Consider the following 115,343-nt stretch of genomic DNA (forward strand, 5'->3'; position numbering starts at 1 on the left):
ATCAAAGGGATTTTTCCCTTTGATTTCTCTCTCTCGCTCGTTTCCAGCCAGATCAAAGGGATTTTTCCCTTTGAATCCTCTCTCCCGCTCGTTCCCGCCTCTATCAAAGGGATTTTTCCCTTTGATTCCTTTTTCCCGACCGTTTCCAGCCAGAACAAAGGGATTTCTCCCTTTGCCCGCCGTCCTCTCCCACGCACGGCTGCCTACTCCCTACAGATCGAATCCATGTGGCTGTGCAGCACGCGAAGGATCCGCTCTCTGTCGAGGCGCTTGGGCTCAAGCAGCGCGTGCAGAGCCAAGCCGTCAAGCAGCGCGTACAGGCGCTCTGCTTCGGTGTTCATATCCAGCTCCTCGCGCAGCAGGTTTTCCTCCTCCAGACGGCCGAGCAGTTTGACGATCCCCGGATAGATGCCATCGTTCAGCCCGCCATAATCCTCCCCCGCATACTTAAGGTGAAACACAAACGCGAACCAGACCTCCATTTCCGCCATTGAATTTTCATCTAAAGGAAGCAGCTCCATAAGCACCCTGGTTACCAGCTCTTTTGGCGGCAGTCCTAGTGCAATAACACCTTTGATCCGGGCATTGGCCCGTTCGCTGACAAGCTTCATGGCAAAAGCAAGCAGCTCATGCTGTGTGGTGAAATAATGACGCAGGGCCCCAAGCGATACGCCGGCCTCCTGCGCGATTTTACGTACCGTAGCCCCCTTCATGCCCTCTTTCAGGATGACACGCCAGGTAGCTTCGGCAATATGTGATTTCCGCTCTGTATGATCGACTAATTTAGGCATGTCCATATTGTAGCATACAGCAACTTTCCGCTGCAATTTAAATAATACAGTTGTATTATTTAAAATCTGCTGCTATAATCTCCTTAATCTTTCCTGCTCCACATTTTGTTCCATAATAAATCTGCGTATATGAGGTGCTAAATGAATTTTGTAGCATGGGCCATTATTGCCTGTGAAATCCTGTTCTGGGTCGTCATTGTAACCGGCCTGTGCGTACGTTACCTGTTCAAACGTCCTAAGCTGGGACTGTTTTTCCTGGCCCTAACCCCACTCCTGGATCTTGTTCTGCTGGTTATTGCAGGAGTCGACCTGTCTAACGGTGCAACAGCTACCATTGCCCATGCACTGGCGGCCGTCTATATTTCCGTATCTGTTGTTTTTGGTAAAAGCATGATCCGCTGGGCAGACGAACGCTTCCGTTACTATGTCACCAAGCAGGGCCCGCCCCCGCTCAAGCGTACCGGCCGTGACCATGCGCTGCATTACTTCAAAAGCTGGCTGATGCATCTGTTAGCTTTTCTGCTGGGAGCCGGGCTCCTCTACGGTCTGATTGTCTGGATTGATGATCCGTCCCGTACAGAAGCATTGCAGAGTATTCTCGGCATCTGGACAATTGTTGTCGGCATTGATCTGCTGATCGCGGGCTCCTATTTCCTCTGGCCCCGCAAAGAAAAAACGAAAATATCCGCTTAATAAGACAGCCGTATAAACAGCGAAAAACACACCGGACGGTGTGTTTTTTCGTAGACAGGCCTGCTGCCGCTAAAACGGGCGAAACTTTTCAACCATGCAGTACCCTTTCTCCTAAAATTGCGTCAGTTTACCTTGGTCAATGCCCATTTCTGCGCATCCGTTCCGTTGTCGGTCCACTGCTGAACCGCCGCACCGTCGGCTGTTGAGGAGCCGGATACATCCACCGCCAGGCCGCTTGCCTTGGAAATCAGCTTATAGTAGCCTCCGCCTACATCGACAATCCGCCATCTCTGCGCATCCGTCCCGTTATCGTCCCATTGCTGCAGCTGGACACCCGTAGCTGTGGACGAGCTCGGAACATCAAGCACCTTCCCGCTGTGTACAGCTGTAAGCTTGTAGTAACCGTCACCCATGCTGTCTACCCGGAACTGCTGGTTAGCGGCAGTGTAATTGGTCCATTGGTGGATTTTGGCGCCGGCTGCCGTGGACACGTCCACTACATCCATTACTTTTCCGCTTGCCTTGGAGGCAAAGGTATAGACACCCCCGCTGACAATGCTGGCTGATGAAGCCGCCTGATATACACGCACATAATCCACCAGCATCTGTGCCGGGAAGGCAGTCGAGGCATTCGGGCTGCCCGGCCAGTTGCCGCCCACGGCAAGGTTCAGCAGCAGGAAGAACGGCTTCTGGAATTCCTCTGTGTTACCGGTGTTATTTTCAATATAAAACTCATTAAACAGGCTGCCGTCCACGTACCATCTGATATATTTCGCATCCCACTCGACGCTGTACACATGATACTGGGAGAAATCGAGATTGCCGGATACTTTGCCGTACTCGGCGTGGCCGTTTGCATCCCAATGAACGGTGCCGTTAACATAAGCGTTGTTATTCACCCGCTCCATAATGTCGATCTCACCGCTTTTCGGCCAGCCGACCGAATCCATATTGGAGCCGAGCATCCAGAAAGCCGGCCATATGCCCTGACCTGAAGGCAGCTTCATCCGGGCTTCGATTTTACCGTAAGTGAAGCTCTTCTTGCCCTGCGTCTTGATCCGGGCCGAGGTGTAGCTGCTGCCGTTATACGATTCCTTCTGGGCAGTAATGACCAGATTGCCGCCCGTCACCTGCAGGTTCTGCGACCGGTTCGTATAATACTGCAGCTCGTTATTGCCCCAGCCGCTGCTGCCGGTACCGATCTCGGCAGTCCAGTCCGCCGTATTAAGCGACGTTCCGTTGAACTCATCGCTCCACACCAGATTCCAGCTTGCTGCGGCATCGGCCGCTTTTCCTGCCGGAAATAACGTAATCAGAAGTGCCAGAGTCATAAACAGCGCTGCCCATTTCCTTCTACGCATCATATTCCTCCTAAAGTTTTCGGATAGCTGCTTATTTCAATACACGCCGCGCGTAACGTGCCTTTGAAATCGTTGTAACCGCAGGTTCTCAGTTAACGAAACCGCTTTATTTCCACCCCTTTGCATTGTATATCCTTTCCGGCGACAATATGACAGGAATCCGGCCAAGGCTGTCCACCCGGCTTGTTGACAACGCTTTGGCAGGAGCATAGATTTAAGAAGATCAGCCAAGTGCCTGCTTACAGAAATCATGAAAGCGATTAACCGCATCAAACAATCCCTATATCCAAGGAGACACAGCAATGAAACTATCTGTTTTCTATGAACATATCCGTGACACTGCCGGACAGAGTGGCTTGAGCCTGGAGGAAATCTGTACGCTCGTTAAGAGCTTCGGTATTGACGCGCTGGAGATGGACGCAGACCGCTTTAAGGCAGAAGAAGGCTCTATCCTGCCCCTGCTTACGAAGACCGGGCTGACGGTAAGCTGCATGTACGGCTTTTTTGACTTCGGCCACATCAAGAGCAGTGAAGCGAAGGAGCAGATCACCTCCTTTCTGTCTATGGCCAGCCGGGCCGGGGCTTCGCGTGTGCTGGTTATACCGGGCTTTCTCGGGGAGCATGAACAGGACCCGGCCTCCGGGGAATATCAGCAATGTGTCCGGTCGATGAAAGAAGCCGTAGCCGCCATGTGCGCAGCTGCCAAGCCGCTCGGTATCACCGTTGGGATGGAAGATTTCGATGATTCCAGTGCACCGTTTGCCACAACAGCGCAGCTGCTGTCTTTTGTAGAGGAAATACCTGAGCTGTCCTGCTTCTTTGATACCGGGAATTTTCTGTACAGCGGAGAAGATGTGCTGGAAGCATACAGCCGGTGCAAGCCTTACATCGGCTATGTCCACTGCAAAGACCGGACCTTTGAGGTTCACCCGGGTGAGGAACCCAAGTTGACGGTGGACGGCCGGGCCATGTATGCGATCCCTGCGGGAAGCGGCTGTATCCCGATGAGAGAGCTTGTTACGGATCTGCTCACAAGCGGTTATGATGACACCTTTGTCATCGAACATTTCGGCGCGCAGGATCAGCTGGCGTATATGAAACAATCGGCAGAGTGGCTGCTGAACCTGAGAAAAGAGGTACTCGGCGGATAGCCGCCGGCCAAAACTTTATCCAAACCTTAGATTTGGTTTAGAATAGATAAAGATTAGAGCGCTATACTGGCCAGGGGTGATGGATTATATATACGATACTGATTGCTGATGACGAGCCTGAAATTGTTGAATTACTGCAGCTTTATCTTGAAAAAGACTACCATATTCTGAGCGCTTCATCCGGTGTGGAGGCCCAGCAAAAAATTAGGGAGCAGTCTGTCGATCTGGCAATACTGGATATTATGATGCCGGGGATGGACGGGCTGCAGCTGCTGAAGAGCATCCGCGGATCGTACCACTTTCCCGTCCTGTTCTTATCGGCCAAGAGCCAGGATCATGACAAAATTCTGGGACTTGAGCTTGGTGCCGACGACTACATCGCCAAGCCCTTCAATCCGCTGGAGGTTGTCGCGAGAGTGAATGCCCTGCTGCGCCGGGTCCATCATTTTGATGTGCCTGCACTTCCGCCGGAGCCTGAAGCCAAGCAGCTGGTACTGGGTGCACTTACTCTGGATTTGAAGGAGTGTGTGCTGTATGTGTCCGGTGAACCGGTGATGCTAACCTCTACTGAATACAAAATTCTCAAGCTGATGATGGAAGAGCCGGGCCGGGTGTTTACCCGCAAGCGGATTTATGAAGCCGTGTGGGAGGATTTCTACATGTACGAGGATAACAGCATCATGGTGCATATCAGCAACATCCGCGAGAAGATTGAACGTGATTCCAAAAAGCCTGAATATTTGAAAACGATCCGCGGACTGGGGTACAAAATCAATGCGCCTGCGGAAAACTAGACAGCAGCGGCCGCTGCAGGCATCGCTGGCGATTGATTTTCTGAAGTTTCTGCTCATTGTACTGTTTACAGTGATGATCATTATATTCGGCACGTATGCCTTTATGCAGCTGGATGTGGCGCAGAAGCTGCAGGATTATCAGCTGGCCGATCCCGATCTGAAGACGCAGGCCAGCCGGTATCTGGATAATCCGCAGAAAGGGCCGGAAACGGCCAAGCTGCTGCGCAGCGGGGGCTGGCTGGAGGTGCTGGACAGCAGCAAGACGGTGCGCGAGGTCATCGGCAGTAAACAGGATGATCCGCACAGTTATACGGAAGAGCAGCTGTACAAGCTGCTTGAGAATGATCCGGGTCAGCCTTACTACGTGTCACTGGCAGAATATCAGCAGGACAGCGGCTCCAGCTGGCTGCTGCTGAAGCTGCCCCGGGATCGCATTGATATCACGATTAACAGCTATCCGTTCATGTCTCATATGAATCAGTCAGTGACCTTCTATATTATGCTTGGCGCCATGCTGCTTCTGCTGCTGGTTATTACATACAGCTATTCTGTGGCCCGCCGTATTCTGAAGCCGCTGAAGATGATTATTCAAGGACTCAAGGAAATGATCCAGGGAAATTACAGTACCCGCCTGACGGTTCATGCCGAGAAAGAATTTGAGCAGATGGCCGAGACCTTCAATTACATGGCAGATATGATTGAGCGGACCACCATGGCCAAGCAGAGAGCCGAGGACAGTAAGCAGCGGATGATTATGGATCTGTCCCATGACCTGAAGACTCCAATTACCAGTATCCAGGGGTACGCCCAGGCATTATATGAAGGCCGTGTGGAGGATGCCGAACGACAGCGGAAATATTTATCCTATATTTACAACAAATCTTTCCAGGTCACCAGGCTGATCCAGAATATGATGGAGCTGCTCAAGACGGACTCTCCTGATTTTCTGCTGAAAATGGGCCGTCATGAGCTCGGTGATTTCCTGCGGGAGATTATTGCCGGCGCGTACGGGGAAATCGAACAGAAGCAGTTCACCCTGCGGCTTGAAGTACCTGATGACGATGTCTTCGCCCAGTTCGATCCCGAGCTGCTGTCACGGGTAGTCCAGAACCTCATCGACAATGCACTTGAGTACAATCCGCCGGGTACGACGCTGCGGGTCGGGCTGGTTCCAACTCCGGGGGCTGTAGTCATACAAATCGCCGATAATGGAGTCGGCATCCCTAAAGAGCTGAGGTCGACCATCTTTGATCCGTTCGTGCGGGGCGATGAAGCAAGAACAGCCTCCGGCGGGACTGGCCTGGGTCTCGCTATCGCCAGAAAAAATACGGAGCGGATGGGCGGAACCCTTGTCCTGACCAGCTCAAAGCAGGAAGCAACTGTGTTCACCATCACTATTTCCGAATAAAACCGCAGATACATCAAAAGCGGCAGCCAAGGAGATTACTTCATCCTTGGACTGCCGCTTTTTTGTTCCGCTTCATGACCATTGCCTTTACTGTGCTGCCACAACACCGACCACTGTCACATTCACATCCGTCACCTGCAGCCCGGTCAGCCTTTCAATCCGGCTCTTGATACTCTGCTGCAGAAGCTGGGCCAGATGGTGAAGCGGTGTGCCCAGAGTGATTATCGGGAAGAGCTGGACCGACAGCTCGCTGCCGCTGATTTTCACCTTAATCGCCTTGTAGAATTCCTCCCGCTTCTTGCGTTTGGTACTGCCTTCCACAAGGGCCTGAACCGCCTCTGCCTCCTGGACAGCCATACCGGCAATCTTCGATATAACCTGCTGTGACACCGTCAGCTTTCCTGCACAAGTTAAGTCCTTTTCCGGGTAATTCATTCTGCTTCCTCCTTCAGCTCTCAAATGCCTACAGTCCCTCCCACTTCTCCTTGAGAAACAGCTGGTATGTATGCCTGGATATAATCTTGATTACCATGTACACAGGGATAATAATCAGCATACCGATAATGCCGAAGAAATTCCCCACGCCCAGCACAAGCACCGTTGTTGTAATCGGATGAATGTCAAGGCTTTTGCCAAATACCAGCGGTGAGATAATATTATCCTGAATCTGCTGGGCAAGCAAAATAATGATGAGTGACCATAGGCCGACCATAGGGGAAACTGTCAAGCCGATGATGACTATCGGAACGGAAGAAATGATCGCTCCGAAAAAAGGAATAAAGTTCATAATGAAGGCGATCAGGGTCAGCACAAGGGCATAAGGCAGCCCGATCATCAAGAAGCCAAGATACATCAGCACGCCCAGTGCCAGATTGACGATGACTCTGCTTACAATATAGTTACTCAGTGCGCCGTCGATTTCACCTGTGATCGTTCCTGCCCGCTCCCGGAAACGCCTGGGTACCATCCGGACAAAGGTTTTGCCGAACTTGTCCCCTTCCTTAAGCATATAGAACAGCAGGATCGGAAAGGTGAACAGAATGATCGCCAGATTGGACATCGCCGAGAACAAGCCGGTGACATAGCTGGTCAGCAGAGTAAAGCCCTGGCTCAAATAATCGTTCAGCTGGGACAGCAGGCTGAAATCCTCGGGGAACAGCTTGGCGAAAAAGCCCGACTGCTCAAGCTCGCTTATCTTTTCATTTACAGCATCGAACAGCTGCGGGGCATTCTGCACCAGTGTCATAAGCTGCGACTTCAATGGAGGCCAAACCCCGCCAAAAAATCCGATCAGCAGCACGCCAAGCACCAGATAGATCAGCAGAATGGCCTGTGTGCGCTTCAGCTTCCAGCGCTCCATCAGCGGCAGCAGCGGCCGCAATAAATAATAGAAAAACACTGCCAGCAGCACCGGAATCAGTATAACTCCGGTCAGCGACTTAAACGGTTCAAAGATAAAATCGACCAATGACCCCACATATACAATAAGCAGAACTAGCAGTATTGCCTTACCTATAGTTACAAATTTGTTCAACTGCTTCATCTGCCTCCTCCTGCTCCGTGTACAACCCGGCAGCCGGAGCCCTCCGATTGCTGGTTTTGTTACAACTGTACCCCAGCAATCTTAATGCTGTCTAAGCTGAACCTAAAGATTAGCTAAATAATTTAGGGTGGAGAAAAAGTGCATAAAGTTGAAGATTGTCGAATGTTAACCGGGGATGATTGTCCTCCAAATTGCTGAACGATATACTGGAATGAAGATAGAGGGGGCATAGCATGGTTGACACTTTTTTTAACACCAGCCTGAAAACAAAAATCGTCCTTGTCTTTATCGTGATGATTACCCTGATTACCTCAGCTCTCGGGCTGTACTCGTTTCAAACCTCCAAAAAACAAATCGTTAACAAGGTCAGCACAACCAATCTGTCGGTAATCCGGCTGATCGATAATAATATTGTTGAGATGCAAAAGAGCATTAAGGACTGGGTGACGGTGTTTAGCCTCTCCCCGGTTGTCCAGGACGCGCTGCAGAATGAACCGGATAGCAACGTCGATCTGGAATCGCAGATTTATTCAGGCACGATGTCCGCGATTATGAATCAGATGCTGGTTACCGGAAATTTTGACTACCTTTCCCTTTATGGACAGGATGAACAGCCGCTCTATCAAGTGGCCACCGACGACAGCAGCGGTCCTGGAAGCTACAGCCGGATTGTCTCCAGTGATGTTTATAAGCAGACGCTGGAGTATAACGGTGCCTCCTACTGGTATCCGCTTAACAGCGCCAATAATGTCTTTATTGATGTGAACCGCAACGAGAAAATAGCCATGAGCCGGATTGTCCGCAGCACGCTGAACGGCCGGAATATCGGGCTGATCTTTGTCGGCATCAACACTGATACGATCCGCAAGCGTTATCTGAAGGATCTGTATGACGCCTCCCATGGAATCGTGATTCTTGATCAGAATGGCATACCGTTTCTCACTGCCGGCAAGTCTTTTTATAATGAACAGGAGCCGCTGCAGCTGCCCAAAGCGGGGAACGGCAATGAAGACGGTTCGCAGATTATTAACCTGAACGGCGAAGACCTCCTGCTGACTTATACACAGAGCAACGCCGGCTGGCAGATCCTCTATGCGGTTCCGCTCGATACACTGACCAAAGAGCTCAACTCCATCAAGCTGTTTGTCGTCATTACCATTCTGGTGAGCCTGCTGCTGAGTGTGCCGCTGATGCTGGTGCTGTCCAATTTTCTGACCGCGCCGATCAAGAAGCTGCTGTATTCCATGCGCCGGTTCCAAAACGGGCATTTTGACGAAAAGGTTGAGGTCCGCTACCGGGATGAGATTGGTCTGTTAAGCCGCGGCTATAATACGATGGTCGGCAATATCAAGACACTGGTGGATGAAGTATACGTCCTGAAGCTCAAGGAACAGGAAGCCGAGCTCAAGGCGCTGCAGTCGCAGATCAATCCGCATTTTCTTTATAACATGCTGGATACGATTTTCTGGGAGGCGGAAAGCGCCGGCCAGGACAAAATCAGCGAGATGGTTATCAATCTGTCGAGGCTGTTCCGGCTCAGTCTGAACCGCGGCAAGAGCTTCACCAGTGTAGCCAAGGAAAAAGAGCTGATCCAGCTCTACCTGTCCCTGCAGCAGATGCGCTTCCGCGACAAGCTCAGCTATTCCATCGACATTCCGGACAACCTCGACAGCTGTGTGATTTTGAAGCTGAGTCTGCAGCCTTTTATCGAGAACGCACTGGTGCACGGCATTGAACGCAAACGTGAAGGCGGGACAGTCAGCATAACCGGAGTACAGGACGGCGGGTATCTGCATTTTGTCATAGAAGATAACGGCATCGGCATGGATGAGGCAACGATTGCGCAGATTACGGATGTTCAGGAGGACGGCGATATTCACACGGAAGCGAATACCGGCGGCTATGCGGTAGCCAATGTGATCCAGAGGTTCCGCCTCTACTACAAGGATCAGTTCAGGATTCAGTATTCAAGCGAGCCCGGATCTGGCACCCGGGTTGAGCTTATCATCCCTGTCACATCAGAAGCATTGGAGGAGAGCCATGATTAATTTAATGATCGTCGATGATGAAGAACGGGCCAGAACCGGGATCAGAACGCTGATCGACTGGGCCAGCCATGATGTGGAGATTATTGCCGAGGCGGGAGACGGTGCCGAAGCCCTGGAGCTGATGAGCCGCCACCATGTGGATATTCTGCTGGCCGACATCCGGATGCCGGTAATGGATGGTTTGGCCTTGATTGAACAGGTAAAGCACGACTTTCCACATGTGAAATCGGTTATTATGAGCGGCTACAACGACTTCTCATATGTCAAAAAGGCCATCGCCCTCGGGGCATCGGACTACCTGCTGAAGCCGAGCAGACGCCAGGAGATCACAGATACGGTCGTTAATGTAGTGGGTGAGATTCTGGAGGAGAAGCGGCAGACTGCGCATCTGAAGCGGTTAACCGAAGGCTTCCGCGAGAGCCTGCCGCTGCTGAAGGAACGGACCCTCAGCCAGCTGGTGCTGTCCGAGGAAGTGTCCTATGACAAAATCCGGGACAGCCTGGAGCTGAACCGGATATCCTTCCCCTACGATTATTTCGCTGTCTTCGTAATACAGCTCGACAATCTACATTCCCTTCAGAAGAGCTACACGGCCTTTGAGCTGGAGCTGCTGAAATACGGACTCAAAAATATCAGCGAGGAAACGGTCCGCCAGCCGAATATCGGCCTGAGCTTTGAGCATCAGGATGATATCATCGCTATACTGAACATGCCTGTTGAACTGAGCAGCACTGAACTGGCGGAGCTGGCCGGGGAGTTTCAGTCCAATGCCAAAAATTATCTCAAGCTCGGCATCTCTGTCGGCATCGGTGTCACCGGCACTCAGCTCCCTAGCTTAAATTTGTCCTACAGTTCAGCTATAAGCGCACTCGATGATCACTACGCCCTCGGACCGGGCAAAATTGTGAATGCCCAGGATAACCGGGCGGCTGAGCATGAGAGCTGGTCTTACCCCATTATGCAGGAAAAAACCGTCCTGCTGAGTGTAATGAACGGCGACGCAGACAGCATCAGGGAGAGTCTCGCCACGTTCATGTCGGCCCTCCCTTCCTCCAAGGAACAGATTGTCAGCTGCTCGCTTGCGCTTTATTTTGCCCTATACAAGCTCTATATCGAGAAGAATGCCGGGGGAATGGACGATTTCGGTCTGACTTTGCAGGACAACATCCAGAGTATCTCCAAGGAAGATCCGGAGGGAATCAAGAGTGAGCTGCTCACAGTTGCCGTCAAGGTCAATGAGCTGCTGAATGCCAAAAAGAACAAAAACAAGCTGTTCGAGTCCATTCTCGCCTACATCGAAGAAAATTACTATAAGGACATCAGCCGGGAGACGGTCGCGAATGAAGTGTTCATTACCCCGGGTTATCTCAGCCTGCTGTTCAAGCAGCAGATCAAGACCAATTTTCTCGACTATCTGCACAAAATCCGCATCGACCAGGCCTGCCTCCTGCTCAAGGACCGCAGCCGCAAGATCGGCGACATCGCGATGAAGGTCGGCTACAACGATGAAAAGTATTTTTTTCAGGTATTCAAGAAATACACCGGCTTCACGCCCAACCAGTACCGCAATAATCTGGATGAAATGGCCTAAAACCCGGGAATCTGTTGTACAAAGTACAATAGATTCATGTTCCAGGCTGGGACTTAACGTTAAAGGTAGACTGTGGCTGAGGCGATGGATCAATATAAATGCATTTTGTGCAACTAAAAGCAGCCGAATTGAGTAGTTGCGCCGTATAACTGCATTCTGTACAACTAACGTTGGACAAATCAGCTGAAATTAGCCTATTTATAGCATTTTAGTTGCAAGGAATGCAGTTAAAACGCTGTTAGGCGTAAAAACTGGCGTTTTAGTTGTACAAAGTGCAGTTAAGTTTGAATGATGCGATGAACAGAGCATGTCTGCCACTTGGCTTACTATACAAAGAAGACCAGCCTTATTATTGAGGCTGGTCTTCCTCTGCTTTAGCAAGCTACATATGCTCCCGATACTCGAAGTAATCGAAATCGGCTGTGATCTGCCTGCGGTAGGAGTCCTGGCAGTTGATGCCGACGAAGGCGCCGGTGAAATGTCCGGAGGTGGAGTACTCATCCGAGCATTTGGTACCGTCCAGCTCAGGGCCTACCTGCTGCCACTGTTCTCCATCCGGGGAGGCGAAGAAGGTCAGCATGCCCTGGCGCAGCTCGGCGCGGAGATAGATTCGCTCCCAATCCGTTACGGGCAGCCGGGACTCCGTAAGCTCCACCTTGGCACCGTTGTCGGCATAGAGAATGCCCAGACACTTGCAGCCAAGGCTATCACTATAGTAGATCCGCAGATAATAGAACATGTTCTGGTCATAGAATAAGGTAAGCCCGGCCGACTGATGATAATTCTCCGGCGCAAACTCCACACAGGTCTCGACTGTCGCATCGACAGACTGCAGCCGGCGCGCCACCAGGCTTTGCTCATGCAGCGAGAATAGCGATTGCCGCCCGCGCAGCCGCAGGAATCCCGGCCGTGCCGACAAGGAGGCCCAATCCTCATGAATCGGGACCCGCAGGGAGTTCAGATGAATGTTCCACTTCCCGCTGTCAAAGTGCTCTCTGGACGGTTCCGGTGCAAACGGATGAGGCGTAAGGTCCGGAGCCGGAGCTTCAATCAGGGCCGCTTGTCCTCCGCCAATCATGCGCAGCCAGCCGTCCTCCGTCCATTCGCATGCCTGCAGGGCCGTTTCTCTGCCCAGCATACTGCGGATTTCCGGCAGCACAGGCCGGGCGCATAGATGGGCAATGTACCATTTCCCGTTCTGCGTTTCCACCAGCGAGCCGTGCCCGCTTTTTTGCAGCAGGGAATCCGGGTTGTATTGGTACGGCTTGAGGTAATCGTCCACATTCCGACGGTCCAGATTGACCAGCCTGGCGGATGTAATAATCGGATTACACGGGTCAGACTCGTAAGGACCGAACAGTTCGCGTGTTCTGGCCATCGTAACACCGTGCCCGAAGCCGGTACCGCCTTCAGCAGTCATCATGTAATAATATCCGTTCCGTTTGTAGATATGCGGCGCTTCCATGCAGCCCATATCCGTTGCCCCGCGGAAGATGCTGCGGGCAGTGCCGATGAGTTCCTGCCGCACCGGATCGTACTCCTGAATGACGATGGAGCCGGGATGCTCGTACCCTTTGCGGGTCTCCCATTCGAGGTTGACCAGCCACTTGCGCCCGTCATCGTCATGGAACAATGAAGGATCGAAGCCCGAGCTGTTCAGATAGATGCGTTCTGACCAGGGGCCAAGAATGCTCTTGGCCGTTACCACGTAATTGTCCAGATCAAACGCATTGCCGTTCGTGCTTCTCATAATCGTGTAGATCAGATAAAAGGTCTGCTCCTGCTCATCATAGGACAGACAAGGTGCCCATACTCCGCCGGATGCCTCGATCCCCTTCATGTCCAGCTGATCCGGCCGGTCCAGCGCATAGCTGAGCGTCTGCCAGTTCACCATATCTCTGGAATGATGAATCTGCACACCAGGGAACCATTCAAAGGTAGATGTCGCTATATAATAATCGTCACCGACGCGGAGAATCGACGGATCGGGATTGAAGCCTTTCAGTACCGGATTTTGAATCTTTATGGTAGTCAATGTTTCCGCTCCTCCCCTCCAGCATCTATTCCTGCTCCAAAATAATCTGCACACCCCAAGGCGCAAGCTCAAGCTCACCGTCAGCAGAAACCGCGCTGTCTGAGAGCAGCTCCGTTCCGCCCTTGACCGGACGCACTCCTGCTACCTGCTTGCCGGAGTAATTGTAATAGAATCTCACCGGAGTTCCTTGACGGGTAACTGCCGATTTCACGATCAGCGGGAAAGCATATTCTTGCTGCTCTGCCCACAACCCGGCTGTCTGCAGCGTATCGCGTATGATAACTGCAAGATCGGCGGCGTCCATCATACAACCGACATAAGTTGCTGCACCTTCCCCGAAGGTATTCCGTGTGGCTGCTGCATAATGGCCCCATTCCGGATGGTCGTAGGCGGCGAGCACTTCAGCGGTCCCCGGAACCAGCAGCTCCATCCAGCTGTTCACTGTTCCCGCTCCGCCTTCAGGGAACAGTCCGCCTGTAAGTCCGGTCTCTGCACCCGGCGTTACGAACATGCTGTACCCGACTCCGCAGGCCTCACTGATGATGCCCGGCTGCTGCACGGTGCGCACCTTGACCTGCTCGTCGGTAAAGCCGCTTTTGAAGGTATACAGGACATGTCCTCCGCCCTTTACATACTCATTAAGCGCCTGCAGCGCTTCATCCGACACGGCGTACAGAGCTGGCACGACAACCAGTGCATACTCATGGAGATAAGGACTGGAAGGCTGGATGAAGTCACATTCCGCATTCATACGGTAGAACTCATCGTACAGCCAGCGCACCACATCATTGTAGTTCTTACCGTCAGGCAGCTTGAACCATTCCATTGCCGACAGCGCCTCGTTGCTGATCATGAAGGCAATTTTGTTCTTCTTCACGAGTCCGGCCAGCTGCGGACTTAACCGGGCGAAATCTGCTCCGACCGTGCAGGCCTCCTTATAAACCGGGTTAGGCAGGAAATCATGGCTGAGCAGCCCTTTCCAATAGGTTTCAAAGGAATTGTGGATCGAGTGCCAATGCCAGTAAGCGACCATGTTCGCTCCAGAGCCGATGTGGCTGAATGCCAGCAGCCGGAGCTGCCCCGGATAAGGCGTCCATTGCGGAAATGCCTGTGCCTGTGTCTCCAGCACCAGATAATTGCTGCGTTTCACTGAGCGTGAAATATCTCCGCCAAAAGCGATCTCGGCCCCGGTCAGCTCCGACTGGGACGGATGATAAATATCCACACCGGCAATATCGAACGGCTCAGCTGCTCCAAAATGATCTACCGAAGGCTGAACGCCGAAGGAATGCCCTCTCCACTCATAGTCGAAATTCTGGGTCACGAACTGCCCCGGCTGCTTGTATTCATTGACAATCGATACCTGCCAGGCCAGAAAATCATTCACCAGCCCGCGCTGGAAGCGGGCAAACTCCGCACCCAGGCTGCCGTTGATCGTACCGGCGACTGACGGGAAGTCCTCCCAGCTGTCGATCCGGTTGCTCCAATAATCGAGACCGAATTGATGGTTGATTTTTTCCAGTGTGCCATACGTATTCCGCATATATTTCACGAACTTCAGCTGGACATTGTCACCGGCTGTTTCATAATGTTTGGTTTCATTATCGGTCTGATAACCGATGACTGCAGGATGCTTATGGACCCGCTCCAGCAGCTTGCGGATGATCCGCTCGGCATAGAAAAGGTAGACCGGATGCGTGATGTCCATAATCTGCCGGGCTCCATATTTGCCGCGTCCCGCCGCAGTGACCGCCAGCACATCCGGATGCTCTTTTACCATCCAGGCAGGAATCGCATAGGTCGGCGTTCCAATAATGACATGGATTCCCGCCTCGTGCATGGCGTTCAGTACACGGTCCACGGATGAAAAGTCGAACACCCCGTTTTGCGGCTCATGTGTACTCCAGGTGGATTCCGCGATCCGGACGGTATTAATCCCGGCTTCTTTCATCATGCGGATATCTTCAGCAAGCCTTTCATAAGGCATGTATTCATCGTAGTAGGCGACACCGTATAGAAGCTTATCCATTGCTTTAATCTCCTTTTGACAAAAAGTAGCGTATACCTTAGCCCTTCACCGCGCCTGCTGTAACCCCTTTGGTAATCTGTTCATTAAAGATCGCATAAATAATGATCGCAGGCACCGAGGTCAGCACCATTACCGCAAACTGTGAACCGTAATCCGAGGAATATTGTCCGGTAAAGTTCATGACCGAGAACGGCAGCGTTTTGAGCGAATCCTTGCTCAGGAAGGTGGAGGCCATAATGAATTCGTTCCAGCAGTTCAGGAAGGTCGTAACCACGATCGTCACCAGCGCCGGAGCCGTCAGCGGAGCGATAATGCCGAATACGATCCGGTAAATGTTCGCGCCGTCAATGACAGCGGATTCTTCCATCGCCTTCGGAATGGAGCGCAGAAAGCCTGTCAGCATAAACGTACCTAGAGGAACGGAGACTGCAGTATAAGGAAGAATTAGTCCGAGATAGGAATTCGTTAAGCCCAGCGATTTAAAAATAGCAAAGTTAGGCAGCAGCGTGGCATGAATCGAATCATGATTCCGAGCAGAATCACGGTAAAGAACAGGGAGCGCAGCTTCCACTGCATACGTGTAAACGCATAGCCCAGCGTCAGTGAGAGAACAACTGTCAGTACAATCGTAACCGCTGTGACAAAAAAGCTGTTAAAGAAATACCGGGCAAACTTGCCGTCCACCCAGGCATTAACATAGTTCTGCCACTGCGGAACATCCGGCCATTTCAGAATGCTGGAGGAATAGAACTCGCTGCTGCTTGTAAAAGAGAAGTTCACCAGCCAGATGAACGGGAACAGCTGAACTGCGGCGATGATCAGGAAGAACAGCCAGAGCATGATTTTTGTGTTTTTCTTCATGGTGCTTCCCCCTTAGTATTCGGTAGCATCGCTGCGGGTCAGCTTGTTGCTCAGGTAAGTGAACAGCAGACACACGGCAATGAACAGGATGGATATGGCATTGGCATAGCCGTACTGGCTGGCCGAAAAGGCTTTGTTATACAGATAGACCGCAAGGAACTGGGTAGAGTCGCCCGGACCGCCGTTGGTAGTCAGGAACACCATCTCCATTTGCTTGAGTGCAGTGATCATTGCCAGTGTTATCTGAACTGTAATGACCGGCATAAGCAGCGGAACGGTGATGCGCAGATGCAGTTTGAAGCCGGAGGCACCATCCAGGGATGCCGCTTCATACAGGTCTTCCGGGATACCCTTAACCCCTGCATAGTAGAACAAGAGACCCCAGCCGAAGCCGGCCCAGATCAGAATGACCAGCATGGAGACCAGCGCAGTGCTGCTGTCGCCCAGCCAGGCATGCTTCAGGGCGCCAAGCCCCACAGAGTCGAGCAGTTTATTGAGCACGCCGAAGGTCGGATCAAGCAGTGAGAGCCACATTTTTGAAATAACCACGACGGAGATGACGCTGGGAATGAAGAAAATGGTCCGGAACCACTTCTCGGCCTTGCCGCCGATCCGGTCCAGCATAACAGCGAAGAAGATGGCAATCGGATGCTGGATGATGATAAAGCCCAGACCCAGCAGAACTGCATTGCGTAAGGAAAGCCAGAACCGGCTGTCATGAAACAGCAGCTCAGTATAGTTAGCCAGTCCGATAAAAGTCGAATTCGTTCCAGGTGCAAGTGTATCCCGGAAAGAGTAGTAACCGCTCAGAACAATCGGGGCAAGAAAGGTTAGTGCGAAAAGTAAAATGCCGGGAAAAACAAACAGAAAGATGGCAAGCTTGTTGTTGAGCACTTTATGCATGGGCGTTTCCTCCATCCTCCGGGCGGACAAAGGGCAGGGAGTTCACTTAAGTTGTCCCTGCCCTTATCCGTTCCGTTATCTTTATAATTGTGCTAGTAGAGCCAGTCTTACTGGGAAGCCGCCGCAGCCTGCAGATCGCTCAGCAGCTGCTCCGGTGTGGAGCCGCCGGCAAAGAATTTACCGAAGGCATTCTGGGAATCATCCTTGAATTTAGGTGTTCCATAGTCAAGACCCAGCGAGCCCGCAGTAGTAGTAGCACCGGTGAGCACTTCTGTCAGTTCCTTCTGAAGGCTGCTTTCATTGCCGTTCAGCTGATACGTTTGGGCAGGAACGGCTGCGCCGATATCCCATACTGTTTTTGCCCATTGATTCGCGCTCATCAGATAATCGAAGAATTTCTTGGCTTCTTCCGGATGCTTCGAGCTGTTCACCAGGGAGTATCCGCCGCCGTTCCATGCCAGCAGGTCCGTATTTTTGCCTTTGCCGCCGTCCACTACAGGGAACTTGAGGACCGCTACATTATCGCGGAAGGTCTGCGGCAGATTTTCGTTAGTCGCCATCCCTGCTTCCCATGAGCCCATGTACCACATGGCTGCCCGCTCCTGCGTGAACAGGTTCTGGGATGCGCCGTAATCGGAGGTCATGTACGATGCCTGGAACAGACCGCTGTCTCTGGCTTCACCCAGCAGCTCAGCCGCTTTCTTAAAGGTTTCATCAGTGGTAAAGTCTTTCTTCTTGGCTACGGCATCCAGCATCAAGTTCTGGTCCCCGCCGACCCGGATCACAAGATCCTGGAAGAATGCGCCGAAGCTCCACAGATCCTTACCGTTGATCGACATCGGCTCAATGCCTTTTTCCCGGAACTGCTTGCCTGCTTCGATCAGCTCAGCGTAAGTGGTCGGTACTTTGATCTTATTTTCTTCAAACAACCGTTTGTTGTAGTAGATTACTTCATAGTCACTGTTGCGCGGGAGGCCGTAGAGCTTATCGTTAAATGTGAAAGAAGTGTATACGCCCGGCAGGAAGCTGAATTCTTCACCTTCATACTCCGCAGGATCAAGCTCTTTCACATAACCGGCTTGTACCAGTGTGTTCAGCTCGGCGCCGCCGTGTACCATCGTGACATCAATCGGCTCATTGGAGGCCATGTAGGCTTTCAGCTTGTTTTTGAACGGCTCCTCGGCCAGCGTTTCCAGCTCGATTTTGACATTCGGATTCTCTTTAGTGTAGTTATCGATGACCATCTGCTCCGCTAACCCCTGGCCCGATTTACGGTCCGGCAGGTTGGAGAAGACGCGCAGCGTTACCTGCTCCCCGCCTGCTGCCGGTGCATTATTTCCTTCAGATGCCGCCTGATTGCCGCTGTTATTGTTGCCGCATGCGCTGAGTACAGCTGTTGCTGCAAGTGCCCCGGCCAAAAGTGCGTTTCTGCCTGAGAGTAAACCTTTGTTCATGTTGAATCCCCCTCAAAGATCGGTATGTTTGGTTTGTCTGGCTAAGTGGTGTTCGTTCTTTCTGACCTCATATTATCAGAGCGGCCCCCCGGCGGCAGTAGAGAAAAAGTGAGGAAGGTTGAAATTTATCGAGAACGTTCAAATTTGCAGCAAAAGTATACTCGTTTCTAGTCTCTCCTGTCGAACATGTACCAAACCTTTGAAAACACGGCGACCGCTAACCTTTCTGCCGCAATATAAAAAAAGCCGCCCCGGGCAGTCATCAATGACTGTCAGGGTCAGCTCTTTAAGCTTGGCGTGAGTACTCCTGTCAGTAAACAGGATAGAAATAATCATGTGTAATTTCTCACTAACAAAAAATGCCCCAAACTGTCGTTTTAGGGCATTCCGGTTTAACCTGCTATTTTAGGTAGAAAACTTCCTTCAGGTTCTTGGACACCGGGCTGTTATCCGGATTGGTCTCCATCAGCGGCTCCATGTAAACCCACCATTTCCGGCAAATCTCGGTCTGGGACATCTGGTCCCACTTGGCTTCGTCCTCAATCTCCACGTAGGCAAACAGATTGCCGGTTTCTTCGTCAAGAAAAATAGAATAGTTGTGTGAGCCGTGGTTTCTCAGCTCTTCAGCCATCTCCGGCCACAGCTCATCATGGCGGCGCTTGTATTCCTCATAACAATCCGGGTAAACACGCATAATACTCGCTTTTCTAATCACTGTTCAGCACTCCAGACCTGTTTGGTTTATTAAAAATACATAAATGAACTATATTGAACATTATAGTAGATAAATGAACTTTTTTGAAGACAAATAAACGAAAATAAACTTACTATGAAACTCCTTTGAGCTGAATTTACGCCCAGATCAGGTTAGCAGACGCCCGGATACTCCCTCAAGCAGATCCACATTGACATTTAAACCGCAGAGCTATAATATTAGAAGTCCTGCCAGCTGTTTGCTGGCGATAAGGGGACCTGGCCCTACAGGTTCATTCTTATTGAAAAGGGTGGTTTGTATGGATAAAGAGCAACTGATGGAGAGCGCACGCAAGGTTAAAAAGGCGGCGTACATCCCCTACTCCAAATTTCCGGTCGGTGCGGCACTGCTGCTGAAGGATGGAGCTGTAATTAACGGAGTTAACGTAGAAAATGTATCCTTTGGCGCGACGAATTGTGCTGAGCGGACCGCTTTTTTCACAGCCATTACTAACGGCTACTCCAAAGGTGATTTCAAGGCTATCGCCATAGCCGGCGACACAGAGGACTTCCTTCCGCCCTGCAGTATCTGCAGACAGGTAATGGCCGAATTCTGCTCGCCTGAAATGCCGGTTTACTTAACTAATAACAAACAGGATATACTGGAACTGAAGCTGAGAGAATTGCTGCCTTATGCGTTTACTGATCTGGATATGTAATATTGTAACTTGTAAAATAGCAGAAGCTGCGCAAAGATGCGCAGCTTTTTTATGTGCGGCTGGATACATTCCTCTGGACATTCTGCTAAGGCAGTTAACTGGTATTACTGCGCAATCTGTCTGTCGTCTTATTTGGGTCCGGCAGAAAGCTCTCTTGGCTTCAGCAGCTCACAAAGTTCGCCCGGTTCGAGTGAATGTTGCGGAACAAATGCCGCTGAACCCATATAAGAAACCAGGCTGTTACGGAGCTGGGCCGCAGCAGGTCTGTCCGCCAGATCCTCCCGGATATTGATACCGCAGATCAGCAGCTTGCCTGCACCGACGTTATATTCGATCAGATTGGTCAGCTTCCGGTTATGATAAAAATTAGGGATGACCTGAACAATCGGCTGAAACGGCAGTCCGTCACTCACGGCAAGCGACACAGAGCGGTCCAGCAGGTCCAGCCACTGGAATTCCGCATACGAGCTGGTCGGAAAATCCGCCAGTGCCGGATGAGCAGCATCCACGCTTATCCCGCACGGAGCATCAGTGGCAAAATGCACCGGACTCCAGAAAACAGGATGAAACTTGCCGGGAGCTGTATGTTCCAGTTCATTCTCCTTAACGAGGAAAAGCACACGCTCCCCTTCCGACAATCTGTGCAGCAAATTGTCATCCAAGGTACTAGTCACTGTTATTTCAGTATCCCCGGGCGCTTCTTCTCCGGTAAGTACATACACCCAAACCGGCCACTCATTCCGGATTCCGGAGCCGGCTAATTCCAGCGCTACTGTTAACCTGGCGCTTTTGGCAACTTGTGTAAAAGCAGTTGAATTGAGTTCCCCCAGCGGAATCCCTGCGCCAAGCGGAATGGCACCGGTCTGTATAACACCTTGATCCAACACCATGCCTTCCCCGGTTGTCACCTTCCATTCGATAGCGGATGGAGGCAGCTCCACCGTACCGAAATGCGCCATGCATATCCCGGCATTAAATTCATCCTGATTGGTATACACGCGACTTGGCATGCGGAGCAAAAGAACGGCCGGACCGCAGAATTCCCGGAACCGCCGGGGTTCGATCAGTCCCTTGGACTGCCAGAATGCATTTAGAATACCTACCGTTGCCGTGCTCTGACCCGGAAAATCATGCAGATCCAGCAGCTGAAAGCCGCCCAGCTCCGGCGTTCTTAACGCCGCCTCGATCTCTTCGCGGTATAGCTGCAGGGCCAGCATACCTGATCCGTGTACAAATTTTCGAAGGTCAGCCAGCATGCCGCGCTTCCCGAGGTCTGCAGAGATCACCTCCAGATTAACCGGTCGCAAGGCGCCGCTGTACAATCCGATTTCCTCCACGTCCGGGTATATGCTATACTGCCCTACCTCATGTGAAATGACAGGAACGTCACGCCTTGATACCGCCTCGCTGAAGTCTAGCATGGTCGAAACGGACAGCTTCTCCAGAAAATATTGGCCCCGGACTCCCGCCTCATCGACCGTCTGTGCGCAGAACAGATCATCTGCCGGATCAACGGGACGGTCCCAGTTCGTTGTCAACGTATACAGCCGGCGGTTATCCAGCGCTTTCACCTCCGCAGTCATCCGGTGCAGCAGCTCAAAATCCCCATTCAGCTCATTGCCGTTGCTGTAGATACAGAAGGACGGGTGATTGCCATAGGTCTGAATTATCCGCTGCGCTTCCATTGGCAGGTAGGTGTAATGCTCAGGATGTGCTCCAACCGGCATATTCCAGGTATCCATCCACATGGGCGATTCAACCTGCAGGTACATGCCTAACCGGTCTGCTGCTTCAAAAGCAGCTTCCGGCGGACACCAGGAATGAAACCGGATATGGTTCAAGCCATAGTCTCTGGCTGTGCCGAACAGACTGAACCACGCTTCCGTCTCCATCGGGGGATGGCCAGTCAGCGGAAAAATGCAGCACTCCAGCGTCCCCCGCAGGAAGATCGGCCTGCCATTGATTTGCAGCAATCTGCCATTCCTCTCAAAGCTCCGCAAGCCGAAGGTCTGCTTCGTAACCGTTTCCAGCTGCATCCCTTCAATATTCGTCCGTCCCGTTAGCTGCAGCTCATATAGATTAGGATTGAATTCATCCCATAGCAGCGGCTCCTCCCCCATGCTGTACAGCCATTCAAAGGGTTCTGACGAATCAGCAGTGAGCCGCAGACTCTGCTTAACCTCCGGTGCCTGATGCTTCTGTTCACCTTGACCGCCCGCAGCGGATAAGGTGATCTCTGCATCTAGTGCTTTTCCGGTAAGGTTATGCCCGATCCCCCTCACCCTCACTGCACCCAGCCCCGGCTCAGGATAGGTCTGCACATTCGTCAGCTGGAACGCCTCAGAGGCCTGAAGCTCCATCCGGCCGACGATTCCGTTCCAGATGGATTGCGTCTCCTCTGTATAAGCACTTGGATAAGTTCCCAGATTCTGAATATCCCGGTTATCTACCCTGATAACAAAACGGTTTACCGCACCTGCCACAACATGTTCGGTCACATCAAAGCGATGCGGTACAGACAGACTATCCTGCTGACCGGCAAGCCCGCCGTTCACCCATAATGTGGACTGGAACATAACACGCTCCAGAAAGACATGCATCTGTTTCCCTGCCCATTCTGCCGGAACCGCAGCCTCCAATTCGTACCAACGGCACCGTAATAGGAATGGCGCTGCCGCAGGGATCGGACGGACTCCCGGTTCATTTCAGCGCTCCACTCCTGCACCTCACCCACACCATTCAGCGTCAGCGTACCCGGCAGCGATACTGAACCTTGAGTGTCTATGCCTTTAGAATCATACCAATGCTCCGCTTCCCCTTTATCCTCCGGATCGAGCGCGTAATTCCAATGCCCGCACAGGCTGAGAACATTCCTCCCGGCAGTATCCGTCATACCTTCACCCTCCAATTATCAATTAATCGTATAGCCTTCGGCCTTTTCTCTTTCGTGCCGCTCGTATACAATTGTAAATTAGAGAAGGAGCAGAAAGGAACGAGGATATGGCTGTTAACCCGAACGATCCTGCTATGTTCAAAGGACATAACCAATACACGCATCCGGCCGGCATTCTCGTATCCGGACATTACCGTAAGGCGCACGGCTACACCTGCTACCGCCCTGAAGGGACCAGGGATTGGCTGATTATGTATACTTTATCAGGCAAAGGGCTTATCAATAACGGAGACGGGAATTATGCTGAATGTACGGAACGGACGTTAACGATCGTCTCGCCGGGTACCCTTCAGGATTTTTTCACGGAGGAGGGTTATGTGTGGGAGAAGCTGTGGGCCCATTTTCTGCCCCGCTTTACATGGGCGGACTGGCTGTCTGCGGGTCATAAGAACGGGTGCATTTTTCAGCTCCATATTGATAATGACGGGGCCAGCCGGGCAATCGAATCCGCTTTTTGGAGAGTACTGTCGTACAAGATGGACAGAGATGTCCTGCTGCGTGACGAGCTGACCATGAACGCACTGGAGGAGATTATTCTGCTTGCCGCCAGCCAGAACAGGCAGCAGAAAAAGCTCGACCCGCGCATCAGTGAAGTGCTGGACATTCTGGCCAAGGGCTACATGGAAGAACATTCGGTAGACAAGCTTGCCGCACAGGTCTCCTTGTCACCGTCCCGTCTCTCCCATTTGTTCAAGGAGCAGGTAGGCGACTCCATCATAGAAACACTGGTAAAATACCGCTTAAATCAGGCGGAGAAGCTGCTCCGGTACACCCTGCGTCCGATTACCGAGATTGCGCTGGAGGTCGGCTTCCATTCCCCTGACTATTTCACAAGGCGGTTCACCGGCTCCTTCGGCGTGAGTCCGTCGCAATACCGCAAGCAGCAGCTGGACAAAGTAGATTGATGCGTTAAAGGGGAGTGCTGATTATGAAGGCTATGTATTACAGCTTCACCGAGGGTTCGGTCAGTAAGGGGAACGGCTATAAACCGGCAAATCTGCATAAATGGGGACCGGGTGTCCGTGATGTATATGCCCTGCATTATATTGTCAGCGGCAAAGGCTATTTAAAGACAGATAAGACGACATATCCATTAAAAGCTGGCGAGAGCTTTATCATTTTCCCGCATATGGAAGTGTATTATTATCCCGATCCCCGGGACCCGTGGGAGTATTACTGGATTGAGTTCAGCGGTCCGGAAGCCTCACGCCTGCTGTCGATGATCAGCATTGCACCGGACCATCCGGTGACGGAGGCTTCCCCGCAGGATTTCGAGGCATTATTTCAACTGTTTAAAACGTCCGGAACAGAGCCGTTTGAGCGGGAGCGTGCGGATGCAGGACTGCAGCTTCTTTTGTCCTATTACATGGAATACTATCCGAGTGCCCAGGCGTTGCTTAAAAAAGATTACGCACTTTCAGCTAAAGAATACATTGAAAGCAACTATTGGAAATCTTCCTTATCCGTTATTGATGTAGTCGGTTACGTGAAGATTGAGCGCAGCTATCTGTTCCGGCTATTTAAGGAAGTTACCGGTTTGTCCGTATCCGCCTATCTGACGGCCTTCCGGATTCAGCGTGCCTGTGAGCTCTTAATTCATTCTGAATTATCCGTCAAGTCGTTAGCGTATTCCGTTGGCTATCAGGACCCGTTATACTTCTCCAAGGTATTCAAAAAAGCAACCGCGTACACTCCATCGGAGTATAGATCAGTTTACCGGGTCCCTTAACGGAACAGCACACATTTTCCCGAATCCCGGTAATACTTGATCAGCTGCTCTATGGGTTCGCGTCCGCATTTCAGCTGCTCGCCAAGACAGTCTATACATAGAAAGTCCTTGGCATTCCGTGTAACAAGCTTCAGGTAAATCGCCACATCATCCGTCATTAACGGAACCCGGCAGGTCCGGCAGATCCGGTTCATATTCATGCTGCCATCACACCAGCTTAGCCCGTACAACCAGACAGTCATGGGCCGCAACTACAGGAGCATATCTTTCTTTGAATACGCCGATTTCTTTATGCTCCCAGCAGTCGTATAACGAAAACGATTTCCCTGACGCATACGGGAGCCCGACATCCCAGAATTGCAGCGAAATTTCCCTTTGCCCGTCACTCAGATTGAAGAAGCCGATGGCGAGGTCTCCGTCTGCCAGTACTTTTACCAGCATGAACACATCGTCTGTATGGAACCACTGCGGCTCGGGCTTGATCCGGTAGGCACCGCGGCTCTCCGCATCCTGGTTGATGGCGAGCAGCTCCCGGTTCAATAGGATATCCTTGGTGACCTGATTGGCTGACCGGATATCGCTGCCGATCATCAGTGGAGAACCCATCATGCACCATAGCGAAAAATGGGTCTTGTATTCAGCATCGCTGCAGCCGCCGATCTGATTCCCGATAAAGCTGCTGTTACTGCCCCCGTACATGCCGACCACCAGCATATCCAGGTCATTATGACAATACGAGCCTGTAGTACTCGCTTTATCCAGCTGTGACAATGTAAGCTTCTTGATGGATTCCCAGCTGTCCTGAATATCCTCCGTAGACCGGTACATGTGCGCCCCAGATTCCCGGATCCAGTGATAGACATTATCCTCGCCCCAATTGCATGCCGAGAACAGTATCTCTCTGCCGCAGTTTTTAAGCGCCAGGCTCATGCGTTTGTACAGCAGCTCCCCTGAAATATGTCTTGGCTTGAAGCAATAGTCATATTTCAGGAAATCCACGCCCCACGCTGCCAGCAATGCCGCATCCTGAAATTCATGCTCGAAGCTGCCGGGATACCCCGCGCAGGTATGAGTGCCTACACAGGAGTACATTCCGAATTTGAGCCCTTTGGAATGGATATAGTCTGCAAGCGCCTTCATTCCACTCGGGAATTTCTCGGGATCGGCGACTAAATTGCCCTCTGCGTCTCTTTCCTTCAGGCTCCAGCAGTCATCGATCACAATGTACTCATATCCGGCCGCCTTGTATCCCTCAGCAACAAAGGTATCGGCGGCCTCCCGGATCAGCTGCTCATTAATGTCCCAGGTAAAGGTATTCCAGGAGTTCCAGCCTAAAGGCGGCTTCAGGCCAAGCTGTTGTATGTTCATTTGAAATGCGCTTCCTTTCTTTAGCTCAAGTATAGAATCTTAGTGTATTTAATCATATCCGTCACTTGGGAACTATAGCCTAGCGTTGCTTTCATATGGACGTTTGTTGCTTTTATCTGAGCACTAAGGTTGGCATAGCAGACACTGAACAACTAACCCTGCCTGATATACCTGATGTAATGGAAATAATCGAAATCTGCATAACCGCCAGCCTGATGGGCCGCATAATGAAACAGTCCGATTCTATAGCCCATAAAATGGTCCAGTGTGTACTTCATATGCAGTGTACTGCCGATTGGGGTCCATGCTGTCCCGTCCTCCGAATAGAAGAAGGTGGCCTCATCCACGCTATCCCTGAAATTGAAATCAATCCTGAGATAAACCCGATCAGCCGTGATGCTGACACTTTCCACCGGTTTTTCGCGGCCGTCGCCGCCGTTAACACACATGTCGATTGTGAACTGTCCCTGCTCCCCCGCTGCGATCCTTAACGTGCCGAATTCATTTTGCAGTGCTGCCATCCCCGCCCGGTCACCGGGCTGCATGCCCGAAATCTCCACCGCCGTTTCCGCGCGGCAAGCCGGACCTTCCGTCCGTTGTGTCAATGTATTGCGAGCCGTCAGGATGCTGTCTGCCGGCTGACCGGTGCGGAGGCGCAGATAGCCCGGCCGCTCGGTAACAGACCATAACGCGTTGTCAGGATTATGGTTCCACTGCCAGTTCAAAGCTAGTTTATCAGTCTCATATTCAAATTCGTCACTGATGACAAGCGGCACTGCTTCTGCAGCAGGAAGTTTTGTCTCAAAACGTTGAGGTGCCGTACCATCATCCCCGATAACCGGCCAATCCTTATCCCAACTCACAGGAAGCACACAGGGAATCCGGCCGACAGCATCATGATCCTGGAACAACACAGCATACCAGTCGTTATCCGGAGTATCGACGATGCCGCCCTGCGCCACACCGTTATTATGGTAGCCCAGATCATCGTCCAGAATGATTCTGTGCTCGTAAGGACCGAGAAGTTCACGGGAACGGTAGCATACCTGACGTCTTCGTTTATTTCCGGCTTTGGGCCATTCTATAAAGAATAAATAGTAGTAACCATTTAGCTTGTAGGCATGACAGCCCTCGATCCGCAGCCCCATATCTGTCCGTTCGCCCTCAAGCAGCAGCTGATCCGCTCCTCCCGGCTCCACTGCCGTAAGATCTTGTGTCAGCTCCTTAATACGGATATCGCCATTACCGTAGATCACATAATTACGGCCATCGTCATCCAGCAGCAGGGCGGGATCGTGGTGTAGCCCCGGTATGACTGAACGTTCCCATGGGCCTTGTTCAATATCCTCCGTGCGGTAAATATAGAACCGATCCATATCATTGGAGGAAAAACAGACATAAAATACTCCGTCCTTGTATTTAAGAGAAGCTGCCCAGGATCCTTTGCCGTAGATGCCCTTACCATCCAGCAGCCGATGGGCTTCATTATCCTCGAAGGTATCATATACGTAATTTACAATTTCCCAATCTCTGAGGTTAACCGATTTCATAATCGGACAACCCGGCATGGAGTGCATACTGGTACTGACCATATAGAAGAAAGGTCCGACCCGGATAACGTCAACATCCGGTACATCAGCCCACATAATGGGATTCGTTATAGTAGCGGTATTCACTTATGTGCCCTCCTTAGGATGTATAGAGTTATTCGGTAAATTGCCAGGATACAAGCGCGAACAATTCACCCTCATTTGAACCCTCAAATACAAGGTAGAGATCATGGATGCCCTCTGCTCCGCTAACCTCTGTCTTCCATTCCTTCTGTATCTCCGGCCCGTCTGCTGCGGGAACGGACAGTTCACCAATCAATGGACCCGCCGGATCATCCAGATGAAGCTTAATCGCACCGCCCTCCAGGCTTAAAACATCGGCCATGAATGCTGCTGCACCTTTATTACCAAAATCAACTCCGGATAATCCGATCCAGTCTCCGTTGCCTATACCGGTTACCCGCCGTTCTTCTGAATCAGCCTTACCTTCTGTCTGTATTCCGGCACTCCACCCTACGGTAACAGCCTGGACGCGTTCGTACGGGTTCAGGCATCGAATCTGCGCTACGCCTTTATAATCAGCTTCAACATCACGGATGGAACCATCCCAGTTATGGAAAAGCAGGTTGAGATGCGTAGAACGGTAACCGTTGGCAATTCCCTGTGCCTTGGACAAGGTTTGTGCATGATAGGCGATATACCATACATCATGATACTGGAATATCGCATGATGGTTATTGCCTGACACTCCGAAGAAGTGTCCCGGATTCCGCAGGATCGTCCCCTGATAAGTCCAGGGTCCCATCGGATGGCTGCTCGTCATATACGCAATCTCTCCCGCTGGAGGACTGCCTTCCGGACGTTCACCGTCATAGAAATTGGAACAGTAGGTAAAATAATAGACGCCACCGTGTTTATGTATGCCGGCATCCTCGAACATGAAGGGGGCAGGTATAACCTCAGCTGTGCCCGTTACGCTGATCATGTCCTCTCCCAGCCTCATCATCCGTGCCGTACCCGGCTCCGCGTATTCTCCTTCCGGGACTCCGCCTCCAAAGTAAATGTAACCGTTACCGTCATCATCTACCAGAACCGCCGGATCGAATAGCCAGGTTACCTCCTCGACTCCCGGAGTCGAACGCAAGATGAGGGCTTCACCGATAGGATCAATCCAAGGTCCCACCGGACTGTCACTCGATAGAACACCTATACCGCTGGCATTATTTGCGAAATACAAAAAGAATTTATCCTTGCCGCCGATTACCTTATGCACTGCTGCTGGCGCCCAGGACTGGGTTGCCCACTTGGCTTCGCCGTGCGGTCCTGCAACTTTTATCTCGCCGTGGTCAGTCCAATTGACCAGATCACTGGAGGATATAACAGCTATCTTATTGATGCTGCTATAAGTATTTTCTTTTACCGTACCGTTCTCATCGTATTCCAGCGCGTCATTAGTCATGTAGAGATAGACCCGGTCACCGAACACCAGGGCATAAGGATCAGCCCCATATCTGTGTGCAACCAGCGGATTACCATAAGGAGGAACCTTACCGGATGCTTGATTCAACTGAACTCTCATTTTATCTCCTCCAAGTTATTAATAGACAGCGTCCATTCTGCCTGAGGCCTTGGTTTGGCCCGGTTCATAATGATTATAGTCAGACGTTTTTCACGAAGTCCATGACAGATAGGCACTCAGAATTGATCTATTCTCATATCATTGGCAGAACGCATTCCCTATAATTTTCAAAGAAAACGCTTTAATTTCTTCACCTCCGCTTATGCTATACTTTGTGGCAAATACAGATCTATTGGAGGGCAGTTATGAAAATAGTCCAAGAGGGTTCCTTTTATACCGGGGAATATAGAAGCTTATTCAGAGAAACGGGAGTACCGGAGGAGGTCATCCAAAAGAGGCTTGAGGATACCTGGAACGAACTATTCTATGGTGCGCCCGATGTCCGGATCTACCATCCGATGGGTGAAGATAAGGGATACATTGTAGATACCGGCAACACGGATGTTCGGACTGAAGGAATGTCCTACGGGATGATGATGGCTGTTCAAATGAACAAAAAAGAGGAATTTGACCGGCTCTGGAAATTCGCCAAGGAGCATATGCAGCATAAGGAGGGCCGTTACAAAGATTATTTCGCCTGGCACTGTACACTGGACGGAACACAGCTGTCGCCGGGTCCGGCTCCGGACGGGGAAGAGTTTTTTGCCATGGCCCTGTTCTTTGCCTCTAACCGCTGGGGAGACAGTGCCGAACCGTTCAATTATTCCGAACAGGCACGGATCATTCTCAGAGCTTGTGTCCACAAAGGGGAAGATGGTGAAGGCGATCCGATGTGGGACCCGGCGACCAGGCTGATTAAATTTGTTCCGGAAAGTCCTTTCAGCGATCCTTCCTATCATTTGCCGCATTTCTATGAATTGTTTGCCCTGCAGGCGGATGAACAGGACAGGGCTTTCTGGAAAGAAGCTGCTGACAGGAGCAGAGCTTATCTGCACAAAGCCTGTCACCCGGAAACCGGCCTGTCTCCCGAATATGCCAACTATGACGGAACCCCGGCTGAACCGCAGCCGCATGGGGACTTCCGCCATTTCTTCAGCGATGCTTACCGGGTAGCGGCCAATATCGGGCTGGATTATGAATGGTTGCGGAGCGACCCTTGGCAGGTGGAGCAATCCAACCGGATTCAGGCCTTCTTCCGGGACATTGAAGTAGCCGATTACCGCCGTTATACCATAGACGGCCAGCCTTTTGAAGAACCGTCCCTGCATCCGGTCGGCCTTCTTGCAACACTGGCTATGGCTTCGCTCGCTGCCGACGGACCTGATGCCGGTCATTTCGTCAAGCTGTTCTGGGATACTCCGCTGCGCACCGGGGTCCGCCGGTATTACGACAACTGCCTGTACTTTTTCAGCCTGATGGCTCTCAGCGGAAACTACCGTATATATTCTTAATAATTACAAAAATGACACCATGACTGGTCAGGAGGGAATAAGATGGCCCATATTCACTTTGTTGAGTGCAATACCGCGCACACGGGCAATTTTGCTATTGATGTTCCGGCGGGCCATCACTGGCTCCTTGTGATCACCAAGACACCGGCGCAATTCTGGGTAAACGGCGGAATCAAGGAATACCCTGCCCATAGTGCAGTCCTTTACCGCCCGCAGCAGAAAGTCTATTACCGGTCCTGCACCGGTCATTTCGTCAATGACTGGATCCGCTTCGAATCCGATGAAGCTTATATTACGGAATCTCCGCTGCCGTTCGGCATTCCTTTTGCCCTCAGTGACCCGCAATACTGCCAGAAGCTAATAGAGCTGCTTGTCGTTGAACGCAGTTTCAACCTGGACTGCAAAGAATCTTCCACCGATCACCTGCTGCGGACACTGTTCAACAAGCTCTGGGAGTCGTACTTCCAGGATAAAGTTACACCTCAACACTACAACTTACTGAAGCTGCGGACCGCTATCCAGAGTAATCCCGGCGATTACTGGACTGTGTCCAGAATGGCTGATTTTCTCCGTATCAGTCCGGGCTATCTCCAGAATATTTACAAAAAGACATTTGGAATTTCATGTATGGATGACGTCATCAACAGCCGGATCCGTATGGCAAAAGAATATTTGATTCACAATGCTCAGAGTATCGCTGAAGTTGCCTCCCGGTGCGGTTATCAGAATGTGGAGCACTTCTGCAGGCAATTTAAGCAAATAACCGGGCGTACTCCGGGCCATTTCCAAAAGTATGCAAAAAATTAAATAAAAATCCCCTCCGGCCGACAGCGTCAATTACATCTGGCAGATGTCTTTGTACGCTGTGTACATGAGGGGATTTCTTGTAGGGGCTACTGCCCCAGCAGTATTTTGGCATAAGGAGAATCAATCGGGATCATGATCACCGGTTCATTCTGCAGCGTGGTCACATAACTTTCCAGGGTACGGTAGAAGCTGTAGAATTCCGGAGATTTCCCGTAAGCCTGATTGTAGATTCTGGCCGCTTCCCCTTCGCCTTCAGCGATTATTTTTTTGGAATCGGCTTCGGCCTGGGCCATCAGCTCTGTGGAGGTACGGTCAGCTCTGGAGGTTATTTTCTTGGACTCCTCGTCGCCCTCGGACAGATAACGTGCAGCAATGGATTGACGGTCAGAAATCATCCGGTTATACACACTCTGTTTGTTCTCTTCCGGCAGATCGGTACGTTTGATCCGTACATCAATCACTTCAATCCCGTAATTATCACGGGTTAAGGCGGAGATGACGTCTTTGGTGATCTCATCGTTAATATTGCCCCGTCCGGTGTCCTCACTGATAATATTTTCATAATTAATCTCTGACAGCTTGCGGCGTACTGAGTTATATACAGCTTCATCAATACGCTGAATCCCGCCGCCTACCGTCTGTACGGTTCTCAGGAACTGCGAGGCATTGGTAATTCTCCAGACGGTATAGTTATCGACCACAATCGGCTTCTGGTCTTTGGTCAGAATGTTGGTGGGCGAGCTTTCGTACGTCATCTGATATTTAGGAAGTGCGGAGACATTTTCGATAAAAGGGAGCTTAAGCTTCAGTCCGGGCTCCTCGACGGTGCGCATCGCTTCACCGAAACGGAGGACCACCTTGTATTCGCCTTCCTTCACTACATACATCGAGCCGGCTAACAGTATGACGAGAACTACAGCTGATATTAGGGTGATGATCTGGTTTTTTTTCACTGTGCATCTCCTCCTTGCGGCGCTGCTGAAGGGGACGGGCTGGCCGTAGTATTGCGCATCAGCTCATTCAGCGGCAGGTAATTAACTGTATCACTGTTCGAGTTGGTGATGAAGATTTTGGCGTTTGGCAGAATCGTCTCCAGTGTCTCCAGAATCAGCCGGCTTTCGGTTACACTTTTATTGTTGATATATTCGGTATAAATGGCATTAAACTGGGCCACATCACCCTGTGCGTTAAGGATTCGCGACTTCTTCTCCCCTTCGGCTCTCTCGAGCAGCGCCTGCGCTTCACCGCGTGCTTTGGGAATGATATCGTTCTCATACTTCTTGGCGTTGTTAATCTTCGTGTTCTTCTCTTCACGGGCATTGGTTACCTCGCGGAAGGCTTCCTCTACCTGGCCGCTAGGCGGCTCAATATCCTGGAATTTGATATCAATGATCTGAATGCCTGTGTTGTATTTCTTCTGCAGATCGACCAGCAGCTCACGGACTTTATCCTGGATCACTGTCTTTCCGTCCGTAATTGCATAATCCAGCTTCTCGGAACCAATGACAGCACGAATCGATGAGCTTGCCGAATTGCGCAGGAATTGTTCCGGGTCGTCAATGTTATACAGATAATCACGGATATTGCTGATCTTCCACTGGACTACAGCATCGGCAGATACAATATTCTCATCACCGGTAATCATCATCGCTTCATCTTCAACGGGCACAGCTCCTTCGGCCTCCTGACGGTACCCGATATGTATTCTCTGGGTCAGCTCCGCAGGCACCGTGATGACTTCCTGTATGGGATAAGGCCATTTGAAATGAAGTCCTGCTGAGGACTCATTGGTATACTTGCCGAATGTCAGAATTGCTGCACGCTCTTGCTCCTGCACCGTATAAAAGGATGTCGAGCCCAGATAAATCAGCACCACGGCAGCGGCTCCCCACAATCCGACCTTTTTTAAATTCCCCGGCTTCAGCCCGGGCAGCTTGCGTCCCGGTACCGGATTCCCGCCATCTCCATTCATAAAATTCAAGATGCATCGCTCCTTTTTGCGTATTTAAGTCAATATTAAGATACATATACGTAAATAAAACAAAAAAGTCGCAAATTGCGCGACTTTTTTCAAGTATGCTGTACTTTTCTACATTTCCCTCTTTCTCAGGATGTATTTTCCGTCTGCCCTGAGCGGGTTTTATGGAGTAGTTGCTTGCTGAAACTTACATTCCCTGTATCCGGTAGATGATTACAGCCGCTTCTGCTCTGGTGGCTGTCCGGCCGGGTTGATGGCTTTTCCGTCTCCCTGGACAATCTCTTCCTTAATCAGAGCGGCTACGCTGTCAACAGCGTATTTTGCGACCTTTGCTCCATCTGTGAAGCTGCTTAAATCCCCGGCACTGCCGCTGGCGGATAATTTATTCACTGCTTTCAAAGCTCTGGCTGCAATGACCATCATATCCTGCCTGGAGATTTCGCCCTTCGGATTAAAGTTATTGCCGTCCGTTCCATTAATGATCCCCAGCTTCCTGGCAGTACCAAGCGCTTCATAATAGTAGGCGCCTTGACTGACATCCGCAAAATTGGAACCGGCTACGGCTTCAAGGCCGAGAGCACGCACAAGCAATACTACAAAGTCCGCTCTTGTGATGTTCTTTCCCGGACTAAAGGCCGTCTCGGACGTCCCTTTTATAACACCCTTCGCATACAACGCATCTATAGCCTCGGAAGCCCAGCTATATTTGTCGTCAATATCTTTAAATCCGCTAGATGGTACAGGTGCCGGCGTTGCTGACGGCGGCGGTGTTGCTGTTCCCGGTGCGGTGCTCGGTGTCGGTGTTGGTGTTGGTGTCGGTGTTGGCGTCGTTACCGGACCCGATGGCCCTCCGCTGTTGCTCAATGTGGTGACAGTAAGGCCAGGACCGTCCGTGCTCCAGTTTCCTGCCGCATCCCCGGCCTGAACCGTGAATACATATCCGGTACCTGGCGAAAGTCCCGACACCTCATAGCGTTGCGCCGTTCCAGGCAGCGCTGCGATCTCCTCAGCTCCCCTGTAGATCTTGTAGCCTGTGACCGACTTATCATCAGCTGCACTGGTCCATGTCAGTGTTAGTCCGGAAGTGGTTATCCCGGAAGCTTCGAGCTTGCTGCCTGCCGGCCATGACGGCGGGGCAGTATCCGCAGACGGCAAGGTTGCAGCTGAAATGGAAGGTCCGCCGGTGCTCCAATTCCCACCGGTATCCCCGGCCTCTACTGTAAATGTATACCTCGTATCCGGTATTAAGCCTTTGACCTGATAATGGTATACTGCCCCGGATACAGTCTCCGTGTACACGGCATCGGTAACTGTAACCGGCTTGTCATCAACTCCGTTAGTAATTCTATAAGCGGAGATTCCGCTTTCGTCGGTTGCTGTTGCAGACCATGTCAACGTTAATTCCGTGTCGGTAACGCCGGTGGCTTCAAGCGTACTGCCTTCCTGCCAAACCGGCGGTGTGGTATCGGAGGTCGGCAGCGTTGTTACTGTAACAGAAGGTCCGTCCGTACTCCAGTTGCCGGCTGCATTCCCTGCTTCCACCTTGAAGGTATACAAGGTATTCGGAAGCAATCCGGTAAGCTGATAACGGTATACAGCCCCGGATACAGTAAGCTCATCCCCGTTCACAGTAACCGGGTCCGAATCAGCCCCCGTATAAATCCGGTATCCGGTGACCCCGGCTTCATCTGCAGCTGCCGGCCACGATAAGGTGACTCCAGTGCTCGTTAGATCGGAAGGTTCAAGCTTACTTCCCTCGCCCCATACCGGCGGAACAGCGGCTTCGAAGCGGAAATCGTCGATATAATACGATGCCGTAGCACTATTGGGGCTTTCCACATATATAGTGACATCATCGTGCAGATAACGGTAGGTGCCTTCCAGCTTGACCCAATCTCCGGTTGTACTTACAGTCTGCGTTGAAAGGCTGATGTAATAAGGCGCAGCAGCATTGACCAGTGCGGTCAGCTTCAGCTGGGCGCTTGCCGGTTCAATCAGCTTGACCCATACGGAAGCTTTGTACGCATTACCGGTCTTGACCATATCCTTCACATGAACGGACGGGCCGTCGGAATGGGCTGTTCTGCCGGTTACCTTCAGGGCATAAGCTCCGCCCGGAGTATGGTTGGCCTCTTTGACAGGCGTAAGCGTCACGCCTGCGCTGCCTTTAGGCATGAAGCCCTGAAGCGTCTGATCCTCAAAATCCCTCAAGGCTTTCGCACCTGCTGTAATGGTTAACGGACTGATCAATACGCTGGCACTGCCCTTTGACAGAGTCAGTGAGAATTCCTCATTCTGATAGGCAAGGGCAGCATTCACTCCAAGCGCCTTCAGCTCTGCATGGTTATTCAGATATTCCTGCGCTTTGGTCTTCAGTGCTGCAGCATCATCACCGGCGGTATCCGGAACTGTAATCCGGGTGCCGATCAGCGCCGCAGCTTCTTCTACTGCCAGCTGATCCGGGCTGACCCCGCCGGCTCCATCCGATGTCTTGAGAAGATTCACATTAGTGAACGTTACCTGGAAATCGGTAGAGGCACTGGTGTTGGTTCCATACAATTGTACCTTTGCATCCTTAAAGAATTCAGGGGTATACGTTGACGGACTGCCCATAGCCGTCCAGCTGGAGCCGCTGTTTGTTGAAAAATACCCCTGAACCACATTCCCTTCTTTTACAATACGGAGAAAATAGTTTACCCCGCTCAAATTGGTCTGATTGGTGTTGTTGGTAAAGGAGGTGCTGCCTGTTTTGCCTGAGTTATTGACTTTAATATTCGCACTTACTTTTCTGGCATTGATCCGGTAGAACTCCCCGCTCGAAACCCGGCTGATGCCAAGTCCAACCTGCGAATTCTCACCCATTGACGAATCATTAAGCGGTTTATCCACAATCAGCTTTGCTGTCAGCGTCCAGTTGCCTTCAGCAGAACCCGGAAACTGCAGCATATTGTGGCTGGCCGGATATTCGGTATCGCCTTTGAGTGTCTTGATCGTTGCGCCATCAGCGTTATAGCTTAAGGCATGCTGCGGATCTGCCGGATTCATGATTTCCCAGCCTGCCGGAAGACCATCTGCAAATGAAATCAGCTCGTTGGTACTGAAAGAAATTCTATACGTCTTGACCTTTTCACCTTTTATAAACCGGACTACTGCCGTTCCCTGCGCGCTGTCTGCCTGTGAAATACTAATGAGTTCTGCAGGATCACTGGAAACCGCCGTTACCTCCGGTATGGCATTTCCGGACACAGTATACGTGTATTCATATTTGGCAGCATCGAAATTGGATGGCTGAATGCCGTCAATAAAGATGCTGTATGACGCTACCAGTTCAGGAGTCAGCGACAGCTGATCTGCGTACAGGATGTTGGCATCCTTAGCATATACCGCCAGCACTACCTTGGCGGTGCCTGCCGGTTCGTCATAAGTAAACGGCCGGTTTGGCGTCTCATGCCAGTCTGCGACCTTAACATCTACCGGCTGGAAAGAGCTTAAAGTAAGCGGCCCGCCCTCCAGGATGCGTCCGGTAAACTTGCCATTGCTCCAGTAAGCCGGATCTCCAGCCTCACGGGCTGCATACGGCTCCGGCATGTCACGGCCATTGACCGGGGTTATGCCCAGCTGATTGCCGTTCTGGTCATAATACACCAGCGCAGCCTCCACATCACCGGGATTCTCCGCGGGGAGATCATAGCTCTCAGGCCGGCTCACCATCGAAAGGAAATAGCCCTTGAAGTTATAGCTTTCGCCCTTGTTCAGCTTACCGGTCACATCCTGCCACATGCCGTCATACTGCCCGGCGGCATCGGTGCGTCCTGATATTTTTCCGGATCCGGCAACCTTCGAGGTGGCATTGTTTTTCAGATAACGGGACAGGCCCGAATAGCTCTGGATGGTATCAGCCGTTAACGCCGGTCCAGTGACAGCCTGTTCAAAGGTTTCATTGTTGTAGCGCCCAGTGAACCAATACTCTGTATTGGAGGAGGTAGCTGTATCGAAGTCTCCATTCTGCAGAAGGTTCCCCGGGATGGATACTGTCGAATTATTGGCGGCAGCACTCCAGTCGGAATCGTTCGCTCCGAACAGGAAACGGTCAACGGTGATTGTACCCTCAGCTCCGTTCGGTTCGGCAACAATGTATAGATCCTTATGGCCGTAGGCGCTCAGATCACCCGTATCAACCATATCCTGATACTTGCCATACAAATCATTGGCCGGTACTGTAACTTCCGCTACACGCGTACCCTTGGACAGGACATCGGCTCCGCTGCTGACTGCTGTGCCTACCGGAAGGACATAAGCGGCAAGCTTTCCTCCCTGCGCCGATTTCGTCTGGGCAGTCAGATACAGCAAATGCCTGCGGACAACACCCCCGTTAGCGGAGCCGTCGGCAAAATTCAGGTTTTTGTAGGCTAGATAACGGCCTTCAGCCAGTGTTACGGCTTCATTGGCCCGGCCTGCATTTCCCATACTGTCTCCCGGTACGCCGTTGTCATTTCCTTCTGCTTCCAGGGTAGAGAAAATATCCCGCTCTCCGTCAAGACCGCTGTATGTGGCGAATGTCCCTTGTGACGGAACGATGGTAACAATGCTGGCGGACGGGATGTCAATGACGAACTTGCCGTTCGTAACCGGAATGGTCGCAAGCTTTTTCATATTTTCGCTTCCTGAAGTACGGAATACAGTTACACTATTGGTCCCCGCCGGAAAGTCCTTCAGGGTGAATTCAAGCGGCTGAATGCTGTCATCATTCTTGGCGTTGGAAACCGTAATGGAGTAATCATTGGTATTCGGGTTCTTGAACCCGGTAACATTGATATCAGCTGCCGGATTACGCGTCACATCAAACCGGACATCGCCGGGATTCATAAACCGGGAGAAATGCCCGTAGCCGTAAAAGCGCTTGAACAGGTGATATTCACCCGTTAATGTACTGATACGCCCAGGCTCCTGCTGAGAGTTGGTAGTGACGAAACGGATCAGGTCGGAGCCGTCCGCACCGTTGCTATCCCACATGCTCCACCAGACAAAGCCGTTAAAGCCCGGATTGCTGTTGAACATATTGGTCATAAGATTCGACCAGCGTACAGCGTCATTAATGTTCTGATTGCCGTACCGCTGAGTATAGGCACCGGCCGACCCGTCAGCAGTATCCTGATTCATGAACTCTGCCTGCCAAAGTTTATATTTGGTCAAATATTCCGGGTACTTGCTCCCGTCCCTTGAATAATCCAGCGGGCTCTGGGAAAAGTCACCGGTGTGATACAGTTTGTTCTCATCTGTCCCTATGCCGACCGTACCGTACAAGTGGGTCGTAAAGACGTCGAGATAAGGATTTTTATCGAGTGCATTGTCAGGGTCCGTCTGGGAGAATACTTCCCCTCCTCTGCTGAGCGACGCTCCGAGATTGGTACCGTCTACTGCGGCCAGCTGAGGAATGAAGTCTATCAGCTTGCCGTCAGGATTCTGGATATCATAAAGGGCTCCGCCCGGCTGCATGGACTTCTTCAGAGTCGGGCCTATATAGCCGTTAATCAGCTCGGTTACATAGGAAGCGTTCCCGCCTGCAAGATCCACCTCGTTAAAGGGGTTGATATGTGTGATCGGAATTCCCCATTGCTCCCACATGCCGCGGATATAATTAACGAGATAATCGGCATAGGCCTGATAATAGATTTTTACCGGCTTCCCGTCTATAGTAGCCGTATCGTTACGGATAATTTTGCTAGGATTATTAGTCGAAGACTGGCTCATCCAGTAAGGCACAGTCCAGGTACAGGCATAGAATTGCTTAACACCGTATTGCATGGCCTGCCGCATGGTCCAGACCTGATCCATATCGAACAGTTCTTTGCGGGTCCGCGGCGAATTCTTTATAACAACTGGAGCTGCCCCCGGCGCGCTTAGAAGATTGGTCGGGCCGCCGTCATCATTGCCGGCCGGCTGATTCCATGAAGGATAATCCCAGACGAAATCCTGTACCGGTACCAGCGTACCGGGAGCATGCTCAGGTTCAACAGGCCAGATACTGTCGGTGTTGCCGTCATAGTAACGGTTCTCAGCTTCGATTTTATACCCGTATTGTCCTGCTGATCCCCGCATCGGAATCGCATTGCCTTCAACATCGAAGCCGGGTTTGCTGACATCTGCCAGCAGCCCTGTTAACGGGTTGAACCCCGGACTGGCCGCAGTGGCTCCTGTAGTGGTCAGACCGCCGTTATCTCCGATAATGACCCGGACAATGTCATGGCCAGTGCCTTCCTTTTCACTGAAGGTCAAATCCAGCAGATGCCTGACCGTATCCTGATGACCGGCTGTGGCCAGCTGCAGCATATGGATGGAATCTGTATACGCATAAGCGGCCCCTACACCATCCATCGTCTGGTAGGTCTTGTACCAGTCGGCGGTTACCTGTGCCGGGGCCGCTTCTGCCGCAGCAGCCTGAACCGGGTTGGAAAACGGCACCGGGACAATAACGGACAGCGCCAGTGCACCGGCCATTGAAACCGCAAGTGTCTTTCTCCAGATCTTTTTCCTCATTCTGCGTGTTCCTCCTTAGGTATTTTTGTATACGCTTACATCGCCTTTCCTGGTTATAGCTTATCAATTCAAAAATGGAATTTGTATGAGAGCAATGCACGAAACATTATAAAATAACACTGTAATGCTTTAAATTTGCACAAAAAAAACACCCTTTACCTTACAACGGGAAAACCATAGGTTTCTTCCGGCGCAGTACAAAGAAGTGCGATCCCCTGTAATTCTTCCAAATTTCTATTTTTTACGCAGAAAACCCCGGTCTGCACGCCGCATTTATACGCGGGGTTTACAAACCGGGATTTTCAGAAATCCGAAATATGCAATTAAAGGGCTATTTCACTTAATTTAGCGTGACCGTAATGCTGTCTATATTAGGACCTTCAGTACCGGTAGTGACCACTTTGAGCGTATTGATCCCGACGTTCATTCCAACTTGAATCGTTTTCTCGCCCCAGGTTGTCCAGCTTCCCGTTGCTGCAAATGCGAGATTGCTGATCACCTTGGTTCCATTTACATAGACATCCAGGTTTCTCGTGCCGGACTCCAGTGCATAACGGAATTTCACATTTTTGCTGCTGGCAGTTGCACAGTAGATATTGTTCCACTGAATGGCGGCATCCGTTGCTGCATTAAAATTGACGTATCCGCTCCCGTTATAGCCGGAGTTAATTGTTTCTGTTACTGCAGCAGTCAAGGTTGTACCTGTTTCCGCTTCGTAAGTGGTTCCGGTGCTGCCGCTGCCGCTTCCCAGTGCAGCTACAAAGGTGGTTACACTCTGGGCAGGCAGTTGGGCTGTAAACGCATTGTTGGACACATTGATTGCAGCTCCTGCAGCAACCTTTCTGGTCGCATCGGTAACCCATGGGGATACGCTTGAAGCTGTCCCGTTCTGCAGGACAAAGTTCTGATTAACCGCCGAGGTGCCTTTGTTAATGGCTACAATGACAACCTTGTTGTCTCCCTTGTAAGCCGAGGTGTACACATTTGTATCCGGATTCTTTGTTGCGTCAACTCTTACATATCCCGGACGGATGAATTTGGAGAACTGGGCCATACTGTCCCCGCGTTTGCTGATTGTGCCGTCCTCATTCATCGGGCCGTATTGGCGGCGGATGTACCACCACACATACGCCTGGAAATCCGCTTCGGCCATTGCATTATGCATATGGTAAGCGACTTCCAGTGCCTCAGGCCACAGGTTGGCCGAATTGTTATTGCTGTTGGGATAGTACACCTCCGTCATCCACAGCTCCTTCCCTGCCCCTTTTTGCTTAAACAGCGGGTAAGGGAAATTGCTGAACGAGGTGCCATAAGTATGTGCACCCAGAATATCCATATTGGCAAGCGCCTGCGGGTCATTCAGAATCGGGTCGGACATATTTTTGAGATAGGAGAAGGATTCGGGAGCGATAACCCGGCAATTGATGGACCCTGCATTTTCTTTCATGAACTTAAGCATTTCTTCAGGTGTCCACCAGGTCCAGGTATGGGCATAATCCGGTTCATTCTGCACAGAAATCGCGTAGAGGTCTACTCCGTTGTTCTTCATGTAGGTCACAAAGTCATTAAGATGCTGCGCATAGGCAGCATACTTGTCATACCGGAGCCGTTTGGCTGACTCGCCGTTGCGGGTAAAGGTCTCTGTCATGTCACTTGGAGGATTCCAGGGCGACGCGAAGACTATCGCACCTTTGGCAATAGCGGCTTTTGCCGTGTCCACTTCCCTGTACCAGTTATCCTTATTCTCATCGACATAAATTCGCAGAACAGAGAAGCCCAGCTGGTTCGCCCCATTGCCGAACGCGGTTTCTCTTTGCGCAGGCGTCAGATCTCCAATCCAGGCCGGAAGATTGATTCCCCCAAAACCGCGGATGACTTGCTTCTCTGCCGACAAATTAACAATGACATCACTTGCTGCCGACACTTTGGGTGGCGCAGGAACCAGTACTGCCGTCAGTACAGTTACAGCTGCCAGGAAGGTACACATTGATTTTTTTACACCAGTTAACATTTATCCATCTCCTCACAGAATATGTCACTGCATCAATGAAACCTGTACCACCTCCCGTCTATTGAAGCGGCTTTCCTATGCACTAGCTTGTCTATAATTCTTGCAGCACTTGCAAGCGCTTCCTTATAATGTATTATAATAGTTATTAGTGTTATATTCCTTGCAATAGAACAAATGAATATTGCGTGAATGCCACATATTCCATATATTTCAAGAAAAGGATTGGATGCGATGCTGCAGGATACCGGCCACATTTTTTCACCGATCAGGGAAGAGATGATTTGCTTTCACAATACGTCCACGACAGAGCTGATCGATCCGACGCTGCCTTATCACCGTCATGATGCTTACGAGGTTTATCTCTTCCTAAGGGGCAATTCACTAATGTATCTTGAACAATCCTGCTACAAGCTGGTGCCTGGAGATTTAATCATTATCAGCCCGGGCGAGCTGCACCGGTGTATCTGCCTGGATACCCAGACGTATGAGCGGATCGGATTGAATATCAAAAGAACCGCACTGGAAAAGCTATCAAGTGCCCGTACCAGCCTGGCCTCCTGTTTCGAGACTCACGCTTTTGGACAGAACAATCTGACCCGGCTTACGCAGGAGCAAATGGTATTTTACACCGGATTAGCTGAACAACTGATCAGCTGCCTAAGCTCGGAAGAATATGGACAGGATGTTCTCGCTGAAGCCTACGCAACCCAGCTGCTTGTATTCATCAACACCCTTTACCGCTCCTCGACGCATAGTCCGGACAATATCATGCCCGACTTGGTCAGCAATACAATGTCCTATATCAAAAGCCATCTGGCTGAAGATATTAATTCCGGATGTTTGGAGCAGGAGTTTCATTACAGCAGCAAATATATCAGCCGTCTATTCAGAGAGCATACCGGACTTACGATACGCTCTTATATCATTGACCAGCGAATATCGCTCGCCAAAAGCCATCTCGCCGCCGGCAAATCCGTTGCGGAGGCCTGCGGGCTCTCCGGATTCAGCGATTATGCCAATTTCATCCGCAGCTTCAAGAAGACAGCAGGCATCTCCCCCGGAAAATATAAAACCAATATGCATTCGGACCGGTACCGGAATGAAGCTGCCGCGGCGGCCGGCAGAATTAAAAGATGGAGCTGACCCGTGACCGGGCAGTTCCATCCGTCAATCAGGGAGAACGATTACTTGGCGTCCGCTTCCCAATAATCTCCGACCAGACCTTCTAATACGCTGCCGGCGGCCCAGGGCATCAGACAGAACCAGGTGCTCGCGGGCGAACCGTCGCTGTAGGTTTCCGTTAACAGCCCTTCAGAATGACAAAACCGTTCGGACATCCAGCCTCTTTTGCCATAATCAAATTCGTTATCGTAGCGGTTATAGGTCTGGCAGCCCCAGCCCACTGTATCCAGCATCCGTTGCCGGACATAAGGATCATCACGCTGCTGTACATAGTAATAGAGTTCATCAACAAGATTGCCGGACATCGGATGAATATGCGGATTGGCAACGGAAGTCACACTCCCCCCGCAGCTGGACCAGCCAATTGTACTTAACGGAGGCACCTTAACCGGTGAGTTGTAAGCAAATTTGAAGCTGAATTCATAATCGATCGCATCTCTCATATGCTCCAGAAACAGTTCTTCCCCGGTTATCGCATGCAGAAATCTGACAGCCTTCATATAGGCCAGAATGCCTTCTGAATCTGCCGCCTTATCCGCATCAAGCGGAGCCCCGTAGCATTCCATCCGCTTCACGTAAGCTTCGTAGTAGTGCTTCTCGCTATGCTTCAGGCCTTCAAGACAGGTATTGTCTCCGGTAAGCCAGCTGTAGTAGGCCATAGCAGCCATACACCATACCCCGCCGAAGGAATCATACTCAAGTCCGGCACCGGTTTTCTCCGACAGAATGGCGGGATATTCCCCGTCTGTGTTTTTACTTTTTTCCAGTATAGGCAGTACCTTGCTGACAAAAAGCATCCAATCCTCATGCTGGACATTTTTGATTTTTTTCTCAAATTCATACGCCTTCATAATATAAAATAATGCCTGTGCACACAGGTAGGCAGAATGTCCCGGCGTACGCATTCCGTCAAACCACCAGCCGGATATACTCCATTTCCCGTCCTGATAGGCCTCGTAGGGAAGCCCGGAATCCGGGTTCAGACTATTCGTGATAATGTTCCTGATACAGGAAAGGGCCTGCTCGCGCATGGGCTCCTCTTCAAGCCTCAGTGCAGCCATCAGGACCGGAACAGCTGCGGTCAGACCGCTCGTCCAGCTGATCGAGATTATTTTATTATAGCGGTAGCCGCCCTTCTCCTTGTCCTCATAGACAAAGGTGGAATAGCTCCGGTCCCCGGGCAGCCATGCATCCTGATAAATCGCTTTCGACAGGTCAGCTGCGGCTGTCCGGATATCGCTCCCCTGTCTCGGTGGCTGGTGATAACGGAAATAGATCTCCTTCAGCGCAAGGTTAATACCGAGCTCCGACCCGGCTTCATATGCATACAGCTCCAATGTGAATTCCACTTCTTCGCCGGCAGCCAGCTCAAAGCAATTGTTATCCAGAGCCGCCCGTTCTTGTACCAGCCGTGATTTGATGAACAGCAGCGGAGCATTCTCATAACCCAGCGTATACCCGACGGTTCCTTTGGCAAGCGAGCACGTGAAGCCGCCATACTGGTAGAACTCACCCGAAAGCTCAGGCTTCCACTCTGTTTTGACCCCATCCCTAAAGATAAAATAAGGGCTGGCGCAAAGACCGTATACGAAGCCGTTGTCAAAGGCAAAAGCCGCCGGATGGGATAACCGGTCGCTGCGCACCATCCACCAAGGGGAAGAAGGGCGTGAAGGCTTGCCTTCCCTCAGCCTGGGGAATTCATTCGGAACATTCTGCGGGGCTTCACCGCGGTTTCGCCCGTACATAAAGGCCGGCAGGAAGAATCGCGGATTCTGTTTGGGAAAAGGGAGCTCAACATGAATGACTCCCGACCATGCAGCGCCGGAAACGTTACTGACCCGCACCCGGGCCTGTACCGGGTCTGCCGCACTGCCGGTTCCGCCTGTAACGGTCACAGATGTACTTAGTCCGTGCCTGTCCTGCTCCGTATAATCCGGCTCATCCCGAAATTTGCTTCTTGCTGTTATTACTAGCTCCACAACAACACGCTCCATTCTGCTTCATGCCACAAAGCACTTGTATTTATCAACCTAACATGTTAGGATATTGACATTTTAAAGTACCTTCAGCGAATAATCATTGCGGTTTCCGCAGTATTTATTGCGCGAACAGATCAGGAGGCTGCAAAGTGAACGAGCCTGTCGAGCTTCGATATGATTTTATCCATAAGGATTTCCTCTACCTGCACAGGACCACTACTTACAATATGGGGACCTTCTATCACCGGCACGAAGCTTATGAGCTATACCTGTTTCTCCGCGGCAACGTCAATTTCTATATTGAAAACAGCTGCTACCGCCTGCAGCCCGGTGATTTGATTGTCATCAGCCCGGAAGAAATGCACCGCTCCTTCAGCCTGGATGATACCGAATATGAACGGATTACCATTAATCTTCAAAAATCCTATCTGCATCGCCTCTCTACTCCGGCCACACTTTTATCCGCGTGCTTCCACTACCGGCCAATGGGAAAAGGAAACATTGTTCATTTAACGCAAGCGCAGCTGGAACAATTCCTGCAGCTTACCTGTGAACTGGAACAGGCCCTTTCCTCTAATGCGTATGGTACAGATATTCAGGCCAACTGCTGCATCGCTCAGCTCCTGGTGCTGGCCAATACGGTTTTTCAGCAGGCCAGCTTTATCACGGCAGATATTATGCCTGCACTGGTACGCCAAACAATGGACTATATTGAAGGACATCTTGCGGAGGACATCACATTGGAACAGCTTGCCGGCCTGTTTCATTTGAACAGCACCTATATCAGCCGCCAGTTCAAAAGGCATACCGGACTAACCCTCCGTTCCTATATCCTGGACCGCCGCATCGCACTCGCCAAATCCTTGCTGGGAGAAGGGCTAAGCATTACCGAAGCCTGCTATCAATCCGGTTTCAGCGATTATGCGAATTTTATCCGCAGTTTTACCAGGGTCACGGGAATATCCCCCGGCAGGTATGCCAAAAAAAACGCAAGTCCTCCAGAGTAGAGGGCTTGCGCTATAGGCTTGAATTTTCGTATTTATTGGGTCATGCCATTACGCGGAGTCAGTTTTTTATCAGCTCTGTCGGATTCATGCCGGTAATCTTCTTGAACAATGTGCTGAAATAGGGAATATTCCTGTAGCCGACCCGTTCCGCCACTTCATACACCAGCATGTTCCGCTCCATCAAGAGCTCACGCGCCTTTTCGATGCGTACCCGGGTCAAATAATTGTTAAACGTCTCTCCGGTAATATTCTTGAAAATGATAGACAGATGATTCCGCGAGATGAATACTTTATCCGAAAGCTCGGCGAGGGTGAGCTCCTCCGCATAATGCTCGTGGATATAGTTGGTCATGAAATCGACGACCTGCCGGTGCTTGCTGCTTCCCTTCCATTGTCTGCTGCTGCAGATTTTGCTGATTTTGTCCATAAGCCAGCTGGCCAGCTGATCCGGTACAACAAGGCCGCTGATCTCCTTGGCGATCTGGTCATTGGTGAACAGATCGTCCAGAACGAATCCGGATTCATAAAGCGAGTAGGCTATAATGCCCCACAGCTCGCTCCCAAGCATCTGTACATATCCCTGGGAAATTCCTTCTTGCTTTTTCATCTCCGTTATATAGTCCAGCACAAGGTCATGGGCTTCTGTTTCCTGTGAGGCTTTCATTGCTGCTGCAAGTTTATATGAAAATTTCACAGGAAAGAGGGCGACCTTAACCGGTGCGCCGCTGCCGCTGCTCTCCCTGTACCTGTACACCTCATGACCCGAAGCGGACCGTAAATCAGTCAGGTCCATGGCCCGGAACGCCTCCTCCGTCGAGTCGGAGAGCCTTGTCCAGCAATTCTTTACTCCCCCGATTCCTATACGGGTAACAAGCTTAAGATAACTGCCTATACTGTCTGTCAGCCTGATACCAAGCTCATCAAGCCTGTATTCCAGCTGTTCCTGCTGCTCTGCCCCCGGATGGATAATCAGTAATGCCCTGGTACTGTGCAGCTCCGTGTATTCCAGATCCGGGAACATCCTGCGCGCTACTTCACAGGCGATATTGCTGACCGCAAAGCGGAACAGATTCCAGTCCGAGACGGATAGACACTTGGCCCGTTCATCCCGGATCAGCTCGATCCCGACTGTGACATGCCTGCGTTCCTGCCAGTATTGATAGGCCGGCGGAAGACGCATGCTGTCCCTGTACGCAGAGTCGAGCGTACCGACAGCAGCCGAGCGGACCCACTCCTTTTCTACAAAAGGCTCATACAGCGTCATTTTGAATTCAAGCTCCCATTGGCGGATACGCTTTTCCTCCTCTGCCTCAAGCTCCTGTATGACCTTGCCCAGAATGGATTTTAAAGTCGGCAGGCTGATGGGCTTGGATACATAGTCGGTCACCTGAAACCGCAGGGCCTGCCTGGCATGCTCGAAATCGGAATAGCCGCTCAGGATAATGATTTTGCCCTGGAAGCCTTCCTTTCGGAGCCGCTCCATCATATCCAGACCGCTCATGACCGGCATATACAAGTCAGTGATTACTATGTCCGGCAGGGTTCTGCGGATAACCTCCAGCCCGTCCTCTCCGTTCATCGCCTCTCCAGCCCATTCGGCTCCCAGCTCATCCCAGGGTATCGCACTTTTCATTCCCTTCAGAACCTGCCGCTCATCATCAATGATTGCGATTTTCCACATGGCTCTTCCCCCTTAACTCCTTTAGCGAAAGCACACTCCCAAAGGAAGCGCTTACGATAAATCAGCATAGCCTTTTGCCCTATCCCAGTCTGCCAGTAATTATTCCTTACTGGCTGGAGGCTCTGCCAGCAGCGGCAGCGTAATCAGCACTCTTGTTCCGCCCTCTTGCCGGTCCTCCAGAACAATGCCATAGCCTGCTCCGAAATATCCGTCAATCCGTTCTCTCACATTGCGGACGCCATAACCTCCGGTGTGCCGGTTATGCGGCCTTTCATCAGGCTGCTTCAGTCCTGACCCGTTATCCTCAATCCTGATCTGCAGCTTATCACCGCTTTGCTCCATCTCAATAGAGACATAGCCGCTCCGCTGCTTGTTAAAGCCATGGACGATCGAATTCTCAACAAACGGCTGCAGCGTAAGCTTGGGAATGTATAAAGTCTGAAGAGCTGAGGAAGCTTTAATGCTATATTCCAGACCCTCCCCCCAGCGCAGCTGCTGGATTTCAAGATAACAATTAATATGCAAAAGTTCATCGGCAATGGTGATGAAGCTGTTCCCGTTGGACAATCCGATCCGGAACATCCGGCCCATCAGCTCCAGAATCCGGCTTAACTCATCCTGGCCGGCCTCAATCGCCATCCAGTTAAGCTGATCCAGCATGTTATACAGGAAATGCGGATTAATATTAGCCTGAAGCGCTTCAATTTCAGCTTTGCGCTGCTGCTCGTAGCGGCGCTCCAGCGAAAGGTACAGCTCTTCAATCCGTTCATTCTGCTTACGGTAGCCTGCGAATAAATACCCGAATTCATTTTCATAATCTGAAGGGAGCTCCACATTATCCCCGCCCACAGAATATACCCGCATCGCATTTACAAGCTTCTTGATCGGCTTGGTAAACTGCCTGCTCAAAAAATGGGTCAGCAGCACAACCAGCAGCACTGCACCAATTCCGATCAGACCGATCCATTCCGCCAGCTTCAGACTGCTTGCCGTGATTTGCTTCCAGGAAGTAAACTCTATGAGCGTCCAGATGGAATTATCCATTCTGGAGTAGACAAGCAGCGTATCGCGTGATCCGTCCTTTGCCGGAATATGCACATACCCTGAGCTATTACTCCTCAGATCGATCCACTGCGGCCAGTCGTCCTGGGCCAGCGTATCGCCGATCTTCATAATCTGCCGGCCTTCGCTGTCTGCCATGATCCGGTTGGATCCGTCTGAATTCCCTGTTAAGATCTTCCGGATTTCGCCCGCTTTGATGTGGATCATCAGGACGCCAAGATAGTCATTCTCATACACTATTTTTCTGAAAAAGCTGAGTACAGGAACATCTCCCTGCGAAGTAGATAAATTATATTCTTTGGACCAGCAGAAGTCGCTTTTCTCCAGACACCTGATTCCCTCCTGCTTGTTCAGATCATTAAGGCTGCGGAATTGTATATAATTTTGCCGTTCACTGAAGATGGGGTTATCCATATAGAGATCTATGCCCTGGATCAGCGGAATCGCATAGGTCAGATTCGCGAGTGCGCTCTCCACACCTGCACGCCTCCGGTACCTCTCGAATTCATCCTGCCTGTTCAGGAGAAAATTGGTCAGTTCACTGTCACGGGTGCTGGACAGGGAAATCTGCTCAATCATGACCAGTTTGGTTGTTATTTCATTATTAAGCTCATCCAGCAGCTGCTGCTGGTAATGGGATGTCGTCTTTACAAGCGCCTTGGAAGAATTGCTGTAACTAGTCCATGCGGTAACCCCGATTACAGCAATCAGCACGATGGCAAAGCTATGAAAAAACAGCCGGTCGATTCTATATTTTTTAAAAGGATTTGTCAGTTGCTTCACTTCCCTCCGGCTCCGGTTCAGACAAAATAAACGGTAAAGCAGCGAAAGAGATTCGAGGCTTTACCGTTAAAAGACCAATGTTTTTTACATCTTATCCTTTAATTCCCGTAGTTGCAATCCCTTCCACGAAATACTTCTGAAGGAACATGAACACGATGGTTGCCGGAAGGATCGATACAAGTGACATGGCAAGCAGCTGGCCCCATTCCTGGGCGGATTGGGAATCATTAATCATCCGGAGCGCCAGACCGACCGTATACTTGTCTACCGTGTTGATATACAGGAGATGACCCAGGAAGTCATCCCAGTTCCACAGGAAGCAGAAGATCGTCACGGTTACAATTGCCGGAAAAGCAAGCGGCATCACCACTCTCCAGAAGATGCCGAACCAGGAGCAGCCGTCTATTTTGGCAGATTCGTCAAGCTCTCTGGGAACACCGCGTATAAACTGGATCAGCAGGAAGACGAAGAAGCTGCCGCCTGCCCCGCCCGCAAGCAGATGGGGGATAATGAACGGGAGATACGTATTTACCCAGCCAAGCTGATAAAACAGCGCATACTGGGGAATGATCAGCACCTGTCCGGGCATCATCAAGGTTAGCATCAGGATGGAGAACCAGAAGTTTTTGAGCGGAAAATCCAGTCTCGCAAACCCGAAGGCAACCAGCGTAGTAGATAACAGTGTTACGACAATGACTGCCAGCTCAAGGCCGAACGTATTCAGATAGAAATCGGTGAATGTATGTCCGGGAACCGAATTCCAGCCCTCGCTGAAGTTGCTCCACTGCGGAACAGACGGAAAAATGGACGGCGAGTTTAGTTCCGTAGTATGCTTCAGCGATGCTCCGATCCACCAGATCACCGGATAGACCATCACAAAGCTGAAGAGAATCATAAAAAGATGACGAAGAACCGGCTTTACCTTTAATGTGGTCATTTACGTTTTCTCCCTCCAGTGTCAGCTTCATAGAATACCCAATATTTCGAGGTATAAGAGATCAGCAGCGTAGCTGCGATGATGGCCAAGAGCATAATCCAGGCGAGCGCCGAAGCATACCCCAGCTCGTAACGGCTGAACGCTCTTTCATACAAATACATTGCATACACATAAGTAGCATTCATCGGGCCGCCGTTCGTAATGACAAATGCGGATGTAAACATCTGAAAGGCGTTGATAACAGACATGATTAGATTGAAATAGAGAATCGGCGAAAGCATCGGCAGCGTAATTCTGAAGAATTGGGTCACTTTATTGGCTCCGTCTACGGAAGAGGCTTCATACAGATCATTCGGAATTTGCTTCAGGCCTGCCAGAAAAATAACCATCGTTGAGCCGAATTGCCAGACCGTCAGCAGAATCAGCGTGCCAAGTGCCGTATCGGGACTTGTGATCCAGCCCTTTCCTTCAAAGCCGAAGACAGCGATCAGCTTGTTGAAAACCCCGTCAACCCCAAAGATGTTGCGCCAGAGCAGCGAAACCCCGATACTGCCTCCGATCAGTGAGGGAAAATAAATGGCAGTGCGGTAGATGCTGATCCCCTTAACCGCCTTGCTGAGGATCATGGCTACAAAAAGCGCAGCTATCAGCTTTAAAGGCACGGAAGCGAGCACATAAGTGAAGGTTACCTTGGCGGATTGAACGAATCTGGGGTCTGCTGTAAAGATCCGCTCATAGTTGCGGACTCCGATCCACTTCATCGGCTGCATCAAGGTGTAGTCGGTAAAGGAATAGTACAGGGATAGGAATAACGGGTACGCCGTAAGCGCTAGAAACCCGATCAGCCAGGGGGAAATAAACAAATAGCCTGCTAACGGTGCGTTCCATCTGCTTTTGAAATAGGAGCTTTTTTTCGGCTTCGCAGCAGTTTTGGCTATGGCGGCTGTGGAACGGTTCATCTGTGGTCACCTCTTGTGGTTAATTTATACCTTAAGTATATAGGCCGCCTATGGCCTGCTAAAGGAGGGCAATGCTCGAATTCTTTCAAAATATAACGATAAACGAACCGTCTCCCGCCCTTCCCGCCATAAAAAAGAAGCGGAATGCTCCGCCTCTTTCACGTATTACATTAATAGATTGTTCTCCCGTGCTGGTCGGGTATACCGCTTTTCCGGAGGAAGTACGTATTGATCCGGTCCCGCCATTCTTTACTGTGCCCGGCCTGCTCCGTTAGACGCTCTTCCACATGCCTGTACGCCCGATCATCCACCTGTCCCTTCATAAGCTTCCAGTCAGACAGCAGCCCGTATGCCCGTTCTGCGCCTTCAAAATGAGTGTCATAAATATGCTGGATCACGGTTTTACCCGAATGCAGCACATGCGTATACGGGACATGATGAAAGAACAGCAGCAGGTCATCCGGACAGCTGTCAAGGGACTCATATTGTTCCATATTGGCCTGCACATATTGGGAGGTATACCCCGTACCTGTAGCTGTTGTCCGGTCAACACCCATTCCATGGCAATCTGCAAAATGATAGGTGCCCCACATAGAGTACTCATATCCGTCCACATTTGGCCCGTAATGATGATCGGGATTCACCATAAACCCTACGCCCAGCGGGGCCGTGTAAGATTCATAGATTTCCCAGGATTCCATGAGGATTCTTAACAGGAGCTGAAACGGTTCATGGGCTGAAGCAAAGCCAAAAGTCAGCGTAATCCATTCCCCGGCAATCGCATCGGCAGACAGCCCGGGATTCCAGGCAAGACGTCCGTAACCGTATAAATTAGCCTGTGCAAGCAAATGGCCCGTCCAGTTGCTGTCATTTCCTATATTAGAGACAGCAGCAAAGCCGCTGTAAGGATTGCCGTGAACGGAACCATCCACAATGTGCCGGACAGTCGTCCCCTTCCCCTGAAGCTGTGTATCAAAATCCAGAATTTCCTTCCACTGGGGCACCAGATAGCACACGTGGCGCTGCTGGCCGGTATACTCCTGGGCAATCTGGAATTCAATGACCTGATTCGTCTTGGGCATAGCCCCCAGCAGCGGGGAGACCGGCTCCCTTACCTGAAAATCAATCGGCCCATTCTTTATCTGCAGAATGACATTGTCCATGAAGCGTCCGTCCAAGGGCTGAAAATGGTCATAGGCTGCCCTTGCGCGGTCGGTGGAACGGTCACGCCAGTCCTGCTTGCAGTTGTAGACGAAGCAGCGCCAGATGACAATGCCGCCATACGGCTGCAGCGCTTCAGCCAGCATATTGGCCCCGTCTGCATGATCTCTGCCGTAGGTGAACGGTCCCGGCCGGTTCTCCGAATCGGCCTTGACCAGAAATCCCCCGAAATCAGGGATAGCTTCATACACTGCAGCTGCTGTCATTCGCCACCACTCGCGACGTCCGGGTCCAGGGGATCTGCCGTCTCAAGACCGCCGATCTCCATTGTACTGGCGTAATTAATACTCAGAAACAGCCTGATGGCATAGCTGCGGAAAATGGCTGCCAGCCTCGCTACATCCGGCAGGAAATCTGTCAGAAGCCGGCTTTCGGTCTGGTGGACGTTCACATTATTGATCGTTATGGCATTGATGCCGGTGGAAGCCAGCAGACGGGCGTAATCCTGAATCCGTTCCAGCTGGCCTGTGATCATGTTATTCTCATAAAAAACGGATTGCCCGGCATACCCCCGCTCTACACTCCCGTCCATGTTATCCCACTGGTTGATCATGCGCAGCTGATTGGCCGGATTCTCCAGAATATTCAACTGCCGGACAGAACCTCCTGTCCCCATAATCCGCAGCAGATGGAACACGCCATATAATACACCTGCAGGGGTAAGCGCCCCGATAACAATACTGCCGGTCTGGTTGTCGGTTTGAATGGCATAACCTTCCGCTTGAACAGCATTGCTTACCTCCATGCTGAAGAATTCGTCAACCACTGAGTCTGCACCGAAGGTTCCAATAATGATACTTGGGGACGCCGCCATTGTCTCCGAGACTGAAATCACTCTTCCGGTAATTCCCTTAAGGCCTTGAGCCAGCTCGTCCGCAGCCGTACGAAGCACAGTATTGTCTTGGCCAGCGGCAACAATCCGCTGGTATTCCTGATAACGTCCCGCCCCTCCAGCCGCAGGATTGCGGTATTGCAGCCAGGCCAGATACCCGTCTCCCGGCTGATAATGCACCGAATATTCCATATTCATAAATCCTCCCTCTACCTTCAATTAACATTAGGCGTCCAGGTAACGGCAAGGCCCGGAACAAAATGCTCCGGGCCTTTCGTTCTGGAACTATTTTTCGTAAGCCTGTGACGCTTCCTTCAGCTGCTCAAAGGCTTTCTCCGGTGTCACTTTTCCAAAGCTGAGCTGGTCACGCACCAGTACCCAGTCCTTGTCGATAAAGTTGGTCCAGCCGCCGGCTCCGGCCGACCAGGTCTGGCCGTCCGGCTCTGTAGCACGGAGCAAGCCCAAACCAACCTTATCCAGATCACTCATGCTGGCTTCCAGCGCCGTTGCAATTTCCTTGTTGGCCGGAAGGCCGCGGAAAGTCTTGAGAATATTCCCTGCTTCCTGGTCGTTTACAAACCAGTTAATGAATTTCTTGGCTTCCTCAGCATGCTTGGAGTTTTCGGAAACGGACAGATACATGGATGGCTTCAGCCAGCCGCCCGCTTCTTCCGCCCGCGGCATCGTAACAAGGGCATAAGCACCCGGCTTGATACTGTCCCAGGTACCAAGGTTATTGGAGAAGCTGTACCGGAACAGAACCTTACCTGCTGCCAGCAGGTCCATTTGCGGATCATTTTCTTTATCGGAAGCATTTACATCCGCCGGAGGAACCAGGCCTTCCTTGCGCAGCTCTTCAAATTTCTTGGTCCACTCCAGGAAGACAGCCTGATCCACGTTAAAGTGGCCGTCATCTGTAATGACCTGGCCCTTGCCTTTGGCGTACTGGTAGGCTGAGTACATAAAGTAGTTGCCGCCATAGTCCAGGGTGAAATATTGCCCCTCAGGCAGCTTGGATTTGGACTCCTTGGCCAGCGCGAAGAAATCATCCCATGTCCACCCGTTGGCCGGATTTGCAATGCCGAGCTTATCCATGGCCGCCTTGTCGTATACCATCCCGAAGGCTACCGAGCCAAGCGGAACCGCGTATTGCTTGCCGTCAAGCTGTCCGCCGGACAGCAGCTTGGCATCGAATTTACTGACATCCACCTCAGGCGCCAGGTCGGCTAATTGTCCCCTGGACATCCAGTCCGGCATCCAGCCCGGATCTAGCTGAACGATATCCGGTGCATTTTTTGCTGCAGCCTGTGTCGATAATTTATCCAGGTATCCATCCATACCTGAATATTCTGGTTCGAAGGTAACATTCGGATTGTTCTTTGTGTATAACTCCAGCGCAGCCAAAGTAGCCTCGTGCCGCGGCTGGGATCCCCACCACATAATACGCAGTTTAACAGGCTCATTGCTAGGAGCAGCCGTCGCCGCTGCAGTAGTGCTGGCAGGCTCGGGAGTAGCCTCCGCCTTGTTTGTAGCTCCATTGCCGTTGCCGTTGCCGCCGCAGGCCGCCATCGTTCCCAGTAAGGCCGTCATGGCCAGTACTGTAAGAGAACGCTTCCATTTCAACATCTTTAACCCTCCTAATTTAATCTGTATTCGCTTGCTACACCGTTATAGTAACAATTAAAGATGGAAGTTCATATGAGGGTGATGCACGATTTATTTTAAAATCGCACGGAAAAAGCTGCAGCCCTTACAAGTCATAAGGGCTGCAGCCGGGAAGAAGTGCACTTTCATTACAGAGTCAAAAAGCTTTGCAGAGTCCGGTCTGCGAGATAGGGCAGATACTCATGGCCGTATTCGTGATAGACCAGTAATTCCTTCGGTGACGTAATCTTGTTATATGCAGCAAATTGGGTCGATGGCGGACAAATCGGGTCCATTAATCCGGTAACCCATACCACTCTTCCTTTTATGCGGTCTGCCAGATTTTGAATATCGATATAACCGAGACGGTTAAAAATGTCCTGTTCACGCAGATGATGCGGATCGAAGAACCGGAAATAATAGTTAAGCTCCTCATAGGCAGACGCAGTGATGTTTGCTTCCCATGCCCGCTTATAGTCGGAGAGGAACGGATAGACCGGCACTGCTATTTTGATCCGGGGCTCTAGCGAAGCACAGGCAACCGTAAGGCCGCCGCCCTGGGACAGTCCGAACGCACCGACGCGTTCCGGGTCCACCTCCGGCATGGCCATCAAGATACGCGCCGCCTGGGCTGTATCCAGAAATACATTCCGGTAGTACAGGTTATCCGGATCGGGATCATCTATTCCGCGGATAATATGTCCGCGGATCGTCGTACCCTGAACGGTCAGATTATCCTCGGACACCCCGCCCTGGCCCCGGCAATCCATGGCCAGTACACTGATGCCGTGCGCCGCGTACCCCACCTTCTCCAGCCAATCGCCGCTGTCACAGCCGTATCCGTGGAACATGACGACACCCGGTCCTTTTCCGGCGGACGGCAGCTTCGGTCTTACATATTTACAGTGTATTCTGGCCCCGCCTACACCGGTAAAATACAGATGAAAGCATTCCGCAAGTAGACTGGTAAATGCCGCAGGCACCAGCTCATAATTCAGAGGCTGGGCATCCAGTTCACTTAAAGCGCGCTCCCAGTACCCGTCGAAATCATCCGGCTTCGGGCTGATCCCTTCATAGGCCTGCAATTGGGACAAAGATCGTTCATTCATGAATGTTTCTCCTTATATCCGGCTCAGATTTTGCCAAGTCCGGCATCGTCACCGACTTCTTCATGGGTTTCAATGACATAGCTGACAATTTCCTGAACCGTGGTATAGGCTACGCCCACATAAGTATCTGCAGCGCCATAGTAAATGGCGATCCGGCCCGTTTCGGCATCGGTAAGGGCTGCGCAAGGGAACAGCACGTTATTAACGAAGCCTCTCTCCTCATACCATTCTTCGGGTGTAAGGACGAAGTTTCTGGAGCGGTATTTGACTCTGGATGGCTCGTCCTTATCCAGGATCACTGCTCCCATGCTGTACACAAGGCCGTTACAGGTTGTAGTAACGCCGTGATAAAACATCAGCCAGCCTTCACTCGTCTCAATCGGTGCCGGGCCGCCGCCGATTTTGGTGCTTTGCCACCAGCCTTGCCCGCCCTTGGTCATGACATGACGATGCTTGCCCCAGTAGACAAAGTCAGGGCTTTCGCTCAGGAACACATCACCGAACGGCGTGTGGCCGCTGTCGCTCGGACGGGACAGCATTACAAAATTACCGTTTATTTTTCTGGGGAACAGCACCCCGTTGCGGTTAAACGGGAGAAACGGATTTTCCAGGCTGATAAAGGTTTTGAAGTCCTGTGTCCGGGCTACCCCGATCGCCGCTCCGTAAAAATCGGTACACCAGATGATATAATACGTGTCTTCCACTTGGACGAGACGCGGATCGTAGGCATAACGCGGTGCGTACGGGTTGCCTGCTTCGTCAATGAACGGAATCGGCTCATCCGCGATCTTCCAGTCCAGGCCGTCAGCACTATAGCCCATCCGGAGATGAGGGCGGGTCGTGTTGTCCTCTACACGGAACACGCCGAGGAAGCTGCCTTCGTAAGCAATTACAGCACTGTTAAAAATCCGCGCTACCCCTTTGGCGGGATTCCGTTTGATAACCGGGTTATCATTATGTCTCCACACCGGATTGTCATTGCCGGCCGGTCTGTCCTGCCATGGGATATTCGGCAGATTGGTTCCAATCAGTTCTACTTGTTTCATCTTTCATGCTCCTCTCAAATCTGGTTCTGGTAAGCGTGCTTTATTTAACCGAGCCTTGGGCAAACCCGTTGTAAATATATTTTTGCAAGGCAATGAAGGCAATCAGCGTGGGAATAATCGCAATCATAATCGCCGCACAGATTACCTCCCACTGCGAGCCGTAAGGGCCCTTAAATTTAAAAAGCGCGGTGGAGACAACCTGGAGGCTGCTTTTTGGCATATACAGAAAAGGGGTGTAGAAGTCGTTATAGATGTTGACACCCTTCACAATGATGACCGTAACAATTGCGGGACTCAGCAGTGGCAGAATGATCCTCCAATAAATCGTCCAGTAGGAGGCACCGTCGAGCATAGCCGATTCATCCAGGGACTCGGAGATCGAGTCCAGGAACTGCATGAAAATATAAACAGCTATAATGTCCGTACCCAGGTACATCAGGATCGGCGCCCAGCGTGTATTAAACAAATCGAGCGAGTTGATGATCTGAAAGGTGGCTACCTGTGTTGTTACTCCGGGAATCAGGGTTGCCAGCAGGAAGGCCCCCATCAGCAGCTTGCTGCCTTTGAATTTGAAGCGGGCCAGAATGTAGGCCATCATCGATCCGGTCAATGTTGCTCCTGCAATAGAGATCAGCACGATAATAATGGTATTCATGAAGCCCAGCAGCATGTTGCCGTCAACAAAGGCCTTGGTGTAATTGCTGAAGTTCAGCCAGTTCTCGGGTAAAGTAAGCGGACCGGTACTGGCGTATTCGGCATTGGTTTTGAGTGATGCGAAAAAGACCACGATGATTGGAATAAGCGCGGCAAGAGCCCCAAAAATCAAAGTAAGATATTTAAAGAAGGAGGCTGCGCTGTATTTAAGGGTATGCATCTCTTACTTCTCCTCCTTTATCAGAACACGCTGCAGAATGGTAACGATGATAACAATACCCAGCAGGACTACCGCCATTGCCGAAGCAAGACCCAGCTTGCTGTATTTAAAGGCCACATCGACGGTCTGAATGACAAAGGTACTGCTGCCGTTGGAACCGCCGGTCATGACGTAGGGAATTTCAAATACGCCGATCGCTCCGCTTACTGCCAGAATCAGATTGAGCTGCAGAATACGCTTGATGCTTGGCAGAATAATATGTCTGAACTGGTGCCAGCGGTTGGCTCCGTCAATCTCGGAAGCTTCATAAATATCGCTGCCGATCGATGAAATGGCACCCAGGAAAATGATAAAGTTCATCCCCATATATCTCCACACCGAAGCAAACGCAAGCGAAATATTAATTAAATGCGGATTCAGCAGCCACTTCTGCTGCCAGGCCCCGAGGCCTGCCAGATCAAGCAGTGTGTTCAGCGTCCCTTCCGGCTTGAAGAAGAACAGGAAGATAAACCCGATGGCGACTCCGTTAAGCAGTGTAGGAAAGAACAAAATACCTTTAAACCAGTTCTTCAGCCTGACATTAAAGCTCAGAATAGTCGCAAAATAGAGCGCCAGCCCCATCTGCACAAATGTAGCAAAGAAGTAATACAGACTGACTTTAAATACGGCAAAATACTCCGGTCTCGTAAAAATCGTCTTATAGTTGTCGAACCCGACGTACTCCATGTTTTTGCTGAAGCCGTCCCAGCTTGTGAAGCTGTATTGGAACATTTTAATTACAGGCAGATATGAGAATGTTAACAGCAGGACAACCGGAACTAGCGAGAATAAAAAAATAATTAAAATACGCTGATTTTTATAACTTAAGTTGGACACTCTCTCCACACCTCCCAGGAACAAACAGATGCTACTAACTCCAGATCCTCACAAACACGGCAAAAGTGAAGGGGAAAATGCGCCAGGCGCATCCCCCCGATCTCTTGACTCTGTCTTCACTCCTGCGTTAATGAATTTCAGCTTCTATTACGGTATTTATTGGGCAGCTGTAACTTTCGCTCTTGCCGCTTTCCATTTGTCGTTCAGATCCTTCATGATGTCATCATAAGACTCTTTGCGGTTGCCGATTGCTGCTTCAATAATGACTTTCTTGAAATCAGGCTGCCAAAGCCCGATTTCAGCTTCCTTGTCAATCGCATCAACCCAGCCTTCTTCACCCTCTTTGGCAGGGGTAAGGGTATCAAAGGTAACCTCTGTACCTTCAAATTGCTTCAGAATTTCCGGAAGCTCGGCTCCTTTAACAGGACTCATGCCGCCGCCTTCAGTTGTCGGATAGCCGGATTCATTAATGAACCAGTCAACCCATGCTCTGGCTGCCTCTTTGTTTTTACTGTGGATACTGATGCCGAGGTTATAATCGTCAGCCAGAGGGACAAGAACCTTCTCTGCATTGGTAGGGAACGGCATGAAGCCCACATCATCAGGATTGGTTGCCAAGCCTTTAACTTGACCGATCGCCCATGAGCCGAGTACCATTGTCCCGATTTTACCGTTGGCCAGATCAGCCTTGGAGGACTCCCAGTCGGTTGTTGTAGGGTCTTCTTCGATCAGGCCATTTTTGGCTGCATCATACATTACCTTGTACAAATCATAGTGAGGCTGTCCCTGCACAAAGTTATCGTCTGAAGCGACTTGAGTAATATTCACATAGTCACGGTTGCCGGCAACGTTGCCAGAACGGCTTCCCATTGGGTGAGCGTCCAGCCGGCTGCATAGTTTGTATACAGCGGAACAGCATCCGTTTTGTCTTTAATATTCTGCAGTGCAGTCATGAACTGATCAATGGTTCTTGGAACTTCAGTGATGCCTGCATCCTTGAACACCTGTTTGTTATAAATAATTCCCGAGTAATTAACGGTAATCGGAATGCCGTAGGAAATGCCGTCCACACTGCGTTCCTCAAGACCTGTGTACTGCTGCTCAAGCTCGGCTTTTTGGCCCAGTGGTTCAAAGAAATCCGGAAGGTCCTTGATAGCCACACTTGTAGGCAGCAGGAGCACATCACCGTAATCATCCGTGCTCATACGGATCTTGATCTGGTCCTCGTAAGTGGAGAGCGCTTCAAAGTTCACTTTGACATCCGGATATTTTTCATTAAATTTAGCTGCATAATCTTTGAATACGGTATCAACAATGTCTGTTCTTTGCGTGATTACGGTGATATCGCCTTTGATGTCCTTTGCCCCATCTCCTTCGGGAGCTGCCGTCGCCTCTGCAGCGGCTCCGTTATTTCCGCCATTGGTTGCTGCTGCATTATCTGCATTATTGTTTGATGAACAGCCTGCGAATAAGCCCGCCATCAATGTCAATGCTGCCAATCCGGTAATTGCTTTTGTTTTTTTCATTGTTAAAACCCCTCTCTCCATTCAAGCATCATAATAACAAAAAAACTAACTAATATTTTGAAAACCCAAACGATTAACAACTTAATAAGGCTAATTATTTCCTGTTCACTCTTTGAAAGTGCGTTGTTATCGCTTACAAACACATTATAATGCGTTAAAAGCCCGAAAACGATGGTTTGAATTGTTTTTTCTGGTCTTATATTTGTTATTTTTGTTTTATATATTAGTTTGTTTTATGCAAATAAAAACACAAAAAGAGGGCTTTCCGCCCCCTGGTAATAGACATTCCCCTATTCTGTTGCAGCTTTAGCAGCCTAGACTTTTGGTATTCTGCAACCGCTTTTATAATCCTTTGGCGTCACACCGCATATTTTCTTGAACAGCTTATTGAAATACACGGGATCGCTGTAGCCGACCTTTTCGGCAATCTCATAATTTTTAAGATCAGGCTGGCTGATCAGCAGTTCTTTGGCTTTGTCAATCCGTATGCCGATCAGATAATCGGTAATCGTCTGACCCGTCTTATATTTAAAGAGGCGGCTAAGATAACTGGCATTCATCCCTACTGTCTCTGCCAGACGCTCAAGCTCGAAATGATGTCCGTACTCCTTTTCAAGAATAGCTTTGGTCTGCTCGACTACGTAATGTTCTCCGCCTTCGGCCTGGACTACCGGCTGCTGCGGTTCGGAAGAGTTCGTTTGTTTATTCTCTTCCACCCGCTTCAGCAGATCATACAGCTGTGCTTTCTCTATCGGCTTGAGCAGATAATCCAGCACGCCGAAACGTATCGCCCTCCGGGCATAGTCAAAATCACTAAAACCGCTAAGCACCGCTATCGGCAGATCCTTCATCCAGGCTCTGGCCTTTTCTATCAGCATAAAGCCGTCCATGCGGGGCATCTTGATATCCGTAATCAGCAGATCAATATCCTCCGCTGTTATAGCCGAAAGCTGATTCCATGCCTCCATTCCATTGCCGTGCGAGCCGATAACTACCACTTCCAGATCCATTCTGGAAGTAATTTTCTCAAGCCCGCGGCGGATAACTTCCTCATCATCCGCAATCATGATTCTGATCACTTAGAAAATCGCCTCCGGTTGTATTACATGTGCAAAATGATGGCGCTACCATTTTCATTATAGGCCTGATGACTTCAATATAAAATGTGTTGTATTGCACTTTTATAGTCTTGTCTTTACATTACATATTTGCCTCTTGTAATCCGCTAGAAAAAACGTTATAACTTATATGTATTTTGTTATTACAAAAATAACATTTTATTAATAACAAATCAATTTTTGTTATTATTTATTTTGCAGAGCGAGAAAAGGAGACAGTGTAATGACAACAGTATTCGAGGAGCGCAAAGCTCTGTTAACCGGACGTACGAGGCACTGATTGCCCGTAAAAATGAAAAGCTGCCTTTCGGCAACGGCATCTATGACCGCTATCAATATCCGCTGCTCACCGCAGAACATGCACCATTAATCTGGCGTTATGATTTTAACCCGGAGACCAATCCGTATTTCGCCGAAAGAATCGGTGTGAACGGTGTCTTCAATCCGGGTGCGATTGAACTGGACGGCAAATTCTACCTCGTAGCCCGTGTGGAAGGCAATGACCGTAAGTCCTTCTTCGCTGTGGCTGAGAGCAACAGCGGGGTAGACGGCTTCCGCTTCTGGGATCACCCGGTCATTCTGCCCGAAACCGAAATTCCCGATACCAACGTCTACGATATGCGTCTGGTCAAACATGCCGACGGCTGGATTTACGGTCTGTTCTGTACTGAACGCAAAGACCCGGAAGCTGCACACGGCGACCTGTCGAGCGCTGTAGCCCAGTGCGGCATCGCCCGCACCAAGGATCTCAAGACCTGGGAACGGCTTCCCGATCTCAAGACCGGCTCTGCCCAGCAGCGCAATGTTGTCCTGCACCCTGAATTCGTAGAGGGGAAGTATGCCTTTTACACCCGTCCTCAGGATGGCTTCATTGACGCCGGTTCCGGCGGTGGTATCGGCTGGGGCCTGTCTGACTCCATCGAAAATGCTGTCATCACCAGCGAAACAATCATGGATCAGCGCTATTACCATACAATCAAGGAAGTTAAGAACGGTCAAGGTCCGGCCCCGATCAAGACGGCCCGCGGCTGGCTCCACATTGCTCATGGCGTGCGCAATACAGCTGCCGGTCTGCGTTATGTTCTCTACGCCTTCCTGTCCGATCTGAACCAGCCTAACAAGGTTACCCATGCACCCGGCGGCCATTTCATTGCCCCTGACGGCGAAGAACGTGTCGGGGATGTATCGAATGTCGTGTTCTGTAACGGTGTTATTGCCCGCGACAACGGAGAGATTTATATCTATTACGCTTCATCGGACACCCGCATACATGTCGCTACCACCACAGTTGACCAGATGCTGGATTATGTGCTGAATACGCCGGAAGATCCGCTCCGCTCCTACGCCTGCGTTCAGCAGCGCATCGAGCTGATAGACCGTAATCTGCAGCTGTAATCTGTAACTTATGCACAACAACAAAGACGGCCCCGGCAGAAATGACTTTCTGTCGGGGGCGTTAGCCTTTTCGATTAAACCGCTGCGCCGTTTAAGGTTGAGAGGAAGCGGGCTGCCTTTCACGGGCTTCCTTCCATCTTTCATTCAGCTCATCAAAGGATTTCTGCAGATCAGGTGCAGCAATCAGCTCCTGAATATAGTCACCGGTTGCAAAGGTAAGCTTCGAGCGGTTGGCCATATCAATAAACGCGTCTGTCTGTACCACTGCTTCCACCAGCTTCGGATGATATGAATTAAATTCTCTATACTGTTCCATGGAAGGCTCCAATGAACCGTCTACCGGAAGAAAGCTTTCAGCAGTATAAGCGGTTTCCTTAACCAGAAAGTTCACCCAGGCCATCGACAGCTCCTTATTCTTGCTGTATTTGCTGACGCCAATAAACCAGTCGGGATTGAGCGGGGCATAGTGCAACTGGCCGTTATCATAAGGAAACGGAAAAAAGCCGATATCCTCCGAGGCAGCCCCGGCATCAAGAACCTGGCGAATCGTCCAGTTTCCGTTCAGGTACATCCCGGCTTCCCCCTTGGCCAGTCTGGTTTTGGAAACCTCCCAGCTGTTCGAGAACAGCTCATCCTCCACATATCCCCGGGCAACCAGCGTACGGGCAATACCGAGCGAGCGTCCCCATTCATTATCCAGCTGCCAGGGATTATTAGTATGAACCATGTTATTGAGATAATCAGCACTACCGGTCATATAATTAACCATATTGGTGCCCCACTCCCGGAGCGGCCAGACCGCACCATAATTCATGTACAGCGGAATTAGGCCCGCTTGTTTGAGTTTGGCACAGATTGCGTAGAAATCATCGAGGGTCTGCGGAATTTCCGTAATACCCGCCTGTTCAAAGGCCTTCTTATTGTAGATGATCCCGCTTGTAGTTGTCCCGGTGGACAGACCATACCGCTTACCGTCGAACGCCGTAAAGCTTTTGAACCTCTCATCGGCAGACATCTCCGTACTGAGGGGTTCAAAAAAATAACTCAGCTCCTTCGCAGGCAGATTAACCGGCAGCAGCAGCACATCCCCGGCATCCTTGGTAGACAGCCGGACCATGATATCTGTAGCATAGTTGGATAATCCTTCAAACTCCACACTAGCCTCGGGATATTTTCTTTTAAACTGGTCAGCGTAACCCTGCATCGTACCATTCTCTATCAGGTCAATCCGGTTTGTAAGCATAAGAATGCTGCCGGACAGGATTGCCTGTTCATTATCTGCAGCCGGTGTAGCCGGGATAGCCTGTTTACTGCCCGTTTTGTAGCATCCCGCGGAGAATAGGATAAGGAGAAGCAGCACGGTATGCAGCGGCCAATGCTCTTTAGCCTTCTTCAATCCTGATCACCCCCTTCTGACTCTGATATGCTTTCTATGCGGTATGAGGGAAGCGGCAGCGAAAGGATTACATCCGTTCCCTCCCCTTGCTTACTAAACAGCTCAATACCATAAGCTGCACCATAGTTGAGCTGCACCCGCTGATGAACATTTTTCATGCCGATTCCGCCATTAATGCTCTTCTTGTGAGGGGTCTCCCGCTTTAAATCTTCTCTCAGCTTATCCAGTGTCTGCTGATCCATACCACAGCCGTCATCGCGGATATGGAACAGCAGTTTATGTGCTGTGAATTCACATTTGATGCTGATATGCATGTGCTCCTTGCTGTCATCCAGTCCGTGATAGGCGGCATTCTCTATAATGGGCTGAAACACCAATTTAATAATGTTGTACTCATTTAATTCTTCCGGAACATCAATCTGCAGCACAAATCTGCCGGGATACCGGCTGTTTAACAGCTCAACATAGTTGCGGACATACAAAAGCTCCTGCTTCATTGTGGTTTGACCGGTCAATTCGCCCGTGCTGTAACGCAGCAGCTTACCCAGAATCGAAATCATATCGGCAGCTTCCACATCATCGTTAATTTCTGCGGTCATCCGTATGGATTCCAGTGTATTATATATGAAATGCGGATTGATCTGGCTCTGCAGGGCATGAAGCTCCGCTTCCTTCTTTTGCTCCTCAATCCGGTAAATATCCTGAATCAGCTCCCTGATGCGGGCGAGCATCCGGTTAAACTGATGACCGAGCAGCCCGATCTCGTCCCGCCGCCTCACAAGAAAGTTAACGTCAAGCTCCCCATTCTGGACCCTCTTCATCAGCTGAATCATTTGCTTCAGCGGTTTGGTGAGTGCGAAGGACAGTACAATCGAAATGATTAACGCCACGACAATAATAATCAAGGTGGCTAATAAGGTTGCGTTGCGGGTCAGCTTAACATCACGGGTCAGTTCATCGACAGGAATGGATATAATCACCTTCCAATTTGTCTTGGCCGAACTGGAATAGATGTTAAGCCGCTGCTTGCCTGACACTGTGTCATAAAAGCTCCCGGCCGCTCCCTGAGCATTCCGGAACAGCATGGTTTGCGAAATATCCATCGTCAACAGTTTCTGATCACTGTCATAGACCACCTTGCCGTCCTGATCCACGATCAGGGATTTCCCCCTGGTGACCTTGTCCAGTTCCGCCACCTGAGTCTCCATATTGCTTATATTGGCCTCTACTGCAATCAGCCCGATAGGATTCCAGAGGCCGTCAACAATTTTTCGGACTACAGTATAGGCATATCGTGTACTCTGAAGGTTAGTAGTATAGGCCTGGGTGCCAAAGAGCAAGGCTTCACCACTGGAATCCCTCGCCTGCCGGCTCCAGAATTTGTAGCTCTGATCCAGATCCAGCCGGACACCGCCGTCTTTGGCAGAGTAATAGCCGTTGCCATATGCGTCAAAAATGTAGACAGAGTTCGTACCCCGTTTAATATTGTTGATAAAAGAGATATTGCCTTCAATCCCCCGCTGGATGGACAACAGCAGGTCAAAGTCTCCCGGTGCAACGGTTCTGCCGGCCGTATCCCCTTCACTCTGGTTTTTTTGTTCATGATAGCGGTTGGATGCAATCAAATTTTGTTTGATCTCGTTCACATAAGCCGGCATGGAAGAAATCCGTTTCATATCTTCTATGTAGTCGTCGATCCCGTCCATCATTTGATCAATCAGCTTCTCTGAATAAGCAACTGTATTGGCTTCAATCGACTCTGAATAGCTCTTATAACTGATTATGCCGATAATGGAAAGCGGCAGTGTAACGATAACCAGGAAGACCAGCAGCAGTTTGCGTTCCATGCTCATGTCTCCAATAAAGGGCCACCCGTTGAATTTGCCTTGTTCCTTCATTAGTCTTCCCCTTTTTGGCTGTATCCTGATTGAGTATAATCATAGTAACACTAATTTAACTTTAATTTATGTATTTATTCTATAAACGACAACTGCAGAGGCAAGAGCCGCTTGAATATAGTAATGCCCTTTCATTTCTCACGGTGGAGTGAAAGGGCATTATGCTTCGTTATGCTCCATGACATGATTACGTTCGTATTCACTTCACTAATGTAAGCGATTTAATTATTATCATATCAGTTCGTTTTCCACAGAAAAAGGGGCTGTATTTACATTTATAGTGCTCTGTTTGTATTTTGGAAATAGACAGAAATGCAAAACAGCGATGCTCCCGGTAGCGGGATAATCGCTGCTCTGCTTAAAGCCGCAAATTTTGCGACTTTTTATGATTAATGGATTTTTCTGCATTTCTTACTTTTTCAGTTTGCCCTTAATCCTTAAAATTCTCTGTAAAAATCATTCCGCATTTCCGATACCGCTAGGTAACACTCTTTCCCCTCCAGCAGCTTTGCCGGAACTCTCCAGACTTCCCCGTAATAGTAGCTGTCCGCCACTAATTCTCCATCCGCATAGATCTGTGCAGTATCACCGTAATAATCAAGGTTAACGAAGCCTTGGGAGCCTGTAACCTTTATTTTCTGCCAGGTAATCTTGCGCTCCCCGCCGATATGCAGCTCCTCTGCGTACTTAGGATCAAAAGGAGCATGCTCCACAGGTTCGATGGTGATCGCAGGTTCAGTATACGGCTTCTCGACAGTATGATATTCAAAGCCTCCGCCGTTCCAGTGCCAATACCCGAAATTACCTTCGGCAACGGAACGAATTTCGCTGCCAGCCTTGTACAGATCGCTCTCCTCGCCCACAAATACTTCTCCGTCCAGCCTGCGCAAATATTTCGCCTGTTCCCAAGTGAGTGTAATTACGTTAATGCCGTTCACCTGGAATCCGGATGCGAGTCCTGCTTCAGGTGTGAACCCCTGCCCGTTCTCAAACTGATATTCCGCAGCAATTCCTGGAATCTGTGCAAAGAAATAGGTATCGCCTTGCCGGCACAGCGGCTGGGCCGTAGCATATTTCAGGATATTGCCTGACAGCTCCATATTGAACGGCATAAAGAAGCTGACATCTCCGGTAACGTCAATCGGCGGGAAAGTGACGGTTCCTGTATCAATGACTGCTCCCCGGATATCTTCGAGCTGCGACAGCCGCTGGTAATGGTTAATAAAAACAAATCCGCTTGTACCGTCTGTACGCATCACATACCGCAAGGAAGCTGTATCCTCCCGTTTCACCGTATGCTCGGCCTCTACCCTGGTCATAGGTGCCAAGGTCTGGTCCCATTCCTGTACAAACAGATGCAGCAGATTCAGCAGCCTGTACTGCCCGCGCACCTCGCCATACTCGGAAAGTGCGGTCTGAAAATCATAGGAGAGGATCGGATAATCGTTCGGATAGCCCGTTTCCTTCGATTCCTGGAAAGTGGACAGCTTGCCGATCTGATTCGTCCCGCCGTGATACATGTAATACCCGATCAGGTTGTTGCCGTCACCAAGCTTCACAAGTGAAATGGCGTAGATATCCATCTCGCGGATAACCGGTCTGCGGTGATGGGTTACCTGAAGGCCTCCGCCGAGCTCACAGGTTGCAAAAGGATAACGTTCGTACGGCAGCTGCCATTCGCCGTCTTCTTCACTGCCCCGGGGAAGGAGATCCGCCCCTATTCCTGTATCGTTCCGCATCCCGGTAAAGAAATAATGAGGTGACGGCGGAAGCGGATTCATATGTTCCTCCCATGGAGCTTCACAGTAGCCCCCGAATACAGGAACCACTTCGTCTACAGGAATCTTGGCACCGGAGACTGCATTCCAGCCCGTTACTGTATAAATAGGGGCAATCATCCCGCACGCTATGGCCAGCTCTTTCAGTTTAGCCAGATGCTCGGCATCATTCGTCAGCTCGTTCTCTAACTGGACGGCAATGATATTCCCCCCATCCTTGTAAAAGAGTCCCTGTACCTGCTCCGCGATTTTCTCATACAGAACGGTTACCTTCTCCAGGTATTGCGGATTATTCTCGCGCAGCTTGAACGGCTTCGCAAGCAGCCAATCCGGATATCCGCCGTTTCTGCATTCGCCATGCGCCCAGGGACCGATCCGCAGGACAACCTCCAGCCCGGCCTTCTGGCACTCCAGTATAAAAGCACGCACATCATTATCGCCGGAGAAGTCGAATACGCCCTCAATCTCCTCATGGTAAATCCAGAACACATACGTAGATACAAGCGTTATACCGCCTGCTTTCATTTTACACAGCTCATCATACCAGTCTTCTCTGGCACATCTGGAATAATGGAATTCACCTGTTACCGGAATGATCGGTTTGCCGTCCCTGGTAATATATAGACTCGTTACATCGATTGTCTCACCAGCCGGGTTAGCTCCTCCAAGCTTTAAATGATTGCGGAGGATTTCAGGCTGCTTGTAGTTTTTAAATGTATACACTTGTAATCTCCCTCTCTGTAGGTTCCAGTCAAAGATAACCCTAATGTAACGCAGGCCTGTGCACAAGCCAATCGATCATCTTCGGCTAAGCATGGATTATATTCTTGCGTGTCTGTCTGTTCCTGGAGCTCTCTTGACTATATTGCCATTGTAACGTGGAGGATAACGGGGCTGTTAGGATTATAAGACTTAAAAACTAGCATAGAATGAACATTTCCGGTAAAAGTGTATGTAAAAATCAGCTGCACTCCGCACAAAAACAGCCCGCCGGCTAAATCCCGTCAGGCCGTATCCTGTTCCTTATTTGGCTTCCGTAAAAATCTCCTCCAGCACTCTTCCGTCGCCGTGAGAAAACTCAACACCAAGAATCCAGCCCATCGTCGGCGCGATGTCAACCATCTCAAGCTCCCCGAAGGCATAGTCCTGCCTGATTTGCCTGCCGGAGATAACGATGTTGCAGCGGTAGCCGGCTTTATCGGGAGAATAACCGTGAGTGGCATAACGGATGCCTTGTGCTTCCAGATCAACCAGCAGCGGCTGGTCCAGGCTTTCGTCGAAGCTATAGCCCTTCCTGGCTTCCAGCATGAAGCTGGTGACCGGACTGGCATGGAGCGAGTCCAGCTTATCTCTCTTATACACCTCTTCAACGCCTGACGCAGCATCCTCCATGTACTCTTTTACAGCTTGAAGGGCTAATTGCTCTGCTTCAGCATCCCCCGGCCGGATATGCAGGTAGGCCGAACCGCCGCCGCACTGGAAGTATGCCCGCCATTTCCTGTCGCCGTTCTCTTCATAGATCAGGCCCTTGTCCTGTAAAAGCTTGTTCAAATGCACCTTGTACCGCACATTGAACTGGCCGTGATCCCCGAGCACCATAATCACCGTGTCGTCCCTGATCCCCGCTTCCTCGACAGCCTGCATAATCTCGCCCAGCCGGTTGTCCATCCGCAGGATAACCCGCTTTACTTCCTCGCTGTCTGTACCGTACTGGTGCTTGGCATCATCGAGATCAATCAAATGCAGCATCAGCAGGTTGGGCTTTTTGCGCCTGATCGTATCCGCAGCACACTTTGCAGTGAAATCATCCAGATACGGCTGCTGAATCCCCTGCCTGAGCTTTCCTTGCCTCAGCTCCATCTGGATCGAGTACAGCGGGCTTCCGCTGCGGAGTACCTTGAGCGCCTGATTTTCTCCCTTCAGGGCTCTGATCTCCGGGATATTATATCGAATGGATGATTTGCCGGACACCGGCCAGAGTATTCCTGCGGTGCTCATCCCAGCCCTCCGCACAGCATCATAAATCGTCGGAGCCTGGATCGCCTCGCGGAACCAGAACCAGTGCTGGTCCTCCTCCGGGACGAACGGCTGCAGCGGATTGTTATGATGAATCCCGTGCCTTGCCGGATAAACTCCCGTAGCGGTAGTGGTATGAACAACATAGGTGAGCGTCGGATATACGCTGCGGAGCCGGTTGCTGTAAGCACCGCTCTTCATTAATTTAGCCAGATTAGGCAGACGGCTCGCCAGCTCCCAGTTGTCCTCCGAAAAGGCATCGTAGGAGATGACGATCAGATGCTTCGCTTTTGGCGTAAGCGCCGTGTTCGGTTCCATATTAGTTCCCCTTAGGCAATGTGATAAAGACAAAGAATCCGATCAGAAACAGCGGGATAATCGACAAAATGCTGTAGCTGGCGTTGCCCGTAAGCGTTGTGGTCAAAGCCATCAGGGCAGGCCCGAGGATCGCGGCAAATTTTCCGAAAATATTATAGAAGCCGAAGAACTCATTGGAGTTCTCCTTCGGTATGATTTTGGCGAAATAGGACCGGCTGAGTGCCTGAATCCCTCCCTGGGCTGAGCCGATCAGCGCCCCCAGAACGAAGATATGCCACACGGACGAGATAAAGAAAGCGGCAATACAGGAAATGATATATGTAAAAATACCGACAATGATCATGGTGCGCGCGGAGTATTTTTTAGCCAGATTCCCGTAAATGATCGCACACGGAAAGGCAATAATCTGGATAATAAGCAGAATGCCGAGCAATGTAAAAGTGTCCATCGAGTCCGCACCAAGCACAGAAGTGGCATAAGGCACTACCATTTTAATAATCGTATCGACTCCGTCAATGTAGAAGAAATAGGCAAGCAGGAACACGAAAACAATATTGTGCTGGCGGATGTTAGCGAAGGTAACGGCTAGTCTCTTAAAGCTTTTGGCAACAGGCTTCGGCTCCGGCTCAATGTAATATCTCTGCTTCACATCCCGGATCATCGGCACTGTCAGCAGTCCCCACCAAAGCGCCGTAATGATGAACCCGATCTGGTAACCGATGGCCTTATCCATCCCCAGGACAAAAATCAGCAGCAGACTGATCCCAAACGGAATAACACTGAAAATATACCCGAACGCAAAGCCTCTCGTTGACACCTTGTCCATCCGCTCATCCGTAGCAACATCCACCAGGAAGGAGTCATAGAAAATATTGGCCCCTGCGAATCCGATCGCTGACAGAATGTAAAAGGCAACCAGCAGCTGCCACTGCCCGCTGTCCGGTGAGACGAACGCCAATGAAGCCGTAGCCAGGATCCCTAGCGCCGCAAAAAACATAAAAAAGCGCTTCTTCCGGTCCTTGTAGTCGGCTATCGTGCCCAGGATCGGGCTGAGTACGGCCACCAGTATACTGGCGATGGAATTGAAGTAGCCCAAATCCATGCTGCTGTCCACATTGTTGAACATCCCGAACACAATCGGCAGCAGCGCCGTCGTCACCGCCATCGAATACGCCGAATTGCCGCAGTCATACAGAATCCATGATTTCTCCTCTTTGCTCAGCTTCATCTGATCTTCTCCTCTTTTACAACTGATTGTTTCAGTTATATCACATGAACGTATGGAGCACGTTAAACGGATGTAAAATCATAGAAGCCGCATGTCTCAGTACTCGCCTTTGATCACAAAGAAAGAACCGCGGATCGTTCCGGCCAGCTTTGATTTCTGACGTGCAAATTTGAACTTCTCCTCCAGCTCCTTAGGCACATCCATCCCCTCGGACAGCTTGAAGCCGACAGCCCGCTTCTTCGGGTCATCTATGGTGTACATTACATTAATAGCAAGACCGTCCTCGTAGAAGACATAGGTGAACCGGATATTTTCTACCTGAAAGCTTGAGGTTTCCAGCGGCTTGGCTGCAAATTCGATATTGCGCTCTTCCTTCAAAATCCGGTTCACATAATCAAGGTTCTCCTGGCTCTCACCGGCCGGTACGGTTGTAAACGCATGCTTGTACTTGTTCATAAAATAACGCGCTTCATTCGCCCGCAATCCGGCCAGCGCCTCTGCTACAGGGGATGACTCCAGTCCGGCTGTTGACACCTCTTTAAAATCAACGGTATACGGCATGTCCATTCCTCGCTTCACTCGAATTTGTACTCGTTTTCAATCAAATTTGATATTTACTATGATACCAGAAACTTGAATTGTAGGGTTAGTATTTACGCCTTTGAGGGTTACGCAAAAACACGGCAGCATAGTCGGCATGCTGCCGTGTCTTTGACAGGTAAGTATAACTGTTCAACGCCGTTTTTCCGGAAAAAGGAAACCGCCAGCAGAAACACGGGAATCGCGATCATATTCACAGGCAGCACATACCGGACCCACACTCCCTTCAGCAGCAGTCCGGCCGGCGGATTCAGCTTGATGACCAGCATGGTGAGGATGAAGGTTACCGGGGCCACAATCCAGATGATTTTTTTCCAGCTGCGCGTTTTCCCGATCCACTGAGCAACTCCATAGCTGGTAATGAACATGTAGATTGACAGCTTGACGAAGATGCAGACCAGCCATACCGCCATCACAAAAATATCCATGTTCTGAATGAATTCCATCAGATAGACCAGCTTGACCATCTCAAAAAAAGGAAATTGCAGCCGTCCGCTAACGGCCGGGCCAAAGGTCATGATGACCCAAAGAACCCCAAACAGCAGCATGATTGATGAAAAGCCGACCGACAGCAGCAGCGCCTTGTGTGTTTCTTTGCCGGGATTATCCGTAAAGGGAAAAAGCATCATGAGCAGCACAGCCTCGCCGAACAGTGACACCGGGGCCAGCGCCCCTTCGGCAATCGTCCACAGTCCGGTTTCTGCATATACAGGCAGGAGCATGGGCAGGTTCAGATTATTAAAAGTCAGGCCAAAAGTAAGCGCAAGAATGATCATTAGTATCGGCCCCCACAGCTCACTGACTCTGCCGATCGCTTCTATCCCGCCATGATATACGGTATATAACACAACCCCTATCATCGTTCCGACTACAACCCAGTCCGGAGTTTTATACAGGACATTCAGGCGGATGAATAGATACTCGTCGCGCAGAATCAGGCTCATGACCCAGAACCACTGGAGGATAAAGGGAATGACAATCAGCTTGCCGGCCCATTTTCCCAGAATAGCGGCACTGAATTCGATCAATGTCTGCCGCGGGTACCGGGAGCTGAGCCGGGCAGCAATGTAGGTGATAATCAGCCCCATGATACCGGCCAAAATATAAGAAATCCAGGCATCCTGCTTGGCGCTCCGGATCGTAGCCGTCATTGTAATAAGCAGGTTTATGCCAATTTCCATCATCATAATCATCCAGAACAGCTGCCGGTTGCTGATCTTCATCTACTTCTCACCCCCTTCTCTGGTAGGAAGGAGGGATTCACCCGTAATCCCCGTTCCGGTGATATTAACCTTGACCCTAATGTCCAGCTCAACACCTGGAAAGAGCGTTTCCCAGTCGGCGGCAAGGCTCTTCCAGCGGTAAGGATGACGGCGGTGGATCGTATCCCCTAAACCGAAGATGTCCGTTTTGAACTCCTTTTGCACCTTGTTGATAACCTTTTTAACCCGTGCCTCAAGGTAATCGTTCATCCGGACCTCGACCTTATCCACATTCTTCTGCTTGGACAGATTCAGCGGCGAATTATTCTCCTCTATGTAGCCTTTGCCCTCCAGCTGGATCCGGAACTTTGGCAGTCCGCCGTCAAACACAGGTGTAATATGACTTTTGAAGCTATCCACATTAACCGTTACCGTCTTCCCGCTGGTCGCCCCCGATAGTGCATCCTCAGCCGAACCGCCCGGCTTATCAGCATCTATTGAATTGATAACCGTAGTAAAACTCCGGGTAGACAGCTTATTTGCCATCCAGAGTCTGACCCAGAATTCATCGAAATTCAGATAGCCTGCCAGCTTTAGCTGACTGTTAAAAATTGCTGCACCGGATATACCGAGCGTTGGCTGCGGCGGGCTGTCATTTTTATTTTTTTTATCCGTTTTTACATCCGACGGCAGAATCGAAAGAGCAGGCATGATTCCGCAGCCGTTGCCATTAGCCATGATATAGAAGTCCAGCAGGGAGCGGCTGATCGGTGCCCCGGTCTTCTCCTGGATTTTCTGCACAGCGATCGCCGGATTGGTTTCAAGCTGATAAGCCAGGCTCATCGCCTCCTGCGCCGTCCCCCCTCTGATGACAAAAATATTCGCCCGCGGCGGACCATCGGGCTGCGGCTATACTCATCCAGGATGGAGAAGACGCCCCGCTCCGCCAGCTTCTCCCCGATAAAGATATTGCGCCGGTGTCCCGGAAACAGTACCCTTGACAGCTTTCTTTGCATATTCTGCTCGGCGTCCCTGTTATTTTTTCCGTACGCGCTTTCCGTCATAAAGCCGGACCGGCCGCCCTGTTCCCCGCCCTGCTGCCCCCCTGATTTGGATGCAAGCGGCAGCACCAGATTGGCAGTCGCCAGATATACTCCGTCCTCGGCCAGATCCATCCCCCAGCCCAGCACAATAGCCTGGTCGTTCAGTTCCTGCCGGTCCCAGCATCCGGTCAGCAGCAGCGGCACTATTAGGAATAAGATTATCATTTTCCTGTACATAGGACAGATTCCCTTTCCTGCCTGTTATTTGGTACGTTTGGGGAAACGCGCAGTCCTGCCCTGAGCCAGCCAGGGCAGCAGCCAGCGCATTTTGGATTTGGGTGCCCGCACAAGCACATCACTCAGATTGCGGATCGACATTGGCGCATATGGTGCCATATAAGGGACCCCAAAAGGCTTCAGCGTTACCATATGCACCGAGAGCGCGATAAGAAATAATACAATGCCGTAGAAGCCCAATACACCTGCGGCGATCAGCAGCGGAAATCGGAGCATCCGGTAGGCTGTCCCCAGGTTATAGACAGGGAATGCGAAGGACGCAATTCCCGTCAGTGAAACGATGATGACCATGGGCGTGGAGATGATCCCTGCAGCTACTACTGCCTGTCCAATTACAAGGGCTCCCGCTATACTGACCGCCGGACCCACCTGCTGGGGCAGCCTGATGCCGGCCTCACGCAGGCCCTCGAAGATAAATTCCATAATAAGCGCTTCTATCACAGCCGGAAGCGGCACGCCTTCACGGGCTGAGGCAATGCTGACGACAAGCGGTGTCGGAATGACCTGCAGATGGTATGTGGTCAGTGCCACGTACAGTGACGGCAGGAGGAGTGAAATGTGGACAAACGTATACCGGATCCAGCGCACAAACGTAGCGTAGATATACCTGTCCGTATAATCGTCAACTGCCTGCAGCCCGGACCAGTACGTCATAGGTACAATCAGCACAAAAGGCGTATTGTCCGTGATGATAACGATTTTGCCTTCCAGCAGGCTGGAGACCGCTACATCCGGCCGCTCTGTATTCTGGATTTGTGGAAAGGGCGAGAACACACTATCCTCGATATTTTCTTCGATATTGCTGGAATGGATAATGCCGTCAAGCTCGATCTTTTGCAGACGGCTTCTCACCTCTTTGACCAGGTCCTCCTTGACAATGCCCTCCATGTAGGCGATCACTATTTCCGTTTCAGTCAGTCTGCCCAGCTTCATGCTTTCCAACTTCAGAGTGGAGGAGCGGATCCGCCGACGCAGCAGGGAGGTGTTGGTCCGGAGCGACTCCATAAATGCATCCCGAGGGCCGCGGACGACCTTTTCCGAGGTGGCTTCCTCGATCGCGCGCTTCTCCATCTTGACCAGATCGGCCAGCAGCACAAAGGCGTTCCCCTCCGTAAATATGGCGGTTTCCCCGCGCAGGATTGCCTGGATAACCTGCTGTGTCTCATACGCTATGCTGGTTTTGAGCGACGGGATAAAGATGTCCTTCAGCTCCACCTTCCGGGCCTCATCCACCCTGGAGCTGCTGCGGAAATGCTCAAACAGCGGCTGTAGTACAAACTCGTCCACGGCCAGGACATCGCACATCCCGTCCACATAGATCAGCGTGGCCCGGTCCAGCCCGCCTATACTGCAGTTACGGTACATAATATCCGAGCAATTCAGAAATTCCAGCTTCATCCGCTCTATATTGAATGCCAGGTCCAGAGACAGCATTTCCGGCTCCTCGCGCTTGCTGAATGTTGCCTGCTGTTTCATATGCCATCCCCCCATGGTTGGTATTTGCAGGGAATGGGGGAATTATGCGCTCAGACAGGTATTTTCAGCCAATCAAAAAAAAAAGAGCACAGCCGCACCCCGCGGTCTGCACTCTTTCAGACATCACAACTACTTCAAATTTTGCAGCATATCCCTTATCTTCGTGTAGTGACCACTGACCTTATCGGCCATGTAGTTATACATCAGCTGATTCTCCGCCAGATTGGCCATTTCCAGATCCATGTCCACATTGTTGCCGTTATTGTTCATCGCTGTATCCGTGCTGCGGACAATTTGATAAGGGATCAGGGAGGCATTGTTATCTTTAATTCCGAAGTGTCTCGAATGGGTCTGCCTGATCTCCAGGTTATCCTTTGAACCGCTGCTGATTGCCTGCCTGAGCTCGTCTTCGAACACTACCGTTTTCTTCTTGTAGTGGGGCGTGTCCGCATTGGCAATGTTCTCGGCAATCGTCTGGTGCCGTACGTTGAGTATCTGTAAAAAGGATTCATTAAGTCTGGAAGAATTGCTCTCGATCAAGATTACACCTCCTTTCCGCTGCCGGCGGCCGGCTCATTTGAACGGGGAAACCTCAGCGTTACCCTCGTCCATTCCCCGTACATACTTTCGATCTGAAGCTCACCGTCGTAGCCTTCCATTAACCGCTTGGCAATAGCCAGTCCGAGCCCGTTGCCTCCATGCTTGCGGCTGCGCGCCTTATCCACTCTGTAGAAACGGTTAGTGACCAGATACAGTTCATCCTCCGGTATGCCCATACCGTAATCCATGACCGAAATGGTTAATCGGCCGGATTCCGCAGACGCAGTGACCCGGATCTCCTTCTGATCTCTGGTGTACTTCATCGCATTGTCCAGAATTATGATCATCATCTGCTGAAAATGGTTCTTTTGCACAGGCAGCACACAATCATCACTAATCTCCAGCCGGGTGAGCATCCTGAATTCGGGGTTCACAAACTTGAAATTTTCAATAATTTCTCCGATAACCTGCTTTACCCGGATATTCTCAGGAGAATATTCTGCAATGGCTGCCGAGTGGTTGGCCCGGGTCAAAATCAGCAGCTCGGAGACCATCTGAATCAGCCGGTTCGTTTCATTCAGGCTCAGTTGAATCGATCTGTTCAGAACCTCCGGATCATCCTTGCCCCAGCGTTTGATCATCGAAAGGTGTCCATGGATAATCGACAACGGTGTCTTTAATTCATGCGAAGCATCTTCAATAAACTGCTGCTGCTGCCGGAAGGATTGCTCCAGGCTGTCCATCAGCTCGTTGAACATGAGGGAGAGCTCCGTCATCTCATCCTGCTGGTCGCTGATCTGTACCCGCTCCTTCAGCCCGTTTTCCCTGATCCTCTTCATCGTTCTGATCATGGAATTGATCGGATTCAGCAGCTGGAACGAGATCAGGCGGCCCCCGATCAGACTGAGTATAATGGCTACCAAGCCCGTAATGATGAACAGCGTAGTGATCAGATTAATCAGGCTTTCGAAATTTTCCAGATTTCGTACAATTTCTACGGAGCCGCTGAATCCGCTGATTTCCAGAGGCTGTCTGTAGATCAACAGCGTATCTCCGCCCGGCGAGATTTCCAGCAGCTCCTCGGATGTAACATATTCGGGCTGCACCCAGTGCTCCGGTACTTTATCCGATATGGTAAGGATGGGAACATCATTTCCGTCAACAATGCGGATGAGCTGATAGCGCTCGTTCAGTATTTTCAGATAATCCCCGCTGTCCGTAAGATCGCGTCCCGGTTCAAAATCCTGCAGATAAGCAACGACCTCGTCCATATTATTGCGGATAATTTCTTTTTCGTGATTGTTGACCCAGTTCTGGATCACGGTAAATTGCAGCAGATTATAGGAGAGAAACAGAAGCAGCATCAGAACAGCCGCCCACAGGGTCAGCTTCCATTTGATATTCATATTTCTCAGAGAGAGCCGATTAACTTTTTTCATCCCGTATTAAATATCCTATTCCTCTGACCGTTTGGATATATTCTTCCTTATTCGCGGTGTCCAGCTTGTTGCGCAGATGCCTGATATAGACATCAACGACATTGGTTTCGATGCCGACATCATAGTCCCAGACCTGTCCGACCAGCATTTCCCTTGTCAGCACCCGGTTTATATTTTTTAGCAAAATAAACAGCAGCTCGTATTCCTTCTTGGTCAGCTCAATCCACCGGTCGCCTTTTTTCAGCATTCTGGATTCGATATGCAGCTCCAGATCCTTGAACGTAAGCACCATCGGCGGCTGGCTGCCCAGCTTCTCTGCCCTTCTGGCAATCACCCTGATCCTGGCCAGCAGCTCTTCGATGGCAAACGGTTTCGGGATATAATCATCAGCTCCCGTATCAAGTCCCATGACCCTGTCCATCACGCTGTCCCTTGCCGTAATCATGATGATCGGCGTATCCTTCACTGCCTTCACACGCCGGCAGATTTCAATTCCGTTCAGATTCGGCAGCATCAGGTCAAGCAGGATGATATCCCAGTCCTCACTCAGGGCCTGCTCCAGGCCTTCTCTACCATCATAGACCGGCCGTGCCTCATAACCTTCATGCTTCAGTTCCAGAATGATAAAATCGGACAACCCTTCCTCATCTTCAATAACCAGGATGCGCATCCTTAGGCCTCCAATACCGACATCACTTCCTGCTCTCATTATAACCTGTTAAAATAACGCGGCGCTTAATGCAAAATGAAATTTTTTTCATAATCCGCGGTCCATAAAAAAGACAGACCTCCTGTTACGGCAGATCTGTCTTCTGAATAAAAAGGTTCCCTTCAGAACAAAATTTCACGCTTGTTGATCTTCGCTCCCGTTAACGATTTCTCGAACATATCCAGGATGAACAGGAAATGCTCCGCCTCCCGGTATACATGATCAGCCAGCAGCGGATGAATAATGCTCTTGATCCGGCATTCCGCAATGAGATCACGGGCTGTTTTTTTGAAGTCGCGCAGGGACTCTACCGATACCTTATTCTCATCGACAAACTGGCTGAGCAGAGGCACTGTCTGGGATTGCGGCCGCATTGAGCTCAGATCGATCGCCTGGAACATCAGGGTATCAAAATCATGGCTGAACTCCCTGGCCTTCTCAACCAGCTTGCGCTCGGAAGGATCCAGCAGGTGGCTTATAAACTTGGCGTGGTCGGCCATAATTCTCAGGAAAAATACATTCTCGTCGATGATTGCATCATGCAGCGGTTCAAGTGTGCCGTTATTGAGCTCCTCCAGCCGGTTGCGGAAATAATTGGCTTCTCTGCTCACATGATCGACCAGCAGGGGAAAATTGTTCTGGCCGGGGAGCTTGCACTGCAGAATGAGTCCGAGCACCTTTCTTTTAAACACCCAAATATGACTTACCGCGGTATGAACCTCAACATTGAATGCCCTGATGGTCTGCGGATCTGTGTCTGCAGTGAATGTATAGGCCTTCCGCTCGATTTCCTCAAAGATGGCTTGAAATTGACTGGCCTCATTGATTAACTGCGTGTCTTCACACCGGAATCCCAGCCGCAGGAACAGTGAATGCTCCTTCATGATACGTGACCAAAACCGCGTCTCTTCCAGTGAACGGACTACAAAAGGATCGGACAATTGAATCCCTCCCGTATATTTTTCCGATTTAAGCTACCTAGAAAATATACGGGGTCCGGCTTGGCTATATGCATTGCTGGCCTGCAAGTTTCCATAACTATTTTGTTCTGTTCGTCCACCTGACCGCTGTTCTACAACCGGGTCTTCCGTGCGGCCATTATTCCGCACTCCACACAACTTCCCCGGCTTTGTTGATCAGATAGGCCGAATACTCGTTATCGTTATTCAAATCGACGAAGGCTTTACCCGCTCCGGCTGTATAGTTCCATACATAGCTGTAAGCCGGTTTTACAATGACTTCGCCCGCCGGGTTCATGAAGCCCATCCCGGTATCACCAAAGTAAGAGACTATTCCATCGCCAAAGCCGGCAATTTGCCCGGCGCCCGGAACAGTGATTATATTCCCCTTGGCATCCACAAGCCGGTACGTATAATCGTATTTACCGCTTATCGTCAGCAGAATGTATCCGTCGTGAAACTGCCCGATGAATCCGCTACCGCCGCTATACTTAGGTTTCACGATCCAGTTGCCTTTGGTGTCGATGAGACCGCTTTTGCCGTTTACAGTTGCGGTAGCAATGCCTTCCGAGAATGAGCTGGCGTAGTCATAGATTGGCTTGATCGCCCACTTCCCTTTGGTATTAATGAAGCCCGTCCGGATGACGCTTTTGCCGGCACTTGTTGTGCGTACAGTAACAGCAGCCAGGCCATTGGAAAATGGTTCACTGTTCTGCAGCCCGGTTACGGCCCGAATGACCGTTTTGCCGTTGTGGTCAATGTAGAAGGTTTTGCTTCCCGATACCTTCGCAAGCCCGTCCGAGAAATCAGACGCCCGGTTGTAAATGGCCGGGATAACCACCTTGCCGGCACGGTTAATATAGCCCATTTTTACAGTAATCCCGCCGGTCTCCGTCTTGACCAGATCCTTGAACCAGGCGAGGCCCTCACTGAATTGCCCCAGCTGGTAATGCGGCGCGTCGATAGCCAGTTCTCCCGAACGGTTCATAAAGCCTGCGGTATAGCCGGATTTTTTTACCGGAATCAGCTCCTCATAACCGAAATCATGCACGGCGGCATAGGGCGTCTTCAAATGCTCCTGCCCCTGATTATCAACGGATACCGTCTCGCCTTTCACATTGAAATTAAACCAATATTGGCTGTCCAGCTTTGCTTTGGCATCACCAGCAACAGGACGAAGCTGGATCAGGTTGGTCCCCGGAAGGACAGAATGGCCTTGGCCTCCCAAAGCTCCCGCCAGCGCCAGATCAATAAACCAGGTACCGTTGTAGTTGCGCGGAATCTGGGCCATCAGCTGTGTTTTTGTGCCGCCGTCAACATCCAGCAGCGCAGTTTTGGTGCCCAGCCGGATGACAGCTTTGTACCCCTTCGCATCCTTGAGAACGATCGCTTTATTGTCTACTGATACAAAAGTATAGCCAAACCGCTCCGCGATTGACCGCAGGGGCACCATAACCACCCCGTCCACCTCTACCGGCCCTTCCGGAAAAAACAAATGCTCACCCTGGTCAAACACCTCCCAGCGGTCGGCATGTGCATCCGTGGTGCCCAGTCCGAAAAAGGCGGCCAGCGCAAAGAAGCCCGTAGCCAGCATTACCGTCAGCCGGTGCTTCCTGATCAACGATTTAGGTCGCTGCATAATATGAATCCTCCTGTAATCCCTATGATTGGATGATATTGGAATACTCCCTATTAGACGCTTGGACCAGGAAATAGTTGCAGGCTCGGGAGACTGGCTGACGGGCCTGCTTCTGCTGCTAATCAAACTAAGTGGAAAATCGGCAACTAATTGGTTGAATAGCAATGGGTAGGGGATTCTAGTTGGAAAAACGACACTTAATTTCACTGTTTTTGCGTCCATCGGGGGTTTTCGGCTGAAATAAGCAGCGTTTATCCACCTAATTATATGATTTACAGGAAAATCCTTAAATTAAGTGGCGAAAATCCAATTAAAAAAAGCAGACCGGAATCCTTCCGGTCTGCCTTAAAACCTGCAATCCTACAGCTGCATGAAGCTGTACAACAGCTTAGCCATTTCCGCGCGAGTGACTCCGGACTGCGGGTCAAAGCGGTTACCCGGTTTGCCGCTGAGCAGGCCCTTCGCCTGCAGATTGCCGACCGCCTGCGCTGCCCATGCAGCAATGTCAGCTGCATCCTTGAAGCTTGGTGCAGCAGAAGCCGCTGCTTGAGCTCCGTCTTTATATTCCAGTATTCTGCTAAGAATAACAGCCGCTTCCTCTCGGGTAATCTGATCCTGCGGCCGGAACTTGCCGCCAGCACCCTGGATGAAGCCGAGCTCAGCCGCTTTAGCAACAGATGCTGCGTAATAAGCATTGGCAGCTACATCAGTAAATGTGCTTGCTCCGGCAGCTTCCAGACCCAGTGCCCGAACGGCCAGCACTGCAAAGTCCGCTCTCGTTAATCCGGCCTGCGGCTGGTAATGCGTAGCATCGACGCCTGTCGCGACATGCTTGGCAGCCAGCTTGGAGATGTAGCTTTCAGCCCAATGGCCTGCAGTATCACTGAACTGCTTGTGATATTCTGCCACGGCAAAGGTAGAGAAGTGGCTGGTTGTAAATTCATACCCGCCAGCTTTCAGCTCACCGCCCATGTACTCCAGCTGGCCGTTGTTCAAGTAGTACACGCCGGCATAATCGGAATCGATGGCGCTGCGCTGCTGGGCTGTAAGCGGAATAGTCACCGTTACTTTGCCCTTCAGCTGATGAACTGCTGTTGGATTACCATTACTTACTGTACTCAACTCCAGTGTGATCACAGCCTGCGGCTCCTTGAATTCGCTTGTGCTGCCGCCTGCCGACAGAACCGCCTGCTTCAGTGCATCTGTCAAAGCGGTATCCACGTTAAGCAGAACTGACTGTGTACCGTCTGTTAGCTCAGGCAGCGAGCCCGCTGGAATGGACAGCTGCGTACCGGCAGCTGAAATGTGCAGCGCCAACTGCTTGCTTACAGCCAGCTTCAATGCAGACGCATCCAGCTGCAGCCTCGCTTGTCCCTGTGCACCGCTGAGTTCCAGGTTAATCTCACCGTTTGCGGACGCCTCCACCAGCTTGCTCAGCGCAGCCTGACCGGCTGTATATACGCCTTCACTGTTCTTCTCCAGCGTCAAGCTTCCCTGAACGGCAGGAGCCGGAGTTGCTGTCGGCGAAGGCGTAGCCGGTGTTGATACGCTGCCTGGTGCCGGTGTTGCTTCCGGAGCTGGTGTCACCTCCGGTTTTGGTGTTTCCACCGGAATCTCCTGCTTGCCGGTGTAGAAGCCCCAAATGTCGGACAATACCATACCGGAATGCTGATCTTCCGCTTTTACATACCATTGATAGTAGCTGTCAGGATTCAGAGCTTTCCATGCTGCTGTAACTTCGGAGCCGCTAGCCACATCCTTTTGTGAAGCAATTTCCTGGTCAGTGTACACTTTTACCCCGATATAGTCTGTCGCTACGCGCTTGGTCAACGGCTGGAGGTCCAGATCCAGAGTAAACTCGTCCTTGCCCGGATATTCCGGCTCATCATAGTAGTTGTAATCGTCAAGGTATGGAGAATAGGTCTTCACATGCAGCTTGTTGCCCGCAGTATCGAACTGCAGCAGACGGATGTATCCGAGACCGCCTTCCGGCGCACCCTGATAATCGGCCAGCATCTGATACACGTTGCGGTCAGGCACGCCGTCACCGTTATCATCCAGCTGATCTACCTTCAGCTCAGCATCATGGTAATGGCCGGATAACGCCGCAATGACGTTTTTGTTCGGCTTCACTACTTTTTCAAAAATCTGATCGGCAATCGGTGCACGGTTATTGGAAACCAGCAGATATTCATGCAATGCCAGAATCGCTTTGCGCTCCGGATAGCGGGCGACGATCTCATTCATCCAGCTGATCTCTTCGTCCCCTAGCCCCCAGCCCATATACACGATAACATAGTCGTTACCGCCTGCAGATATCAGGTCATAATGCCCCATATTATCTTTGTAGGTACCGCCATAGCCTGGAAGATTCTTAAATCTCCACTCGCCAAAATACTTCCAGAACTCCGTATAGTCCCCCGTCTGATGTCCAACATCATGATTTCCGGCCAGGACGCCGTAAGGGATGCCCGCATCCTCCAGAACACGCATATTTTTGTCAGCCTCAAGCCACTGGTATTCCTGATACGACTTGTCTACAAGGTCACCGGTGTGAATGACATACTTCACATTGAGATTGTCCTTGTTGTCGGCAATCCACTGCACATTTTTCTCATAGATGTACGGATAGCTCTGCGAATAGTACTGGGTATCCGACATCCATACAAAGGTATAGTCGTAGGTATCTTCAGTAACCGTTGCAGGAACATCTGTCCGGGCAATCTCATCCTGAACCATAACAGAAATGCTGTTATTTTGGCTGTAATCGCCTGCCAGGACAGTTGCGCTCAGGGTAAAATCAGTATCCCCGGCAATCTTGTAGTCCAGCAGCTTCCAGCTTCCCGCTTCAGGACTCCAGGCATACAGGCTGACTTTACGGCCCGGCAAGGAGTTGCCCTTCCACTCGACATCCACACGGTCTGTACCCGACACAGACTCATCCAGCTTTATTTCGTAACGCTGATAAGGAAACTGCTCTACAGAATCGTTAATGAGGTACTGCCCGTCGGCAGAGCTGATTGCTGTATAATCTTCGCTGGTCAAGGCAGCTTCTCCCGCAGGTACCTGCTGCTTGGGCGGCTCGGTATCGGAAGCATTTTTGTACCCGCTGAAGCCCTGCTCCGCATGCTCTCCGTCATACTTGTAGCCCTTATAGTAGGTAACGTCCATCCGGTCACCGGCAGGGTCTTCCACCTTCACCTTCAGTTCAGGGCTTGTTCCTGCACCCGTTGCATCTTGAGCAGGGGAAATCAGCTGCGGGGCAAGCGGATTCTCGTCCGGCACCTTGAACTGCACGGCTTTTTCGGCCTTGTTGCCGGCTTTGTCCACAGCGGTAATCTGCAGGGTATGCGCGCCTGAGGACAGCTGGCCGGAGCTCGACTGATACGGCAGCGTGATCGCCTTACCGTCCAGCATGACATTAACTTCGCTTACTCCGGCGTACTGATCCTTAATGTCAGCTTTAATTTCAAACTGGCCGCGGTACGTCTCCCCATCTTTAATGTTCGGCTGGATGACCGGTGCCGTGTTATCTACTGTCACAGAGGATTCTATCTTTTCCCCGCCCTGCAATAATGACAAGCTATGCGGCCCGTCAGCCCAGGCAGTAGTGTCCCAATCATAGGACTTAGATTCCAGCAGCTCCTGATTCAGACTGAACTGGAACCCGATGGATTCATGTTTGCCGGCGCTGTCGCCCATTTTGACTTCTTTGTCGCGTTCACTGTAGGCAGGGTCCCAGATTTCTGTACCGTCTGCCAGCAGAAGACGCACGTTTTTAATCTCAAAATCATCCTTATTCTCTTCAGGACGCGGATCAAACGGCGATGACTTGGAGCCTGCGCGGATATAGATGGTATTGTCCGGGCCTGACTTCAGGGCAGCCGCTTTAATCGGGAAAGACAGTGTAGTGTACGAAGTAATCGGGTCCATGAAGGTATACAGGATGCCGGCATCCCCCAGCTCCTCCGGTCCCATCGTAATTCCGTTTTTAAAATAGTAATCTACATTTTTGGCGTCAAAGACGAAATAGGCGTCATTTTCTAGTGATACATACGTGTCTGCGGCATCTACTGCCTTATTATCAATTTGCAGGGCCAGTTCTTCAGGCTTGACTGATGCAGAGGTTCCCTTCACAGTAACTTTGCCGCTGACCAGGCTGTCATCCTTAAGATTCAGACGGAGCGCCGACCGGTCGGGGCCGCCGGTGATTTTCACCGTATAGACCGGGGACTCTGTGACATTGGTGCCGTCAGAAACCGTGTAATAATAACGGACCTCTGTTCTGCCGATCAGATCGGCTGAGGACAGCTTGTGATGATACAGCGTATCGTTATAGTCCTGGGACAGGTTATAGGATACGTATTCCGGCTTTTTGTCGGTCGCGATGTGGACTTCTACAGATTTAATATCCTTGTCATCGTCGGCAAAAGCTTTCAGCTCAAGCCCCTTGGACTGGTCGATCTCGGTAATCCCCGTCAGATCGTTGACCGTAGGAGGCACAGTATCAGGCTCAACATGCACCGGGGCTGCCGGCACCTGGAAGGCTTCAGCCTTGCCGGGAGTCGGGGCAGCAGCGCCAGAGCTGATCTTCAGCATTTTTTCTGCACCGTTCACCGGATACTTATACAGAAGCGCCTTGTTCTCCTTCGTCTCATCGCCTTTCGTGCCGCCGTTATATAGCGTGTCAGCATCGTAATAAGCGGAGGCAATATCCTTTTCGGTATTGCTCTTGATCACGATCGCCCGGCGGCCGGAGTTGGCCATGCCATCACTTTTGATCTGGAACAGATTGGTGCCGAGCTCAAGATTAGTATGGAACGCAGCGTTGAAATCATCGGCAGTATAAGCCGTATTTGAACTGTTAATGATCCAGAATACTACCGATTGCTGCGCAGGAATGATCAGGCTCTCTTCGGTAGACGGCCACTTCACATCAGCTGCCGGACCTTTGTCGGGATATCGGTAGTACACCTTGTAATTTTTAAAATCGACCGGCTGATCCGTGTTATTGTATACCTCGATAAACTCGAACGCATCAGTGCTTGTACCGGCGACGTTGCTTGAGTTCGGCAGCAGCTCGGTAATCAGCAGCGGAGGTACAGCGTCGTTGTTGTACTCAGGCAGATTTACATTAATCGAATAGCTCTCGGTGGTGTCCTTGACGCGGATGCTGTAGTGCAGCCCCGTTTCTTCCATGGCCGCGGCCGGTATTACTGCCTTGTATACTTCGCCGCTCTCTTTAGTCATGGTTACGACCGTTTCCCGCTGCTGCGATTCTGTCCGGTACAGAAGCTCTACTGCCGGAGCAGCCGCATCGCCATCAGTCTGCAGATTGCTGACCGTTGCCTGAATCTCCAGATCGGCCGGATCGGTGCTTGCCGCCGGAACATGCTTGATTACCGGCTTCTGCTCTTCACCCGGCACATTTTTATCGGGAAGCTGGCTAGGGATAATCATACCCGGTGTAGCATCAATAGTGCCGGATTCCGGCAGCAGGGTCATACCCGTTCCGCCCGCTGACGGGTAGGCAAAAATAATGCCCTTGTTCTCTTTGACCTGCTCTTTCTGATATGTAGCGGATATGATCGTTTTATCATTCGCCCGGGAGCGGATTTGCAGATTGCGTGTGTCAGCGTTAGCCATTCCGCCCCCGCCATTGATCCGGAACAAATTCACGCCTTCCTGCAATGCCACATTAAAATTAGTGTTAAACTGATCTGCTGTAAGCTCCTCATTCTTCCCGTTCATTACCCAAAAGACAATACTGCTGTGGGCGGGAATCACGGCGTCCTGATCATACTTCCAGTTATTGCTATTATTATAGAAGAAATAATAATCCTTGAAATTCACTGCGCTGTCGGTATTGTTGTACACTTCAACGAATTCATAGGCATCTGCCTTGTTGAAGTTGACTGTATCCGGCACCAGCTCGGTAATCAGCAGCCCGCCCGCCTGTACGGGATCTGCATATACTGCTGCAGTGACCGATGCTGTTGCTCCCGGCTCTTGCGCACCAGGTTCTGCACTGATCGTATCAAGAATATTAGCCGTCTGCTGATCCTTCAGCTCCTCCAGCCCGGCAGCATAACTGCCCGGGGTTACAGCCCCCATCATCAGAGTACCGGCAATTACGCCTGAGATTAACCGTTTACGTCTTGGTTGACTTTTCAAAGATGCACACTCCCCGCTATCGTCTATTAAATCTCGTAATTCCAATTTTCGACACTTCCAAAAGTATACGAGGGTTTTATTAAGCGGGGATCAGGGTTGTGTAAAATTTTAATTATCGTGTTTAACAATCTACAAATATAACATCCATTCGGTCCCGCCAACGCAAAAAAAGAGCAGCCGGCTCATCGGCTGCTCCTCTAACACCACCCAGCTTATTACTTGCTGACGGTTACCTTAATAATGTCACTTACGGTCTCGCCCGCTGCATTAACCAGCTCTGCCCGGTATTCATACTCCCCGGAAGCGCGGCCGCTGACGGAAGTGACAGCGCTCTGTGCTGCAGGCGTGTTAGCATTCAGCGCCTGCGTGTCGATCAGCTTACCGTTCTCATACAGACGGTACTCTGTAGCGTTAGTGCCCCACCACAGATTCATTGTTACTTTATAAGAGCCGTCTCCGTCCCAGTTGTCGTGGGCCAATACCGGCTTGCCCGGAGCAGCGTCACGGATCGTCACCGTGAGCGGCTGGCTCTTGGTGGTGCCGAACTTATTGGTCAGCTCTGCTGTGTATACGTAGGTTCCATTTGCTTTGCCTTGAACGACTGTGCTGGATGTCTGGGCAGACGGGGAGGCATCCTTGAGCTGCTTGGAGTCAATCAGCGCGCCATTCTCGTAAAGCTTGTAGCTTGTAGCGTTATTGCCCCACCACAGATTCATCGTTACGGTAAAGTTACCGTCACTCAGCCCGCTGCTGTGGCCGCTGTTCGAGGACAGCACAGCCTGTCCAGGCTTGTCGGTTGCAAGAACCGCTCCGCTTGTAATCTGGAATGTGTAGCTCTTCTCGGCAATGTTACCCGCTGCATCGGCTACGATATATTTGACTGTATGGGACCCGGCACCCAACCCTGCGGCGCTGAGAGTCTGCCCTTCAGCAACAGGCTGTCCATCCAGCAGTAGCTGATTGGAAGCAATACCGGAGAGCTTGTCTTCAGCAGCCAGCTCAAATTTCAGCTGCGCTTCCACTGTCACATCGCCAACGGCATGGCCGGACTCCTTCAGCTCCGCTGCCGGCGGAGCAGTGTCAACATTAACGTTCAGTGTCTTCGCTTCTTCAGCCTTCCCCTTAGCCGAAACCGAATGGTAAGCCAGCGTATGCCGGCCGTCTTCACTCACGGCCACCGGTGTGCTGTACAAGGCTTCTGCGCCGCTGTTCAGCGAGTAATAAATTTTAGCTGCATCGGAATCAGCCTTGAGGCTCACTTCAACTGGCTTGTTCAGCCAGCCGGCAGCGTTTGGCTCTGCGGACAGCTTCGCTGTTGATACCGGAGCGGCCTCCTCTAGCACGGCGCTGAAGTCTGCGAGGCTTCTCGGCTTGAGCTGGAAGGCGCCCTTAAAAATCGCGGCAACGCCCGTAATATTCAGCTTCTGTCCTTCCGTATAAGGGAAGCTGTCCTGCGTAATGCCTGTCCGCACGTCTACCCGGATGTGATTGCTTGTCCCGTCACCGGCAATAGCATCGAATTCAAAGGAACCGCTTGGAGCAGCAGTGATTATATTCTTCACTTCCACATTATTAAGATTGATCAGCTGACCCTGATTGCTGTCGCTTACCGCCGATGCAGTGACTGGCTCAGGCAGGGCAGCCGTGCCGGTCTTTTCAATCTTTACAATCTCAGTCAGCTCCAGCTCGGTATTGTACAGTGCTGTAGCTGCCGTTACCTTAACCGTGTCACCGGCATGAAAGCCGCTTTGGCTCTGGTAGACATACAGTCCGCCGGTCTCATCCTGCAGGTAAAAGGCCTGGCCGCCGAAGATACCCGGTTCGGTCGTTACAACCCCCTCTACCGTCACCAGGCTGCCGGCTGTTTTGGCCCGGGCTTCGGAGATAGATACGGCTGCCGGAATCGGATCTTCCTCGGACGGCAGCGGCTCTGCCGGTACGTTGCCGAGCGTTACCGCCTGGGTGATCAGGTTCGTGCCGTTTTGGCGCAACCGCAGATTGGAGGCCGCTGTAGTGCCCGGCTTGATCTGCACAGTCAGATCCTTATAGGCATGGCCATTCAGGTCTGCCGTCAGGCTGAAATTTGAGCTGTAGCCGTAGCTTGCCGGCCAGGTGCCGTCGCTGTTCTGGATCTTGGCAATCTGCGCCCCGCCGCTCACCTGGTAGATGCCCAGCTGAAAGCCGGATACGCTGGTGCCGGCAGGTATATTATCCGCACTGACACGGATCTGGAAGTTCTGTGCATTCGGCAGCACAGCCTGATGCGTTAATTTGTACTCCGCATTGGCAGCAGACGCCGGTCCGCCGTAGGAACCGGCCTTGTAGGTGCTGCGGTCATACCATTTGTAGCCGGCATTCGGCGCAGCCCACGGCTCAGGCTGCGGCTCGGTGGACAGCGCCGGCTCTTCGAACGGCAGCAGCTGGGTCGGCTGATCCAGCGTCAGGCCGCTGACCTGGGTGAAGTCCGTATAGCTCTCCTGCTCTGCAAGCCAGTTAACGGTGTTCACCAGAAGCTCAGCATCGTCAGCCTCTTTGAAGCCGTCGTATGTTGTTTTTTTGGCACCGGTATCCTCACGCAGATATTTCGGCGTTATATCCTCTACCGGAGAGGAGTCACCGATAAAAGCAGCTTTGCCCGCGCCTTTTTTGGCAACAGCCACGTATGGGCCTTCCGCTACGCCGCCGCCGTTGTAAACGCCCTGGTCTACAGCGTTGCCCCAGGCAGCGCTTGTCTTCGGCAGATAGACGATGCCCTTCGCCCGGGCCGGGTCAAGGATCGCCAGCGTGGAGCCGGCATGCATAGCTACTCCAGAAACGCCTGTTGTAATGCCAAATGCCTGTTCCGGAGCCACGATATTGTTCGCTGTCATATCGCCGAGTGCGTTGTAACGGAACCGTACGCCGAACTCATCCGCCAGCCAGTCGGAGCTGATTACGCCCTGCATTGCAGCGGAATCGGCTTCTTCGGTGTTCATGCCCTTGGACGGGTTGTCCCAGGCACCGCGGCGGTAGCCGTTGAAGGATTCGTTGCCGTCCCACCGGTTCTTGTTCCGGTCTGCGTTATAGTGGTCGCCGATGAAGAAGATGCTGCCGCCATTCTCTACATATTCCGCCATCGCTGCCTGCTCGCTGGCTTTGTATGGAACATTGGCTTCGGCCACGATGAAGACATCATAGCCGGAAAGATCACTGGACGTGATCGGAGTCGTCTTGCGAAGCTCCTTGACGTAATAACCTTCCTGGGCCAGTGCATTGCCAAAGTCGGAAAAAGCCCCGTCGATTACCCAGTCAGCTGCTCCTGCAGTCTGGGCGTGGGTATTGTCGAACAGAATTTTCTGGCCCGCATGCTCATTGACTACTTTCGCTTCAATGAACGGTGCGGGATCGGTCGGCCCGTCAGCGTATGCTGCCTGTCCGGCCCCGAATGCGAACAATTGCAGCGGCACAGCTACCGCTGCAGCCAGCGTGCCGTTAAGCAGCTTCTTTTTCCAACCTGAATGCTTCTCCTTCATGTCCTGCCTCCTTAGGATATAAATCGGCGTCCTTTTCCATAATTGTCCACCGTTTGTCGTCTTATATGCTAGCATGCAAGAATCAAGAAAAACCCAGAAATATGTAAAGTGCTGCAAAATTATACTTTTGGCCTAGACTGTGGCAGAGAACCGGGTCGAATCCTGTAATAGAATTATGAAAAAAGTCACAGTATCTCGCGAACCAATTCCTGCTATGTCCTAAAGATTTCAATACAAATACAGCAGCCGGCTTTGTATGTCCGGCTGCTGTATGAACTGTGTATGAATTTGTGTTAACACAAAACATGATCTGCGGGAAATCTCACTTGGTAATGCCTTCAGTATATTTATTCCACTCAATATCCGAGCTATACGGCACCGCTGTTTTCCGGATTCGTCTAACGATAATAACGGCGGCTGCGGCCAAAAGAATGAGAACAGCCAGCAGCTGGGAGGTCCGGATATTTTCTTCGGCCTGCATTGTGCCCCAGCCCAGGAACGCTGCCGGGCTCCATGCGGCTTTTAATAGAGCTGCAAGCCAATCGGGTCCGGCAAAGGACAGGCTGTCTGTACGCACTCCTTCCACAGTACCTACCCCGATAATGATACCGTACCAGTGGACAGGCACCGGCCCAATGGAAAAGGCAACCGGATTCAGCATGCCGGTGTCACCTCCTTGTTTTTTTAGAATAAAACAATTCCGCCTACCGCCGACAAGAGAATCACCGCAAATGGATGGATTTTATACCGGATTACCGCAATAAGACTTGCCACACAAATCAGCAGCATCCCGAAGCTCTGCCAGCTCAGCCAGGACGTCTCTGCGCTCCCCAAACCGAAATGAATTGCGGCATATACAATAAGCCCCGTAATGATGGGACGTAATCCGTAGAAAGAGGAACGCACCCATTTCTTGCTCTGCATCCTAAGAAAAAAGGCTGTAAACAAAATAACAATGAGCAGTGAAGGCAGGATTATGCCAATCGTAGAAACGATTCCGCCTATAATCCCCATTTGCGAATAGCCGATCAGTGTGGCTGTATTGGTCGCTATGGAGCCCGGAGCCATTCCTGCCAAGGCAACAAGCTCCTGGAATTGCCCTGTGGTAATCCATCCTTTATCTGCTATTTCGCGTTGAATCAGCGTGATTACGGCATACCCGCCGCCAAATGAGATCAGTCCAACCTTAAGGAACATAACAAATAATTCCCATAACATACTACCAGCACCTTCAGATGTAATATTCAAGATAATTCAATTCCGCCTGCTGGTCCTTGACCTGCTTTTCTGTTTGGGCTGAAAGACCAAGCACCTTTTTGACGGCTATAATAGCGACTCCTGCAACAGGTCCTCCCAGAATAAGATATAAGGAATGCAGCGGGGTGAACAGCAGCAGCAGCACACTGATACAGGCAATCAGCATCGTAGGGATATCCATGATCGACGCCTTGCCTATTTTATAAGCGGCCACAATAATCAACGCGACAACCGCAGCATGAACGCCTTTAAGTGCAGCCTGCACTTTGGGCACATCCTGGAACAGCATACCTAAAATGCTCAGAATGAGCACAATCAGAAAGGTCGGCAGCGTAATGGCGAATACCGCAACGAGGCCCCCAGGACACCGGCCAGCTTATACCCTACAAAAGCAGCCGAGTTTACCGCAACCCCACCAGGTGCTGAACCTGCGACCGAAACCATATCCCCGATCTCACCCGGCTTCAGCCAGGCCTTTTTATTCACGATTTCCCGCTCGATAGCTGCAATCATGGCATACCCGCCCCCGAAGGTCGAAGGCCCCAGCTTAAAAAAAATAGTAAATAACTGCAGCAGAACTTTAAACTCTTTCTTTTTCCGCACTTCCATTGCAAACCTCCGTACCCATATTGCCCCGTTTACCTGTTCAGACTTTAAAAGTATACCATGTTAATTCCATTTTGGTAAAAAGTATGCCCATATCATTGTGTTTTTCTTGTTAACATTCTGATTTCCAGCACAAACATTGGTTATTCTCCGTGAAAATCTACTAACTTTCATCCAAAATGAAATTAACTTCATTATTCCTATATCAATAACTGGATAAAACTCCTTTTATCCGATATACTGGGCATATCCCGACCTATCCACTTGGAAATGGAGCAGATATTGATGCCTAACCCTTCCTTTTTTTCAATCAAAAAGCAAATCTATAACCGGATCGCCTATCTGGGAACCGTCTCCAAAGCCGATTTACTCGAGCATTTCTCCATTACAAGCAGCAGTATGACCCGGATTCTCGAAGAGCTGCTCGCGCAGGGGCTGATCCTTGTTTCGGGGCTGGGTACATCAACCGGCGGACGAAAGCCCGTTCTTTTTCAGGCCAACCCTTCATACCGCTATCTTCTGGGACTTGATATCTCGCGGATCAGTTCCTCCCTTGGCTTGTTCGATCTTCAGCTTAACTGCTTATCCTTTGTGCGCTGGGAGATGGGTCCTGAGCTTTCGCCTGAACGTCTAATTGAACTTGTAGGACAAGAAACGGATGCCATGCTGCAAAAGCATAATATACAATATGAACAGTTACTCGGTTTGGGAATCGGGGCAGTCGGCCCGCTGGATGCGCAAACGGGGATTATTCTGAAGCCGGAATACTTTTTATCAGATGCCTGGAGCAATGTTCCTGTATGCAGACTCTTTGAAGAACGGCTGCGGGTTCCGGTCAAGCTTGATAACGGGGCTAACACAGCGCTGCTGGCCGAGCATTGGGCACTGCGGGATGAAGCCTGCAAGAATATGCTCTATGTACACGCAGGGGTTAACATAAGGTCTTCTATTATGTCCGGAGGACAGATTATCCGGGGAACTGGTGATACGGAAGGAGCTATCGGCCAGATGATCATCAAGACAGGCGGACGGCGACTCGGGGATAAAGGGAATTACGGTGCCCTGGAAGCTTATGTATCCCTGCCTTCACTGGAGGAACGCGTCCAGTCCCAGCTTAGAATCGGCCGCGAAAGCTCCCTGCCGTCTGTTGCGCCTGAACATATCACCTTTTCTACCCTGCTGGAGGCTCTGGAACGTAAGGACACTTTTGTACGGGAGATGTTCCTTGAAACAGCTTCCTATCTGGGAATTGGCCTGGCCAATATGATCAATACGGTTCTTCCCCAGTATGTGATTGTCGGCGGGGCACTTATTAATGCTGATCCCGTAGTCTATGAAACGGCGGTTAACGTGGCACGGAAAAATATATATGACTCTTCAAGCTACAAGCCTATATTTACCCCCGGTATCCTTAGAGAAGAAAGCGTTATGACCGGCGCGGCACTACAGCTTCTTCAGGATTTGGAGATCTGATCAACCGGCAGCTGTTGGTTAGGGCAAAGTCTAATTTTCAAAAGAGTTTGACTTTGCACCAACTATATCGTAATATTCGAATATAAGGATATAACCTTCCGGGAGGAATACCATGAATAATACCGCTTTTCAACATAGTGATTCCAAGCAATATAACGAACTGGCAGAATTATTAAAAGCCTTGTCCCACCCTGTCCGGCTGTGCATTGTCCGCGGCCTGATGCGCAAGAAGAAATGCAATGTATCCTATATGCAGGAGTGCCTGGACCTTCCGCAATCGACCGTTTCCCAGCATCTGCAGAAGCTGCGCAGTGCCGGCATTGTTGCGACCGAGCGCAATGGCCTGGAAGTGAACTACGTACTTGCTGATCAGCGGATTGAACAAATGATACCTATTCTATTCGGAGAGGAAGATTGTGAATCATGAGCAAGAAAGTATTGATTGTGGGCGGAGTTGCCGGAGGTGCCTCCGCCGCAGCCCGCCTGCGCCGTCTCGATGAGCATGCTGACATTATTCTTTTTGAAAAAGGCCCCTACATCTCGTTTGCCAATTGCGGCTTACCCTATTATATTGGCGGTACCATTGCTGACCGCGAACGCCTGCTGGTTCAGACCCCTAAAGGCATGGCAGACCGTTTCCGGATCGATGTCCGGATACAGAGCGAAGTTATAGCCGTTGACCCTGTCAAACGTATGGTTCAAGTTCAGAGCGAGGAACGGGGGCTGTATGAAGAAAGCTATGATGAGCTGATCCTGTCACCGGGTGCCCGGCCCATCATTCCCGATTTGCCCGGAAAAGACCTTCCGCTCATTCATACCGTCCGCAATATTCCGGATATTGACCGTATCAAAGAGCTAATTACTTCTCATAACAACCAGTATTCCATTGTAATCGGCGGCGGATTCATCGGTGTTGAAATGGCCGAGAATTTAAAGGAAGCCGGATTAGCGGTGACGCTGGTTGAAGGAAACGGGCAGCTGCTGGCACCATTTGATCCCGAGCTGGCAGCATCCATTGCCCGGGAAATGGAACAGCATGGCATAAATCTGCTGTTTTCAGAGCGGGTTCAGGGCTTTCGTTCCCTTACTCAAGGTATTGGCGTAGAGCTTGCCGGCGGCCGCATGCTGACTGCTGATCTGGTCATTCTGGCAATCGGAGTTACGCCGGATACGGCTTTCCTGCGCGGCAGCGGTGTCGCGCTGGGCGCACGCGGACACATCCTCGTGGATGAAACGCTGGAAACCAATATCCCGCATATCTATGCTGCAGGCGATGCCATCGAGGTTACGGATTACGTTCATGGCACCAAAACCGCTGTTCCGCTTGCCGGTCCTGCCAACAAACAAGGCCGGATCATCGCAGACCGGATCGCCGGACTCCCTTCCGTTTATAAAGGAACGCAGGGCTCATCGATTATTAAGGTGTTCGGATTGACTGGAGCCTCAACAGGCAGTAATGAGAAGACATTGAAACGTCTTGGCGTCAGCTATCAGTCTGTCATCGTCCACCCCGGGTCACATGCATCATACTATCCCGGCGCAAGTCCGATAACACTTAAACTGCTGTATACGCCGGAAGGTAAAATTCTTGGGGCACAGGCAGTCGGCTATGACGGGGTTGATAAGCGGATTGATGCGATAGCCACAGCGATTCATTTTGGCGGTCATATCAGTGACCTGGCAGAGCTTGAGCTGTGTTATGCCCCTCCTTATTCTTCTGCAAAAGACCCCGTCAATATGGCGGGTTACGCGGCAGAAAATCATACAGCTGGCCGTGTTCAGCTTTTCACGTATGATCAGCTTGATGCGCGTGAGCCTGATCAGACAATACTTCTGGATGTGCGCAGTGCGCTGGAGCATCAGAACGGGCATATCCCGGATTCGTTGTCCATACCGGTAGATGAGCTCCGGGAACGGATGCATGAGCTGGATCCTTCCAAAGAAATCTGGGTCTATTGCCAGGTTGGCCTGCGCGGATATACAGCTGCCCAAATTCTGCGTCAGCATGGTTATCAGGTAAAAAATCTCAGCGGCGGATACAAAACCTACCGGGAGTCGCAGTTTAAGCCTGTTCCCTTCTCCGGAGCGAACGGCAGAAGCGGAACAGAGCAGAAGAACAACAGTCAATCTTCTGGTGAAAGCATGCCTGCCATTCAGATAGACAATGATTTAAACGTATGCGGATTAAGCTGTCCCGGCCCGTTAATGCAAGTAAAGCAGACCATGGATCAGCTTGCTGCAGGCCAGACTCTCCGTGTCCAAGCATCTGATCCGGGATTCTATGAGGATGTGAAGGCATGGGCGGCCATGTCCGGCTCTCAGCTGCTTCAGCTGGACCGGGGGAAAGGCGGCATTATTGAGGCGGTAATTGCCAAACAAATGCCCTCCACTCCCCCTTCTTCAGATGTTGCTGCTGCTGCACCTGCAAGTACCATGGTTGTCTTCAGCGGTGATCTGGATAAAGCCATCGCCTCTTTTATCATCGCCAACGGCGCAGCTGCCAGCGGCCGCAAAGTAACGATGTTTTTCACCTTCTGGGGACTAAGCGTCATTCGCAAGCCTCAGACGCAGAAGGTGCCGAAAACAATGCTGGGCAGAATGTTTGACCTGATGCTGCCGGGAAGCAGCCGCAAGCTTGGCTTATCCAGAATGAATATGCTCGGTGCGGGTCCGAAGCTGATCCGCAGCATCATGTCGGGCAATAATGTTGCCTCCCTGGAAGAGCTCATTCAAAGCGCAGCCGCACAGGGCGTTGAAATGGTGGCCTGCCAGATGTCTATGGATGTTATGGGAATCCGGCAGGAGGAGCTGATGGACGGGATCAAAATCGGCGGAGTCGGTTATTATCTGGGTGCGGCGGCTTCGGCAAACCATAATCTGTTTATCTAAAAGCTGTATAGCATCAGAAGGCCCCGGTCAGCACAATTTGACCGGGGCTTTTATGTTTTATTTATAGAGTTTCGTCAGATTGTCCATCCCGTTGCCCAAAGTCAGCTCCATATGCCAGGAAAAGAAAGAATGCGGCGGAATCAGCCCGGCGGTCCCGTTGCTGATTGCCGTGTCCAGGGAATCATAATAGCCGATGCCCGGCTCAAGCGCACAGGTAACCCGGTCGTTGAACATGCCCTCATCCACCCAAACGCCAAGATAAGGAACTTTGTCCGGCGGTACCCTGAGACACAGGAAATCACCGCTGTGCTCACCGTATAAACCGGAGCAGCCTTGCTCTGCTTTGTCCGGGTAATACAGCTTTTTACCGTCCCCGGTCACTTCCGGAGCAATCAGCGACAGCTGATCCCAAGGGTAAAACTCCCCGGTGTTTAGGCTATGGCCTCCGTACACACACAGCATCTCTTTCATGGACTGAGGAATAACAACCCTCGTTGGCTCAGTAATGGCGAACTGCGGGTGAGGTACCCATAGAAACGGCATAGGCCTCTCACCCAGGTTGTCAACCTTGTAATCGAACCGGACACGCTCAGCCGAAGGACAAGAGACGGCCCTGGTGAACCGGAACGGAAACCGCGGGTTGCGGACCGAGCTGACAATGGAACCCGCGCTGATCCTGCAATCCCACGGCAGCGGCCATATCTCCCCGTGATCGGATATTTCAGCTGTTCCATCTTCATCCCAGTGACAGCTGTTTATCGTCGGGAAACACTCGTCCCAGCCGCTCATATCCCATTCACCAAAGGAAGTGCCGTACTCCGGCTTGCGCACCAAGCGCAAGCCGGAATCAAGCAGCCATTCCTTTCCAGCCGGCTTGTAGATGAGCGAGACCAGCTTTCCGCCAATCTCCGGCACGGTTTCCAGCCTGATCTGAGCGCTTTCGATTACGACTGATTCGAAGCCTTTGTAGGCTGCCGCAGTGATGGTAACCGGGTTGGTTGGTGTATTCATCCCGTTTCCTTACTTGGCAAGGAAAGCCTTTGTCTGCGCTTCCACTTCTGCCCTTACCTTCTCGATGCCCGCTGATTTCAGCTTGTCATTCAGTGTGGCGAACGCTTTGTCCACGTCCTTTACAGAGCCGATTGTAATCGGCAGATAATACTGGGAGGATACATTTTTGAGGTTGGCGATTTCCGATTTTACCTTCTCCGAATTAAAGGAGAAGCCCAGATAGGTTGCCGGGGCAAGCATGTCTTTAATCTTATTGTTTAGCTCGATGTAAGAATCCGTCCATGAGACGCTTGGTTTAAAATAATCCTTGTTGACGAACCAGAACCCGGCCGCATCCGCAGGATAGGTATTCGTTTCCGGTGTAATACCTTCCGGCAAGGTAAGCTTGCCGTCTGCGGTTACGGCGTAGTTTTTGCCTTCAATTCCATAGTACGTCAAGTACACATAGGATTCGTCCTGCATAATCAGATCCAGCGCCTGTAGGGCACGCTCGGGATTGGCCGAGTTGGCAGCGATGGCAACACCATTGTTCAGCCAGCTGCTGGTAGGGGCATGGCCTGTCGGAGAGAGCACAGGCATGACGTAGGTTTCAATGCCTTTATCTGCTGCAGCGGCAAGGGTAGCCTGGATGTCAATGGAGTTGCCGAAAGCAACACCCGCTTTACCCTCAATAAAATTATCCTTGGAGCGCACCTTGTTCGAGTACGGATTCTTGTTCACATAACCGGCATCGTACCATTGCTTCATGATATCCGCAGCATATTTGAAGGCACCTTTCACAGGCTCGTCTGTAATGCTGAGAATTTTACCTTCAGGGTCCTCGTTGTCCGTAAACAATCCGACGGATGATGGATCACCGGAATCAATCGGCGCACCCGGGTAAGCGAACTTCTCGCTGGCCAAAGCACCGAACGGCGTCGGCAGATCATACTGGGAATCCAGGTTAAGCGGAATCATATCGGGATAATTCTGTTTCACCGCTTCGAAATACGGGGTCAGCTCGGAGATCCGGGACGGATTCGTCAGTCCGGCTTTATCCATAATATCCTTGCGCAGCACAATTACATTTACCTTGCGGTCCGGCGTGGTGGTCGGAATCATATACTGCTTGCCGTTGACCTCCGCCGCTTTATAGGCAGCCGGGTCCTGATTGGCATGGTACTTGGGCATGTTGGTCTTGATCATCTCTTCATTCAGCTCAAGAAAAGAGCCTTTGTTCGCTTCTGACACATAGAAGTTCCAGTCTGCCGCGAATACAAAGTCCACATCCTGGCCGGAAGCAAGGATCAGCGGATATTTGGAGGCTACGTCCCCCCAGCCGATATAGCTGATCTCCAGAGTAGCATTGATATCCTTCTTCAGCTTCTCATTTACAGCCTTCATTACCTCAGGCATGCCTTTTGGCGCTTCGCCGAGCAGATAGCCCGTAAGTTTCACTTCCTTGGAATTGTCCGGCTTGCCGCTCTCTGCCGCCGGTGACGCTGTAGCCGCTTCCGCCGGAGCATTGGTTGCTGCATTCTGCGGGCTGTTGCTGTTTCCGCCGCAACCTGCAAGAACCGTAGTCAACAGCATTGCCGCACTTAATACCACTAGATTTCTTTTCTTGAAACCCATCAAACCCATCATAAATCTGGCCTCCCTTATATCTGATGACTAAATCTATATACATTCCGCCGTCCGGCGGAACCTATATCAGCCCTTGACGGCACCGATGGTGATACCGCTTACGAAGTACTTCTGCACAAACGGAAAGATCAGCACAATCGGACCGGTCGCGATCACAGTCATTGCCAGCTTGAAGGTTTCCTTCGGCATATCCAGATTGGACACATGCTGGGACATCGCAGCGGACAGGTTAATGGAAGACAACATCTTGTACAGCAGATATTGAAGCGGAATTAAGTTGTCTTTGTTCGTGAACATCATCGCGGTCCACCAGTCATTCCAGTAAGCCAGCGCCGTAAACACACCGATCGAAGCAAGCGCCGGCTTCGTCAGCGGCAGCACAATCTTCAGGAAGATCCGGAAGTCTCCGGCTCCGTCAATCTTGGCCGATTCTACCAGCGGCTCCGGTACGGATCCTCGGATAAAGCTGCGCAGAATCAGGATGTACATCACATTGAACATCGGAGCCAGAATCAGCACAGCATACGTATTGGTTAAATGAAGATTACGGCTCAGCCAGATATAATACGGGGCTAGTCCCCCGTTGAACAGCGTGGTAAAGAACAGGAAGAAGGACAATGCATTGCGGTGCTTCAGGTCTTTGCGCGACAGGACATAGGCGGCCATCATAGAGATGAACAGGGAGAGTGCGGTTCCAACCACCGTAACAATGATCGAGACTTTATAACCGTTTAATAAATCCTCAGGATAGCGAAAAATATACGTGAACGCTTCCAGGGAGAAGTCACGCGGCCAGAACCAGTAGCCTTCCTTCAGAATGGCGCTTTCGGATGAAAATGCCCCCGAGACTAGCACGATAAACGGCAGTACACAGATTAATGCGATGAGTGCAACAATGATGTAAGCAATGACAGTGTATAGCGGTGCAGAATTCAGCTTAGGGTTAGCGGTGTTGCTGTCCATGGTTATCACCTGCTTTTATTGATAATGTAAGGATTAGAACAAGGCCTGATCTTTGTCGTACCTGCGTACCATCCAGTTGGCGCCAAGGATAATGATCAGCGTCAGCACGGACTGGTAGAACCCGACGGAGGAAGCCATTCCGAAATCGGCCGTACCCATCAGCGAGCGGAACGCCAGCGTATCAATAATATCCGTCGCATCCATCAGCAGCCCGTTGTTTCCGATCAGCTGATAGAACATATCGAACTCCCCGCGCATGATTCGGCCCAGTCCGAGCAGCAGCAGAATAATCATGGTCGGCTTCAGGAGCGGCAGGGTAATTCTCGTTATTTTCTGAAATTTGGTAGCTCCGTCAATAGTAGCTGCTTCATAGATTTCCTGATCAATACCGACGATGGCCGCCAGATACAGCACACTGCCATAGCCAACCCATTTCCATACATACAGGAACGGCAGAATGAGATACCAGTACCAGGTCGTCGAATAAATATCAATGGCTTCCAGATGGAAGGAGGCGAATATCCGGTTAACGATGCCGTATTCATAATTCAGGAAATTGTAGACAAAGGCCGATACGGTCACCCATGAAATAAAGTACGGCAGAAACATAAATGTCTGGGACAGCTTCTTGAACCATTTCAGCCGGATTTCCGAGATGACGACCGCAGCCAGTATCGAGAAAAAGGTATAGCAGGTTAAAAAGGCAAGATTGTAAATGATTGTGTTACGCGTGACGAGCCAGGCTTTGCCGGACTGGAAAAAGTAGCTGAAGTTGTCCAGCCCTACCCAGGGACTGCCAAAGATTCCGCCCTTTACGGTATAGGACTGGAATGCCATTACAATGCCGGCCATGGGAATATAGGCAAAGATAATAAAATATACCGCGATGGGAGCAAACATCAGATACAGCACCCAGTGGGAGCGTATATCCTTGAACCAGCCCCCTTTCGGTAAGCTCGCCGGCTTTGGCGCCGCCAGTGTTCCCGCACCTGTTTGGGGCCGGGTTTTCATATTCATATTGATCACCTTCCGTCTAGTTTCTGTTAGCCTCTCTCCTCTTTTATTGTAAAAGAGCAGCACCCCTGCCAGTAACGAGCCAAAGCTACGATAACCTTCGAAAACTTAAGCTGGTAAATGATTGTACACGCAAAAAAGCAGCCGGCGGTGTCATGCTCCGCCGGCTGTTTTACTTGGAATATTCAATTTTTCGTTAAAGACCAGTCGTCTATACGCAGCCAGTTGCCAGCATTGGCAACACTATATATGCCAACCTGTGCGCTCCCGTTGGTTACTGCAATATTGGGAATCGTAATCTCGGTCCAGTTGTTCATCGCCGTATTGACCGCTGCATTTTTCTCGGCACCGCCATAGTTTTTGACGAAAATCTGGGCCACCTGCTGCCCTCCGCCGCTTTTGACCCAGGCTTTCAAGGTATAGATGCCGTTAGGCAGGCCTGATATATTCTGATACATGCTGGCACTGTAAGCGGTGTCACTATACTGTGTCATTGAATAACGTCCGGTACGTCCGGGTGAAATGTTGGAATTGGGATCAGAGGTGGTATTTTTCCAGTTGGACCAGCCGGTTAATGTGTTAAGCGTAATCCGGTCAGCCTCGTAGCTCGGATTCATAATGTAATTGTTCCCTGCGGCAACACTCCAGGTTCCTGCTGCGGCATCCAGATTAAATTTGCTCAGAGAGTTCAGCACAGGCTCCGTTCCGTTAAAAGACAATGGCATCCACTGGTTATAGCCGAGCCCGTTGCCTGCAAAGTCACTCCAGCGGTCACCGGCGAACAGGATGGTCGTCCCGGTACTCCCCTGTACATGGACGAAAAAGCCGGTCTGCGACACATGCGAATAGTCCTTTTCCGAATTGGCCATGATCGACTCCGCCGAATACGGCCCGGTTATACTGGTAGACGAAATGACATACGCGTGGGAGGCGTTCCAGCCATGCAGATCCGAGGACGCGATGTAATATCTGCCGTTGTACTTGAACATTGCATTGCCTTCGCGTCCGCCTGAGGTGCTCTGAAACACCTGGGTTGCCGGTTCAATATTCAGATAGTCGGAAGCCCGCAGCTCTGACACATAGGTACGCGACCGCCCGTTGGCATTACTGAAGACCAGGTATGCTTTTCCATTATCATCAACAAAGGTTGACTGGTCTCCGGGAAGATTATTAACTACATTGGTGATGGAAGTCTGGACATGATGGAAGGCAAACGTTCCGGTAGGGGTGCTGCTGGTGGCAAAGGCTACACCGTTGCCCTCAGGTCCGGCGTACTGGGTAATTAACACATACTTTTGCGTATTGGTGTTATAGACAACACCCAGCCGGCCCAGCCAGTCGGGGTCCCAGGTTGTCCTTTCGGCACCGGCAGCTATAACATTTCCGCGGAACGTCCAGTTCACCAGGTCGGTTGAGGAGTAGCAGGTCACCGCAGCAAAGCTGGTATCACTGTTTTTGGCGCTCGGATTGTTATAGTAGGTAACTGCCCCGTTATATTTGACGCCATACCAGTAGTACGTATTGCCCACCTTGAGGATATTGCCCCCCTGCGAATAAATGGGATTACCCGCCGTATCCTTCCAGAATACGTCGTTAGTAATCGTCGCTCCTGCTGCCTTGGCCGGAAGCGGCCCGAAGGCAAATACAGTAACCAGAACAACCAAAGCCCATTGAAACATGATGAACAGCCTGTCCTTTTTCATTTACATACACCCTTCCTCAAATGGATTATGCTGATTCGCACCCATTATATAAGGAAGCCTTTTCCGGGATGTAGTAAGTAAAGCTATGATTTTCTTTTAAAACCTACTGTTTACCCTGCAGAAACGCCGCTGCCTGCTTTTCTGCCTCCGCTTTCACTTTGTCAATGCCTGCAGCTTTCAGCTGACCGGCAAGCCTGACAAAGGCGGTATCCACATCCTCCACTGCTCCAATATAAATAGGCTGGGCGTATTCAATCGAGATGCTTTTCAGATTGGCGATTTCGGTTTTAACGTTTCCCGAATTAAACAGAAAACCCAGATAAGTGGTAGGTTTCAGGTAGCCGTCAATCTGCTCCCTCATCTCCGCATAGCTGTCTGTCCATACAGCCATCGGGGGGAATAATTCCTTATTCACGAACCAGAAGCCTGAGGCATCGGGGGGATAGGTGTTACTCTCGGCGCTCACGCCCTCCGGCAGACCAATTCTGCCGTCACTCTCAATCGTATAGTTCAGCCCTTCAATTCCATAATAAGCCAGATAAGCATAAGATGGCTCCTGCATAATGAGATCAAGGGCCTGCAGCGCCCGCTCGGGATGCCTGGAGTTCGCGCTGATGGCTACCCCGTTATTCAGCCAGGAGGATTGGCTCGTGGTGCCGGACGGATACAGCATGGGGAATGGATACACCTCGATTCCTTTTTCCCTGCAAAGCGTAAAGACCTGTACCAGATCGTTAGAGTTACCGAAGGCTATACCTGATTTACCGTAGCAGAAGTTCTCCTTGGACCTAACCTGATTGGCAAAAGGATTCCTGTTCACGTACCCTTTGTCGTACCAGTCCTTCATGATGCGCGCCGCATTTTTCTGGACACTGAGCATCGGCTCCTCAACCATGGACCAGAGTTCGCCGGAATTACGGTCCATATCGCCGACTATGCCTTGCGCTGACGGATCTCCGGAATCAAAGGGAGCCCCCGGCCAGCCTATCTGTTCTGCCATTAAATAACCGTAAGGCGTCGACAGGTCAAATTGTGAATCCAGGTTAAGGGGGGTCATGTCCGGATAGCTTTTTTTGATTTCTGCCAGATAAGGTTCAATCTCAGAAAAAGCAGTGATTTCCGAAAGCCCCGCCTTAGCCATTATATCCTTGCGGAATAAGGCCAGATTAATCTTGCGCTCCTGTGCAGCCGTAGGGATCATATAGGACTGCCCGTTCACCAGAGTGGCCTGAAACGCTTCCTCCGGCATTAGCGCCATATGACGGGGCATGTAGCTTCGCAGCATCTCCTTACTGAGCGGCATAAATGCTCCTCTAGACGCTTCGGCGGTGTAAAAGGACCAGTCGGCAGCAAAGATAAAATCGATATTCTCTCCGGATTCAAGCAGCAGGGAATACCTGGAGGCAAGCTGGTCCCAGGCGATGTAATTCAGCTCAAGCGTGGCATTGATATCCTGTTTCAGCTTGTCATTGAGCGCACGCAGCACCTCCGGCAATCCCGGCGGCGCTTCGCCGATCAGGTAGCCGGTCAGCTTCACTTCATTTTTGTACGGATTGTCCGAAGCTGCTTCCGGCGCAATTCCCCGTGCCGGCAAATCCCCGTGCCTGAATGCACCGCTCAGCCAGACCAGCAGAACAGCTGCCAGTATCAGCACGGATATGCTGCCGAATATTACCCTCCTCAAATGTGTACCCTCCCATGCTGAAATTGCCCTGCCGTTATATGCTATGCGGAATAGGAGCCGGTGCCGGTTCTGCGGTCAGGCACACGCATGGACACACGGGTCCCGCTTCCCGGAGTGCTCGCAAATGTAATCCCGTACAGTGCCCCATATGACAGTTTAAGCCGTTCTTCAATATTGCGTACCCCGTAACCTCCGCCTTTGCTCCCGCCTCCGCTTTTCTCCCGGAAAATAGCCGACAAGGCTGCTGCGTCCATACCTACTCCATCGTCTGTAATTTCAATGAATATGTCGCCTTTATCGGCTGCGGCAGTGATTCTGATTGTACCTGCTTCGTCCTCCTTTTCCATAATGCCGTGAAGAATGGCATTCTCCACCAGCGGCTGGAGGACGATCTTGGGCAGCTCGCAATCATACAGGTCACGCGGTACCTCAAGCTCCAGGGCAATCCCGTTTCCAAAGCGCATGTTCTGAATCCGTACATATGCCTCTATATGCTGCAGCTCATTCTCCAGCGTTACATACTCTTTTCCGTTACTCAGGCTCAGTTTATAGAACACGGCAAGCTCATCCACGACGCGCTTGATCTCCCGTGAACCCGACTCGATGGCCATTACATTGATTAAATCGAGTGTATTGTACAGAAAATGCGGATTAATCTGCGCCTGCAGCGCATTGAGTTCCTTGTTCTTCACTTCCCTGCCGAGTGAATACGTCTCTTCTATCAGACCGGTCATGTTATTGACCATCATATTAAAGTTATGGGTAAGCTCGCCGATTTCATCTTCACTGGCCGGAAGAGGAGCGAGCTGAAACTTGCCGTTTTTGACCTTGCGGACATGCAGAATCAGCTGTCTGATCCGTCTGGTCGCCGATGCCGACACAAAAAAGGAAAGCGGAAGCATCAGCGGAATGACCAGCAGAAAGATGGATATGATCCGGTTGCGCGCTTTGGTGCTCGACTCCAGAATATCTGTATAGGGTACAATAAGCGCCACCGTCATCGACGTATTCGGAATGTGCTGCACGCCCAGAATATGGCGCTCTCCGTTAAGAGAGTAATTCTCGTCGTAATAGCTGGTCTCCTTCTCGGCTGACAGCAGATTAATCATCTCCTGGACCGGATACTCCAGATTCCGGCCGGAATCCGACCTGCTGATCAGCTGGCCCTGTTCATTGAACAAAATCGCCGAAGTTCCCGGGGTTACAATCGCATGATCCAGAACAGACTGCATCGCATCACCATGCACTCTGGCCCGTACAATACCGTCAAACTCCCTAATGTTATTGGCACTCGGGATTTTGCGCAGGATGGACAGCTCGCCACTGCCTGACTCCGGGTCGATTTCAGCAGAGGGCACCCACATAAAGGCGGCATTTGCAGCCGTGAAGCGCAGCAGCCAGGACGTCTGCATATATTTTCTCATATTCAGGAAATCCGTATTTTCTGTAGCACCGGCCAGTCCGTCCTTCATATAGACCTGAATGGATATAATGTCTTCATTATAACGGAACTGATTGACGAGCCGGGATAGCTGCAGCGCCTCCATATGCCAAAGGTTAACATCATCAAACTGCCGGGAGTCGGCAGAGACACTTGTCTGCAGCAGCGAGTTGAAGGAGATAAAATTGAGCACCTCAGTAATAGCCTGTGATTTGTATTCCAGGTACGATTTTGTTTCATCAAGCATTTTACGTGAGGAGTACACTGCCGCTTCCTTGTTCTCCTGCTGGGTGAGATTTAAATGAATGAACAGAAGCAGCAGAAACGGAATCGCAATAACGAGCAGATAGGTCGCAAAGAGCTTGTAACGGATGCTGAGATTGGAGAACCGGATTCTCTTCTTCATTTCATGACACGCTCCCTGTATTCACTCGGTGTACAGCCCTCACAACGCTTGAAAAAGGTTGTAAAGTAATTGGCGTCTGTAAATCCGAGGTCCAGCGCAATCTCGAGCAGCTTCACGTTTGGCTCACGCAGCCGTTCTTTGGCTTTGTTCATTTTGGTCTCGGTGATGAATTCCTTGACCGTCTGACCACGCTGCTTCTTGAAGAAGGCGCACAAGTAGGTTTCACTCAGCTGGACATGCTCGGCGATATCCCTGATCGTAAACCCTTTTTCATGAAAATGGGAATGGATGAACCGGATGATCTCCCGCATTTTCCTTGCCCCCGCTGCATGCTCCCCGTCCGGCTGTTCCTGAAGCAGGTCCAGGAAAGTAAGGACATACCGCTCCAGACCCTTAAGGCTCGATATGCGGTCCAGCTCCTTCCACATATATCTGCGCTCGGTGTCCTCAGCCGGCTCTGCAACACCTGACTGGGCAGCGCATTCCAGAACCGTCAGCAGGAATTGAAAGTACGTATCCTTCACCCGCAGAATATCCAGATCCATCCGCGAACGGGCATGTTCTGTCCACTGGCGTAAAGTAGTCTTCGCAGCCTCTATCTCTCCTCTTTGCACCTGCCCGCGCATCAGGCGGACCTCCTCGCGGTTCGTATCCAGCGGCTCATGCCTGCCCAGTGCATCTGCAAAGACAAGCTTGGTATGGTCATAATAATATTGCAGCGAGCATGCATCTGCAGCAAGCCTGTAGGCGGCCGGTATATCCAATAATGAGGCAGCCGGTTCGCCAACGCCGATCTTCAGTTCGATTGCCGGTCCGGCAAGCCGCAGCAGAACATCCGCCAGGTTCTCTGCCGCGTCACGCCCCTTCCGGTAGGAGCTACGGTATTCGCCGGGAATAATCAGCACCAGGCGGTTAGCATGATCGAAGCCTGCTATGGCATGCATAGCCAGGATCTGTGCCGCACGGTTGATCGCATCCAGCAGCGAGTCCTGAACCGGATGCGGATCCTCCGGATGGTCGGCGGGATTCCAGAAGAGCTCTGCAGCCAGCACCGTATATGGTCCATGGAGCGGTAACAGGAAGGTTTCACGGCTGCCGAGCGCCGGTCCGACATGAGGGGAATCCGGGCGGGTAATCAGTTTGCGCACCATCTCCTGTCTGAGAAAGGGCAGACTCCTGTCTACCTCTACCTGCAGTTGAAGCTCTTCCGCCTGTTTCCGGTTCTCCTCTGTACACAGCTGAACGGCTGCTTCAACCGCCGCCTGCACCTCTTCGAGGATGATTGGCTTTTCCAGATATGTTAACGCTTTCAAGAAAATAGCCGATTTCAAGTATTCCTTATCCGAGAATCCGCTCAGAAAAATGATCTTGCAGCGCGGATTACGCTCCCTGTAGCGCTTGCTGAAGTCAATACCGTTAAGCTTGGGCATGCGCACATCACAAATGATTATATCCGGTGTCCACTCCGCCGTCAGTTCAAGCGCGGCAAGTCCATTGCGTGCTGCCCTGACCTCGCCGATTCCAAGCTCCTCCCAGGGGATGTAATTCCGCAGCAGCTCCCTGGTTCTGTTTTCATCCTCTACAATTAACAGCCTGATCATATAAACCTCCCTGAGCACGCACCAAACTATGAGCTAGGCTAGTATTATATTACATTTGAGACGTTGTGGATACTTTGAAAATCTGCGATTTACTTTGATTTTAATAAGGCGCTTTATTAGCCCTAATCCCATAATTAAAGAAGCATTAAGATTCATTTAGCCCTGTTCAGATTACATTAAAAATCCAGAAATAACGCGATATGTCCAGAAAAGCAGAGCTAACACATTCTTTGTTTAATTTAGAGCAACTTTTCGGTCATTTAAGCCTTATTTCCGGACCATAGCATCATTTCAGTATTTTACAAACAGAAAGACCGGGCGTATGATTCCTTCAAACCATTGCTGTAAGGGGTAGGGAAAATGACAGAGAATAGAACCTATTATTTCGGAATTCATCCTGATGTGCTGGAGCCGGTGAGCCTTGCGTACTCCAGCTTCGGTGCATTCTGGTATGTGGAAAATAATCAGAGATACATTGTCGGCTACGGGTTTGGTGCAGCGCAGCTTGCTGTGCTCGCTCAATTCAAGGCTTTTTCCGTGCATCTTACTTGTTCGGACAAACAAATTCTTATTGATATTTATAGGAGCATCAGAAATAAACAGCAGGAGCAGGATTGGGAGACCCGCAAGAGATTACCTGTTATGACCGCATTTAAAAACCCATGGAAAAACACGCCTGAGGGCTGGTACGTGCTGCGATCGCGCGAAACCTTTCCCTTGCACTTGTCTATTGTACAAAAAACGAAAGTTTTCGTCTGGCTTGAGCACTCAGCTGTTTGTGAAAATGAAGCTGAATTAACCGCATGTATAACCAGAGCGGAGCAAACCCATAATCTGCAGCGTAAGGTTAAAGGTCTAGACTCATCCGGAGGCATACAATCATGATTAACAACAGGCTGTCACGTATCGAGCTCTTCGCCTTCAGCAGCCGCCCGTCCTTTATGCACCACTCAGAACCCTACGGCTGCTGGTACGGAGTATTAAAGCTCACATGCGGACAACAGATTTGCTACAGCGATTGCGTGCTCTGCGCGGGTGATCATGGGGTTGATTTAATAAAATGGGGCTCTTTTCTGAAGGGAATCTGTCACTGTACAATAGAGGAAGCCGATGATTACGTACGATTGCACGGCCGGGAGTGGAATGCGGATCAGCTTATTTTGCTCAAGACTGCTCTTGACAGTATGTTCATTTCAACCGGACACATTCCTATGAAGTCAGGAGACGGAGCGGACAGTTATCTGAATCCGGCCACTTTAATTACGGAAGCCGTTTCCTATTATTCGCTCCTCTCCTGATAAAAGGTACAATTCATACATTCTCTAAGGAGGGCTTAATAAAATGAAGAAACTTCTTTTTCTTATCTCTGTTTGCTTTCTTTTCATTGGATGCTCAAATGACAATGTTAACAGTAGCAATCATTTGTCCAATAGCGATCCGGTGACTTGGCTAACCATTGATGGAAACAAATACTATTATACAACTACTTATGACAGTATGGATGAGACCACACTGGTTGATACGGGAAACGTAACTGATAGTGAAGACGGGATTCAACTTGGTCTTAACATCTACAAAAGTAATCTTTTCGAAGACCGTTATTTCATAAAAAGCCAAGACTATGAAAAAGCATGGCGGGAATATAAATTACGCGATTAATCCGCATTCCGTCTATACACACGCACCGCAAACAGATAGGCAACAATCAGGATTCCGGTACACCACGCCAGAGCGGCCCATATGTCAGTGCCTACCGGCTGGTCAGACAGCAGGTTGCGGATGGCTTCGACAATCGGGGTCACCGGCTGATTTTCAGCAAATACACGCACAGCTTTGGGCATCGAACCGGTCGGTACAAAGGCTGAGCTGATGAAGGGCAGAAAGATTAGCGGATAGGAAAATGCGCTTGCGCCTTCCACGGTTTTGGCGGATAATCCGGCGATGGCTGCGACCCAGGTCAAGGCCAGCGTAAACAGCACAAGTATACCTGCTACAGCCAGCCAGGCCAAAATTCCTGCCGGAGAGCGGAAGCCCATAAGAAGGGCAACGAGGATGATGACGGCAATTGAAAGGATGTTGGATACCACCGAGGTCAGTACATGTCCCCACAGCACGGCGGAACGAGCAATCGGCATAGAGTTGAACCGTTCGATAATGCCGCGCTGCTTATCTATGAACAGCCTGTAGGCAACGTATGCCACACCGCTGGCAATCGCCATAAGCAGGATTCCAGGCAGCAGGTAGTTAACATAATTATCGGCCCCTGTTTCTATAGCACCGCCAAATACATAGACGAACAACAGCATCATGGCAATCGGAGTAATACAAACGGTGAGAATAGTGTCCATACTGCGGACAATATGGCGCATCGAACGGCCAAGCATCACACTCATGTCGCTGAAAAAATGGTTTTTTGCCGTCTCCATCAGATAGCCTCCTTGTTTCCTGTAATTGCGAGGAAGATTTCCTCTAAGGTCGGCTGCTTCTCAACATATTCAACCTTGGCAGCCGGAAAACGCTTCTTCAGCTCAGCCAGTGTACCGCCCGCGATAATCCGGCCCTCATGCAAAATGGAGATTTTGTCGGCAAGCTGCTCTGCTTCCTCAAGATATTGGGTAGTCAGGAACACTGTGGTACCGCCGGCAGCAAGCTCTCTTACGATCTTCCAGACCTCCATCCGGGCCTCGGGGTCAAGACCGGTGGTTGGCTCATCCAGAAAAATAATCTGCGGTTTCCCCACAAGACTGAGTGCAATATCCAGCCTGCGGCGCATACCGCCCGAATAGGCAGACGGCTTGCGGTCCGCAGCGTCCGTTAAGCCAAATCGTCTCAGCAAATCCTCCGCCGCTTGACGCGGCTGCTCCAGATGCCGCAGCCTGGCGATCATAATCAGATTTTCCCGGCCGGTCAGCATCTCGTCTACGGCGGCAAATTGCCCGGTCAGACTGATTGCCTGCCGCACCTTCCCGGGATTTGACATCACGTCGAAGCCGTTAACGGATGCAGTGCCCCCATCTTGTCTGAGCAGCGTTGAAAGAATTCTGACTATCGTCGTCTTGCCTGCGCCGTTACTGCCGAGCAGGGCAAAGATCTCACCCCGCTCCACTTCAAAATCGACTCCTTTTAACACCTCCGTGTTCTTAAAGGATTTACGCAGACCCTGCACTTGAATTGCTTTTCCCATCCTGGTATCCCCCTTCACTTCAGTTTACCCGTTGCCTTGTTCATGGCCTTGGCTGTCTTTTGGTCAACCGCCTCCTGATAAAGATCAGCGTACGTTTTGGAATCCTTGATCAGCTCGTCGCAGAACGCCGCGACATCTTTGCCGGTCACTTCAAGCACGCCTTTTCCCAGAGAAGCACCTTCTTCAAACAGATCAACAATTCCCGAGAGCAGCTCTGTTCCCTCACCCATGTCCACCGGACCGACTTTAAAGAGATACTTTTGCATCTCTTTATATACAATCTGGTAATCCTGCGGAAGTGCCTTAACACGCGCCACATGCGCCTTCCACTCTTTTCTGCCCTCGATCATATCCCGTATACTCATGTGAACCCCTCCTATTTGCCTAATTTTTTGGCTATGTTATTGTTAAGCTGCTCACGCCACTTGTCACGGTAAGACTTTGCCCCTTCTTCGCCGGCCAGCGCTGAGCAGAAGCCCTTGATGTCATCACCCAAAACCTCACCGATGCTCTGGCCGTCAGCCGCCGATGTTTCCAGCAGGCCAAGCACACCGTCAAAGATCGGCATGAGATTACGGCCGGTGAAATCGGAGTGTGCCCATAGATGCTCCTTGATGGCTGCCCAGGCCGCCTGGTAATCCGCAGGGAGCTCATTTACCCGTAATTCAAAGGCTTTGAATTCTTTAGTCATATCCCTGCCGGTCATCTTTTCCCACAAATTCATTCTGCTCTCTCCTTTAACTCGCTCATTTTTGATGATACGAAGGCCCATTTGTCCCAAAACCTTTGCAGCTCCTCACGCCCTGCAGCATTAATGGCGAAAAACTTCCGCGGCGGCCCCAGCTCGGAGGGCTTCTTGGTGGTCTCCACCAGCTTATTTTTTTCAAGCCGGACCAGGATCGTGTACACCGTTCCCTCCACAACATCCGCGAAGCCGAGGGCATTCAGCTGCCGTGTGATTTCGTAGCCATAGGTATCCTTGCGGCTTATAATTTCCAGGACACAGCCCTCAAGCACGCCTTTGAGCATTTCTGTCAGGTTATCCAATGCAATCATCCTTTACTATTCTGTATGACTGGTATGCAGTATTACTTAGTACTACTATAAAGTATCACTAAGTAGCGAGGATGTCAATAGCCAGCCCCCTAAAAATAGAAAACCCGCGCTATGCGCGGGTTCTTAAGGAACTATGTTCATGTCCTATGACATTCTTAGTTATGAGGAAGCCGCTCAAAATAAAACTAGGCGCTCTGGCTCGGTTTCTTGCGGATGCTTGTAAGTTCAAAAGCCTCTTTGGGAATCCCCATCTCCTGCGCCCTCTTCTTTTTGATCACCATGGCTTGCTGCAGGCTGGTAGCCTGAAATTCAATTGTGGTGCCGCGCGGATCCTCAAATGCATAGTAACTTTTTTTATTGGACATTCACTCCGGGCCTCCTGATCCTTTACACGAATCATTTTTTTGGTAAATCACCCTGATAGTGTGTGCCTCAACCTGAGGAACTATGCGTATATCTTCAGCAAAGTGCTTGAGCATTTGAGGCTGCTATTGCCGCTCTCCAGCCCCTGCTTGCTGTAATGTCCGCCGCCTGTTCAATGGCATACGCTTCGCACAGAAATCCGGATACGTGCCGTCCATCCGCCAGCTCGATCTTGCCGATACCCAGCGGAGCCGGTATCATGTCCGTAAATAGTCCAAAGGACGCCGCAGGCATACTCCACAGCTCCAATGCTATCGGAGCTCCGGCTTGAGGCACACGGATAAGCCCAGGCTTGGCGGGTGTAGTTGGAAGCATAAACAACTGATATAACGGTGCGGTTTGTGCTTCCTCCAGAAACTCGGCTCCCAGGCCAAGCATTTGCCGTTCCAGCGGCATGCCGCGCATATGAAGCCCGCAGACAGCGACTGTGATGTCATCCGGCTGGCTGGAGAGCAGGCGGGCCGCCGCTCCAAGATTCGCTTCCTCCTCAGGCACTGTAAACAGTGTTATGCCGAAAGGCAGCTTCTCCTCCGCCTCACCTGCCGGAACAGAAACGGCACTCAGATCAAGCAGATTGCAATGATTAGTGTAGAGTCCCATCTTGCTGTTGGTTATAACCGGATCAGCAGTCACCTGCCCGCGTGTCCAGGTTCCGCCCGCTGTCGGCAGCACCAGCACCGCACCTTTAAGCATGCTGTGGACCAGACTGCGGATCTCGGCAATCCGGTGCTGTGAGCGGAACAGCGAAGCTGCGGTAAAGTCCGGCTTCGCGCCGGACCGGAGAATACGTCCCGTGACTGGCAGGGCAGCACCCGGATGATCTTCAACAAACGCCTCCAAATCCGCCCATCTTTCAGCGACCCACGGCCCTTCATAGAGCTGTGCTGCCGCTTCCTGCAGGAGGCTGATATCCGTTTCCTGTACGTTCAGGCCGGAGTTCAGCAATTTTTGCTTGGCATGCTCCCAGGCCTGCTGATAGGCGGCGGCATAGGGTCCAAAGAACTCCAGCGGCCCGGACGGAATCAGCCATACCTCAGGAGTTACCGCTCGCCCAAGCGGACGGTCAGCAGAATAAGGATCGGACGGAAGGTGTCCGCGCACATGCCGGTCAACAGCCTCTGCATCTTCCATCGAATGAGCGAACACGGTAACGCAATCCAGACTGCGGCAGGCCGGGATGACGCCCGCAGAAGGCCAGGCGCCGACGGCTGGCTTGTAGCCGACCAGTCCGTTCAGCGCTGCCGGAATTCTGCCTGATCCGGCTGTATCGGTGCCCAGTGCGAACGCAGCCTGGCCAAGCGCAACAGCTACGGCCGAGCCTGAGCTGGAGCCGCCGCTGATCAGCTCGGGCCTGAGCGCATTATGTGTAGCTCCGTAAGGGCTTCTCGTGCCAACGAGCCCTGTGGCAAACTGGTCCAGATTGGTTTTCCCCACCGGGATGGCTCCCGCCGCAACAAGCCGTTCCACCACAGCTGCATGCTGCTCCGGCTCATAGGCATAATCCGGGCAGCCGGCCGTCACCGGCCAGCCCGCTACCTCAATATTGTCCTTAACCGCGAAGGGAATTCCCCATA

General features: G+C 50.9%; 87 protein-coding genes and 3 pseudogenes (1 of these 90 running past the window's edge). 20 read left to right on the top strand and 70 right to left on the bottom strand.

The features are described 5' to 3' along the window. Positions 1 to 203: 203 nt before the first annotated feature. On the bottom strand, positions 204 to 791 hold the full coding sequence (locus AWJ19_RS25425) for a TetR family transcriptional regulator C-terminal domain-containing protein (RefSeq protein WP_068728184.1): 588 nt from the start codon (positions 789 to 791) through the stop codon (positions 204 to 206). 141 nt (positions 792 to 932) lie between these two features. Between AWJ19_RS25425 and AWJ19_RS25430 the strand changes: the two genes are divergently transcribed. Beyond that, a complete protein-coding gene (locus AWJ19_RS25430; protein ID WP_068728042.1) occupies positions 933 to 1,484 on the top strand; it encodes a hypothetical protein in 552 nt (183 codons plus the stop codon). A 122-nt stretch (positions 1,485 to 1,606) separates the two neighbouring features. Here AWJ19_RS25430 and AWJ19_RS25435 read toward each other — a convergent pair whose 3' ends face one another. Continuing rightward, complete coding sequence (locus AWJ19_RS25435; protein WP_068728043.1) at positions 1,607 to 2,848, bottom strand: RICIN domain-containing protein; 1,242 nt, start codon at positions 2,846 to 2,848, stop codon at positions 1,607 to 1,609. Positions 2,849 to 3,147: 299 nt separating this feature from the next. Between AWJ19_RS25435 and AWJ19_RS25440 the strand changes: the two genes are divergently transcribed. From AWJ19_RS25440 to AWJ19_RS25450, 3 genes are all read left to right on the top strand, one after another. Then, the gene (locus AWJ19_RS25440) at positions 3,148 to 3,996 is read left to right on the top strand and encodes a sugar phosphate isomerase/epimerase (RefSeq protein WP_068728044.1); all 849 of its coding nucleotides are present in this window, start codon (positions 3,148 to 3,150) and stop codon (positions 3,994 to 3,996) included. 83 nt (positions 3,997 to 4,079) lie between these two features. Next, positions 4,080 to 4,790, top strand: coding sequence for a response regulator transcription factor (locus AWJ19_RS25445; RefSeq protein WP_068728045.1), 711 nt, complete (start codon positions 4,080 to 4,082; stop codon positions 4,788 to 4,790). Continuing rightward, positions 4,771 to 6,198, top strand: coding sequence for a sensor histidine kinase (locus AWJ19_RS25450; RefSeq protein ID WP_068728046.1), 1,428 nt, complete (start codon positions 4,771 to 4,773; stop codon positions 6,196 to 6,198). Before AWJ19_RS25445 ends, AWJ19_RS25450 begins: the two co-directional genes overlap by 20 nt. 87 nt (positions 6,199 to 6,285) lie before the next feature. On the opposite strand, the gene AWJ19_RS25455 is transcribed toward AWJ19_RS25450, so the two are convergent. Further along, positions 6,286 to 6,633: an Asp23/Gls24 family envelope stress response protein gene (locus AWJ19_RS25455; protein WP_068728047.1), complete on the bottom strand. Its 348-nt coding sequence runs from the start codon at positions 6,631 to 6,633 to the stop codon at positions 6,286 to 6,288. A 28-nt stretch (positions 6,634 to 6,661) separates the two neighbouring features. Beyond that, positions 6,662 to 7,741 carry an AI-2E family transporter gene (locus AWJ19_RS25460; protein WP_068728048.1) on the bottom strand — a complete coding sequence of 360 codons (1,080 nt, stop codon included), beginning with the start codon at positions 7,739 to 7,741 and terminating at the stop codon, positions 6,662 to 6,664. Between the two features lie 233 nt (positions 7,742 to 7,974). On the opposite strand from AWJ19_RS25460, the gene AWJ19_RS25465 reads away from it, so the two are divergent. Together AWJ19_RS25465 and AWJ19_RS25470 are read left to right on the top strand one after the other, a co-directional pair. Continuing rightward, entirely contained in the window at positions 7,975 to 9,789 is a 1,815-nt protein-coding gene (locus AWJ19_RS25465) for a sensor histidine kinase (protein ID WP_068728049.1), read from the top strand. Continuing rightward, on the top strand, positions 9,782 to 11,380 hold the full coding sequence (locus AWJ19_RS25470) for a response regulator (RefSeq protein WP_068728050.1): 1,599 nt from the start codon (positions 9,782 to 9,784) through the stop codon (positions 11,378 to 11,380). Before AWJ19_RS25465 ends, AWJ19_RS25470 begins: the two co-directional genes overlap by 8 nt. A 382-nt stretch (positions 11,381 to 11,762) precedes the next feature. On the opposite strand, the gene AWJ19_RS25475 is transcribed toward AWJ19_RS25470, so the two are convergent. The 7 genes from AWJ19_RS25475 to rhaM form a co-directional block, all read right to left on the bottom strand. Further along, positions 11,763 to 13,415 carry a glycoside hydrolase family 43 protein gene (locus tag AWJ19_RS25475; RefSeq protein WP_198536637.1) on the bottom strand — a complete coding sequence of 551 codons (1,653 nt, stop codon included), beginning with the start codon at positions 13,413 to 13,415 and terminating at the stop codon, positions 11,763 to 11,765. A gap of 25 nt (positions 13,416 to 13,440) precedes the next feature. Next, a complete protein-coding gene (locus tag AWJ19_RS25480; RefSeq protein ID WP_068728051.1) occupies positions 13,441 to 15,444 on the bottom strand; it encodes a beta-galactosidase in 2,004 nt (667 codons plus the stop codon). Between the two features lie 37 nt (positions 15,445 to 15,481). Further along, positions 15,482 to 16,015 carry a carbohydrate ABC transporter permease gene (locus AWJ19_RS35995; protein WP_198536638.1) on the bottom strand — a complete coding sequence of 178 codons (534 nt, stop codon included), beginning with the start codon at positions 16,013 to 16,015 and terminating at the stop codon, positions 15,482 to 15,484. Next, complete coding sequence (locus AWJ19_RS36000) at positions 15,910 to 16,305, bottom strand: carbohydrate ABC transporter permease (RefSeq protein WP_198536639.1); 396 nt, start codon at positions 16,303 to 16,305, stop codon at positions 15,910 to 15,912. Before AWJ19_RS36000 ends, AWJ19_RS35995 begins: the two co-directional genes overlap by 106 nt. A 12-nt stretch (positions 16,306 to 16,317) precedes the next feature. Continuing rightward, complete coding sequence (locus tag AWJ19_RS25490; RefSeq protein ID WP_068728052.1) at positions 16,318 to 17,208, bottom strand: sugar ABC transporter permease; 891 nt, start codon at positions 17,206 to 17,208, stop codon at positions 16,318 to 16,320. Positions 17,209 to 17,315: 107 nt separating this feature from the next. Next, entirely contained in the window at positions 17,316 to 18,662 is a 1,347-nt protein-coding gene (locus AWJ19_RS25495; RefSeq protein ID WP_068728053.1) for an extracellular solute-binding protein, read from the bottom strand. A 400-nt stretch (positions 18,663 to 19,062) separates the two neighbouring features. Next, positions 19,063 to 19,377 (bottom strand): L-rhamnose mutarotase, encoded by a 315-nt coding sequence (rhaM, locus tag AWJ19_RS25500; RefSeq protein ID WP_068728054.1) that lies wholly within the window; start codon positions 19,375 to 19,377, stop codon positions 19,063 to 19,065. Between the two features lie 298 nt (positions 19,378 to 19,675). On the opposite strand from rhaM, the gene AWJ19_RS25505 reads away from it, so the two are divergent. Continuing rightward, on the top strand, positions 19,676 to 20,074 hold the full coding sequence (locus tag AWJ19_RS25505; RefSeq protein ID WP_068728055.1) for a cytidine deaminase: 399 nt from the start codon (positions 19,676 to 19,678) through the stop codon (positions 20,072 to 20,074). 128 nt (positions 20,075 to 20,202) lie between these two features. Here AWJ19_RS25505 and AWJ19_RS25510 read toward each other — a convergent pair whose 3' ends face one another. Together AWJ19_RS25510 and AWJ19_RS36890 are read right to left on the bottom strand one after the other, a co-directional pair. Further along, positions 20,203 to 22,674 (bottom strand): glycoside hydrolase family 2 TIM barrel-domain containing protein, encoded by a 2,472-nt coding sequence (locus AWJ19_RS25510; protein ID WP_241781886.1) that lies wholly within the window; start codon positions 22,672 to 22,674, stop codon positions 20,203 to 20,205. Then, positions 22,626 to 22,967, bottom strand: a complete 342-nt coding sequence (locus tag AWJ19_RS36890) for a hypothetical protein (protein WP_068728057.1) — start codon at positions 22,965 to 22,967, stop codon at positions 22,626 to 22,628. The genes AWJ19_RS25510 and AWJ19_RS36890 overlap by 49 nt, the downstream gene beginning before the upstream one ends. A 107-nt stretch (positions 22,968 to 23,074) precedes the next feature. Here AWJ19_RS36890 and AWJ19_RS25520 point away from each other — a divergent pair, with 107 nt between their 5' ends. Together AWJ19_RS25520 and AWJ19_RS25525 are read left to right on the top strand one after the other, a co-directional pair. After that, complete coding sequence (locus AWJ19_RS25520; protein ID WP_068728058.1) at positions 23,075 to 23,932, top strand: helix-turn-helix domain-containing protein; 858 nt, start codon at positions 23,075 to 23,077, stop codon at positions 23,930 to 23,932. Between the two features lie 23 nt (positions 23,933 to 23,955). Beyond that, positions 23,956 to 24,756 (top strand): AraC family transcriptional regulator, encoded by an 801-nt coding sequence (locus tag AWJ19_RS25525; RefSeq protein WP_068728059.1) that lies wholly within the window; start codon positions 23,956 to 23,958, stop codon positions 24,754 to 24,756. Here AWJ19_RS25525 and AWJ19_RS25530 read toward each other — a convergent pair. The 4 genes from AWJ19_RS25530 to AWJ19_RS25545 all read right to left on the bottom strand — a co-directional run bounded on the left by AWJ19_RS25530 (position 24,753) and on the right by AWJ19_RS25545 (position 29,253). Further along, entirely contained in the window at positions 24,753 to 24,956 is a 204-nt protein-coding gene (locus AWJ19_RS25530; protein WP_068728060.1) for a hypothetical protein, read from the bottom strand. The genes AWJ19_RS25525 and AWJ19_RS25530 overlap by 4 nt on opposite strands. A gap of 7 nt (positions 24,957 to 24,963) precedes the next feature. Next, positions 24,964 to 26,124 (bottom strand): glycoside hydrolase family 27 protein, encoded by a 1,161-nt coding sequence (locus tag AWJ19_RS25535; protein WP_068728061.1) that lies wholly within the window; start codon positions 26,122 to 26,124, stop codon positions 24,964 to 24,966. Between the two features lie 152 nt (positions 26,125 to 26,276). Then, entirely contained in the window at positions 26,277 to 27,800 is a 1,524-nt protein-coding gene (locus tag AWJ19_RS25540) for a glycoside hydrolase 43 family protein (RefSeq protein ID WP_068728062.1), read from the bottom strand. 28 nt (positions 27,801 to 27,828) lie between these two features. Then, positions 27,829 to 29,253, bottom strand: a complete 1,425-nt coding sequence (locus tag AWJ19_RS25545) for a glycoside hydrolase family 43 protein (protein ID WP_068728063.1) — start codon at positions 29,251 to 29,253, stop codon at positions 27,829 to 27,831. A 245-nt stretch (positions 29,254 to 29,498) separates the two neighbouring features. Between AWJ19_RS25545 and AWJ19_RS25550 the strand changes: the two genes are divergently transcribed. Both AWJ19_RS25550 and AWJ19_RS25555 read left to right on the top strand, forming a co-directional pair. Beyond that, positions 29,499 to 30,644, top strand: a complete 1,146-nt coding sequence (locus tag AWJ19_RS25550; protein WP_068728064.1) for a glycosyl hydrolase family 8 — start codon at positions 29,499 to 29,501, stop codon at positions 30,642 to 30,644. A gap of 42 nt (positions 30,645 to 30,686) precedes the next feature. Further along, positions 30,687 to 31,451: an AraC family transcriptional regulator gene (locus AWJ19_RS25555; RefSeq protein WP_068728065.1), complete on the top strand. Its 765-nt coding sequence runs from the start codon at positions 30,687 to 30,689 to the stop codon at positions 31,449 to 31,451. 86 nt (positions 31,452 to 31,537) lie between these two features. Here AWJ19_RS25555 and AWJ19_RS25560 read toward each other — a convergent pair whose 3' ends face one another. The 4 genes from AWJ19_RS25560 to AWJ19_RS25575 all read right to left on the bottom strand — a co-directional run bounded on the left by AWJ19_RS25560 (position 31,538) and on the right by AWJ19_RS25575 (position 41,977). Beyond that, complete coding sequence (locus tag AWJ19_RS25560) at positions 31,538 to 32,404, bottom strand: protease modulator HflC (RefSeq protein WP_068728066.1); 867 nt, start codon at positions 32,402 to 32,404, stop codon at positions 31,538 to 31,540. Beyond that, entirely contained in the window at positions 32,401 to 33,423 is a 1,023-nt protein-coding gene (gene hflK, locus AWJ19_RS25565) for an FtsH protease activity modulator HflK (protein WP_082708124.1), read from the bottom strand. Before hflK ends, AWJ19_RS25560 begins: the two co-directional genes overlap by 4 nt. Before the next feature lie 219 nt (positions 33,424 to 33,642). Beyond that, positions 33,643 to 39,966, bottom strand: a complete 6,324-nt coding sequence (locus tag AWJ19_RS25570; RefSeq protein WP_068728067.1) for a fibronectin type III domain-containing protein — start codon at positions 39,964 to 39,966, stop codon at positions 33,643 to 33,645. A 340-nt stretch (positions 39,967 to 40,306) separates the two neighbouring features. Beyond that, complete coding sequence (locus AWJ19_RS25575; RefSeq protein ID WP_068728068.1) at positions 40,307 to 41,977, bottom strand: carbohydrate-binding protein; 1,671 nt, start codon at positions 41,975 to 41,977, stop codon at positions 40,307 to 40,309. Between the two features lie 231 nt (positions 41,978 to 42,208). Between AWJ19_RS25575 and AWJ19_RS25580 the strand changes: the two genes are divergently transcribed. Continuing rightward, positions 42,209 to 43,120: a helix-turn-helix transcriptional regulator gene (locus tag AWJ19_RS25580; RefSeq protein ID WP_198536640.1), complete on the top strand. Its 912-nt coding sequence runs from the start codon at positions 42,209 to 42,211 to the stop codon at positions 43,118 to 43,120. A gap of 41 nt (positions 43,121 to 43,161) precedes the next feature. On the opposite strand, the gene AWJ19_RS25585 is transcribed toward AWJ19_RS25580, so the two are convergent. Beyond that, entirely contained in the window at positions 43,162 to 45,138 is a 1,977-nt protein-coding gene (locus tag AWJ19_RS25585) for a hypothetical protein (protein WP_068728188.1), read from the bottom strand. 149 nt (positions 45,139 to 45,287) lie between these two features. On the opposite strand from AWJ19_RS25585, the gene AWJ19_RS25590 reads away from it, so the two are divergent. After that, a complete protein-coding gene (locus AWJ19_RS25590) occupies positions 45,288 to 46,145 on the top strand; it encodes an AraC family transcriptional regulator (RefSeq protein WP_068728069.1) in 858 nt (285 codons plus the stop codon). Positions 46,146 to 46,203: 58 nt separating this feature from the next. Here AWJ19_RS25590 and AWJ19_RS25595 read toward each other — a convergent pair whose 3' ends face one another. From AWJ19_RS25595 to AWJ19_RS25650, 12 genes and pseudogenes are all read right to left on the bottom strand, one after another. Then, entirely contained in the window at positions 46,204 to 47,826 is a 1,623-nt protein-coding gene (locus AWJ19_RS25595) for a response regulator transcription factor (protein ID WP_068728070.1), read from the bottom strand. Positions 47,827 to 47,925: 99 nt separating this feature from the next. After that, positions 47,926 to 49,662 carry a sensor histidine kinase gene (locus AWJ19_RS25600; RefSeq protein ID WP_068728189.1) on the bottom strand — a complete coding sequence of 579 codons (1,737 nt, stop codon included), beginning with the start codon at positions 49,660 to 49,662 and terminating at the stop codon, positions 47,926 to 47,928. A gap of 100 nt (positions 49,663 to 49,762) precedes the next feature. Beyond that, positions 49,763 to 50,608: a carbohydrate ABC transporter permease gene (locus AWJ19_RS25605; RefSeq protein ID WP_068728071.1), complete on the bottom strand. Its 846-nt coding sequence runs from the start codon at positions 50,606 to 50,608 to the stop codon at positions 49,763 to 49,765. Next, positions 50,605 to 51,567, bottom strand: coding sequence for a sugar ABC transporter permease (locus tag AWJ19_RS25610; protein WP_068728072.1), 963 nt, complete (start codon positions 51,565 to 51,567; stop codon positions 50,605 to 50,607). The genes AWJ19_RS25605 and AWJ19_RS25610 overlap by 4 nt, the downstream gene beginning before the upstream one ends. 170 nt (positions 51,568 to 51,737) lie before the next feature. After that, a pseudogene (locus AWJ19_RS25615) lies at positions 51,738 to 53,812 on the bottom strand (alpha-glucuronidase family glycosyl hydrolase). A gap of 93 nt (positions 53,813 to 53,905) precedes the next feature. After that, positions 53,906 to 55,246, bottom strand: a complete 1,341-nt coding sequence (locus tag AWJ19_RS25620; protein WP_068728073.1) for an extracellular solute-binding protein — start codon at positions 55,244 to 55,246, stop codon at positions 53,906 to 53,908. A gap of 167 nt (positions 55,247 to 55,413) precedes the next feature. Continuing rightward, the gene (locus AWJ19_RS25625) at positions 55,414 to 56,373 is read right to left on the bottom strand and encodes an alpha/beta fold hydrolase (protein ID WP_068728074.1); all 960 of its coding nucleotides are present in this window, start codon (positions 56,371 to 56,373) and stop codon (positions 55,414 to 55,416) included. Positions 56,374 to 56,396: 23 nt separating this feature from the next. Then, positions 56,397 to 57,419, bottom strand: a complete 1,023-nt coding sequence (locus tag AWJ19_RS25630; protein ID WP_068728075.1) for a glycoside hydrolase family 130 protein — start codon at positions 57,417 to 57,419, stop codon at positions 56,397 to 56,399. Between the two features lie 40 nt (positions 57,420 to 57,459). Continuing rightward, positions 57,460 to 58,293: a carbohydrate ABC transporter permease gene (locus tag AWJ19_RS25635; RefSeq protein ID WP_068728076.1), complete on the bottom strand. Its 834-nt coding sequence runs from the start codon at positions 58,291 to 58,293 to the stop codon at positions 57,460 to 57,462. Positions 58,294 to 58,296: 3 nt separating this feature from the next. Further along, on the bottom strand, positions 58,297 to 59,178 hold the full coding sequence (locus AWJ19_RS25640; protein WP_068728077.1) for a sugar ABC transporter permease: 882 nt from the start codon (positions 59,176 to 59,178) through the stop codon (positions 58,297 to 58,299). A 147-nt stretch (positions 59,179 to 59,325) separates the two neighbouring features. Next, positions 59,326 to 60,695: pseudogene (locus AWJ19_RS25645) on the bottom strand (extracellular solute-binding protein). Between the two features lie 314 nt (positions 60,696 to 61,009). Beyond that, positions 61,010 to 61,774 (bottom strand): response regulator, encoded by a 765-nt coding sequence (locus AWJ19_RS25650; RefSeq protein WP_082708113.1) that lies wholly within the window; start codon positions 61,772 to 61,774, stop codon positions 61,010 to 61,012. 262 nt (positions 61,775 to 62,036) lie between these two features. Between AWJ19_RS25650 and AWJ19_RS25655 the strand changes: the two are divergent. Then, a pseudogene (locus tag AWJ19_RS25655) lies at positions 62,037 to 63,208 on the top strand (glycosidase). Between the two features lie 91 nt (positions 63,209 to 63,299). Here the strand turns inward: AWJ19_RS25655 and AWJ19_RS25660 are convergent. The 21 genes from AWJ19_RS25660 to AWJ19_RS37715 all read right to left on the bottom strand — a co-directional run bounded on the left by AWJ19_RS25660 (position 63,300) and on the right by AWJ19_RS37715 (position 93,298). Further along, a complete protein-coding gene (locus AWJ19_RS25660) occupies positions 63,300 to 64,604 on the bottom strand; it encodes an ABC transporter substrate-binding protein (protein WP_068728078.1) in 1,305 nt (434 codons plus the stop codon). Further along, positions 64,601 to 66,451 (bottom strand): sensor histidine kinase, encoded by a 1,851-nt coding sequence (locus AWJ19_RS25665; protein ID WP_241781887.1) that lies wholly within the window; start codon positions 66,449 to 66,451, stop codon positions 64,601 to 64,603. Before AWJ19_RS25665 ends, AWJ19_RS25660 begins: the two co-directional genes overlap by 4 nt. 488 nt (positions 66,452 to 66,939) lie before the next feature. Continuing rightward, positions 66,940 to 69,003, bottom strand: coding sequence for a beta-galactosidase (locus AWJ19_RS25670; RefSeq protein ID WP_068728080.1), 2,064 nt, complete (start codon positions 69,001 to 69,003; stop codon positions 66,940 to 66,942). Positions 69,004 to 69,303: 300 nt separating this feature from the next. Beyond that, positions 69,304 to 70,614, bottom strand: coding sequence for an ectonucleotide pyrophosphatase/phosphodiesterase (locus AWJ19_RS25675; RefSeq protein WP_068728081.1), 1,311 nt, complete (start codon positions 70,612 to 70,614; stop codon positions 69,304 to 69,306). A 1-nt stretch (position 70,615) separates the two neighbouring features. Continuing rightward, positions 70,616 to 71,842: an MFS transporter gene (locus AWJ19_RS25680; RefSeq protein ID WP_068728082.1), complete on the bottom strand. Its 1,227-nt coding sequence runs from the start codon at positions 71,840 to 71,842 to the stop codon at positions 70,616 to 70,618. Between the two features lie 96 nt (positions 71,843 to 71,938). Next, on the bottom strand, positions 71,939 to 72,403 hold the full coding sequence (locus tag AWJ19_RS25685; protein ID WP_068728083.1) for a phage tail protein: 465 nt from the start codon (positions 72,401 to 72,403) through the stop codon (positions 71,939 to 71,941). Positions 72,404 to 72,510: 107 nt separating this feature from the next. Then, on the bottom strand, positions 72,511 to 73,665 hold the full coding sequence (locus AWJ19_RS25690; protein ID WP_068728084.1) for an endospore germination permease: 1,155 nt from the start codon (positions 73,663 to 73,665) through the stop codon (positions 72,511 to 72,513). Further along, positions 73,666 to 74,487, bottom strand: a complete 822-nt coding sequence (locus AWJ19_RS25695) for a Ger(x)C family spore germination C-terminal domain-containing protein (protein WP_068728085.1) — start codon at positions 74,485 to 74,487, stop codon at positions 73,666 to 73,668. Then, positions 74,484 to 74,912 carry a hypothetical protein gene (locus AWJ19_RS25700; protein WP_128083697.1) on the bottom strand — a complete coding sequence of 143 codons (429 nt, stop codon included), beginning with the start codon at positions 74,910 to 74,912 and terminating at the stop codon, positions 74,484 to 74,486. Before AWJ19_RS25700 ends, AWJ19_RS25695 begins: the two co-directional genes overlap by 4 nt. Before the next feature lie 36 nt (positions 74,913 to 74,948). After that, positions 74,949 to 76,460, bottom strand: coding sequence for a spore germination protein (locus AWJ19_RS25705; protein WP_068728087.1), 1,512 nt, complete (start codon positions 76,458 to 76,460; stop codon positions 74,949 to 74,951). Between the two features lie 129 nt (positions 76,461 to 76,589). Continuing rightward, positions 76,590 to 77,000, bottom strand: a complete 411-nt coding sequence (flgB, locus tag AWJ19_RS25710; protein ID WP_068728088.1) for a flagellar basal body rod protein FlgB — start codon at positions 76,998 to 77,000, stop codon at positions 76,590 to 76,592. 2 nt (positions 77,001 to 77,002) lie between these two features. Continuing rightward, the gene (locus AWJ19_RS25715) at positions 77,003 to 78,439 is read right to left on the bottom strand and encodes an ATP-binding protein (protein WP_068728089.1); all 1,437 of its coding nucleotides are present in this window, start codon (positions 78,437 to 78,439) and stop codon (positions 77,003 to 77,005) included. Then, complete coding sequence (locus AWJ19_RS25720) at positions 78,426 to 79,109, bottom strand: response regulator transcription factor (RefSeq protein ID WP_068728090.1); 684 nt, start codon at positions 79,107 to 79,109, stop codon at positions 78,426 to 78,428. Before AWJ19_RS25720 ends, AWJ19_RS25715 begins: the two co-directional genes overlap by 14 nt. Positions 79,110 to 79,270: 161 nt before the next feature. Beyond that, positions 79,271 to 80,089 (bottom strand): DUF2935 domain-containing protein, encoded by an 819-nt coding sequence (locus AWJ19_RS25725; RefSeq protein WP_082708116.1) that lies wholly within the window; start codon positions 80,087 to 80,089, stop codon positions 79,271 to 79,273. Between the two features lie 157 nt (positions 80,090 to 80,246). After that, complete coding sequence (locus AWJ19_RS25730) at positions 80,247 to 81,746, bottom strand: WG repeat-containing protein (RefSeq protein WP_068728091.1); 1,500 nt, start codon at positions 81,744 to 81,746, stop codon at positions 80,247 to 80,249. Positions 81,747 to 82,106: 360 nt separating this feature from the next. After that, a complete protein-coding gene (locus AWJ19_RS25735) occupies positions 82,107 to 87,920 on the bottom strand; it encodes an S-layer homology domain-containing protein (RefSeq protein WP_068728092.1) in 5,814 nt (1,937 codons plus the stop codon). 215 nt (positions 87,921 to 88,135) lie between these two features. Then, complete coding sequence (locus AWJ19_RS25740; RefSeq protein ID WP_068728093.1) at positions 88,136 to 91,432, bottom strand: chitinase N-terminal domain-containing protein; 3,297 nt, start codon at positions 91,430 to 91,432, stop codon at positions 88,136 to 88,138. Between the two features lie 322 nt (positions 91,433 to 91,754). Beyond that, positions 91,755 to 92,093 (bottom strand): hypothetical protein, encoded by a 339-nt coding sequence (locus AWJ19_RS25745; RefSeq protein WP_068728094.1) that lies wholly within the window; start codon positions 92,091 to 92,093, stop codon positions 91,755 to 91,757. Between the two features lie 23 nt (positions 92,094 to 92,116). Further along, positions 92,117 to 92,650 (bottom strand): chromate transporter, encoded by a 534-nt coding sequence (locus AWJ19_RS25750; protein WP_068728095.1) that lies wholly within the window; start codon positions 92,648 to 92,650, stop codon positions 92,117 to 92,119. A 13-nt stretch (positions 92,651 to 92,663) separates the two neighbouring features. Next, complete coding sequence (locus AWJ19_RS37710) at positions 92,664 to 93,002, bottom strand: chromate transporter (protein WP_347231153.1); 339 nt, start codon at positions 93,000 to 93,002, stop codon at positions 92,664 to 92,666. A gap of 2 nt (positions 93,003 to 93,004) precedes the next feature. Continuing rightward, positions 93,005 to 93,298, bottom strand: a complete 294-nt coding sequence (locus AWJ19_RS37715) for a chromate transporter (RefSeq protein WP_347231154.1) — start codon at positions 93,296 to 93,298, stop codon at positions 93,005 to 93,007. A gap of 282 nt (positions 93,299 to 93,580) precedes the next feature. On the opposite strand from AWJ19_RS37715, the gene AWJ19_RS25760 reads away from it, so the two are divergent. The 3 genes from AWJ19_RS25760 to AWJ19_RS25770 all read left to right on the top strand — a co-directional run bounded on the left by AWJ19_RS25760 (position 93,581) and on the right by AWJ19_RS25770 (position 97,657). After that, positions 93,581 to 94,768 carry an ROK family transcriptional regulator gene (locus AWJ19_RS25760; protein WP_068728096.1) on the top strand — a complete coding sequence of 396 codons (1,188 nt, stop codon included), beginning with the start codon at positions 93,581 to 93,583 and terminating at the stop codon, positions 94,766 to 94,768. A gap of 112 nt (positions 94,769 to 94,880) precedes the next feature. Then, entirely contained in the window at positions 94,881 to 95,195 is a 315-nt protein-coding gene (locus tag AWJ19_RS25765) for a metalloregulator ArsR/SmtB family transcription factor (RefSeq protein WP_068728097.1), read from the top strand. Then, entirely contained in the window at positions 95,192 to 97,657 is a 2,466-nt protein-coding gene (locus AWJ19_RS25770) for an FAD-dependent oxidoreductase (protein WP_068728098.1), read from the top strand. The genes AWJ19_RS25765 and AWJ19_RS25770 overlap by 4 nt, the downstream gene beginning before the upstream one ends. A gap of 57 nt (positions 97,658 to 97,714) precedes the next feature. On the opposite strand, the gene AWJ19_RS25775 is transcribed toward AWJ19_RS25770, so the two are convergent. The 8 genes from AWJ19_RS25775 to AWJ19_RS25810 form a co-directional block, all read right to left on the bottom strand. After that, positions 97,715 to 98,668: a hypothetical protein gene (locus AWJ19_RS25775; protein ID WP_068728099.1), complete on the bottom strand. Its 954-nt coding sequence runs from the start codon at positions 98,666 to 98,668 to the stop codon at positions 97,715 to 97,717. Positions 98,669 to 98,677: 9 nt separating this feature from the next. Continuing rightward, positions 98,678 to 100,294 (bottom strand): extracellular solute-binding protein, encoded by a 1,617-nt coding sequence (locus AWJ19_RS25780; RefSeq protein ID WP_241781888.1) that lies wholly within the window; start codon positions 100,292 to 100,294, stop codon positions 98,678 to 98,680. A gap of 66 nt (positions 100,295 to 100,360) precedes the next feature. Beyond that, entirely contained in the window at positions 100,361 to 101,257 is an 897-nt protein-coding gene (locus AWJ19_RS25785; RefSeq protein WP_068728100.1) for a carbohydrate ABC transporter permease, read from the bottom strand. Positions 101,258 to 101,290: 33 nt separating this feature from the next. Next, positions 101,291 to 102,157 carry an ABC transporter permease subunit gene (locus AWJ19_RS25790; protein ID WP_241781899.1) on the bottom strand — a complete coding sequence of 289 codons (867 nt, stop codon included), beginning with the start codon at positions 102,155 to 102,157 and terminating at the stop codon, positions 101,291 to 101,293. Between the two features lie 299 nt (positions 102,158 to 102,456). Beyond that, entirely contained in the window at positions 102,457 to 103,974 is a 1,518-nt protein-coding gene (locus AWJ19_RS25795; RefSeq protein WP_068728101.1) for a family 43 glycosylhydrolase, read from the bottom strand. A gap of 103 nt (positions 103,975 to 104,077) precedes the next feature. Then, positions 104,078 to 105,658: an ABC transporter substrate-binding protein gene (locus tag AWJ19_RS25800; protein ID WP_068728102.1), complete on the bottom strand. Its 1,581-nt coding sequence runs from the start codon at positions 105,656 to 105,658 to the stop codon at positions 104,078 to 104,080. A gap of 41 nt (positions 105,659 to 105,699) precedes the next feature. Next, positions 105,700 to 107,505: a sensor histidine kinase gene (locus tag AWJ19_RS25805; protein WP_068728103.1), complete on the bottom strand. Its 1,806-nt coding sequence runs from the start codon at positions 107,503 to 107,505 to the stop codon at positions 105,700 to 105,702. After that, entirely contained in the window at positions 107,502 to 109,106 is a 1,605-nt protein-coding gene (locus AWJ19_RS25810; RefSeq protein WP_241781889.1) for a response regulator, read from the bottom strand. Before AWJ19_RS25810 ends, AWJ19_RS25805 begins: the two co-directional genes overlap by 4 nt. 360 nt (positions 109,107 to 109,466) lie before the next feature. On the opposite strand from AWJ19_RS25810, the gene AWJ19_RS25815 reads away from it, so the two are divergent. Genes AWJ19_RS25815 through AWJ19_RS25825 form a run of 3 tightly spaced genes read left to right on the top strand, consistent with a single transcriptional unit; the run spans position 109,467 to position 110,765 of the window. Further along, positions 109,467 to 109,991: a hypothetical protein gene (locus tag AWJ19_RS25815; RefSeq protein ID WP_068728104.1), complete on the top strand. Its 525-nt coding sequence runs from the start codon at positions 109,467 to 109,469 to the stop codon at positions 109,989 to 109,991. Beyond that, the gene (locus tag AWJ19_RS25820; RefSeq protein ID WP_068728105.1) at positions 109,988 to 110,404 is read left to right on the top strand and encodes a hypothetical protein; all 417 of its coding nucleotides are present in this window, start codon (positions 109,988 to 109,990) and stop codon (positions 110,402 to 110,404) included. The genes AWJ19_RS25815 and AWJ19_RS25820 overlap by 4 nt, the downstream gene beginning before the upstream one ends. A 43-nt stretch (positions 110,405 to 110,447) precedes the next feature. Next, the gene (locus tag AWJ19_RS25825; protein ID WP_068728106.1) at positions 110,448 to 110,765 is read left to right on the top strand and encodes a hypothetical protein; all 318 of its coding nucleotides are present in this window, start codon (positions 110,448 to 110,450) and stop codon (positions 110,763 to 110,765) included. Here AWJ19_RS25825 and AWJ19_RS25830 read toward each other — a convergent pair. The 7 genes from AWJ19_RS25830 to atzF form a co-directional block, all read right to left on the bottom strand. Continuing rightward, entirely contained in the window at positions 110,762 to 111,532 is a 771-nt protein-coding gene (locus AWJ19_RS25830; RefSeq protein ID WP_068728107.1) for an ABC transporter permease, read from the bottom strand. The genes AWJ19_RS25825 and AWJ19_RS25830 overlap by 4 nt on opposite strands. Beyond that, positions 111,532 to 112,290, bottom strand: coding sequence for an ATP-binding cassette domain-containing protein (locus AWJ19_RS25835; RefSeq protein ID WP_068728108.1), 759 nt, complete (start codon positions 112,288 to 112,290; stop codon positions 111,532 to 111,534). The genes AWJ19_RS25830 and AWJ19_RS25835 overlap by 1 nt, the downstream gene beginning before the upstream one ends. A 14-nt stretch (positions 112,291 to 112,304) precedes the next feature. Then, a complete protein-coding gene (locus AWJ19_RS25840) occupies positions 112,305 to 112,655 on the bottom strand; it encodes a DUF1048 domain-containing protein (protein WP_068728109.1) in 351 nt (116 codons plus the stop codon). A gap of 11 nt (positions 112,656 to 112,666) precedes the next feature. Then, positions 112,667 to 113,014, bottom strand: coding sequence for a DUF1048 domain-containing protein (locus AWJ19_RS25845; protein ID WP_068728110.1), 348 nt, complete (start codon positions 113,012 to 113,014; stop codon positions 112,667 to 112,669). Continuing rightward, the gene (locus tag AWJ19_RS25850) at positions 113,011 to 113,319 is read right to left on the bottom strand and encodes a PadR family transcriptional regulator (protein WP_269322741.1); all 309 of its coding nucleotides are present in this window, start codon (positions 113,317 to 113,319) and stop codon (positions 113,011 to 113,013) included. The genes AWJ19_RS25845 and AWJ19_RS25850 overlap by 4 nt, the downstream gene beginning before the upstream one ends. 212 nt (positions 113,320 to 113,531) lie before the next feature. Next, complete coding sequence (locus tag AWJ19_RS25855; RefSeq protein ID WP_068728112.1) at positions 113,532 to 113,711, bottom strand: hypothetical protein; 180 nt, start codon at positions 113,709 to 113,711, stop codon at positions 113,532 to 113,534. A gap of 94 nt (positions 113,712 to 113,805) precedes the next feature. Next, positions 113,806 to 115,343: the 3' portion of an allophanate hydrolase gene (gene atzF / locus AWJ19_RS25860; protein ID WP_068728113.1), read on the bottom strand. Its footprint extends 214 nt past the window's final position; only the last 1,538 of its 1,752 coding nucleotides appear in the window; its start codon lies off the right edge, out of view; it ends in the stop codon at positions 113,806 to 113,808.

It is taken from the genome of Paenibacillus sp. DMB5, assembly GCF_001517085.1.
Classification (GTDB): Bacteria; Bacillota; Bacilli; order Paenibacillales; family Paenibacillaceae; genus Paenibacillus_AQ.

Coding starts and splice junctions, on each gene's coding strand:
- AWJ19_RS25665 (WP_241781887.1), bottom strand. CDS start 66,451: ATGGAACGCAAACTGCTGCTGGTCTTCCTGGTTATCGTTACACTGCCG.
- AWJ19_RS25795 (WP_068728101.1), bottom strand. CDS start 103,974: ATGAAAAAGGACAGGCTGTTCATCATGTTTCAATGGGCTTTGGTTGTT.
- AWJ19_RS25815 (WP_068728104.1), top strand. CDS start 109,467: ATGACAGAGAATAGAACCTATTATTTCGGAATTCATCCTGATGTGCTG.
- AWJ19_RS25490 (WP_068728052.1), bottom strand. CDS start 17,208: ATGCATAAAGTGCTCAACAACAAGCTTGCCATCTTTCTGTTTGTTTTT.
- AWJ19_RS25695 (WP_068728085.1), bottom strand. CDS start 74,487: ATGAGCCTGGCTTATCAGCTTGAAACCAATCCGGCGATCGCTGTGCAG.
- AWJ19_RS36890 (WP_068728057.1), bottom strand. CDS start 22,967: ATGACGGATACTGCCGGGAGGAATGTTCTCAGCCTGTGCGGGCATTGG.
- AWJ19_RS25510 (WP_241781886.1), bottom strand. CDS start 22,674: ATGCATGTCTTTCTGGAGCGTGTTATGTTCCAGTCCACATTATGGGTG.
- AWJ19_RS25545 (WP_068728063.1), bottom strand. CDS start 29,253: ATGAGAGTTCAGTTGAATCAAGCATCCGGTAAGGTTCCTCCTTATGGT.
- AWJ19_RS25480 (WP_068728051.1), bottom strand. CDS start 15,444: ATGGATAAGCTTCTATACGGTGTCGCCTACTACGATGAATACATGCCT.
- AWJ19_RS25855 (WP_068728112.1), bottom strand. CDS start 113,711: ATGTCCAATAAAAAAAGTTACTATGCATTTGAGGATCCGCGCGGCACC.
- AWJ19_RS25460 (WP_068728048.1), bottom strand. CDS start 7,741: ATGAAGCAGTTGAACAAATTTGTAACTATAGGTAAGGCAATACTGCTA.
- AWJ19_RS25525 (WP_068728059.1), top strand. CDS start 23,956: ATGAAGGCTATGTATTACAGCTTCACCGAGGGTTCGGTCAGTAAGGGG.
- AWJ19_RS25770 (WP_068728098.1), top strand. CDS start 95,192: ATGAGCAAGAAAGTATTGATTGTGGGCGGAGTTGCCGGAGGTGCCTCC.
- AWJ19_RS25680 (WP_068728082.1), bottom strand. CDS start 71,842: ATGAAGCTGAGCAAAGAGGAGAAATCATGGATTCTGTATGACTGCGGC.
- AWJ19_RS25685 (WP_068728083.1), bottom strand. CDS start 72,403: ATGCCGTATACCGTTGATTTTAAAGAGGTGTCAACAGCCGGACTGGAG.
- AWJ19_RS25575 (WP_068728068.1), bottom strand. CDS start 41,977: ATGTTAACTGGTGTAAAAAAATCAATGTGTACCTTCCTGGCAGCTGTA.
- AWJ19_RS25805 (WP_068728103.1), bottom strand. CDS start 107,505: ATGAAGAAGAGAATCCGGTTCTCCAATCTCAGCATCCGTTACAAGCTC.
- AWJ19_RS25720 (WP_068728090.1), bottom strand. CDS start 79,109: ATGCGCATCCTGGTTATTGAAGATGAGGAAGGGTTGTCCGATTTTATC.
- AWJ19_RS25740 (WP_068728093.1), bottom strand. CDS start 91,432: ATGAAGGAGAAGCATTCAGGTTGGAAAAAGAAGCTGCTTAACGGCACG.
- AWJ19_RS25625 (WP_068728074.1), bottom strand. CDS start 56,373: ATGAATGAACGATCTTTGTCCCAATTGCAGGCCTATGAAGGGATCAGC.
- AWJ19_RS25435 (WP_068728043.1), bottom strand. CDS start 2,848: ATGATGCGTAGAAGGAAATGGGCAGCGCTGTTTATGACTCTGGCACTT.
- AWJ19_RS25850 (WP_269322741.1), bottom strand. CDS start 113,319: ATGCTCAAAGGCGTGCTTGAGGGCTGTGTCCTGGAAATTATAAGCCGC.
- AWJ19_RS25495 (WP_068728053.1), bottom strand. CDS start 18,662: ATGAACAAAGGTTTACTCTCAGGCAGAAACGCACTTTTGGCCGGGGCA.
- AWJ19_RS25825 (WP_068728106.1), top strand. CDS start 110,448: ATGAAGAAACTTCTTTTTCTTATCTCTGTTTGCTTTCTTTTCATTGGA.
- AWJ19_RS25830 (WP_068728107.1), bottom strand. CDS start 111,532: ATGGAGACGGCAAAAAACCATTTTTTCAGCGACATGAGTGTGATGCTT.
- AWJ19_RS36000 (WP_198536639.1), bottom strand. CDS start 16,305: ATGAAGAAAAACACAAAAATCATGCTCTGGCTGTTCTTCCTGATCATC.
- AWJ19_RS25785 (WP_068728100.1), bottom strand. CDS start 101,257: ATGGACAGCAACACCGCTAACCCTAAGCTGAATTCTGCACCGCTATAC.
- AWJ19_RS37715 (WP_347231154.1), bottom strand. CDS start 93,298: ATGGAAGTGCGGAAAAAGAAAGAGTTTAAAGTTCTGCTGCAGTTATTT.
- AWJ19_RS25550 (WP_068728064.1), top strand. CDS start 29,499: ATGAAAATAGTCCAAGAGGGTTCCTTTTATACCGGGGAATATAGAAGC.
- AWJ19_RS25775 (WP_068728099.1), bottom strand. CDS start 98,668: ATGAATACACCAACCAACCCGGTTACCATCACTGCGGCAGCCTACAAA.
- AWJ19_RS25455 (WP_068728047.1), bottom strand. CDS start 6,633: ATGAATTACCCGGAAAAGGACTTAACTTGTGCAGGAAAGCTGACGGTG.
- AWJ19_RS25535 (WP_068728061.1), bottom strand. CDS start 26,124: ATGAACATACAACAGCTTGGCCTGAAGCCGCCTTTAGGCTGGAACTCC.
- AWJ19_RS25840 (WP_068728109.1), bottom strand. CDS start 112,655: ATGAGTATACGGGATATGATCGAGGGCAGAAAAGAGTGGAAGGCGCAT.
- AWJ19_RS25620 (WP_068728073.1), bottom strand. CDS start 55,246: ATGTTGAAATGGAAGCGTTCTCTTACAGTACTGGCCATGACGGCCTTA.
- AWJ19_RS25630 (WP_068728075.1), bottom strand. CDS start 57,419: ATGAAACAAGTAGAACTGATTGGAACCAATCTGCCGAATATCCCATGG.
- AWJ19_RS25635 (WP_068728076.1), bottom strand. CDS start 58,293: ATGCATACCCTTAAATACAGCGCAGCCTCCTTCTTTAAATATCTTACT.
- AWJ19_RS25700 (WP_128083697.1), bottom strand. CDS start 74,912: ATGATAATCTTATTCCTAATAGTGCCGCTGCTGCTGACCGGATGCTGG.
- AWJ19_RS25715 (WP_068728089.1), bottom strand. CDS start 78,439: ATGAAAAAAGTTAATCGGCTCTCTCTGAGAAATATGAATATCAAATGG.
- AWJ19_RS25425 (WP_068728184.1), bottom strand. CDS start 791: ATGCCTAAATTAGTCGATCATACAGAGCGGAAATCACATATTGCCGAA.
- AWJ19_RS25530 (WP_068728060.1), bottom strand. CDS start 24,956: ATGAATATGAACCGGATCTGCCGGACCTGCCGGGTTCCGTTAATGACG.
- AWJ19_RS25450 (WP_068728046.1), top strand. CDS start 4,771: ATGCGCCTGCGGAAAACTAGACAGCAGCGGCCGCTGCAGGCATCGCTG.
- AWJ19_RS25705 (WP_068728087.1), bottom strand. CDS start 76,460: ATGAAACAGCAGGCAACATTCAGCAAGCGCGAGGAGCCGGAAATGCTG.
- AWJ19_RS25505 (WP_068728055.1), top strand. CDS start 19,676: ATGGATAAAGAGCAACTGATGGAGAGCGCACGCAAGGTTAAAAAGGCG.
- hflK (WP_082708124.1), bottom strand. CDS start 33,423: ATGAATGGAGATGGCGGGAATCCGGTACCGGGACGCAAGCTGCCCGGG.
- AWJ19_RS25595 (WP_068728070.1), bottom strand. CDS start 47,826: ATGTGGAAAATCGCAATCATTGATGATGAGCGGCAGGTTCTGAAGGGA.
- AWJ19_RS25780 (WP_241781888.1), bottom strand. CDS start 100,294: ATGATGGGTTTGATGGGTTTCAAGAAAAGAAATCTAGTGGTATTAAGT.
- AWJ19_RS25520 (WP_068728058.1), top strand. CDS start 23,075: ATGGCTGTTAACCCGAACGATCCTGCTATGTTCAAAGGACATAACCAA.
- AWJ19_RS25745 (WP_068728094.1), bottom strand. CDS start 92,093: ATGCTGAATCCGGTTGCCTTTTCCATTGGGCCGGTGCCTGTCCACTGG.
- AWJ19_RS25555 (WP_068728065.1), top strand. CDS start 30,687: ATGGCCCATATTCACTTTGTTGAGTGCAATACCGCGCACACGGGCAAT.
- AWJ19_RS25610 (WP_068728072.1), bottom strand. CDS start 51,567: ATGAACCGTTCCACAGCCGCCATAGCCAAAACTGCTGCGAAGCCGAAA.
- AWJ19_RS25750 (WP_068728095.1), bottom strand. CDS start 92,650: ATGTTATGGGAATTATTTGTTATGTTCCTTAAGGTTGGACTGATCTCA.
- AWJ19_RS25730 (WP_068728091.1), bottom strand. CDS start 81,746: ATGCAGCGACCTAAATCGTTGATCAGGAAGCACCGGCTGACGGTAATG.
- AWJ19_RS25675 (WP_068728081.1), bottom strand. CDS start 70,614: ATGGAACCGAACACGGCGCTTACGCCAAAAGCGAAGCATCTGATCGTC.
- AWJ19_RS25580 (WP_198536640.1), top strand. CDS start 42,209: ATGCTGCAGGATACCGGCCACATTTTTTCACCGATCAGGGAAGAGATG.
- AWJ19_RS25810 (WP_241781889.1), bottom strand. CDS start 109,106: ATGATCAGGCTGTTAATTGTAGAGGATGAAAACAGAACCAGGGAGCTG.
- AWJ19_RS25605 (WP_068728071.1), bottom strand. CDS start 50,608: ATGACCACATTAAAGGTAAAGCCGGTTCTTCGTCATCTTTTTATGATT.
- AWJ19_RS25790 (WP_241781899.1), bottom strand. CDS start 102,157: ATGTTTGCTCCCATCGCGGTATATTTTATTATCTTTGCCTATATTCCC.
- AWJ19_RS25465 (WP_068728049.1), top strand. CDS start 7,975: ATGGTTGACACTTTTTTTAACACCAGCCTGAAAACAAAAATCGTCCTT.
- AWJ19_RS25570 (WP_068728067.1), bottom strand. CDS start 39,966: ATGAGGAAAAAGATCTGGAGAAAGACACTTGCGGTTTCAATGGCCGGT.
- AWJ19_RS25760 (WP_068728096.1), top strand. CDS start 93,581: ATGCCTAACCCTTCCTTTTTTTCAATCAAAAAGCAAATCTATAACCGG.
- AWJ19_RS25820 (WP_068728105.1), top strand. CDS start 109,988: ATGATTAACAACAGGCTGTCACGTATCGAGCTCTTCGCCTTCAGCAGC.
- AWJ19_RS25690 (WP_068728084.1), bottom strand. CDS start 73,665: ATGAAGATCAGCAACCGGCAGCTGTTCTGGATGATTATGATGATGGAA.
- AWJ19_RS25430 (WP_068728042.1), top strand. CDS start 933: ATGAATTTTGTAGCATGGGCCATTATTGCCTGTGAAATCCTGTTCTGG.
- AWJ19_RS25765 (WP_068728097.1), top strand. CDS start 94,881: ATGAATAATACCGCTTTTCAACATAGTGATTCCAAGCAATATAACGAA.
- AWJ19_RS25470 (WP_068728050.1), top strand. CDS start 9,782: ATGATTAATTTAATGATCGTCGATGATGAAGAACGGGCCAGAACCGGG.
- AWJ19_RS25835 (WP_068728108.1), bottom strand. CDS start 112,290: ATGGGAAAAGCAATTCAAGTGCAGGGTCTGCGTAAATCCTTTAAGAAC.
- AWJ19_RS25845 (WP_068728110.1), bottom strand. CDS start 113,014: ATGAATTTGTGGGAAAAGATGACCGGCAGGGATATGACTAAAGAATTC.
- AWJ19_RS25440 (WP_068728044.1), top strand. CDS start 3,148: ATGAAACTATCTGTTTTCTATGAACATATCCGTGACACTGCCGGACAG.